Here is a 113,852-nt window from a genome sequence, read left to right on the forward strand (position 1 = left end):
GATGATGGCGATGAACGCGATGCATCGTCGCTACTGGTTTACCGATGTTCATGTGCGCGGGAAATATCCACAACATCTGCTGAGCTACTTCGAACGCCGCGGTTTTGCGCTGGATATCACCGAAGAAGACAAACAGGCGCTCACCCAGGGCTGTGTCGATTACATCGGTTTTAGCTACTACATGTCGTTTGCCACCAAAGCGACCGACGATAACCCGCAGCTTGATTACGATGAAACCACCAGCCTGGTCTCTAACCCATACGTGCAGAAATCCGACTGGGGCTGGCAGATTGACCCGGTAGGGCTGCGTTACTCGCTGAACTGGTTCTGGGATCACTATCAGTTGCCGCTGTTTATCGTCGAAAACGGCTTTGGCGCAATCGACGTGCTGGAAAGCGACGGCACGGTGAACGATCAGTACCGTATTGATTATCTCGCAGCGCACATTAAAGAGATGAAAAAAGCGGTGGTGGAAGATGGGGTTGACCTGATGGGGTATACGCCATGGGGCTGTATCGACCTGGTCTCCGCTGGTACCGGCGAGATGAAAAAACGCTACGGCTTTATCTATGTCGATAAAGATAACGAAGGTAATGGCACGCTGGCGCGCAGCCGTAAAAAATCATTCAACTGGTATAAAGAGGTGATTGCCTCCAACGGCGAGAAGCTGTAATCCACATCACTGGCGGCCAGTATCCTCTGGCCGCGACGTTTTTTTCTTCTGTTTTTGGCGGCGATCAATAACCACAGTTAGTGCGATACCTGCCGCACCCAGTAGCGTTAATACCCAGAAGGTGAGGGGGAAAGCGATATAGCTTTTGTGATGGCTGAACCATGCCGAATGGCACAGTTTAATGATGTCGGGCTCGCGCTTCACATAATCAAGGCAAATCCCGCTTCGGTTTTCCGGACTCCAGGCTACGTTACTGAAGTAGCCCGTTCTTTTGCGCCCATTTGCCCAATATTCAACGTTGAAGGTATAAAGATCGTGACAGTTAGCGCGGCGACCATACAGATGACATAATCCCTGTTTAGACGCTTCGTAGCCCGTGAGCCACGAGATATTATACGCCCGCACAGTCGTTGATACCGTATCGTGGCGCATCTGCACTTCATCAATAATGACCCAGCCCATCCAGAGGCTAAAAATCACGAAGGCGAACTGGTAACCCCTGACGAGCGTTTTTTCGAAGAGGGAAGCCTGCGTCCACGCTTTATCCTTCGCCGTTTTCCTTTTTTTCATGAAATGCGCATCCTGGCGCAAGCGGAGTTAAGAACGGATGATCGCTACTCTATTCCTGGCAACCCCACCTATGCTTGATCAGCATCAAGTAAAAAAATGTTGCCGGCCAAAAGAATGGCGGTATAATCCGTCGATTTTTTTTATGGCTGCCCCATTCAAAGGAGAAAGAGAATGAAGATTGTGGAAGTGAAACACCCACTCGTCAAACACAAGCTAGGCCTGATGCGCGAGAACGATATCAGTACTAAACGCTTCCGTGAACTCGCCTCCGAAGTCGGTAGCCTGCTGACTTATGAAGCCACTGCTGGTCTGGAAACAGAAAAAGTGACTATCGAAGGCTGGAACGGCCCGGTAGAGATTGACCAGATTAAGGGCAAGAAAATTACCGTTGTGCCTATCCTGCGTGCGGGCCTCGGCATGATGGATGGCGTGCTGGAAAACGTTCCGAGCGCGCGTATTAGCGTTGTCGGTATGTATCGCAATGAAGAGACGCTGGAGCCGGTTCCTTATTTCCAGAAACTGGTTTCCAATATCGACGAGCGTATGGCATTGATCGTTGACCCGATGCTGGCGACCGGTGGTTCGGTTATCGCCACCATCGACTTGCTGAAGAAAGCGGGTTGCTCCAGCATCAAAGTGCTGGTACTGGTTGCCGCGCCCGAAGGTATCGCTGCGCTGGAGAGCGCGCATCCGGACGTTGAGCTCTACACCGCGTCAATTGACCAGGGGTTAAATGAGCACGGATACATTATTCCGGGTCTCGGCGACGCTGGTGACAAAATCTTTGGTACGAAATAAGAAAATAAATCATTAAGAGCCGACTTTAGAGTCGGCTTTTTTTTGAATAAAAACCTATACGCAAAATCATTCAAGTTACATTGAGATGGCTTGAACGATGAAGTGTAAATGCTACTAACACACTGAGGAAAAACATTATGACGCGCCGTGCTATCGGAGTGAGTGAACGACCGCCGCTGTTACAGACGATCCCGCTTAGCTTGCAGCACTTGTTCGCCATGTTTGGCGCCACCGTTCTGGTGCCAGTCCTGTTCCATATCAACCCGGCAACCGTTCTGCTGTTCAACGGTGTGGGTACCTTGCTCTATCTCTTTATTTGTAAGGGTAAAATTCCTGCTTACCTCGGATCGAGCTTTGCATTTATTTCACCCGTCATGCTTCTGCTACCGCTTGGTTATGAGTTAGCGCTCGGTGGTTTTATCATGTGCGGCGTGCTGTTTTGCCTGGTGTCGTTTATCGTTAAAAAAGCCGGTAGCGGCTGGCTGGATGTCATGTTCCCACCGGCGGCGATGGGGGCAATTGTTGCCGTCATCGGCCTTGAACTGGCGGGAGTCGCGGCGAACATGGCTGGTCTGCTGCCGACGGAAGGGCAGATGCCAGATAGCAAAACCATTATTATCTCAATGGTGACGCTGGCGGTAACCGTGTTTGGTTCGGTTCTGTTTCGTGGTTTCCTCGCCATTATCCCGATTCTGATCGGTGTACTGGTGGGTTACGCGCTCTCCTTCGTGATGGGGGTTGTCGATACCACACCTATTGCTCAGGCGCACTGGTTCGCGCTGCCTACTTTCTACACTCCGCGCTTCGAATGGTTCGCCATTCTGACGATTCTTCCTGCGGCTCTGGTGGTCATTGCCGAGCACGTCGGCCACCTGGTGGTCACTGCGAATATCGTTAAAAAAGATCTTATCCGTGACCCAGGCCTGCACCGTTCAATGTTTGCTAACGGCCTGTCGACGGTGATTTCAGGCTTCTTTGGTTCGACGCCGAATACCACTTATGGCGAAAACATCGGCGTGATGGCGATTACCCGCGTCTACAGTACCTGGGTTATTGGCGGCGCTGCAGTTATTGCGATTTTGCTCTCCTGCGTCGGAAAACTGGCTGCCGCGATTCAGATCATTCCGCCGCCTGTCATGGGTGGTGTTTCCCTGCTGCTGTACGGCGTCATCGGCGCATCGGGTATCCGTGTTCTGATCGAATCGAAAGTTGACTACAACAAAGCACAGAACCTGATCCTGACCTCCGTGATTTTGATCATCGGGGTGAGTGGGGCTAAAGTGCACATTGGCGCAGCAGAGCTGAAAGGTATGGCGCTGGCAACCGTGGTTGGCGTCTGTCTGAGCTTGATCTTCAAACTGATCAGCGTGCTGCGCCCGGAAGAAGTGGTGCAGGATGCTGACGACAGCGACGTGTCAAGCCGCTGATCCTCTGACCGGGCGGTATGCCGCCCGGTTCTCTCATGGGATAAATCTGTGGTAAACTCGTCGCGATTTTACGTAAGCTCATGAAGAGGTTCCTCTGAACGCACCGGCACAGCTCTCTTTGCCACTCTATCTTCCCGACGATGAAACGTTTGCGAGTTTCTGGCCGGGCGATAACCCCTCTCTTCTTGCAGCCGTGCAAAACGTACTGCGCCAGGAACATAGCGGATATATCTATCTTTGGGCGCGGGAAGGGGCAGGGCGCAGCCATTTGCTGCATGCGGCCTGCGCAGAGCTCTCCGCTCGTGGAGACGCGGTGGGCTATGTTCCGCTGGATAAACGCACCTGGTTTGTACCGGAAGTGCTGGATGGCATGGAGCAACTGGCGCTGGTGTGCATCGATAATATCGAGTGCGTCGCCGGTGACGAACTCTGGGAAATGGCGATTTTCAATCTCTACAATCGAATCCTCGAAAGCGGAAATACCCGGCTACTGATCACCGGCGATCGCCCGCCTCGCCAGCTCAACCTGGGCTTGCCGGATCTCGCGTCTCGCCTCGACTGGGGGCAAATCTACAAGCTACAACCGCTCTCCGATGAAGATAAACTTCAGGCCTTACAGTTGCGCGCGCGCCTGCGCGGGTTTGAAATGCCGGAAGATGTCTGCCGTTTTCTGCTCAAACGGCTGGACAGAGAGATGCGGACGCTATTCTTAACGCTCGATCAGCTTGATCATGCGTCCATCACTGCCCAGCGGAAACTCACGATCCCGTTTGTGAAAGAGATTCTGAAGCTGTAGCGGTTAGTGTATTGCCGCTTCTGCCAGCTCGGTTTCTGCGACGCCGGTGATTTCCGTAATCAGTGTAGGGTCGAGCCCGTTTTTCAACATTGCGAGCGCAATACGCCGCGCTTCTTCGCCGCGCCCTTTCTGTTGCCCCTCTTCAGTTCCTCTGGCCCAGCCTTTCTGCTCAAGATATTCCGCAATGGTCATAAGCGTTCCCTCATGGTGTGACGTGCGCTGAGAAAGCTCGTGTAATAGCTTTTCAGGGTTCTCAGCCGTGCCGGTGTGCAACATGTAGTTCAGAATGGCAATCAGCCGATCTTTGCTAGTGTATCCCATTGTCAAAAGTGCAGCCAGCGGCGCGATTTGCCCGGAAAGATCCCGCAGGCGGATATGTTTTTGCAGCAGTTCGAGCGTTGCGATGCGCCGATGCTGCATTATCTCGCTATCCGGCACCACGGTAATATCGACCAGCGGAAAAGGGCGACAGTAGAGGCGTTTCGCCAGTTCCGGATCGGAGAACCCATCCAGCCAGCGCAGGCTGTACGGATAGGGGGTAACCTCGCCATGATAAAACAGCAACGGGATCACAATGGGGAGCGTCTTGTTATTTGCGTCCAGATGCCGCTGCATCACATCAAGTGAATAGCGCAGCATGCGAAATGCCATGTGTTTTTCCGGACTGCTTTGATGCTCTATCAGCGTATAAATATAACCCGTGCCTCTGCGGGTTTTTACCGAGTAGAGGATGTCTGAAATGCGTGAGCGTAGATTTTTCTCCACCATGCTGGTTGCCTCCAGCTTTAAGGTACTTAGATCGCAGAGGTCTCGCAGCGCGGGGGGCAGGTAGATATCGAGAAAATCACGCGCGGTGTCCACGTGGGCCATGAAATGTTTGAAAATTGCGTCGTGCGGTGTGGATGTTGTTTGCTCTTCCATCAGGTTTCCTCCATGAGATGTGTTTCAGTGGCGGGACTTTGACAGGAAGAAAAGGAGGCAGCAATGTGCAGATTTTCAGGCTGCGAGGCGCTATCCGTGGAACATTTCCGGACATGCAACATTGCATATAAACGACGAGGGCGCTCGCATATTTGTCGCGAAAAAGAAGAGGCCGCAGCCAGTGAAAGCCAACTGCGGCGGCGAGATTAGCTGACTATCTCCAGAACCTGTTCCGGTGGGCGACCAATACGCGCCTGGCCATTGCTGACCACAATCGGACGCTCAATAAGCTTCGGATTTTCTACCAGAGCCTGAATGAGCTGCGCTTCACTGAGTTGCGTGTCCGCCAGATTGAGCGACTTATAAAGTTCCTCTTTCTGACGCATTAGCTCGCGAGCGCTGCCCATGCCTAACATTTCCAGAAGTTGTTTAATGCCTTTAGCATCCGGCGGGGTTTCAAGATAGAGCACGACTTCCGGGTCGATGCCGTTTGCCTTCAACAGGCTTAATGTGTCGCGGCTCTTGGAACAGCGCGGGTTGTGGTAAATCTTTACCGCATCAGTCATAAAATCTCCACTGTGTCTGATGTGCTCTTATTTTCACCTTACATTTTCGTATAAGGACGGAAACGTTCTTGCAATTGCCGTAGCTGGTCGATACGCGCATCGTAGCGCGCCTGTTCGAGGCTTCTCAGCTTCACCTGGGCGCTGGCGCTGCTGAGCAGCGAGATAGCCTGGTCGAGACGCCCTACCAGCGCCATATTTTCAGCCCTGGCGGCAAGCTCCTGATCGCGGTGGCCCAGTTTGGCCTGCGCCTGTGCCAGTAGCTCCCAACCGTTGGTATCGTCTTTATTGTTGAAGGTATAGCGGTTAAGGATAGTTACCGCTTCTGATGCCTGTCCGGCTTCCAGCAGGGCATTTGCCAGGTTGAGTTGCAGAACCGGGTTGCTGCGCAGATCGCGGGCGCTTTTCAAACGGTTAATAGCATCGGCGGCCTTGTTCTGCCCAAGGTCGATATCCGTTGCCAGGTCAAGATACCACGGGTTCTGCGGGTCGGCGCTCAGCAGCGGTTTGAGCAGATTACTGGCCTGGGCGTTGTTTTTGGCTTCCATGGCCTGTAGCGCCCGGCCATATTGCGCCGCGTGTTGTTCGCGAATATTCCCTTTGGACCAGCTATCGAGCAGGTCACTGGTTAACTGGTTCTGCCCGGAGTTATACATACCAAGCGTTCGTGCTTTCGCCAGGTAGAAATCTGCGGAGGATTGCACCACCATCGGTTTCATCTGGTTGGCGCGGTTACGTGCATCTGCCAGACGGCTTTCCGGAAGGGGGTGAGTGAGCAGCATTTCCGGCGGGCGCGATGAATAGCGCGCCTGATCGAGCAATTTATCCATAAACGCCGGCATTGCCTGCGGATCAAACCCCGCGCGTTGCAATACCTGAATACCGATGCGGTCAGCTTCCTCTTCATTTTGACGGGTAAAACTGATCATACTCTGCTGCGTTCCGGCAAGCGTACCGCTCAGTGCCGCCATTCCAGCCTGCGGGCTGGCCATCGCCAACAGAATTGAGCCCAGCGCCCCCACCCAGGTCAATGGCGCGTTACGTTTTTGATCTTCCATCGCACGCGCCAGGTGGCGCTGGGTGACGTGGGAGATTTCGTGCGCCATTACCGAGGCCAGTTGGCTTTCGTTATCAGAGTAGCGGAACAACGCCGAGTGCAGCACCACGTTTCCGCCAAAGAAGGCGAAGGCGTTGATATCGTCGTTGTTGATTAAATAGAAATGGAAAGGCGTTCGCACTGACCAGGCGTGCGACACCAGGCGCATGCCCAGCGTATTAATATATTGCACCAGCAAGGGGTCGTTGATAAGCGGCGCGCTGCCGCGCAACTGGCGTACATAGAAATCCCCCATCTGCATCTCCTGACCGATGGAGAGCGTGCTTCCTGCTGAGGTGCCCATATCCGGCAATGTATCAGCCGCATCCGCAAAAACGGGCGCGGCCTGGCCCAGCGTGAGGGCTGCAATAAGGGATGCCACCAGCGTTTTTTTCAACTGCCTGAACATAACACCTCTGTCCTGTAATGTGGGATGTTTCAGTTTGACCAACAGGGTGGCGTTACGTTCCCTGCGGGGCGATTTGGGCAGTTTATCTGGCCGCAAAGAGGTTGAAAATGATATTCACATAACTTTTATCGATTGTGTCTATAAATAGAAAAAGCGAAGTCTTTTCTGTGACATTTCGATACAATTCGGGGACTGTGTCCGCTGATGTGCGTCAGGGAAGTTTTTATGCTCGAAATGTTGATGCAGTGGTATCGCCGACGGTTTAGCGACCCGGAAGCGATAGCGCTGCTGGTTATTCTGGTGGCAGGTTTTGGCATCCTGTTTTTCTTTAGTGGTCTGTTAGCGCCACTGCTGGTAGCCATTGTGCTCGCGTATCTGCTGGAGTGGCCCACTATTCGCCTGGAAAAACTGGGCTGGTCGCGACGCTGGGCGACCTCGGCCGTGTTGGTCGTCTTTGTCGGTATTTTGCTACTGATGGCCTTTGTGGTCATGCCGGTAGCCTGGCAGCAGGGCATCTATTTGATTCGCGATATGCCCGGTATGCTCAATAAGCTCTCCGATTTTGCCGCCACGTTGCCGCGCCGCTATCCGGCGCTAATGGATGCGGGCATCATTGATGCAATGGCGGAAAACATGCGCGCAAGAATGCAGACCATGGGCGACTCGGTGGTGAAATACTCGGTGGCGTCTCTGGTTGGCCTGCTGACACTGGCGGTTTATCTGGTGCTGGTGCCGCTGATGGTCTTCTTCCTGGTGAAGGACAAAGAGCAGATGTTGAACGCGGTGCGTCGTGTGCTGCCGCGTAATCGTGGCCTGGCGGGCCTGGTGTGGAAGGAGATGAACCAGCAAATCACCAACTATATTCGCGGCAAGGTGCTGGAAATGGTGGTGGTCGGCGTAGCGACCTGGATTGGCTTTATTCTTTTTGGCCTCAACTATTCACTGCTACTCGCCGTGCTGGTGGGCTTTTCGGTGTTAATCCCGTATATCGGTGCATTCGTCGTAACCATTCCTGTGGTGTGTGTGGCGCTGTTCCAGTTTGGTCTTGGTACTGAGTTCTGGAGCCTGTTTGCGGTGTACCTCATTATTCAGGCGCTGGATGGTAACCTGCTGGTGCCGGTGCTCTTCTCTGAAGCGGTGAATCTGCATCCGCTGGTGATTATTCTGTCGGTGGTGATTTTCGGCGGGCTGTGGGGATTTTGGGGCGTTTTCTTCGCCATTCCTCTGGCGACGCTGATTAAAGCGGTGGTGCATGCCTGGCCGGATGGGCTGGTGGCCGAAAACGAATAAAAAAAGCCGACGAAAACGTCGGCTTTTTACATCATGCGCTCTCTTTGAGCCAGTTCAGCACCACATCGTGGTGATTACTGGTTTTGAAATCGTCAAAAACGTGTTCGATTTTGCCATCGGCATCAATCAGGAAGCTGATACGATGAATGCCGTCATAGGTTTTACCCATAAACGACTTCTCACCCCAAATACCAAACTGTTCACAGACCTGATGATCTTCATCGGACAGCAGCGTGAAGTTCAGCAGCTCTTTTTCAGCAAAGCGGGAGAGTTTTTCTGGCTTGTCGGTACTGATGCCCAGCACTTCTACGCCCGCTTTTTTCAACTCATCCATATTGTCACGCAAACCGCAGGCCTGCACGGTGCAGCCCGGCGTCATGGCCTTCGGGTAGAAATAGACCAGTACACGTTGTCCCTGGAAGTCGGTCAAATTTACTTGCTCGCCGTCTTGATCGGGCAAACTAAATTTCGGTGCGATGTCACCGGCTTTCAGTGGGTTCATTAGGCAACTCCATCTTGTTCGTCATGCTGAGAATGATTTATGACGTTTATACTGCCTTGTGCTTTCAATTCTGTACATAGGGCTTTGAACGCTTGCTCAATATTTGATGCATTTTTCGTAGCAGGGCTGTGCGCTGTTATCTGAATGAAGAGCTGCGGCAAGGTATCTTGTTCGCCTGGCTGGGTACGGGAAACCAGTTCAGCAATATTCATCTCCCAGGAATCAATCAGGGCGGTGAAGCGCTCAATGATATGCGGAGAGTCGGGCACCTCAACCTGCACCCATACGGTTGAAGGCATCGCGGGTCGCGGACGCGCAGTTGTGCGCTTCATCACGATAAGCAGATCCAGCTCTGCGCCTTTCAACGGCAGTGTCGATTCAATCAGGGTGATGGCGTTCCATGTGCCTGAAAGCAGCATGATGAACGTGAACTCATCGCCGAGCATAGCCAGTCTGCTGTCCTCAATGTTGCAGCCGCAGCTACTGACGTGACGCGTAATGGTATTGACAATGCCAGGGCGATCGGCCCCCAGGGCTGTAATGACCAGATAGTGTTGTAATGTGGCTGTCAAACCGGTGCTTCCTTCAAAAAGGTGAGGTATTCCCTAGGAAAGCATAAAAAAAACCGGCATACAACATTCTGAGGGGCTTCAGTCTCTTGCTTTTATTACAGTACCAAACGTACCATTGAGACTCATGTCCGCACGTCAGCACAGAGGATGGCCCCATGTTCACGGGAAGTATTGTAGCGCTTGTCACGCCGATGGATGAGAAAGGTAATGTCGACCGTTCAAGCCTGAAAAAACTGATTGATTACCATGTCGCCAACGGAACCTCGGCGATTGTATCTGTAGGGACGACAGGAGAATCGGCGACGCTTGGCCACGATGAGCATGGCGATGTCGTGATGATGACCGTTGAGCTGGCCGATGGCCGTATTCCGGTTATCGCGGGTACCGGGGCGAATGCCACCGCAGAGGCCATTAGCCTGACCCAGCGTTTCAACAATACGGGCGTTGTCGGTTGCCTGACCGTCACCCCTTATTACAACCGTCCTACCCAGGAAGGGTTGTTCCAGCACTTCAAAGCGATCGCAGAACATACTGACTTGCCGCAAATTCTGTATAATGTGCCGTCTCGTACTGGTTGCGATATGCTGCCGGAGACCGTGGGTCGCCTTGCGAAAATAAAAAATATTATCGCAATCAAGGAAGCAACAGGGAACTTAAGTCGTGTTCACCAGATCAAAGAGCTGGTTTCAGACGATTTCATCCTGCTGAGCGGTGATGATGCGACCGGTCTGGACTTCATGCAGCTTGGCGGGCAGGGTGTGATTTCCGTCACTGCGAACGTTGCTGCACGTGATATGGCAGAAATGTGTAAACTGGCTGCCGCTGGCGAGTTTGCGAAAGCGCGCGTCATCAACCAACGTCTGATGCCGCTGCACAATAAATTATTTATCGAACCCAATCCTATCCCGGTTAAATGGGCATGTAAGGAGTTGGGACTTGTAGCAACCGATACGATGCGTCTGCCAATGACACCTATCACCGACCACGGTCGTGATATTGTGGCCAGTGCAATGAAGCACGCCGGTTTGCTGTAAAGTTTAGGGAGATTTGATGGCTTACTCAGTACAGAAGTCGCGCCTGGCAAAGGTTGCGGGTGTTTCACTTGTCCTGCTGCTCGCGGCGTGTAGTTCCGACTCGCGTTACAAGCGCCAGGTGAGCGGCGATGAATCCTATCTGGATGCCGCGCCGTTAAGTGAACTTCACGCACCGGCTGGCATGATCCTGCCGGTTGAACGCGGTGATTATAATATTCCGGTTGCCAACGGTAGCGGCGCAGTAGGTAAAGCCCTGGACATTCGTCCGCCGGCACAGCCTCTGGCGCTGGTTTCTGGTGCGCGCACGCAGTTCACTGGCGATACGGCCACGTTGCTGGTTGAAAGTGGCCGTAGCGGCAACCTGTGGCCGCAGGTAGTGAGCATCCTTCAGGGTAAAAACTACACCATCGACAAGCGTGACGATGCTACCCAGACCTTAACCACCGACTGGGTCGAGTGGAATCGCCTCGATGAAGACCAGCAGTATCGTGGTCGTTATCAAGTCTCCGTGAAACCGCAGGGCTATCAGCAGGCTGTCGTGGTCAAACTGGTGAACCTGGAGCAGGCGGGTAAACCGGTTGCTGATACCGCGTCGCTGCAGCGCTATAGCGCTGAGATGCTGAATGTTATCTCTGCGGGTCTCGATCAAAAAGCCACCGCGGCGCAGAATGCATCGCAAAGCTCCGCCGGCGCAACCTTCGACGTGCAGAGCGCGGCGGATGACACCGGCCTGCCAATGCTGGTGGTGCGTGGCCCATTCAACCAGGTATGGCAACGTCTGCCGGGCGTACTGGAAAAAGTGGGCATGAAAGTGACCGACAGCACCCGTTCTCAGGGCAGCATGAATGTGACTTACAAGCCGCTGTCTGACAGCGACTGGCAGGCGCTGGGCGCAAGCGATCCGGGCCTCGCATCGGGCGATTACAAACTGCAGATAGGCGACCTCGATAACCGCAGTAGTCTGCAATTCATTGACCCGAAAGGTCATACGCTGACCCAGTCGCAGAACGATGCGCTGGTGGCTGTCTTCCAGGCAGCATTCAGCAAGTAATATTCAGGGCTGGAGCAATCCAGCCCTTTTTTCTGATATGATACGCAAACGTGTGCGTCAGCGGAAAAGCGGCAAGTTTACAGTTAAATCTCACCAGGAGTAATTAAGATGCAAAAGCAAGCTGAGTTGTATCGTGGTAAAGCGAAAACCGTCTACAGTACGGAAAACCCGGATCTGTTGGTGCTCGAGTTCCGTAACGATACGTCAGCAGGGGACGGTGCTCGCATTGAGCAGTTTGACCGTAAAGGGATGGTGAACAACAAGTTCAATCACTTCATTATGAGCAAACTGGAAGAAGCCGGTATCCCGACCCAGATGGAACGTCTGCTCTCTGACACCGAATGTCTGGTGAAAAAACTGGATATGGTGCCGGTAGAGTGCGTGGTGCGTAACCGTGCGGCGGGCTCGCTGGTGAAGCGCTTAGGCATTGAAGAAGGTATCGAGCTGAACCCACCGCTGTTCGATCTGTTCCTGAAAAACGATGCGATGCATGACCCGATGGTCAACGAATCCTACTGCGAAACCTTCGGTTGGGTGAGCAAAGAAAACCTCGCGCGGATGCAAGAACTGACCTTCAAAGCAAACGATGTCCTGAAAAAATTGTTTGATGACGCTGGCCTTATCCTCGTCGATTTCAAGCTGGAATTTGGTCTGTTCAAAGGTGAAGTCGTGCTGGGTGATGAATTTTCCCCGGATGGCAGCCGTCTGTGGGATAAACAAACCATGGATAAAATGGATAAAGACCGTTTCCGCCAGAGCCTCGGCGGCCTGATTGAAGCTTACGAAGAAGTGGCGCACCGTCTGGGTGTTAAACTGGACTGATTCCCGTCATGGCTTTGTATCACAGAGGGTGCCAGCACCCTCTGAACTTCCCCGTTATTTCCTGTGGTAATCCTCGCCTGAACCGCCTACGATCATAACTATTATTAATATGATAAGTTCGAGGTAGTTATGCGTTGGCAAGGTCGTCGCGAAAGCGACAATGTTGAAGACAGACGAAATGATTCCGGTTCGCCGATTTCAGGCGGCGGGCGAAACATTCGTATTCCCAGCGGTAAAGGCGGCATCATTCTGCTGATTGTCGTGGTTGTCGCAGGCTATTACGGCGTCGATCTCACCGGCTTTCTGACCGGGGAACCGGTATCGCAGCAATCCTCCCAACAACGGAGCGTTAGCCCTCAGGATAACGAAGCCGCCAAATTCACCTCGGTAATACTTGCGACCACGGAAGACACCTGGACGCAGCAGTTTGAAAAAATGGGTAAAACCTATCAGGCGCCAAAACTGGTGATGTATCGCGGCGCGACGCGCACCGGCTGTGGCACAGGTCAGTCGGTGATGGGGCCGTTCTATTGCCCGGCGGACACCACCGTGTATATCGATCTCTCTTTCTACGATGATATGAAAGAGAAACTGGGGGCGGATGGCGACTTTGCTCAGGGCTATGTGATTGCTCATGAAGTTGGGCACCATGTGCAAAAACTGCTGGGTATTGAGCCAAAAGTTCGCCAGATGCAGCAGAATGCCTCTGAATCACAAGTGAACCAGCTTTCAGTGCGTATGGAACTGCAGGCCGACTGTTTTGCAGGCGTCTGGGGCCATGCGATGCAGCAGCAGGGCGTGCTTGAAGCAGGCGACCTGGAAGAGGCGCTGAACGCCGCGGAAGCCATTGGCGACGATCGCCTTCAGCAGCAGAGTCAGGGACGCGTGGCGCCGGATAGCTTCACTCACGGTACATCACAGCAGCGTTACACCTGGCTGAAACGTGGCCTGGATAGCGGTGACCCGGCACAGTGCAATACCTTCGGCAAAACGCTGTAAGTAATGAATCGCAATCATGGATGAACTTTTAAGCCTTGTGCCGCGCATGGCGCAGGAAGGTGTACGCCGCTTGTTGGTTATCAGCGGCGAGTCACACTGGGCACAGCAGCAGGCGCAAGCCTTTCGTGACGACGCTCAGGCCGATGTATTGTGGGTGGGGCCTGAAGTGCAAGCGGAGCCGTACTGCGCGCCAGCAAAGCTGGTGACGCTGCTGGGGCGTGAGTTTCAGCACGCTATCTTTGATGCCCGCCAGGGTTTCGACGTTTCAGCCTTTGCCGCACTTGCCGGCACGTTGCGCGCCGGAAGCTGGCTGTTGCTGCTGGTGCCTGAATGGGCGCGATGGCCTCATCAGCCGGATACCGATTCCCTGCGCTGGAGCGACTCGCCAGAAGCGATTGCCACGCCGCGCTTTGTGCACCATTTTTGCAAAGTGTTGCGCGAAAGCCCTGAAGCACTGCTGTGGCGGCAGGGGGATGCCTTCCCGGACGTTAATTTACCCTCGCGCCCACGCTGGCTACGCGCCAGCGGTGAGCCGGATGCGGAACAAGCGGCGATCCTCAACGCGCTGGCGGATCATCCTGCGGGCGTTACCGCCATTACCGCCGAGCGTGGGCGTGGCAAATCGGCTCTGGCGGGGATGCACATCCGCAGCCTGAAGGGGCGAGCCATCGTCACCGCGCCAACGCGGGCATCTGCTGACGTCATTGCTGCTTTTGCCGGCGAGCGTTTTCACTTTATGGCGCCGGACGCCCTGCTGGCTTCTACTGAAACCGCAGACTGGCTGGTGGTGGATGAAGCCGCCGCCATTCCCGCGCCATTGCTGGAACAACTAGCCTCACGCTTCCCACATCTTTTGCTGGCCACCACCGTTCAGGGCTATGAAGGCACGGGACGGGGATTCCTGCTGAAATTCTGCGCACATTTCCCCGCGTTACAGCAATTTACGCTCAACACGCCCGTCCGGTGGGCACAGGGCTGCCCGCTGGAAGCGGTGGTGAATGATCTGCTGATTTTCGCTGACGATAGCTTTAGCGTTTCCCCATCCGGCCCGTTAAGTTTCAGGGCGATAGAACAGGCGCAATGGCTGTCGGAGCCTAAGCTCCCCACGGCGATGTACCAGCTACTTTCCGGCGCCCACTACCGCACATCGCCGCTCGATTTACGGCGGATGATGGATGCGCCGGGTCAACACTTTCTTGCCGCTGAAAGCCCCAACGGCCTTGCCGGAGCGCTCTGGCTGGTGGATGAAGGTGGGCTTTGTGCTGAATTAAGTCAGGCTGTGTGGGCGGGTTTTCGCCGACCGCGCGGCAACCTGGTGGCGCAGTCGCTCGCAGCACATGGCGGCAGCCCGCTGGCGGCGACGCTGAAGGGGCGGCGTATCAGCCGCGTTGCGGTGCACCCTTTGCGCCAGCGTGAGGGCATCGGTTCCGCGCTGATTGCCCGCGCCTGTGAGTCCGCGACAGGTTGTGATTACCTCTCCGTCAGCTTCGGTTATACGAAAGAACTCTGGCATTTCTGGCAGCGCTGTGGCTTCACGCTGGTGCGTATTGGCACCCAGCGTGAATCCAGCAGTGGATGTTATGCGGCGATGGCGCTTTTTCCTCTCACCGGGGCGGGAAGAGTACTGACGCAGCATGAACACCTGCGTTTATGCCGTGAGTGGCGCTGGCTGAGTGGCTGGGTTGATGAGAAATTGAGTCTGCCGCAGGCTCCGCTGACTATGCTTAATGATGAAGCGTGGTGGGATCTGGCGGGCTTTGCTTTCGCTCATCGTCCGCTGTTGGCTACGCTGGGTAATCTGCATCTGCTGGTTGCTCAAAGTCCTTTACCGATGGTGGCGCTACGCCGCAGGCTGGCAGGCGAAGGGGAAGCTGAACTCTGCGCCGCACTGGGCCTTCATGGACGTAAAGCGCTGCTTGCCCGGTTACGGGATGAAGTGGCTCTGGCGATGGCTGGGCTGGACTGTCAGCGCACGGAACGGCTGCGTATGCAGTTAAAGCAGGTGCAATTTTTTTAACTATCTCATTCAGTTAAATGGCATGGTCATTCTTTGTGGCCAGCGTAAACTGACCCGCAACAAAGGAGATAGCCATGAAACACGATCATTTTGTCGTTCAAAGCCCCGCTCAACCCGCGCAACAGTTACTGCTGTTGTTTCATGGCGTGGGTGATAACCCGGTGGCAATGGGGCAAATTGGCAGTTGGTTCGCACCGCTGTTTCCTGATGCGCTGATTGTCAGCATTGGTGGCGCAGAGCCTTGTGGCCCGGCTCCGGCGCGTCAGTGGTTCTCCGTGCAGGGCGTGACCGAAGAGAACCGCCAGGCGCGCGTGGATGCCATTATGCCGACCTTTATCGAAACGGTTCGCTACTGGCAAAAGCAGAGCGGCGTTGGCCCGCTGGCAACCGCATTAATTGGTTTCTCGCAAGGCGCGATTATGTCGCTTGAGAGCGTCAAAGCGGAACCCAATCTGGCGTCCCGCGTGATTGCCTTTAATGGCCGCTATGCGACGCTGCCTGAAACCGCATCGACCTCCACGACGGTGCATTTGATTCACGGCGGTGAAGATCGGGTTATTGACCTTGCGCATGCTGTTGCGGGTCAGGAAGCCTTATTGGCAGCAGGCGGAGATGTAACGCTGGATATCGTAGACGATCTGGGGCACGCGATTGACGAACACAGTATGCAGTTTGCGCTCGATCATCTGCGCTACACCATTCCGAAACATTACTTCGATGAAGCGTTAAGCGGCAGTACGCCGAAAAATGATGATTTGATTGAGATGTTATAAAAAAACAGGGCCGGATTTCCGGCCCATTTTTTACGGCTTTTTCGACTGATCGTGTTTCGGCCAATCGTCTTCGTCATCCCATTTCGCATTGTTATCACGGTGCGGAGGGAGTTCCGGCTTATTGGCGAGAAATTTTTTATGATCGACGCGATTGAGATCTTTAATCACGTTGATCATCACGCCAACCAGAAAAATCAGTACCAGAATCCACCAGTATTTTGCCAGCCAGTCCATGCGCGTTACCTCTTAATGTGTTGTCAGGCGACAAGCTGTTCCATAATGCGCTGGTACATTCGCGCCAGCAGTTGCAAATCGGCGGCGTTCACACATTCATTAATTTTATGAATTGTGGCATTCACGGGCCCCAGTTCCACCACCTGTGCACCCATCCTGGCGATAAATCGACCATCCGATGTGCCGCCCGTCGTCAACAGTTGCGGTTTAATTTCATTATAGTGCGCAATGGCGTTGACCACCGCGTCAACCAGTTTACCGCTTTCTGTCAGAAACGGCTGCCCGGAAATCCACCATTCGACGCTGTAGCGAAGCTGATGTTTCTCCAGCAACGCAATAACGTGCGCTTTGATCATCTCATCAGTGAGTTCGGTGCTGAAACGGAAGTTAAACTGCACGAACAGATCGCCCGGGATCACGTTGTTGCTGCCGGTGCCCGCCTGAATGTTAGCGATCTGCATACTGGTAGGCGGGAAAAACTCGTTGCCCTGATCCCACTCGATCGCCACCAGTTCATTAAGCCATGGTGCGGCGCGGTGAACCGGGTTATCTGCCAGATGCGGATAGGCCACATGACCCTGGACGCCGTGAATGGTCAGGTTGCAGGTCATTGAACCGCGACGGCCATTTTTCACCACATCGCCAACCACCTCGGTGCTGGACGGCTCGCCCACCAGGCAGTAATCCAGACGCTCATTGCGCGCCATCAGGGCTTCAACGACTTTCACCGTGCCATTTTTGGCGCTGGCTTCTTCATCGGAGGTGATAAGAAAGGCCAGACGCCCCTGATGATTCGGGTTCTGCGCGACAAAACGTTCGGCGGCAACCACCATGGCAGCCAGTGAACCTTTCATATCTGCCGCACCGCGGCCAAACAGCATGCCGTCGCGGATGGTCGGTTCGAAGGGCGGGTTGATCCAGCGATCGGCATCGCCGGATGGTACGACATCCGTATGGCCCGCAAAGGCAAGCGTTTCTCCCTGACCGCGCCATGCCCAGAAATTCTGGGTATCGCCAAAATCCATATGCTCGATGGTAAAGCCCGCTGCGCGCAGGCGTTCAATCATAAGCGCCTGGCAGCCCGCATCATCTGGGCTAAGGGAAGGGCGGCGAATAAGCTGCTGAGCCAGCTCAATGACCGGGCAAGACATAGACTACACCTCATTAATTAACTGCTGATGTTTGCGTGTTTTCTTAACCGGTGCAGAGTCAGTTTGCGTGCTCCGCACCGTGTGTGCTGTTACTGGCAGGTGGATTATTTACCGGCTGCCGGGGTGATGTTAGCCAGCCACTGGCTATAACGTTCATCACTGAAACCCAGCAGCATAGGCTGTGCGGGCGCGCAGAGCAATGGGCGTTTGATGATTGCCGGCATTTCCAGCATCAATGCCGCCGCGCTGTCGGTGTTGTTGATGCCTGCGCGAATGCTTTCATCCAGCTTGCGCCAGGTGGTGCCGCGTGTATTGAGCAATGCTTCCCAGCCCAGTTCATTTATAAAGGAGGCTAATAATTCTGCCGACAGCCCATCCGTGCGATAGTCATGAAAACGATACTCAACCTGGTGTTCATCCAGCCAGCGGCGGGCTTTTTTTATCGTGTCACAATTTTTAATTCCATACAGGGTGATCATCTATTGTCAGCCTTATTTTTATCGGTTAGCAGGTTTAATGTGAGTGCAAATATACACGGAATAGTCTTAGCGATCCGTATTATCAATTAATTCAGGAAGATTTCAAAATCCAGATGAATAAAACCTCATAACATCTGCATACTATTTCTGATAGGGGCGAGGAAACGACTGATGGGGGAGAACGAAGGGGCCCCAGAGCGGGCACTATGGCCTTTATAACCGTTTCTGGCCTCGCTTTTTCATCATTAAATGCGATACCGCGGAACTATTGCAAAATGTTGCTGTACGTCACATAAAATTAAACTCAGCAGGCTCATAGTTACCGCAAGAAGTGAAAGCAGTCCTGGAGGCAACAATCATAGCAATAGGGTAATCGATCTTCACAGGTCATAAAATTCCACGTAAGATATCCATAATAATAAGAGAGGCTGTTATGATTGAACGTGAACTGGGGAACTGGAAAGATTTTATTGAAGTCATGCTTCGTAAATGATTTCCTCAATGTGATTAAGGGCGCGCTGTTCTTCTTCTCATTATCCATCAAATAAAAAGGCGACTGGATGGTCGCCTTTTTATTTCCGGTTATTCCGGTTTCTCTTTGAGCGGGAATCGACGACGCACCAGCACGAAGAACAGCGGCACGAAGAAAATAGCGAGAACCGTTGCTGAAATCATCCCGCCCATCACGCCGGTGCCCACGGCGTGCTGCCCGCCAGAGCCTGCGCCAGTGCTGGTCGCCATTGGCAGAACACCGAAGATAAACGCCAGTGAGGTCATCAGAATGGGGCGCAGACGCTGACGGCAGGCGTCCAGTGTCGCCTGAAGAAGGTCTTCCCCTTCCTGATTTCGCTCGTTAGCAAATTCGACAATCAGAATGGCGTTCTTCGCCGATAGCCCGATAACCGTCAGCAGCCCTACCTGGAAGTAAACGTCGTTTTCCAGCCCGCGCATCCACGTCGCCAGCAGCGCGCCGATCACGCCAAGCGGTACCACCAGCATTACCGAGAATGGTACCGACCAGCTCTCATACAGCGCGGCGAGGCAAAGGAATACCACCAGGAGCGAGATAGCATAGAGCGCCGGAGCCTGGGCACCAGAGAGGCGCTCCTGATAGGACATTGCCGTCCACTCCAGACCAAAGCCCACCGGAAGCTGGCGCACCAGATTTTCCATAATATCCATCGCCGTCCCGGTACTGACGCCCGGCGCGGCTTCACCGACAATTTCCAGCGCTGAATAACCGTTGTAACGTTCCAGACGCGGCGAGCCTGTCTCCCAGCGCGACGTCGCAAAGGCGGAAAACGGCACCATCTGACCGGACTGGTTACGCACATACCACAGGTTGATATCTTCCGGCAGCATGCGGTATTTCGCCGCCGACTGAACGTAGACTTTCTTCACGCGGCCGCGATCCATAAAGTCGTTGACGTAGCTTGAGCCCCACGCGGTTTGCAGGGTGTCATTGATATCATCAATCGACACGCCGAGCGCCTGCGCTTTACGCTGGTCGATATCGACCTGCAACTGCGGGCTATCATCGAGGCCGTTGTGACGCACACGGGTCAGTTCCGGATTTTTGGCCGCCATTTCCAGCAGTTGGTCACGGGCTGACATCAGCGCATCGTGGCCCGCGCCTGCGTGATCCTGAAGCTCCATATCGAACCCGGCAGAGCTGCCCAGGCCGCTGATAGCAGGCGGGCTGCTGGCAAAGACGCGCGCCTCATTAATTTTATTAAACGCTTTGGTCGCGCGCTCGATAATGGCAAATGAGGTGCCGGTTTTGCTGTCTCGCTCGTCCCAGTCTTTCAGGCGCACGAACATACGCGCCACGTTCTGCCCGTTACCGCCAGGGCCGGAGCCTATAGTGGCGAAAATCGAGGTAACGTTATCCTTCTCATTGGCGAAGAAGTAATCTTCAACTTTCTGCACCACTTTAAGGGTTTGCTGTTGCGTCGCCCCGCTGGGCAACTGCACTGAGGTGGTAAACATGCCGCGATCTTCCTGCGGCAGGAAGGAGGTGGGCAGGCGCAGGAACAGGAACACCATGCCGCCCAGCAACAGGACATAAATCACAATCCAGCGCAGGCTGCGATGGAGAATTTTCGCCACGCCTGATTCATAACGGCGTGAGCTGCTATCAAAGACGCGGTTAAACCAGCCGAAAAAGCCTTTCTTCGTATGCTGGGATTCCCCTTTGTGGATGGGCTTCAGCAGAGTAGCGCACAGGGCAGGGGTCAGGATCATTGCCACCAGTACTGACAGCACCATCGCCGCGACAATGGTTATCGAGAACTGACGGTAGATTGCCCCGGTGGTGCCGCCAAAAAAGGCCATCGGGATAAACACGGCGGAAAGCACCATCGCAATACCGACCAGCGCTCCCTGAATCTGCCCCATCGATTTGCGCGTGGCCTGCCGGGGTGTAAGCCCTTCCTCGCTCATAATACGCTCGACGTTTTCAACCACCACGATGGCGTCATCCACCAACAGGCCGATAGCCAGCACCATCGCAAACATGGTGAGGGTGTTGATACTGTAGCCGAAGGCGTAGAGCGTCGCGAAAGTCCCCATCAGAACCACCGGTACGGCAATCGTTGGGATAAGCGTCGCGCGGAAGTTTTGCAGGAACAGATACATCACCAGGAACACCAGCAGGATAGCTTCCAGCAGGGTTTTCACCACGTCGGTGATAGACGCTTTAACGAAGGAGGTAGTTTCGTAGGCGACCTTATACTCCAGCCCGCGCGGAAAGTACTCTTTCAGTTCATCCAGCCGTGCAATAACCCGTTCCGCGGTCGCCATTTCATTCGCCCCGGAAGCCAGTTTTACCCCAAGCCCCGAAGCGGCATTGCGGTTAAAACGGCTGAGGTAATCATATTTTTCCGCACCCATTTCCACTTCGGCGACATCGCCCAGGGTGACGACGGAGCCGTCCTGATTGACGCGCAGCGTGATATCGCGGAACTGCTCTGGTGTTTGTAACAGCGACTGCGCGTTGATGGTGGCATTCAGCGCCTGCTTATCGACGGAAGGCGTTCCGCCCAATTGGCCGACCGCCACCTGGGCGTTCTGTGAGGAAATGGCGTCCGTGACATCTTTGGTGGTGAGCTGGAAGCTATTCAGTTTAGCCGGGTCAAGCCAGATACGCATCGAATACTGCGAGCCGTAGGCATCGATATCGCCCACGCCGTTTACACGGCTGAGTGGCTCCTGAATATTACTGGCAACATAGTCAGCAATATCCTGTTTATCCATGCTGCCATCGGTGGAAACAAAAGCGATGGTCAGGATGTTGGTGTCGCCGGTTTTACGCACGGTGACGCCCTGGGTTTGCACCGCCTGAGGCAGTTTACGCAGTGCCGACTGAAGTTGGTTTTGCACCTGCTGAACGGCTTCGTCCGGGTCGGTTCCGGCAATAAAACTCAGCGTTACGGTTGCCTGACCCGTCGCGCTGCTTTGTGATGACATGTACATCAGGTTATCGAGGCCGGTCATGTTCTGCTCGATAACCTGGGTGACGGTGTTCTCCAGCGTCTGTGCGGACGCCCCCGGATAGTTCGCGGTGATGCGCACGTTCGGCGGCGCAAGATCGGGATATTGCTCAACTGGCAATGAAAAAATAGCCAGGGTTCCCGTCAGACATAACAGGATTGCCAGTACCCAGGCAAAAATGGGGCGATCGATGAAGAAATTCGCCATCAGGAAGAGACCTCGTTATACGTATTTTTAATGACGCCAATGCTTGAAACACTCTAGCCGCAAGGCTCCCGGCAATCGTGGAGAAATTAAGGAGATAGTGTAAATTATCATGCCGCTTTTCTGCATAGACAGGCATTTCGTCAAGATTATTACGGTCACGTTACAAGAAGTTTTCGGCGGGGATCTTGCCATTAACTGAATGAAACGTAATTTCATTTAAGATGAAATTTTTTGATCTGCCACAGCATAGTGATAAATAGTCGTCATTCCTGGGCAAATGGACATTGCCTGCTGCATAGCTCCTCGGCTAATAAATAGACCTTATAAATATAAAACTTATATAACCCGAACCGAGGGACGCTATGAACCGTTTTATTATGGCTGACAGCCAAAAATGCATTGGCTGTCGGGCATGTGAAGTTGCCTGTGTAATGTCGCATAACCATGAACAGCATGTCTTAACGCCTGCGCGTTTTCAACCGCGCATCACCGTATTCAAAAACCGTGCCCAGCGTAGCGCAGTCACCTGCCGCCACTGCGAAGATGCGCCGTGCGCACGAAGCTGCCCGAATGGCGCAATCAGTCAGCGTGATGACGCTATTCAGGTTGACCAAAGCAAATGTATCGGCTGTAAATCCTGTGCTGTGGCATGTCCGTTTGGCACCATGCAGATTGTCCTTACGCCCGCCGCCGAGGGTCATGTAAAAGCGAATGCGCAGAAATGTGACCTCTGTGAGCAACGTGACGCTGGCCCCGCTTGTGTGGAAAACTGCCCGGCGGATGCGCTGGCGCTGGTAAGCCCGCAGCATCTTGCTGAGATGTCGAAAAACCGCCGGATGCAGGCTGCCTGTCGCGATGCGCAGCCCTGGCACAGCGAAAGCGCCAGCCAGAACCCCATTACCCTCAGCAAAGTGCAGCAGATGGCGCAAACGCCCGCGCGCGCTGAAGCCGATAAACTGGCTATTGAGGCACGTAAAACCGGCTTTGCGGAAATCTACCTGCCGCTTAGTGATAATCAGGCGCAGCAGGCTTCCGCGCGTTGCCTGACCTGTGGCGAACACAGCGTCTGTGAGTGGACTTGCCCGCTGCATAACCACATCCCGCAATGGATTGATCGTGTAAAATCCGGCGATATTGAAGCGGCTGCCGAGCTGTCGCATCAGACGAACCCGCTACCGGAAATTACCGGCCGTGTCTGTCCGCAAGACCGACTCTGCGAAGGGGCCTGCACCGTGCGTGATGAACATGGCGCTGTGACCATCGGCAATCTCGAACGTTATATTACCGATCAGGCGCTGGCGAAGGGCTGGCGTCCTGAAGTGACCCCGATGGTTGCCAGCGGCAAACGTGTGGCGATTATTGGCGCAGGCCCCGCCGGGCTGGCCTGTGCAGATGTCCTCGTGCGTCAGGGCGTCGAGCCGGTGGTGTTCGATCGTCACCCGGAAATTGGTGGCCTGCTGACCTTTGGTATTCCCTCTTTCAAACTGGACAAATCGCTGCTGGCACGCCGGCGGGAAATTTTTACTGCCATGGGGATTCGTTTCGAACTGAACTGCGAAATCGGTAAAGACGTTACCATGAACGCACTGCTGGAGGAGTACGATGCAGTGTTTGTCGGCGTGGGGACTTACCGCTCTATGAAAGCAAATTTACCCAACGAAGGGGCGCCGGGCGTTTATGACGCGCTGCCGTTCCTGATTGCCAACACCAAAAATGTGATGGGGCTGAGTGAACAGGCTGAGGAACCATTTATCAACACCGCCGGATTGAATGTGGTGGTGTTGGGGGGGGGCGATACGGCGATGGATTGCGTTCGCACCGCGCTGCGTCATGGGGCGACGAAAGTTACCTGTGCCTATCGTCGCGATGAAGCCAATATGCCCGGTTCGAAAAAAGAGGTGAAAAACGCGCGGGAAGAGGGCGCGGAATTTGAATTTAACGTTCAGCCGCTGACGCTTGAGCTGGACAGCAAAGGCCGCGTGAATGGCATCTGCTTTATCCGCACCGCGCTGGGTGAGCCGGACAGCCAGGGGCGACGCCGCCCGGTACCGATTGAAGGCAGCGAGTTTGTCATGCCTGCCGATGCGGTGATCATGGCGTTTGGTTTCCATCCGCACAGCATGCCGTGGCTGAGTGCGCAGGGTGTTGAGGTGGATGACTGGGGTCGTATTCGGGCGAATGTGGAGAGCCGCTACCGCTATCAGACGACAAATCCGAAAGTATTTGCCGGCGGTGATGCGGTGCGCGGCGCGGATTTGGTTGTGACCGCGATGGCAGAAGGACGCCATGCCGCACAGGGAATGCTCGACTGGCTGGGCGTTAAAACGCAGCACGCTCATTAACGACAAAACGGGCTTCAAAGCGTAGTATGGTTCGCTTCGAATTACGTTGTGGAGCCCGTATGTCATTTAAGATTGAAGTGATTAAAGATAAAGTTCTCAGCGAAAACTACTTTATCCTGCGCAATATCACCTACGATTTAACGCGAAAAAACGGCGACGTTATCCGGCATAAACGCGAAGTCTACGATCGCGGCAACGGCGCGACCATCCTGCTCTACAATTCCCGCAAAAAAACCGTCGTGCTGGTGCGCCAGTTTCGCGTCGCCACCTGGGTCAATGGCAATGAAACTGGTCGCCTGATTGAAACCTGTGCGGGCCTGCTTGATGACGATGAGCCGGAAGTCTGCGTCCGTAAAGAAGCTATTGAAGAGACCGGCTATCAGGTTGGTAAGGTGCGCAAACTGTTCCAGTTATACATGTCGCCGGGCGGCGTGACGGAACTCATTCACTTCTTTATTGGCGAATATGACGATAGCCAGCGTCGTAATGCCGGTGGTGGGGTCGAAGACGAAGATATCGAAGTGCTGGAGATCCCGTTCACAGAAGCGCAGGCGATGGTGAATCGCGGCGAAATCTGTGACGGTAAGACGGTGATCTTACTACAGTATTTGCAAAATTCAGGTTTAATGGATTGATTTTACTAAAGAAATAATTATGTATTTTATATGAATCAATCCGACAAATCCGATTGAGCGCGGCGCTCATGGCGTTGAAGATACCCCCGGTTAATTGATGTTTTTTTCTTCTGGGGTTGTACCGTTCATGCGCTACCGCGTTCTCCTCTTCTTGCTTTTGGGGCTACTCCCAACGTCGTTGACGTGGGCGTCTCCTGTCCAGCAGGTCTTTTCCGACTGGCTGGTTACCTGCAACAATCAGAACTTTTGCGTCACGCGTAACGTTGGCCTGCATCATGGGCTGGTGATGACCCTTAGCCGTAGCGCAGGTGCGCACATGGATGCCTCGTTACGTATAGAACTGGGCGGCCTGGTGAACCCGGTCGCCGCTGTGCCGCCGATAGCCCCGCGTTTATTGCTGGATGACAAGCCGCTCCAGCCTGGCGCAGAACACTGGAAAATTCAGCCCAAGCTGCTGGCAACAGAAGACAGCGCCGCCATTGATGCGTTCCTGCAGCAAATTCAGGATAGCGACGCCATTACCCTGAAAAAAGGGGTACAGGTGCTGTCGCTGAAGGGGCTAAAAGCAGCACTACTGTTTATCGACTCGCAGCAAAAACGCCTGGGGAGTGAAACCGCGTGGGTGCGTAAAGGAGATGAGCCGCCGCTGAGCGTTCCGCCTGCACCGCCGCTGAAAGCGGTGGCGAAAGTGAATCCGACGCCGACGCCGTTAAGCCGCGATGAATATGATGATCTGCTGGATTATGGCTCCTGGCGAATGAATAACACCCCCTGTTCGCTGGATCCGCTGCGCCGGGAGGTATGGGTAACGGCACTGACGGATGATAAAGCGCTGATGATGATAAGCTGCGAATCCGGCGCCTATAACACGATTTATCGCGCCTGGCTGGTTTCGCGTAAAAAGCCGCACGTTTCCAGCCCGATACGCCTGCGCCTGCCATTTTTGCCTTCCGGGCATGACAGCCGCGACGTTGAACTGATGAATCTCACCTTTAATGAAAACACCCGGGAATTAGTCACGCTGGAAAAAGGGCGTGGCCTGGGCGATTGTGGCGTGCAGACCCGCTGGCGCTATGACGGGCAACGTTTTCGCCTGGTGCGCTACGCCGGGCAGCCGGAGTGTGATAACTGGCAGGGGGCTGACGCCTGGCCTACCCAGTGGATCACCGGGTAGGCATTGCGCGAAAAGTTAACGTTTTTTCAGTACCGCTTTTGCCTTCTCGACAATATTCTCGACCGTAAAGCCAAAGTACGGGAACAGTTTCTCCGCAGGCGCGGATTCGCCGTAGCCGGTCATCCCGACAATGGCGCCTTTCAGGCCGACATATTTGTACCAGTAATCGGCAATCCCTGCTTCTACCGCCACGCGTGCGCTGACGCCTGACGGTAGCACCGATTCACGGTATTCCTCATCCTGCGCATCAAAGGTATCTGTCGAAGGCAGAGAAACCACCCGAACATTCACCCCCTCAGCGCGTAGTTTTTCCGCCGCCAGCACGGTGATTTCCACTTCTGAACCGGTGGCAATCAGAATGAGATCCGGCTTACCGCCCGCATCTTTCAGCACGTAACCGCCGCGCGATATTTCCCGCACCTGATCCGGGGTGCGCTCCATCTGCGCCAGATTTTGACGAGAAAGGATCAGCGCCGTAGGGCCGTGGTGGCGTTCGACGGCAGCCTTCCAGGCGACGGCCGTTTCGACCTGATCGCACGGACGCCAGGTGCTGAAGTTTGGCGTCAAACGCAGGCTGGCAAGCTGTTCCACTGCTTGGTGCGTTGGGCCATCCTCGCCAAGGCCGATGGAGTCGTGGGTATAGACCATAATCTGCCGTGCCTTCATCAGCGCCGCCATACGCGCGGCGTTACGCGCATATTCGACAAACATCAGGAAGGTGGCGGTGTAGGGGACAAAGCCGCCGTGATGGGCAATCCCGTTGGCGATGGCGGTCATGCCAAATTCACGCACGCCGTAGTGAATGTAGTTGCCGGAATGATCTTCTTTTAGCGATTTTGACCCTGACCAGATTGTCAGGTTGCTTGGCGCGAGGTCAGCCGAACCACCCAGCAGTTCCGGCAGAATCGGGCCATAGGCATTGAGGGTATTTTGCGAGGCTTTACGGCTGGCGATTTTTGCCGGTTCTGACTGCATCTTCTCGATGTACGCCTGCACGGTAGCAGACCAGTTCTGTGGCAACTCACCGCTCATCCTGCGCACAAACTCAGCCGCCAGTTCAGGGTGTGCTTTTTGATAGGCGGCGAGTTTCTCTTTCCAGCTCTGCTGCGCCTTTTCCCCGCGTTCGCGGGCGTCCCATTTTTTGTAGATCTCCTTTGGGATCTCAAATGGCGGGTGATTCCAGCCGAGCTGTTTACGCGCCAGCGCCACCTCTTCGACACCCAGCGCCGCGCCGTGTGCTTCCTCTTTACCCGCTTTATTCGGCGAGCCGAAACCAATAACGGTACGGCAGATAATCAGCGACGGTTTATCTTTGACGCTCTGCGCCTCTTCAATCGCCTTTTTCACCGCCTGCGGATCGTGACCGTCAATTTCATGTATCACATGCCAGTGATAAGCTTCAAAGCGCTTCGCCGTGTCATCGGTAAACCAGCCTTTGGTTTCACCATCAATCGAAATACCGTTGTGATCGTAAAAACCGATCAGTTTTCCCAGCCCCAGCGTCCCGGCAAGTGAGCTTACTTCATGCGAAATCCCCTCCATCAGGCAACCATCGCCCATAAATACGTAAGTATAGTGATCGACAATCTCATGCCCTGGCTGGTTAAACTGTGCTGCCAGCGTGCGCTCGGCAATGGCTAAACCCACGGCATTCGCCAGTCCCTGACCGAGCGGCCCGGTGGTGGTTTCAACGCCTGGCGTATAGCCCAGCTCCGGGTGGCCGGGGGTTTTCGAATGGAGCTGGCGGAAATTTTTCAGCTCTTCAATCGGTAAATCATAGCCGCTCAGATGCAGCAGGCTGTAGAGCAACATCGAGGCGTGGCCGTTAGAGAGAATGAAGCGATCCCGGTCATACCATGTGGGGTCTGTGGGGTTATGTTTCATGAAATCATTCCACAGGACTTCGGCAATATCCGCCATGCCCATCGGCGCGCCGGGATGCCCGGAATTGGCTTTTTGTACAGCATCCATACTCAGGGCGCGGATTGCATTAGCGAGATCTCTTCGTGACATTGATAGCTCCTTAGCAAAAGTGGCGATCTTGATAAGTTATGAGACGCATAACAAAAAAGCATAGCAGAGAGGCATAGCATTGTTTTCGATACTTGGTAACATGTTCCTCATATACCAATAACAATGTGAGCGCACAGGCCCAACCGCTGCGCATCACTTTTTAGTTCGATACGTGAAAGGAACCCCAAATGGACGAGCAGTTAAAACAAAGTGCCCTCGATTTCCACGAATTTCCGGTTCCGGGGAAAATTCAGGTCTCCCCGACAAAGCCGCTGGCGACGCAGCGCGATCTGGCGCTGGCCTATTCACCCGGCGTTGCCGCGCCGTGTCTGGAAATCGAGAAGGATCCCCTGGCCGCTTACAAATACACCGCCCGTGGCAATCTGGTGGCGGTGGTCTCTAACGGCACGGCCGTGCTTGGCCTCGGTAACATTGGTGCGCTGGCCGGTAAACCGGTAATGGAAGGCAAAGGCGTGCTGTTCAAAAAATTCGCCGGTATTGATGTCTTCGACATTGAAGTGGACGAACTCGATCCAGACAAATTTATCGACGTAGTTGCCGCGCTGGAACCGACTTTCGGCGGTATTAACCTCGAAGACATCAAAGCTCCCGAATGTTTCTACATCGAGCAGAAGCTGCGTGAGCGTATGAACATCCCTGTGTTCCACGACGATCAGCACGGCACGGCGATTATCAGTACTGCGGCGATTCTGAACGGTTTACGCGTGGTGGAGAAAAATATCTCTGACGTGCGCATGGTGGTTTCCGGCGCAGGTGCGGCAGCGATTGCCTGTATGAACCTGCTGGTGGCGCTGGGGATGCAGAAGCACAACATTGTTGTCTGCGACTCAAAAGGCGTTATCTACAAAAATCGCGAAGCCAATATGGCGGAAACCAAAGCGGCATATGCCGTGGATGACGATGGTAAGCGCACGCTTGATGATGTGATTGCCGATGCGGACATTTTCCTCGGCTGCTCCGGGCCAAAAGTACTGACCCAGGAGATGGTGAAGAAAATGGCGCGGGCACCGATGATCCTTGCGCTGGCAAACCCGGAACCGGAAATTCTGCCGCCGCTGGCAAAAGAAGTACGCCCGGATGCGATCATCTGTACCGGCCGTTCGGATTACCCGAACCAGGTCAACAACGTGCTCTGCTTCCCGTTCATTTTCCGTGGCGCGCTGGACGTTGGTGCGACGGCGATTAATGAAGAGATGAAGCTGGCGGCGGTACATGCGATTGCCGAACTGGCGCATGCTGAACAGAGTGAAGTCGTGGCCTCCGCCTATGGCGATCAGGATCTGAGCTTTGGCGCAGAGTACATCATTCCGAAACCGTTCGATCCGCGGCTGATCGTTAAGATCGCCCCTGCGGTGGCGAAGGCGGCGATGGACTCCGGCGTGGCGACGCGCCCGATTGCTGATTTCGATGCCTACGTCGAAAAACTGAGCGAGTTTGTCTATAAAACCAACCTGTTCATGAAACCGATTTTCTCTCAGGCGCGCAAAGAGCCGAAGCGTGTGGTACTGGCGGAAGGGGAAGATACCCGTGTGCTCCATGCTACGCAGGAGCTGATTACGCTGGGGCTGGCGAAACCGATTCTGATCGGCCGTCCGAGCGTTATCGAAATGCGTATCCAGAAACTGGGCCTGCAAATCAAACCGGGCGTCGATTTCGAAATCGTTAACAATGAATCCGACCCGCGCTTTAAAGAGTACTGGAATGAGTACTATAACCTGATGAAACGCCGCGGCATCAGCCCGGAGCAGGCGCAGCGTGCGGTGATAAGCAACACTACGGTGATTGGCGCTATCATGGTGCATCGTGGGGAAGCGGATGCGATGATTTGCGGCACTATCGGTGACTATCACGAACATTACGGGGTGATTCAGCCGCTGTTTGGTTATCGCGATGGCGTTCACACCGCGGGCGCAATGAACGCGCTGCTGCTGCCGAGTGGCAATACCTTTATTGCCGATACCTATGTCAATAACGATCCCACGCCGGAGCAACTGGCGGAAATCGCCCTGATGGCGGCGGAGAGCGTGCGCCGTTTTGGTATCGAACCGCGCGTGGCGCTGTTGTCCCACTCTAACTTTGGTTCGTCTGACTGCCCGTCAGCCAGCAAAATGCGCGAAGCGCTGGCACTGGTCAGAGAACGTGCGCCAGAATTGATGATTGACGGTGAGATGCACGGCGACGCCGCGCTGGTGGAGAGCATTCGCAGCGATCGTATGCCTGACAGCCCACTTAAAGGCTCAGCCAATATTCTGGTGATGCCAAATATGGAAGCCGCGCGTATCAGCTACAACCTGCTGCGCGTATCCAGTTCTGAAGGCGTGACCGTCGGCCCGGTATTAATGGGCGTGGCGAAACCTGTTCATATTCTGACGCCGATTGCCTCTGTGCGTCGCATTGTGAATATGGTGGCGCTGGCGGTGGTAGAGGCGCAGACTCAGCCGCTGTAAGGGCTAAAAATAAAAAGCGCGGGAATCAACCCGCGCTTTTTAGATAACTGAAACCTTAAATCCACTCACGGATTTTTATAAACTCGCTCAGTGCCGCTTCCGGGCTGCCCGCTTCCGGCTGGTAATCATATTCCCAGCGCACCAGCGGCGGCATCGACATTAAAATAGATTCGGTGCGTCCACCGGTTTGTAGACCAAATAGCGTACCGCGATCCCACACCAGGTTAAATTCCACGTAGCGCCCACGACGATAGAGCTGGAAGTTACGTTCGCGTTCGCCGTAAATCATTGCCTTACGACGTTCAACGATGGGGAGATATGCATCACAATAGCCTGTCCCTACTGCCTGCATAAATGCAAAGCAGTGCGCGAAATCCGGCGTGTTCAGATCGTCAAAGAACAGACCACCGATGCCGCGTTGTTCGTTACGATGTTTCAAAAAGAAGTAGTCATCGCACCATTTTTTATAGCGTGGATAAACATCATCGCCAAATGGCAGACATAAATCACGCGCCGTGCGGTGCCAGTGAATCGCGTCTTCTTCAAAGCCGTAATACGGCGTTAAATCAAACCCGCCGCCAAACCACCATACCGGGTCTGTGCCGGGTTTTTCGGCGATAAAGAAACGCACGTTGGCGTGGCTGGTGGGGATGTAGGGGTTACGCGGATGGACGACTAACGACACACCCATCGCTTCAAAGCTGCGCCCGGCAAGCTCCGGGCGATGGGCGGTGGCTGACGCGGGCATCGCGTTACCGTAGACGTGGGAAAAGTTGACGCCCGCTTGCTCGAAGATAGCGCCGTCGCGCATTACGCGGCTACGACCGCCGCCGCCCGCGTCGCGCTGCCAGCTATCTTCAATAAAAGCGCTGCCATCAAGATGAGAAAGTCGCTGACAGATATCGTCCTGCAACTGAAGTAAAAAGGTTTTGACCTGGCCTGCATCAACGTTCATTAGTGTCTCTTCGCGTGGGCTTTCTGGTTATCGAACCAGTGGAAATAGCTGATAATCCCCGACGCAATGGCGTTGGCAATTTTCTGACGAAACGCGGCGGTGCCCAGCAGACGCTCTTCTTCCGGATTGGTGATAAACGAGGTTTCCACCAGCACCGACGGAATTGATGGCGATTTCAGCACCACAAATGCGGCCTGTTCGGTGCCTTTGCTGTGGAGTCTGTGCACCGGCTTAATCTTTTTCAGGATATGTGAACCGAGCGTCAGGCTGTTTTTGATGGTGTCGGTTTGCACTAAATCGAACAGTACCTGCTGAAGCAGATGATCTTTGTTAGTGGCTTTTTTCCCGGCGACTTCATCCGCCCGGTTTTCACGATCAGAAAGATATTTTGCCATTGCGCTACTTGCGCCACGATTGGAAAGCGCAAATACCGACGCGCCCGCCGCGGATGGATTGGTAAAGCCGTCCGCATGAATCGACATAAAGAGATCCGCGCCGTGTTTGTGGGCAATCTCTACGCGATCGTATAACGGAATAAAGGTGTCTCCGGTACGGGTTAAGCGGGCGTCGATGCCCTGACTGCGCAAAATTGAACGCACATTTTTGGCTATCGCCAGCACCACATGTTTCTCTTTCGACCCGTTGCGGCCAATTGCGCCGGTATCAATACCGCCGTGACCAGGGTCGAGAACCACAATACGCTTACCTGATTTCTTCGCGGCAGGCTTGCTGTGCCCATTGCTGGTTTTTAACGGGGCATCTTTTGCGATGGCACTGGACATACCTGACAACGTCAGTGCAGCCAGCCCGGCTTTCAGCACCTGGCGGCGCGAAGCAAGTGTTTTTATCGGTTTAAAATTGCTCATTCGGCCTGAGTTGTAAAAATTAGTGTTCCATATGTTATATCGTATCGCGTTTTCCGTTACGACTACTCAAGATTGGAATTGTTTTACTTTTCATTTCAATACGTGACGAAGCGGCATTATGCCATTTTTTTGCGCTATTTTCGTCAGATATTGGCTAATTCGGATGATCACGCCATAATCACAGTTTTTAAACCCGAAAAGGGGCAGAGATACCATGGAGATACGCGTTTTTCGCCAGGCCGATTTCGAAGAGGTCATCACCCTGTGGGAGCGATGCGATCTGCTGCGCCCATGGAACGATCCTGAAATGGATATCGAACGCAAAGTGCATCACGACGTCAGCCTGTTCCTGGTGGCGGAAGTGAACGGCGAAGTGGTCGGTACCGTCATGGGCGGTTACGATGGTCATCGCGGCTCGGCTTATTATCTGGGTGTGCATCCCGAGTTTCGTGGGCGCGGCATCGCCAATGCGCTGCTTAATCGCCTTGAGAAAAAACTTATTGCGCGCGGCTGCCCGAAAATTCAGATCATGATCCGTGAAGATAATGACGTCGTGCTGGGTATGTATGAACGCCTGGGCTACGAGCACAGCGACGTGCTGAATTTGGGTAAGCGCCTGATTGAAGATGAAGAGTACTGAGTTTTTCCCTTCCGATTTCGACCATCATGGCCGTTTGCGATTACCGCTTCTCTTCTGGTGCCTGCTGCTGTTGCAGGCCCGGACGTGGGTGCTGTTTGTGATTGCGGGTGCATCGCGCGATCAGGGCGCGACGCTGCTGGGGCTGTTTTATCCCGATCACGATAATTTCTGGATTAGCCTGTTGCCCGGCGTGCCTGCGGTGCTGGCCTTCCTGCTGAGCGGCAGGCGGCAGCATTTTCCCCGTCTGTGGCGTGCGCTGCGTCCGCTGTTGATTATTGCCCAGGGCGTTCTGCTGGTCTGGCAACCCTGGCTGTGGCTACAGGGCGAACCACTTTCCGGCATTGGCCTGAGCCTGGTGATTATCGACTTGTTTGCGCTCTGGTGGCTGCTGACCAACCCTCTTTTACGCGCCTGTTTTCGTGAAATCACAGAATAAAGTGCACTTTTTGCCGTGAGCGCACTCCAACTGGCGTTAAACAAATAAGAAAGGACTTAGAGATGAAATCGCTGCGTTTACTTGTATGTGCTCTGCCGCTGGCTGTAACCGGCTGTTCTACGCTCTCTTCGGTGAACTGGTCTGCGGCGAATCCGTGGAACTGGTTTGGCTCTTCCGTGGAAGTCACGGAGCAGGGCGTCGGCGGCATAACCAGTACCACCGCGCTGGATGAGCAGGCGATTAACGATGCGCTGGGTGGTGACTATCGTCTGCGCAGCGGGATGAAAACCGATAACGGTACTATCGTGCGTTACTTTGAAGCGTTGAGTGGCGATAAGCTGGCGCTGGTGGTAAACGGAGAAAACGGTACCGTCAGTCGCATTGATGTGCTGGATAGCGCCATCAAAACGGACAGCGGCGTCGAGATTGGCGCGACGTTCAGCGACATTTATAACAAAGCCTACGGTCACTGCCAGAAAGCGACCGGTGATGACAGTGCGGGCGTTGAATGTAAAGCCGAAGGTAGCCAGCACATTAGCTATCTTTTCACCGGTGAATGGAGCGGCCCGCAGGACTTAATGCCATCAGACGACGCGCTGAAAAACTGGACGCTGAAGAAGATCGTCTGGCATCGTTAATTTTGCGCAAGGTTAATCCTTCACGCTGAAAAAACGCGTACAATAGCGCCATAAATTGAATGCCACGATGTCGTGGCATTTTTGTGAAGGAGGAGCGATGTCTCAGGTTCAGAGCGGCATTTTGCCGGAACATTGCCGCGCGGCGATTTGGATTGAAGCCAATGTAAAAGGGGATGTAAACGCCCTTCGTCAGAGCAGCAAAATTTTTGCCGATAAACTGGCTGGTTTTCAGGCCAAATTCCCGGATGCGCATTTAGGCGCGGTAGTCGCTTTCGGCCCGAAAGTGTGGCGCGAACTGAGCGGCGGCGTGGGTGCGGAAGAGCTGAAAGATTTTCCGGGCTACGGCAAAGGCCTTGCCCCCGCGACCCAGTTCGATGTGCTGATCCACATCCTTTCTTTACGTCAGGATGTCAATTTCACCGTGGCGCAGGCGGCGGTGGAAGCCTTCGGCGACAGCATCGATGTGCAGGAAGAGATCCACGGTTTCCGTTGGGTGGAAGAGCGTGATCTGAGCGGCTTTGTCGACGGTACCGAAAACCCGGCAGGCGAGGAAACACGTCGCGAAGTGGCGGTGATTAAAGACGGTGTTGATGCGGGCGGCAGCTATGTGTTTGTTCAGCGTTGGGAGCATAACCTCAAACAACTGAACCGCATGAGCATTCCGGATCAGGAAATGATGATTGGCCGCACCAAAGAAGCCAACGAAGAGATTGACGGCGACGATCGCCCGGTGACTTCACACCTGAGCCGCGTCGACCTGAAAGAAGATGGCAACGGGCTAAAAATTGTTCGTCAGAGCCTGCCATATGGCACGGCCAGCGGTACGCACGGCCTCTACTTTTGCGCTTACTGCGCGCGTCTGCACAACATCGAACAGCAACTGCTGAGCATGTTTGGCGATACCGATGGTAAGCGTGACGCGATGCTGCGCTTCACCAAACCGGTTACCGGCGGCTACTACTTCGCGCCGTCGCTGGATCGTTTGCTGGCACTGTAACAGTTGCCTGATGGCGCTACGCTTATCAGGCCTACCTGCTCATCCCCGTATCTGCGGGGATTTTTTTTACCTGAGATTTACCCTAATTAGTGAGCTATTACGCAGTATTCATTTGTTTTTAATGTATTTTCATTGTTAATGGAGTGTAAGGCTCTATCTGCAAAAGGGAGAACATTGAAATGGGTAAACTCACGGGCAAAACAGCATTGATTACGGGTGCATACCAGGGAATCGGCGAGGGGATCGCCAGAACCTTTGCCCGCCACGGCGCCAACCTGATCCTGCTGGATATTTCCGATGAGCTTGAAAAACTGGCCTATGATTTGGCCGGACGCGGCTATCGCTGTACGGCCGTGAAAGCCGACGTGCGTGATTTTGCGGCTGTTCAGGCGGCCATTGCGCAGGCCAAAGAGCGGGAAAATAAAATCGATATTCTGGTCAATAACGCAGGTATCTGCCGCTTAGGCAACTTCCTTGAGATGAGTGAAGAAGATCGTGATTTCCATATTGATGTGAATATCAAAGGCGCCTGGAACGTCACGCGAGCCGTATTGCCTGATATGGTGGCGCGCGGCGATGGGCGTATCGTGATGATGTCTTCGGTGACAGGCGATATGGTGGCTGACCCTGGCGAAACGGCGTATGCCATGTCGAAAGCGGCGATCATCGGGTTAACGAAATCGCTGGCGGTGGAGTATGCGCAGTCAGGCATCCGCGTTAACGCTATTTGCCCGGGCTATGTGCGCACCCCAATGGCGGAAAGCATCGCCCGTCAGTCAAACCCCGAAGATCCTGAATCGGTGCTGACGGAGATGGCGAAAGCGATTCCGCTGCGCCGTCTGGCGAACCCGCTGGAGGTGGGGGAACTGGCGGCATTCCTCGCCTCTGATGAGTCGAGCTACCTGACCGGTACGCAAAACGTCATCGACGGCGGCAGCACGCTGCCGGAAAGCGTCAGCGTCGGTATCTGAGTCTGACTACTCGCCTCTTCACATTCTGTGGAGAGGCTAAAAGCCTTATTCCCTTTTAAACTTCCAAATCACCAAACGGTATATAAAACCGTTACTCCTTTCACACCCGTTATAAATACACTGATGCTTAGAGAATCATCACACAACAAGGGTGCGCAATGGCCGTTAACTTACTGAAAAAAGGATACCTGACGCTGGCAGCTTCTGTGCTGCTGGTCGCGCAGGCGCAGGCAACTGAGTTGCTGAACAGTTCTTATGACGTCTCCCGCGAGCTGTTCGCCGCCCTGAACCCGCCGTTTGAGCAACAATGGGCAAAAGATAACGGCGGCGACAAACTGACGATAAAACAATCTCATGCCGGGTCATCAAAACAGGCGCTGGCGATTTTGCAGGGCTTAAAAGCAGACGTTGTAACTTATAACCAGGTGACTGATGTGCAGATCCTGCACGATAAGGGCAAGCTGATCCCGGCGGACTGGCAGTCGCGCCTGCCGAATAACAGCTCGCCGTTCTACTCGACGATGGGCTTCCTGGTGCGCAAGGGCAACCCGAAGAATATCCACGACTGGAACGACCTGGTGCGTTCTGATGTGAAGCTGATTTTCCCGAACCCGAAAACCTCCGGTAACGCGCGTTACACCTACTTAGCAGCATGGGGCGCAGCGGATAAAGCGGACGGTGGCGATAAAGCCAAAACTGAACAGTTTATGACCCAGTTTCTGAAAAACGTCGAAGTGTTCGATACCGGCGGCCGTGGCGCGACCACCACCTTTGCCGAGCGCGGTCTGGGCGACGTGCTGATTAGCTTTGAATCGGAAGTGAACAACATCCGCAAACAGTACGAAGCGCAGGGCTTTGAAGTGGTGATTCCGAAAACCAATATTCTGGCGGAGTTCCCGGTCGCCTGGGTCGATAAAAATGTGCAGGCCAATGGTACGGAAAAAGCAGCCAAAGCCTACCTGAACTGGCTCTACAGCCCGCAGGCGCAGACCATCATCACTGATTACTACTACCGTGTGAATAACCCGGAAGTGATGGACAAACTGAAAGATAAATTCCCGCAGACCGAGCTGTTCCGCGTAGAAGATAAGTTTGGCGCCTGGCCGGACGTAATGAAAACCCATTTCAACAGCGGCGGCGAGCTCGACAAGTTGTTAGCGGCGGGGCGTAAGTAATGTTTGCAGTTTCTTCAAGACGCGTGCTGCCGGGCTTTACCTTAAGCCTCGGCACCAGTCTGCTGTTTGTCTGCCTGATCCTGCTGTTGCCGCTTTCGGCGCTGGTGATGCAACTGGCTCAGATGAGCTGGGCGCAGTACTGGGAGGTGATCACCAACCCGCAGGTGGTGGCGGCTTACAAAGTGACGCTGCTGTCAGCGTTTGTGGCATCCGTTTTTAACGGCGTTTTCGGCCTGCTGATGGCGTGGATTTTAACCCGCTACCGTTTTCCAGGCCGCACGCTGCTGGATGCGCTGATGGATTTACCCTTTGCGTTGCCGACAGCGGTGGCGGGTTTAACCCTGGCCTCGCTGTTCTCGGTAAACGGGCTGTACGGCGAGTGGCTGGCGAAGTTTGATATCAAAGTCACGTATACCTGGCTCGGTATTGCCGTAGCGATGGCCTTTACCAGCATCCCGTTTGTGGTGCGTACCGTGCAGCCGGTGCTGGAAGAGTTAGGCCCGGAATATGAAGAAGCAGCGGAAACGCTCGGCGCCACGCGCTGGCAGAGCTTCCGTAAAGTGGTGCTGCCGGAGCTTTCTCCGGCGCTGGTGGCGGGTGTGGCGCTGTCGTTTACCCGTAGCCTCGGCGAGTTTGGCGCGGTGATTTTTATCGCCGGTAACATCGCCTGGAAAACGGAAGTGACGTCGCTGATGATTTTCATTCGTTTGCAGGAGTTTGACTACCCGGCGGCGAGTGCGGTTGCCTCGGTGATCCTCGCGGCTTCTCTGCTGCTGCTGTTCTCAATTAACACTCTGCAAAGTCGCTTTGGTCGGCGTGTGGTAGGTCATTAATGGCGGAAGTGACTCAATTGAAGCGTTATGACGCGCGCCCGATTAACTGGGGCAAATGGTTTCTGATTGGCACCGGGATGCTGGTATCGGCGCTGATTCTGCTGGTGCCGATGATTTACATCTTCGTGCAGGCCTTCAGCAAAGGGCTGATGCCGGTTCTGCAGAACCTGGCCGACCCGGACATGCTGCACGCTATCTGGCTGACGGTGATGATTGCGTTGATTGCCGTGCCGGTAAACCTGGTGTTCGGCATTCTGATGGCCTGGCTGGTGACGCGCTTTAATTTCCCCGGCCGCCAGTTGTTACTGACGCTGCTGGATATTCCGTTTGCCGTGTCGCCGGTGGTGGCGGGGCTGGTCTATCTGTTGTTCTACGGCTCGAACGGCCCGCTCGGCGGCTGGCTGGACGAACATAACCTGCAAATCATGTTCTCCTGGCCGGGGATGGTGCTGGTCACTATCTTCGTTACCTGCCCGTTTGTGGTACGCGAGCTGGTGCCGGTGATGTTAAGCCAGGGCAGCCAGGAAGATGAAGCGGCGATTTTACTTGGTGCTTCCGGCTGGCAGATGTTCCGCCGCGTCACGCTGCCTAATATTCGCTGGGCGCTGCTTTACGGCGTGGTGCTGACCAATGCCCGCGCGATTGGCGAGTTCGGCGCGGTGTCGGTAGTTTCCGGCTCGATTCGCGGCGAAACCCTGTCGCTGCCGTTACAGATTGAATTGCTGGAGCAGGACTACAATACCGTCGGCTCCTTTACCGCTGCCGCGTTGTTGACGCTGATGGCGATTATTACCCTGTTTTTGAAGAGCATGTTGCAATGGCGCCTGGAGAATCAGGAAAAACGCGCGCAGCAGGAGGAAAATCATGAGCATTGAGATTGCCAATATTAAGAAGTCTTTTGGTCGCACCCAGGTGCTGAACGATATCTCACTGGATATTCCTTCCGGCCAGATGGTGGCGCTGCTGGGGCCGTCAGGTTCCGGTAAAACCACGCTGCTGCGCATTATCGCCGGGCTGGAGCATCAAACCAGCGGGCATATTCGCTTCCACGGCACCGATGTCAGCCGCCTGCACGCGCGCGACCGTAAAGTGGGTTTTGTGTTCCAGCATTATGCGCTGTTCCGTCATATGACGGTGTTCGACAATATCGCCTTTGGCCTGACCGTGCTGCCGCGTCGCGAGCGCCCGAATGCGGCGACCATTAAAGCGAAAGTGACAAAATTGCTGGAAATGGTGCAGTTGGCCCATCTGGCGGATCGTTACCCGGCGCAACTTTCCGGCGGCCAGAAACAGCGTGTGGCGCTGGCGCGCGCGCTGGCTGTGGAACCGCAAATTCTGCTGCTCGATGAACCGTTTGGCGCGCTGGATGCCCAGGTGCGTAAAGAGCTGCGTCGTTGGCTGCGCCAACTGCATGAAGAACTGAAATTCACCAGCGTGTTCGTGACTCATGACCAGGAAGAGGCAATGGAAGTCGCTAACCGCGTGGTGGTGATGAGCCAGGGCAACATTGAACAGGCCGATGAGCCGGATCAGGTCTGGCGCGAACCGGCAACCCGTTTTGTGCTGGAGTTTATGGGCGAAGTGAACCGTCTGCGCGGTACGATTCGCGGCGGGCAGTTCCACGTTGGCGCGCACCGCTGGCCGCTGGGCTATACCCCGGCGTATCAGGGCGCGGTCGATCTTTTCCTGCGTCCGTGGGAAGTGGATGTTAGCCGCCGTACCAGCCTGGATTCGCCGCTGCCGGTGCAGGTGCTGGAAGCCAGCCCGAAAGGACACTACACCCAATTGGTGGTGCAGCCGCTGGGGTGGTATGACGAGCCGCTGACGGTGGTGATGCGCGGCGATGATGCGCCAGTGCGCGGCGATCGCTTGTTCGTCGGCCTGCAACATGCGCGGCTGTATAACGGCGATGAGCGCATCGAGGCGCATGAGACGCTTGCTCTGGCGGAAACGGCCTGATAGCTTAATTGCACGTGGTTTCGCCGGGTGGCGCTGCGCTAACCCGGCCTACAAATAGATATCTGTCTGCCCGGTAAGCTAACGCAACCGGGCTTTTTACTGGATTGCTGTCGTGAACACATTAGAACAAACCATCGGCAATACACCGCTGGTCAAATTACAACGTCTGGGGCCGGATAACGGCAGTGAAGTGTGGGTGAAGCTGGAAGGCAATAACCCGGCAGGTTCGGTGAAAGATCGTGCGGCGCTATCGATGATTGTCGAGGCGGAGAAGCGCGGGGAAATTAAACCGGGTGATGTGCTGATTGAAGCCACCAGTGGTAACACTGGCATTGCGCTGGCGATGATCGCCGCGCTGAAAGGTTATCGCATGAAATTGCTGATGCCGGACAACATGAGCCAGGAGCGCCGCGCCGCAATGCGCGCCTACGGCGCAGAGCTGATTCTGGTGACAAAAGAGCAGGGCATGGAAGGGGCGCGTGATTTAGCGCTGGAGATGGCGAATCGCGGCGAAGGCAAGTTGCTCGACCAGTTCAACAACCCGGATAACCCTTATGCCCATTACACCACCACCGGGCCGGAAATCTGGCGGCAGACCGACGGGCGCATTACGCATTTTGTCTCCAGCATGGGCACGACCGGCACCATTACCGGCGTGTCGCGCTTTATGCGCGAGCAATCCAAACCGGTGACGATTGTCGGTTTACAACCGGAAGAGGGCAGTAGCATTCCGGGGATTCGCCGCTGGCCGGCGGAGTATATGCCGGGTATTTTTAATGCTTCGCTGGTGGATGAGGTGGTGGATATTCACCAACGTGACGCCGAAAACACCATGCGTGAACTGGCGGTGCGCGAAGGGATTTTCTGCGGCGTGAGCTCCGGCGGCGCGGTCGCTGGCGCGATACGTGTGGCAAAAGCTAACCCCGGCGCAGTGGTGGTCGCGATCATCTGCGATCGCGGCGATCGCTACCTTTCCACCGGGGTGTTTGGCGAAGAGCATTTCAGCCAGGGATCAGGGATTTGATGGCACTGTTTTATCTGTCTGCGCAATCAGCGCATGCAGATAAGGCTGCGCATTTTCATCGCTCTTACCGGGGATCTTCACAATGTAGGGTTTTCCGGTAATCGATGACGACGAGGCCACCTTATCGATAAACTGCTCGGCAGTATCGATGCGATTACGTGTATTACTCAGCTTTAACCGCAGGTGCGATACCGCTTCATCACAGGTGTGTTCATCACCGTTGCGGACAAATACCAACGTTTTTTGCTGCGACAGCGCTTCGAGCATGGCATTAATGCGGGCTTCTTCATGGGCATTGAGTTTTGCCCACGCGGGAAGGGTGAGCAGCAAAGCGACCAGCGCGCAGAGAAGTTTTTTCATCAAGATAACGTTCCATGTGAGTGACAAATCTGGCGCTAGTGTGCTCGCGAAAGCGCGGCAAAATTTAGCTTTGCGAGCGATTGGCGGGGCAATAAATTCCGAAAATGAGGTCTCAGGCGGTTTTACTGCTCAGTAAATCGGTACCGTAGGAATTATCAATCGTACAAAGCCAGCGATCGTCTCTCCAGGCAAACACATAGGTTGCCCGCCGCGTTACTTGCGAACTTCCGCCATCTTCGGTAGGAATATCCAGTCGGGTTTCCATAATCACCAGTGCATTGTTGCCACCTTCAATAATTTCCATTTTGCCCTGCGTCACCACCAGCCGGTGCTGGAAGAAATCAGAGATGGCGATAAAAGCTTTGTGAATATTTACTCTGCCCTTCACGATCATTCCGGGTTTGACTACCAGAGTGGCATCCTCAGCGTAGTAGTTCATCAACGTGTCGTAATCTTCCTGCGAAATGGCCTGGTCACAGGCTTCGATAACGGCCTTGATTTGGGTCTGTACCTGGGTCATCGCGATGGGCCTCGTGGGTTAGGAGTGGTTCACCGTATTAATCGTAGCGATATTCAGTATAAATGGGTTACTGAAAAACGTGGGGTGATTGGACGGTTTCTCATTGAATTTGTGATGGTTTCTTCATTTTTGAGTTTTAGTCTTTTTGCGCGAAAGCCCCTTCGGGTAATCGACCTTTGCTGCGGGCTGGCATAACATAGGGCCAATAATGGATAGTGCATGACCCGCCGTCCAGCGGGAGGAGAAAGAATGGGCCAGCAAGACGACATTCAATCGGTGCTGTTTAGCGACACGCGCCAGGCGCTGCAGGCGGATATCGTTGCTGTGCAGTCTCAGGTTATTTACGGCAGCGTAGGCAACAGTATTGCGGTTCCGGCCATTAAGCAGCACGGCTGGCAGGTGATGGCGGTGCCGACGGTTTTGTTCAGCAATACGCCGCATTACGACACGTTCTATGGCGGGGTGATCCCGGCTGAGTGGTTCCGGGGGTATTTGCTGGCGCTGGAAGAGCGTAATGCGCTGCAAACGCTAAAAGCGGTAACCACCGGCTATATGGGGAGCGCGGAACAGATTGCCCTGCTGGCCGATTGGCTGGCGACGATTCGCCAAACACACCCTGATATTTTTGTGTTGGTCGACCCGGTTATCGGCGACATCGACAGCGGGATGTATGTGAAGGCGGAGATTCCACTCGCGTATCGCCAGCATTTATTGCCCCAGGCGCAGGGCATTACGCCGAATCTGTTCGAGTTGCAGATGTTGAGCGATATGCCGTGTCATACCCTGGAGGAGGCGATTCTGGCGGCGCGCAGTCTGCTTTCAGATACCTTAAAATGGGTGATTATCACCAGTGCGCCGTCGAAAAATCCTGAGGCTATCTCGGTGGTGGCGGTGACGGCAGATGATATTCGCGTTATCGAACATCCGAGAATCGTTACTGACCTTAAAGGCACTGGCGACCTGTTCTGTGCTGAGTTGGTGAGTCGCCTGCTGGAAGGCGCAACGCTTGGCGATGCGGCGGAACGTGCGGCTAATCGCGTATTGCAGGTCATGACCTGGACCCACGAGCACGAGTGTCATGAGCTGATGCTCCCCCCACTGTAAATCGTATCCCACGTCGTCAGGCGTGGGAAATCTCTTCAGGTTGCGGTATGCGATACGTTTTTTTCACCACGGTAGCCAGTTCGCTGACGGGCAGGGGTTTTGAGAAGTAGTAGCCCTGAAAGTAGTCGACCTGTTTATGCGTCAGATATGCCACCTGATACTCTGTTTCCACGCCTTCAACGATAATTTTCATCCCCAGCGATTTTGCCATGTCGATAACACAGTCAATCAGTTTGGTGGAGTCCGTGGTGCTGGCAATCCCGTTCACAAACAGCTTATCGATTTTAATCAGCCCGACCGGCAACCCGGTGAGTAAATTCAGATTGGAATAACCGGTGCCGAAATCATCCAGCGCGATGGTCACGCTGCGGCTTTCGAGAAACCTCAGCGTTTCTTTTAGCTCACTCACCTTTTCAAACGGCTCACGCTCGGTGATTTCTGCGGTGAGGCGAATACTGTTTTCCGGGAAGCGTTCCAGAAATGCACGACACTCGTCGATAAAGGTTGGCGTCTGAATATGTGATGCGGTGAAATTGAAACTCACGTGAAAAGGCTGGGGCCGCGCCTCAAGCAGGGAAGGCAGTTCATCACCGGCCAGCGCCATTAATTTGCGTGTCAATGGCACAATAAGCCCGCTCTCTTCAGCAAGCGGAATAAAGCTGTCGGGCGAGATGATTTCGCCAGAAGGCGTCACCCAGCGCGCAAGCACTTCCACGCCGTAGAATTTCCCGGAGCCACTGTGGATGACCGGCTGGTACCACGGGACGATTTCCCCTTCAGAGATGGCGCGTTCAAGGTTTTCATACAGGGTAGGACGATGAAGAATATGTCGCCACAGCACAACCCCGACGATCAGCGCCAGGCACAGCGTCAGCAGCAATGACAGCCAGCCCTGTTGCAGATACAACGAAACGGGAACCGTCTTCCAGGCCGGATAGTCGACGGAATAGGGGAATTTATCTGACTGCACAATGACATGCCCGGCATTATCGTGCGGAACCATTTTTGCGTTTTGCTGCATCACCGTATCGCCAATATGCAAAGTCAGTGGTCGCTGATTGCTCAACAGTTCCAGTACCCCGGTCAGCCACTGGCTGCTGAAGCTCGAGGTAATCATCCCTTCCGGATATGCCGTTTGTAGCACAATCACCTTATCGCCAGGTGAGATGCTCTTATCATCAATGAGGGTCAGTTCCTGCGCGATATGCGCCGCATAGTTCATATTGATAGCGCTGGCATCATCATAGGAAGAGCAGAACAGGGTCTTATCTTTATAAAGATTGATGATGCGGATATGCGGAACAGAAACCACCAACCGTTCAAGCTCGGTACGCGTTTGGGTGGTGCAGGGTTGCGAAAGCAGAGGATGGGCTTTTGCGGCGGCCTGTCGGGAGGTATTCAGCAGCGTATCGATTTTTTGCACGGTCTTTCTCGCCACCAAAGAGGTCTGCTCAAGCTCCGCGCCAATCACCTGAAACCAGGTTAACGTCGCGCCACCCACAAGGATTGTCAGTACGCAGAAAAGGGTGGTGAATGTTCTGAGTTTTGTACCGACCGCTTTCATCTGCCATCCATTTTTGTCTGATGAACTGGAAGTATACGTCAGCGAGCCAGTAAAGGGATAACCGTGACAAAAAAGGCGCCTTTCGGCGCCTTTTTTCATTCAGCAAGAATTACTTCTTGATGCGGATAACCGGGGTTTCACCCACAGTTACGCTACCGGACAGTTTGATCAGCTCTTTGATCTCGTCCATGTTGGAGATAACAACCGGAGTCAGGGTAGACTTGGCTTTCTCTTCCAGCAGCGGCAGATCAAATTCGATTACCGGGTCGCCGACTTTAACGCGCTGGCCTTCTTCAGCAATACGTTTGAAACCTTCGCCTTTCAGTTCAACGGTGTCGATACCGAAGTGAACAAACAGCTCAATGCCGCTATCGGATTCGATAGAGAAAGCATGGTTGGTTTCAAAAATCTTACCGATGGTGCCATCAACCGGTGCAACCATTTTGTTGCCAGTTGGTTTGATAGCAATACCGTCGCCAACGATTTTTTCAGCAAAAACTACATCCGGCACATCTTCAATGTTAACGATCTCGCCAGAGAGCGGTGCAATAATCTCAATAGTACCGGTGTCTTTTTTGTCGTCAGAAACCAGAGATTTCAATTTGTCGAACAAACCCATGATCTTCTCCTAAGCAGTAATTGGGCCGAACTCGTGGATTAGCAGATTGTTTTTTCTTCAATGAACTTGTTAACCAGCGCCATTAACTCGTCCGTTGTCGGTTGAGCAAGAGCTTGCTCTGCTAATACCTTCGCATCTTCGAAGTTCGTGTTACGAATGATCTTCTTAATGCGTGGGATAGAAATGGCGCTCATTGAAAATTCGTCCAGACCCATACCCAGCAACAGAAGTGTAGCACGTTCGTCGCCTGCAAGCTCACCACACATGCCAGTCCATTTACCTTCCGCATGAGAAGCATCAATAACCTGCTTGATAAGCGTCAGGACGGATGGTGACATTGGTTGGTAAAGATGTGAAATCATATCATTACCACGGTCAACTGCCAGAGTGTACTGCGTTAAATCATTGGTTCCGATACTAAAGAAATCAACTTCTTTGGCTAAATGACGAGCAATCGTTGCCGCAGCCGGTGTTTCCACCATTACGCCAATCTCGATGGACTCATCAAACGCTTTACCTTCGTCGCGCAGTTCCTGTTTGTAGATTTCGATCTCTTTGCGCAGGGCGCGTACTTCTTCAACAGAGATGATCATCGGGAACATGATGCGCAGTTTACCGAAAGCAGAGGCGCGCAGGATGGCGCGAACCTGATCGCGGAGGATCTCTTTACGATCCATTGCGATACGCACGGCACGCCAGCCCAGGAACGGGTTCTCTTCTTTCGGGAAGTTCATGTACGGCAGCTCTTTGTCGCCGCCGATGTCCATGGTACGGACGATAACCGCCTGAGAGCCACAGGCTTCAGCAACGGCTTTGTACGCGGCGAACTGTTCTTCTTCAGTCGGCAGCGCGTCACGATCCATGAACAGAAATTCAGTACGATAGAGACCAACACCTTCCGCGCCATTGCGCTCAGCGCCTTCTACGTCACGCACGGTGCCGATGTTGGCGCACACTTCAACCTGGTGACCATCAAGGGTGATAGCCGGCAGATCTTTCAGTTTCGCCAGTTCAGCTTTTTCAGAAGCAACCTGCTCCTGAACAGCGCGCAGTTTTTCGATCTCTTCGTTGGTCGGGTTGACGTAAACCTGGTTGTTTACGGCATCCAGAATCAGATAGTCGTCGTTTTTCACCTGAGTGGTGACGTTGCCAGTACCCACAATGGCTGGCAGTTCCAGAGAACGCGCCATGATAGAGGTGTGAGAAGTACGGCCGCCGACGTCAGTGATAAAGCCCAGTACCTTGTTCAGGTTTAACTGTGCGGTTTCAGACGGTGTCAGGTCTGCGGCAACCAGGATAACTTCGTCCTGAATTGCGCTCAGGTCGATGATGGCCAGACCCAGGATGTTGCGCAGCAGGCGCTTACCGATGTCACGCACGTCAGCCGCACGTTCTTTCAGGTACTCATCATCCAGTTCTTCCAGGGCAGTCGCCTGACCCTCGATAACTTCATGAGCCGCTGCATCAGCCGTCATGTGTTTATCTTTAACCAGGGCTATGATTTCCTGCTCCAGCTCCTCATCTTCGAGCAGCATGATATGCCCTTCGAAGATAGCTTCTTTTTCTTCACCGAAAGTTTCGCCAGCTTTAGTCTTGATAGCTTCTAACTGTGCAGACGCTTTGGCACGGCCTGCCAGAAAACGCTCAACTTCCTGATCAACCTTATCGGCAGAAATTTTCTTCCGGTCGATGACAATCTCATCTTCTTTCAGCAGCAATGCTTTACCGAAAGCGATACCCGGGGATGCTAAAATGCCTGAAATCATAACCCTACCTTACTTGTGACTGATATTGAAAAGAACTCTGGAACTTACTCGAGTTCAGCCATCAGCTTAACGAGATGCTCAACTGCTTTTTGTTCGTCTTCACCTTCCGCGGAAAGCGTGACAACGGTGCCTTGAGTCAGGCCCAGAGTCTGCAGTTTGAACAGGCTTTTTGCGCTGGCGCTTTTGCCGTTGGAGGTCACAGTGATCTCAGAAGTGAAGCCTTTCGCTTCTTTAACAAACTGAGCAGCAGGGCGGGTGTGCAGACCGTTCGGAGCGGTAATGGTAACTTCTTGCTGGAACATTATATTTCCCCAACTTATAGGTTTAGTGTTGTGGAACTAAAGTCTAGCCTGGCGACTACACTTTAGCCTGTAGTAATCAGCGATGTTCACGATTCGGAGCGCCGGAATCGGTACATCAGATTCCGATAAGTACGCTTCTGGCCTTCGGCGCTTCGCTTATCATTAAACATTATGCCGCGAAAGCAGGATTTGAACCAAATCATAAAATCGATTCAGCTTGAGCAAATCATGTAATGAATAATTTCGCGCATCAAAATAAATCTGTTGGTTAAATACCAGACCTGATGCACTGAAGCAATGGCAGGGGGGGTAAAAGTTTGAGGTATGCCACAAAAAAGCACCTGAAAAGGTGCTTTTTTACGCGCTTTTAACAAGCTGGCATTACTGTTGCAGTTCTTTCTCAGTGAAGAGATCGGCAAACAGTGCTGTGCTCAGATAGCGTTCACCCGACGACGGTAGGATAACCACAATATTCTTATTGGTAAAGGTTTCATCTTCCTGCAATTTCAGCGCTGCAGCGACGGCCGCGCCGGAGGAGATACCTGCCAGAATGCCTTCTTCTTCCATCAGGCGACGTGCGGTAGAGATGGCTTCTTCGTTGGTGATAGCGACAACTTTATCAACCAGCTTCAGGTCGAGGTTGCCAGGAATGAAACCTGCGCCGATACCCTGAATTTTGTGCGGGCCTGGTTTGATCTCTTCGCCAGCCAGCGCCTGGGCAATAACCGGCGAGTCAGTCGGCTCTACCGCGACGGAAATCAGGTCAGTTTTACCTTTTGTGCCTTTAATATAACGAGACACACCGGTCAGCGTACCGCCGGTACCGACACCGGCGATAAACACGTCTACCTGACCATCGGTATCTTCCCAGATTTCCGGGCCAGTGGTTTTTTCGTGAATTTCCGGGTTCGCCGGGTTGCTGAATTGCTGCAGCAGCAGGAATTTTTCCGGATCGCTGGCGACAATTTCTTCTGCTTTTTGAATCGCGCCTTTCATACCTTTCGCGCCTTCTGTCAGCACCAGATTCGCGCCCAGTGCCTTAAGCAGTTTACGGCGTTCAATACTCATGGTTTCCGGCATGGTCAGCGTCAGTTTGTAGCCACGAGCAGCGGCGACATAGGCCAGCGCGATACCGGTATTACCGCTGGTAGGCTCAACCAGCTCAACGCCTGGTTTTAACACGCCACGTTTTTCTGCATCCCAAATCATGTTGGCACCAATACGGCACTTAACGCTGAAGCTTGGGTTGCGTGATTCTACCTTCGCCAGAATGCGTCCGTTACCGATGCGGTTCAGTCGAACCAGCGGCGTGTGACCGATAGTCAGCGAGTTATCTTCAAAAATCTTACTCATGGCCTGTCCTTAACTGTATGAAATTTGGGGTACTGCCCCAGCATACCTGCTTAAAGATTCTGCGGAAGTAAGTAATTAGCATATCTATATGCAGAAGGGAAATAATGGCTACCAGGATGGAATAAGGAAATTATAACGGCGCTCACGAGCGTGAGCGCCTGAAGGCGTTACTTCCACATCGCGTGTTTGTCGCGGTAGCAGTCAACCCACATCGCCGTTGCGCCGCAGATGGCGACCGGGATGATGACCAGGTTTAACACCGGGATCATGGTGAACAGACTGGCCAGGGCGCCGAACTGCATATTCAGCACTTTGCGCTCGCGCAGGGCGGTGCGCATCGTTTTGAACGGCACTTTATGGTTGTCGAACGGATAGTCACAATATTGAATCGCCAGCATCCAGGCGCTGAACAGGAACCATAAAACCGGTGCGACCGTCTGCCCAATGCCAGGAATAAAATACAACACCAGCAGCACCAGCGCGCGCGGCAGATACCACGCCAGTTTTTGCCATTCGCGCTTCATGATGCGCGGCACGTCTTTTACTACGCCCAAAACGCCTGTATCCGGGGGCGTGGCGCCGGTCAGACGCGCTTCCAGTTGTTCCGCCAGTAACCCGTTGAAGGGCGCGGCAATCCAGTTGGCAATCGTTGAGAAGAAGTAGCCGAAGACCAGTAAAATAGAAATTACCGCGACTGGCCAAAGCAGATAGCTCAGCCACTGCAACCAGTCAGGAATGCGGCTTAACAGTGAGGGGATCCACTCACCCAGCCTGCTGAATAGCCACCAGAACGCGCCCCCCATCAGCACAATGTTGACCAGCAAAGGTAAAATAACGAACCGGCGGATGCCGGGTAATCCGATCAGTTTCCAGCCCTGCGAGAAATAATAGAGGCCGCTGCGCGGGGAAGGGGAGGATGATGAAACCATAGTCAGAGAAAGCTCCTGTGCCTGACAACGACGAAATAACGCGCCTATATTATCGGGTTATCAGCGAATGACCAGTTCGGAAATGTTCGAAAAAACAGCAAAAAGCACGATTTCGCTTATCTTTCTGTGGTGAAAGTCGTTAGCGCACTTGCACTTGACGTGTTGGGCAAATACTCTTAGGGAGTAAATGTTTGCCGTGGTGGCAAGGTGTTAGAACAACAGAGAATATAATGATGCAGGATTTGCGTCTGATATTAATCATTGTTGGCGCGATCGCCATACTCGCTCTCCTGGTTCATGGTTTTTGGACCAGCCGAAAAGAGCGTTCGTCAATGTTCCGCGATCGCCCACTGAAACGCATGAAGTCTCATCGTGACGATGAGTCTGATGATGACTTTGATGAAAGTGATGAAGGCGTGGGCGAAGTTCGGGTTCACAAGGTCAATCACGCTCCGGGCGTAGCAGGGGAGCATGAAGCACCTCGTCAGGCGCCTTCGCACCAGTACCAGCCCCCTTATGAGCGCCAGGTTCAGCAACCTGTACGCCAGGAGGAGCCAGCCCGGCCGTCCGCACCGCAGCCTCAACAGCCGCCGGTGCAGCAACCGCCTGCCCAGCCGCCGCATATGCAGCAGCCGGTTCATCAACCTCATTCTCAGCCGCAGCAGCCTGTCGTCGCACCTCAACCCGTGCAGCCTGTTGCGCCGCAGCCTCAACCGGTTGCTCCGCCACAGCCTGCCGCGCCGGAACCTCAGGTAGCGCAACCCGCGCCTGTCGCTGCGCCAGAGCCAGAGCCGGTAGTCGAAGAAGCGCCTGCGAAACCTGAGCGTAAAGAGACGGTGATCGTCATGAACGTCTCCGCGCATCAGGGGACGCAAATTAATGGCGAACTGCTGCTGAACAGCATTCAGCAGGCCGGGTTCAAATTTGGCGATATGAATATTTTCCATCGTCATTTAAGCCCGGACGGCAGCGGCCCATCGCTCTTCAGCCTGGCGAACATGCTGAAACCTGGCACCTTCGATCCTGAAAATATGGCTGACATGGCTACGCCTGGCGTGACTATCTTCATGCAGGTGCCGTCTTACGGTGATGCACTGCAAAACTTCAAACTGATGTTGCAATCTGCACAGTACATCGCTGATGAAGTTGGCGGTGTTGTGCTCGACGATCAGCGTCGGATGATGACGCCGCAGAAACTGCGCGAATATCAGGATCGCATCCGCGAAGTGCTGGACGCGAACGCCTGATAACGGCTGGCGTTGTATCAACTCTCCCTGAACCCCCGCCTGTCGGGGGTTTTTTATCATTGATGGTGTGATATGGAACCGATCGAACAACAACTGACTGAACTGCGAACCACGCTTCGCCATCATGAATACCTCTATCACGTTATGGATGCTCCGGAAGTTCCGGACGCGGAATATGACCGTCTGATGCGCGAACTGCGTGAGCTGGAAGCCCAACATCCGGATCTGATCACTCCCGACTCGCCAACCCAGCGCGTTGGTGCGGCACCTCTGGCCTCATTTAGCCAGGTGCGCCATGAAGTACCGATGCTGTCACTGGATAACGTGTTTGATGAAGAGAGCTTTGTGGCATTTAACAAACGCGTGCAGGATCGTCTGAAAAACAGCGATGCGCTGGTTTACTGCTGTGAGCTGAAGCTCGATGGCCTGGCGGTGAGCATCCTTTATGAGAATGGCGTGCTGGTGCGGGCGGCTACACGTGGTGATGGTACAACCGGAGAAGACATTACCGCTAACGTGCGTACCATTCGCGCGATTCCGCTGAAGCTGCGTGGCGACAATATTCCGGCGCGACTGGAAGTGCGTGGAGAAGTGTTCCTGCCACAAGCCGGGTTTGAAAAAATTAATGATGATGCGCGCCGCACCGGGGGCAAATTATTTGCTAACCCGCGTAACGCGGCTGCGGGTTCCCTGCGTCAGCTTGACCCGCGCATTACAGCAAAGCGACCACTTACTTTCTTCTGCTACGGCGTCGGTATTCTGGAGGGCGGCGAACTGCCCGCCAGCCATATGGGTCGTCTGCAACAGTTTAAAACGTGGGGACTGCCAGTGAGCGACCGGGTGAAACTCTGCAACTCCCCGGAGGAAGTACTCGCTTACTATCACAAGGTTGAGGAAGACCGCCCAACGCTCGGTTTTGATATCGATGGTGTGGTGATCAAAGTCGATTCGCTGGAATTGCAGGAGCAGTTGGGTTTCGTTGCCCGTGCCCCGCGCTGGGCCGTGGCCTTTAAATTCCCGGCGCAGGAGCAAATGACCTTTGTGCGTGACGTAGAATTTCAGGTGGGCCGTACCGGGGCAATCACCCCGGTTGCACGCCTTGAACCGGTGCAGGTCGCGGGTGTGCTGGTGAGTAACGCAACATTGCACAACGCCGATGAAATCGAGCGTCTTGGGTTACGTATTGGCGATAAAGTGGTGATACGCCGAGCCGGGGATGTTATCCCGCAGGTGGTAAATGTGGTGCTCTCTGAGCGCCCGGAAGGGACGCAGGAAATTGTGTTCCCGACCCATTGCCCGGTTTGTCAGTCTGACGTCGAGCGTGTGGAAGGCGAAGCGGTGGCGCGCTGTACCGGCGGCCTGATTTGTGGGGCGCAGCGTAAAGAGTCGCTGAAGCACTTTGTCTCGCGCCGCGCGCTGGATGTTGACGGCATGGGCGATAAAATCATCGACCAGTTGGTGGAAAAAGAGTACGTCCATACGCCTGCCGATCTGTTCACGTTAACCGCAGGCAAGCTGACCGGGCTCGATCGCATGGGGCCGAAATCGGCGCAAAATGTGGTCAACGCGCTCGAAAAAGCGAAAGACACCACCTTTGCACGCTTCCTCTACGCACTCGGTATCCGTGAAGTGGGTGAAGCCACGGCGGCTGGCCTGGCGGGCTATTTTGGCACGCTGGAGGCACTGGAAGCCGCGTCGATTGAAGAGTTGCAAAAAGTGCCGGATGTCGGCATTGTGGTTGCCACGCACGTTTTTAACTTCTTTGCCGAAGAGAGTAACCGTGAGGTGATCCAGCAACTGCTGAAAGAGGGCATCTACTGGCCCGCGGCGGTGATGATTAATGCTGAAGAGATAGACAGCCCATTTGCCGGAAAAACGGTTGTTCTGACCGGAAGTCTGAGCCAGATGTCACGCGATGACGCTAAAGCGCGCCTGGTAGCGCTGGGCGCGAAAGTAGCGGGTAGCGTCTCGAAGAAAACCGATCTGGTGATCGCCGGAGAAGCCGCGGGCTCTAAGCTTGCCAAAGCGCAGGAACTGGGCATTGAGGTGATCGACGAAGCCGAAATGCTGCGGTTACTGGGAGTCTGAAATGGATAAGGAACAGCTCATTGAAATCGCCAATACGGAAATGCCATTTGGCAAATACAAGGGACGTCGGCTGATTGACGTCCCGGAAGAGTATTTGCTCTGGTTTGCCCGTAAGGATCAATTCCCTGCCGGGCATCTTGGTGAGCTGATGGCCTTAACGTTGTTGATTAAGACCGAAGGGCTGACGCAGCTTGTGCAGCCCCTGAAACGTTAAGCGTCGGCCGCATTCGCCGTGCGAGCCTGCTCTTCGGCCTGTCGTTTGTAACGACGAGCCATTACGGCGCACACCATTAGCTGAATCTGATGGAAAATCATCAGCGGCAGCACCATCATGCCGATAACCGATGTCGGAAACAGAATGTTCGCCATCGGTATTCCATTCGCCAGGCTCTTTTTCGAGCCACAGAAGACAATCGTAATTTCATCCGCTTTATTGAACCCGGCTTTACGCGCTACCACGATATTTATCGCAATGACAATCGCCAGCAGAATAATACTCACCACCACAATAAACAGCAGTGACCCGAGCCCGACTTTATGCCAGATGCCGTTGACTACCGCTTCGCTGAACGCAGAGTAAACCACCAGCAGAATTGAAGTCTGGTCTGTTTTACCAATCCACTTTTTGTGTTTTGCCACAAATGCGCCCGTCCAGGGACGAGAGAGATGGCCAAGTACAAAGGGCAGCAACAACTGGAGCATAATCTTGCCGACCTGATCCAGATTACCTTCCGCGCCGTGCATATTCATCAACAGCCCGACCAGCAGCGGTGACAGGAAAATACCCAGCAGGCTGGAAGCCGAAGCGGAACAGACCGCAGCCGCGACGTTGCCGCCCGCGAGCGAGGTAAACGCAATAGCCGACTGCACTGTCGCAGGCAAAATGCACAGATAGAGAAACCCGGTATATAGCGCAGGATCAACCGCCACTGGCGACCACCATACCAGCAGTACGCCGAGCGTCGGGAAGAGAATAAAGGTGCTGCACATCACCCACAGATGCAATCGCCAGTGACTTCCCCCGGCAATAATCGCCTCGCGAGACAGCTTCGCGCCGTGCATAAAGAACAACAGCGCAATCGCGGCAGTGGTGAGATGTTCAAAGAAAGGAATGAAATCCCCGCGCGCCGGGAAGAAAGACGCCAGCAGCACCACGGTGATCAGCGTTAGCGTGAACGGGTCAAGAATACGAAAAAGTTTCATAAAGACTCCTGAAAATCGATGGCGCTATTGTGCTTCTTTCAGTTTGAGAAATAAAATTGATTTATTGCATCTATTTATGAAGAAAATCGATGAATTACTCCTTACGGCAATTAAAAGTTTTCGTCACTGTTGCGCAGGAAAAAAGTTTTAGCCGGGCAGGGGAGCGTATCGGCCTGAGCCAGTCGGCAGTGAGCCACAGCGTGAAAGAGCTGGAGCACCACACCGGGGTGCGCCTTCTTGACCGGACTACGCGCGAAGTGGTGTTAACAGAGGCCGGCCAGCAGCTTGCCGTCCGGCTTGAACGTTTGCTGGATGAACTGAACAGTACGCTGCGTGATGCCGGGCGCATGGGGCAGCAACTGAGCGGGAAAGTTCGGGTTGCCGCCAGCCAGACGATTTCAGCGCATCTTATTCCCCAGTGCATCGCGGAAAGTCAGCGCCGCTATCCTGATATTCAGTTTGTTCTGCACGATCGCCCGCAGCAGTGGGTGATGGAGAGCATCCGTCAGGGGGATGTGGATTTTGGTATCGTTATCGATCCCGGAGCGGTGGGCGATCTTCAGTGCGAGGCGATCCTCTCTGAACCCTTTTTCATGCTTTGCCATCGTGACCACCCGTTCGCGGCGCAGGATCATGTGTCCTGGCAGGCGCTGCAGGGAGCAAAACTGGTGTTGCAGGATTACGCCTCCGGTAGTCGACCGCTGATTGATGCGGCGCTGGCACGTCATGGTATCCAGGCGGATATTGTGCAGGAGATTGGTCATCCCGCGACGCTATTTCCGATGGTTGCGGCTGGCATTGGCATCAGCATTCTTCCCGCGCTGGCGCTGCCATTGCCGCAGGGGAGCCCTCTGGTCGTGAAACGTATTACGCCCGTGGTGGAGAGGCAGTTGATGCTCGCACGTAGAAAAAATCGTTCGCTTTCTACCGCCGCGGAGGCGCTGTGGGAAGTGGTACGCGATGAAGGCTGTGCGCTGATGACCGAGCGGCAAGGAGATTCGTTATATCGGCTATAGGGAGGATGGCCAATCAGGTTTTAAATTGCGAATTTTGGAATCGTTTAAAGACATTTGGTGGCGCGACAGAATTGAACTGACCACCAAATATTCAGGATGCGGTGAGAAAACAAGACACGCATTAGGAAAGATTTTCACGCTAACTTATTGAAACCTAAATTAATATAGGTTTAGAAGTACGCCTGAAAACAGAAATTTGGCTCCTCTGACTGGACTCGAACCAGTGACATACGGATTAACAGTCCGCCGTTCTACCGACTGAACTACAGAGGAATCGTGTGAACGGGGCGCATATTAACGGGGTGCCTGCGGCTTGTCAAAGGTTGTATGGCCCCTGTGCGTTCGTTTGCTGACAATTTCAGCAACATACGCCTGAGTGGCGATTTTTTTGCCGATCTGCACCGATGTGGTGCGGATTTACCCCTAATGGGGCAGATCAATATCTTCTGACTGAGTGTGAAAAAGAGTCCAGCGATTGGAAAGCCCTGTTACACGCCTGTTGAATCGCGATCGCAAAAGCTGGCAAGCATCTTGCAACTCCTCCGATATCTAAACGCCATTGTTGGCAGTACAGGAGGCAAAATGAACTTAAGACGACTGAAGTACTTTGTGAAAATCGTCGATATCGGTAGCCTGACTCAGGCCGCTGAAGTGTTACATATCGCACAGCCCGCACTGAGCCAGCAGGTCGCCACGCTGGAAGGCGAACTCGATCAACAATTGTTGATCCGTACCAAGCGCGGCGTAACGCCAACCGAAGCGGGTAAAGTGCTCTATACCCATGCCCGCACCATCCTCCGCCAGTGTGAGCAGGCGCAGCTAGCGGTTAATAATGTCGGGCAAACGCTCAGCGGCCCGGTTTCAATAGGCCTGGCGCCAGGAACTGCCGCATCATCCATCACCATGCCGTTACTGCAGGCAGTGCGTAATGAATTACCCGATGTTCTGATTTATCTCCATGAAAACAGCGGGTCTGCGCTGAATGATAAGCTGCTAAGTGGACAACTGGACATGGCGGTATTGTACGATCGTTCGCCTGTCGCTGGCGTTAATAGCCAGCCGCTGCTGAAAGAAGATCTCTATCTGGTCGGTACACGGGATTGCCCGGGACAGAGTATCGATTTAACCGCCGTCGCGGAGATGAATTTATTCCTGCCGCGTGATTACAGCGCCGTCCGTGCTCGCGTGGATGAAGCTTTTTCTCTGCGTCGCCTGACCGCCAAAATTATCGGCGAGATTGAATCCCTTTCCACCCTGACAGCGGCAATCGCAAGTGGAATGGGGGTGACGGTGCTGCCAGAATCCGCGGCGCGTTCGTTATCGCAGGCGGCAAATGGCTGGATGGCGCGTATTACCACGCCATCAATGAGCCTGCCTCTGTCGCTGAATATGTCGGCGCGGGGCTCGCTCTCTCCACAGGCTCAGGCGGTGAAAGAAATTTTGATTTCTCTGGTAAGTCGCCCGGCGCTGGATAACCGTGAATTGCAGTTGGTTAGCTAACGTATATTCTTTTAAGTAATAAGTTGCTGGTTTTTATTATTTGTTAGCGGACGCGTCAGACTTTAACAATAGTGCAATGTCTGATCGACCCGGAGGGGAAGGTGAACTTCCAGCAACTGAAAATTATTCGTGAAGCAGCAAGGCAGGATTACAACCTGACCGAAGTTGCCAATATGCTTTATACATCGCAGTCGGGTGTGAGCCGTCATATCCGCGAGCTGGAAGAAGAACTGGGGATTGAGATCTTCATCCGCCGCGGTAAGCGGCTGCTGGGGATGACTGAACCGGGTAAAGCGCTCTTAGTGATTGCCGAGCGCATTCTAAATGAGGCAAGCAATGTCCGTCGCCTTGCCGATCTCTTCACGAACGATGGTTCAGGTGTATTAACCATCGCCACGACACACACTCAGGCGCGATACAGTCTGCCTCCGGTAATAAAGGCATTTCGGGAAATCTTCCCGGATGTTCGTCTGGAGCTGGTGCAGGGCACACCGCAGGAAATAGAAGCGCTGCTGCACAACGGCGGCGCGGATATCGGCATTGCCAGTGAACGCCTGAGCAATGACAGCACGCTGGTGGCTTTCCCCTGGTTCCGCTGGCACCATCATGTGCTGGTGCCGCAGGATCACCCTCTGACGCAAATCACGCCGCTAACGCTGGAAGCTATCGCCCGCTGGCCGCTCATTACTTATCGCCAGGGGATCACCGGTCGCTCGCGCATCGATGAGGCATTTAATCGTAAAGGGCTACTGCCTGATATTGTGCTGAGTGCGCAGGATTCTGATGTTATCAAAACCTACGTCGAGCTGGGGCTGGGTATTGGCCTGGTGGCGGAACAGTCCGGAGATGTGCAGGAATCCGGAAAGCTGGTTCGCCTGGATACGCATCATCTGTTTGATGCTAATACCGTGTGGCTCGGGCTTAAGCGTGGGCAATTGCAGCGCAACTATGTCTGGCGCTTTATCGAGCTCTGCAATGCCGGGTTGTCGCTGGAGGAGATTAAGCGGCAGGCGATGGAACCTGATGAGCTGGCCCTGGATTACCAGATTTAACCTTTACGAGCCGGCGCGTCAGTGCGACACGCCGGCTTTTTCTGATGAGATTAAATACCACTGAACCAGTTGTAGCCTTGATCCTCCCAGTAACCGCCAGGGTTGGTATCGCTGACAAATATGGCCGCGATATGTTTGGCGTTTTTGAACCCCAGCTTGGTGGGAACCCTGAGTCGCAGGGGGAAACCATACTCTTCCGGTAATGCCTTACCTGCGAAATCCAGTGCCAGAATGGTTTGCGGATGTAGCGCGGTGGCCATATCAATACTGGAGTAGTAACGATCCGCACATTTAAAACCCACGTAACGGGCGGTGAGATCGGCACCGATATGCTGCAGGAAGAGTTTCAGCGGAATGCCTCCCCACTGGCCAATCGCGCTCCAGCCTTCAATGCAGATCAACCGCGTAATCTGGCTTTGCCGGGGCAGGCGTTGTAATTGCTCCAGCGTCCACGGCGCTTTTTTTTCCACCATGCCAGAGACTTCCAGCCGATAGTCGGCCAGATCCACGATCGGCGCATTGTACGCCGGATAAAAGGCGTTAAACGGAAAGGGATCGGTTATCTGATCCGGACGATAAGTTTGCACCAGACGCTGGCCGCTGAATAACCAGGACTGAACGCGATCGTTCCAGCGAGACATCGCCCAGAGGACTTTATCGACCTGATCGCCACTCTGCATATCGCAGCCGGTCAGCATCGCCACGCCACCCAGGGTCAATCCTGAACGGAGCAGGAGTCGACGCTGTAAATTCACTAACTGCTTTTTCTGATCCGGCTCCAGAACCGGCGCACTCCGGCGGGAAATTTTATTCTTCACGTTTACCCCCAGTGAGCATGCTCCATAAGGTGGATGGCACAATAATCACCATCAGAACGTGGATGATGACAAACAGCCCTACGCCCGCCATAGCGAAAAAGTGGACGTAGCGCGCGATAGCAAAACCGCCGAATAGCGCTACCAGCCAGTACAGTTGTACGGGTTTCCAGATAGCCAGCCCGGAAAGAACCAGCAGCAGGCTCGGTACCAGAACGCCCAAATACATCAATTTTTGAATCGCGTTGTAATGGCCGTGGCGATGGCGTAAGCGCAGGGTGAATGTCAGACCAATATCACGCCATAGCGCGGCAAAGCTCAGCGGCAGCAGGTCGCGGCGAAAGTGCTCGCTGAACAGGCTCCACAGCAGATAACAACAGGCGTTGAACACTAACAGCCACATCACCGCCAGATGCCAGCCAATCGCGCCGCCAAGCCAGCCGCCTAATGTTGCAACGGGGGGGAAGGTGAAGGCGAACAGCGGTGCGGCGTTATAAATTTCCCAGCCACTCATGAACATGCAGACCATCGCAAACACGTTTACCCAGTGGGTGAGCCTGACGGGCCAGCGATGCACCGGCCGTGATGTATTGGTTTTCATGCTGGCCTCCTGGCTTACATTGGCGGTACTGTTCCATTTTTTCCGGCAGAAATACGGGTGGCGACGCGTTCGCCCTTATCGTCAGCGGCGGAGAAGAGAACAATATGGGTGCCGGGTTTCAGCAGGCTGCGATCGCCGGGATCAATCGTCACGATTGGCGTGTCGTCCGGTACGATGACATTTTTTTGCTGATTCCCGTAATTGACGGTCAGGGTACGTCCATTGGTATTGACCAGTTTCCCGATGGTGCCGTTAGTCATGGTATTGGTTTTGCCATCAGCGGATTCCCAGGGAGAATGTCCTTCACCTGTTCCACGCAGGCTTGGGGCGAACACATGCACTTCCAGCGCCTTCAGACTACCGTCAGCCTGGGGAACCGCAGCGGTACCGATAAAACTGTCCGCTTTAATATCTTCCGGGGAGCCCTTAGATACGCTAAATACCTGGGTTTTATCATTTAGTTTGACCTCGACTTTTTCACCTTTCCTGTCGGTGAGTTCGAGACGGCTATCTGTCACCTGATCTATCGTCCCTCGCAGAGGGGCGATGGCTTTGCTTGCTGTTTGTGCACTGGCAATGCCGCTACACATCATCAGGGTGGACAGCAGTAAACCGGCAATACGTTGGTGTGTGTGCATAACATTCTCCTGTGTTTGTTTGTCAATTAAGCATGACAGTTGATCAGGGCAGCACCATGTCCGATTGATGACATTAATGTCATCAATCGATGCTGCACAAACTGGTAATCTGTTTGCAGATGTCATCAAGGTGGTGAAAATGCGCATATTAGTGGTGGAAGATGATACCGGAACCGGTAATTACCTGAAGAAGGGGCTTACGGAGGCGGGATACGGCGTCGATTTGGCGCGTGATGGTACTGATGGTTTGTTTCGGGCGCTGGAGCATCAATATGATGCCATTGTGCTGGATGTCATGCTGCCGGGGCTCGATGGCTGGCAGATCATTGATGTTTTACGCAAGAAAAGCGATGTACCAATCCTGTTTCTGACCGCCCGTGATGAGGTTCAGGATCGTATTCATGGCCTTGAACTGGGTGCCGATGATTACCTGGTCAAACCTTTCTCATTCACGGAACTGGTGCTACGGCTGCGAACGCTGTTACGTCGCGGTACTGTGCGTGAATCCGATCGTTATACCATTGCCGATATGCATATCGATGTGCTGCGACGTAAAGTTACGCGCCAGGATACAGTTATCACTTTGACAAATAAAGAGTTTATGCTGTTGCATCTTCTGGCGCGACGCGAGGGGGAAGTCCTGTCGCGTACTATGATCGCCTCGCAGGTATGGGATATGAATTTTGATAGCGACACCAATGTCGTGGATGTGGCGATTAAGCGCCTACGGGCGAAAGTGGATCGGCCGTTTGAGCCTAAGCTCATCCATACTGTGCGCGGCATCGGCTATGTCTGTGAGGTTCGCCCATGAGCCTGCTCTCCCGGCGATGGCAGCGGATATCGCTGACACTGCGTAGTGCCATATTATTTGCTCTGATCGCCGCATTGGTGGTAAGCGCGGCAGGGGGCTACCTCTACAACGCGATGCGTCAGGAGATGATCTACCGTAGCGACCTGCAGGTGATCGGACGAATCGAATATTACCGAAATGTACTGAGTAAGCGTTTTCCACTCGACAGGCTGGTGGCCAATACCGGGATGTTTGAAAATATGCTGGGTAACGAGCAGGATATTTTAATCTTTCAGATCCAGGGGCAGGCGCCTTTAATTAATGTTAATCCCGCGAACTATACACTGCCGCCCATGACGCCAACATCAGGTGATCATCCTCAGCGCCTTAGCGAGGTGCAGGCCGGTATGACCGAACAGGGCGTACCGCTGCGCGGGGCTTCGGGACTGGTGACGCTGGAAGATGGGCGTGTTCTGCAAATTTCAGTCGCACACGTCATGGTAAACGAACAAAAAATGCTGGCGCGTTATTTGTGGCGCGTTATTGCAGCCGTGGTGGCAGCTTTTCTGGTTATCGCGCTTCTCGGGTACTGGGTGATGCGTCGCGAGCTGCGGCCGTTAAGGCGTATGGCGACTGAAGCGGCGGCGATTGCCCCCAACACGCTGGCAACCCGTTTAAGCGAGCAGGACGCGCCGCAGGAACTACAGCAACTGATCGTTTCGTTCAATGCCATGCTTGATAGACTCAATGAAGGTTATCAGCGCCTGACACAGTTTTCCGCAGACCTGGCCCATGAGATCCGCACGCCGGTGGGGGCACTAATGGGCCAGTGCCAGGTAGCTTTGTATCAGTCGCGTAGCGTTGAAGAGTATGAAACATTGCTCACCAGCAACATGGAGGAGCTGGAGCGCATCTCGCGCATGGTGGAAAATATTCTGTTTCTGGCGCGCGCCAGCAATGCACAATCGGTGCTGATCTATCGCAACCTGGATATTGCGGTGGAGCTGCAGCGTGTCGCTGATTACTTCGAAGGGGTGGCTGAAGAGCGGGGAATTTGCCTGAGTTGCGAAGGGGGCGGGCAGCTACGTGCCGATGCTATGCTTTTTCAGCGAGCCTTAAGCAATCTGGTTGCTAACGCAGTACGTTATGCCGATGAGGAGAGTCATATCATCCTGCGCGTCAGCACTGAGAAAGGTCGTCAGGTTATTCAGGTGATAAACCAGGGCGCCATGATTGCTGAAACACATCTGGATAAATTGTTTGAACGTTTTTATCGGGTTGATGCAGCACGCAGTAGCCATGCCAGTGGCCTGGGGTTATCGATTGTGCGCGCGATTATGACCCTGCATGGTGGTGAGGTTCGGGCACAATGCTTCTCACAGCCGCCTTCGGCGCTGATTGTATTTAGCCTGATCTTTCCGCCTGGAGAGGATCAAAACCCGTTGCCGCAGAAAGCAAAAAGGCGCCTTTAGGGCGCCTTTTTACATTGGTGGGTCGTGCAGGATGACTCGCTTCGCTCGCCCTTCGGGTCGTCGCCGCAGGGCGGCTCCGTTGTTTCGCTACGCTCAACACCGAACCTGCAGCAGGTTCGAATCGTTGATTTCTGCGCATAGCAAAAAGGCGCCTTTAGGGCGCCTTTTTACATTGGTGGGTCGTGCAGGATGACTCGCTTCGCTCGCCCTTCGGGCCGTCGCCGCAGGGCGGCTCCGTTGTTTCGCTACGCTCAACACCGAACCTGCAGCAGGTTCGAATCGTTGATTTCTGCGCATAGCAAAAAGGCGCCTTTAGGGCGCCTTTTTACATTGGTGGGTCGTGCAGGATTCGAACCTGCGACCAATTGATTAAAAGTCAACTGCTCTACCAACTGAGCTAACGACCCGAAGTGGTGGGTGATGACGGGATCGAACCGCCGACCCCCTCCTTGTAAGGGAGGTGCTCTCCCAGCTGAGCTAATCACCCACTTCGGTACTTCACATTTTAACAAGAAACTTAGCTGGCGAGAAAGTGGTGGGTGATGACGGGATCGAACCGCCGACCCCCTCCTTGTAAGGGAGGTGCTCTCCCAGCTGAGCTAATCACCCACTTCTCAATTTCTTGCTACACGGCGGAGACTACATAAAGTAGTTGGTGGGTGATGACGGGATCGAACCGCCGACCCCCTCCTTGTAAGGGAGGTGCTCTCCCAGCTGAGCTAATCACCCCCGCTGTGTGGAGTCGCATTATAGGGAGAGTTGAAAATGAGTCAACGCCTTTTCAAAAGAATTTGTTCGTTCGTCGTAAAATTAAGCAATGCGGGGAAGGTTTATGCGTTTACGCATGATTTCTAAACAAAAACGGCTAACTTCGTCTGTGATAAGGGATCAACATTGAGGATTCGTCCGGGAGTGGTAGAATATTGCCCTTCTTAGTTTCAGGTTTTGCCGGTTGTCGGCATCTTTAATAAACGTAAGGCCATTTAATGAAAATCAAAACTCGCTTCGCGCCCAGCCCGACAGGCTATCTGCACGTCGGCGGTGCTCGTACTGCTCTTTACTCCTGGCTTTTTGCACGTAACCACGATGGTGAGTTTGTGCTGCGTATTGAAGACACCGATCTCGAGCGCTCCACGCCGGAAGCTATCGAAGCCATCATGGATGGTATGAACTGGTTGAATCTGGAATGGGATGAAGGCCCTTACTATCAGACTAAACGTTTCGATCGCTATAACAATGTGATTGATGAAATGCTGGAAACAGGCACGGCGTATAAATGCTACTGCTCCAAAGAGCGCCTGGAAGCGCTGCGTGAAGAGCAGATGGCCAAAGGCGAAAAACCGCGCTACGACGGCCGCTGCCGCCACAGCTATGAGCATCATGCAGATGACGAACCGTGTGTCGTGCGTTTTGCTAACCCACAGGAAGGTTCCGTTATCTTCGATGACCAGATCCGTGGCCCTATCGAGTTCAGCAACCAGGAGCTCGACGATCTGATCATCCGCCGTACCGATGGCTCCCCAACCTATAACTTCTGTGTTGTGGTTGATGACTGGGATATGGAAATTACCCACGTTATTCGTGGCGAAGACCATATCAACAACACGCCGCGTCAAATCAACATCCTGAAAGCGCTCAATGCGCCGGTGCCGGTTTACGCACACGTGTCGATGATTAACGGCGACGATGGTAAAAAACTCTCCAAACGCCACGGTGCGGTAAGCGTTATGCAGTATCGCGACGACGGCTATCTGCCGGAAGCGTTACTGAACTATCTGGTGCGTTTAGGTTGGTCTCATGGCGATCAGGAAATCTTCACCCGTGAAGAGATGATTAAATTCTTCACCCTGAACGCGGTCAGCAAATCGGCCAGCGCCTTTAATACTGAAAAACTGCAGTGGCTGAACCACCACTACATTAACAATCTCCCGGCGGAATATGTTGCAACACATCTGCAATGGCATATTGAGCAGGAAAATATTGATACCCGCGTGGGGCCTCAGCTTGCTGAACTGGTGAAACTGCTGGGCGAGCGTTGCAAGACGTTGAAAGAGATGGCGCAGAGCTGCCGCTATTTCTATGAAGATTTCGCCGAGTTTGACGCGGATGCCGCGAAGAAACATCTGCGTCCGGTAGCGCGTCAGCCGCTGGAAGTTGTGCGTGATAAACTGGCCGCTATCAGCGACTGGAGCGCGGAAAACGTTCACCACGCTATTCAGGCAACCGCTGATGAACTGGAAGTCGGTATGGGTAAAGTCGGTATGCCGCTACGCGTTGCGGTGACCGGCGCAGGGCAGTCACCGGCGCTGGACGTTACCGTTCACGCGATTGGTAAAGCCCGCAGTATTGAGCGTATTAACAAAGCGCTGGGCTTTATTGCTGAGCGTGAAAGCCAGCAGTAATTGCCGCAAAACAAAAAAACGGGCGAAAGCCCGTTTTTTTGTATGAGTATCAACACCGTTGTTATGCGGTCTTTCCGGATGCGATCCCTAGTCGCGACAAGAACCCGCAAATACCTTCCCGACGTAGCAGAACATTCAGCCTTTCCATCTCCGCCGGCGTCATTACCTGCAAGGTATCGCTAATTTGCTGCCAGAGTACATCCGACTCTTTAGCTGAATAGGTTTTGGCCGGTTCTGCAATCTGTGTATTAAAATCATCATCTTCGAGCAGGGCAGGCGTGTTCGCCAGATACGCGCGAACCTGTGGCGTGATATGCACCAGTCTCGCCCGGCCACCTTTTACGCCCGGCATCGGTTCGGTTTGCCAGCTTTGTTCGCGGATCCAACGATTAATCGTCTGACGAGTCATTCCCAGACAACGCGCCAGTTCGTCGGTAGACATTTTATCTTTAAGTTTTTTCATCACGATCATTAGCCACGAATACCCAAACGTTGCAGCAGGCCGCTGATCCCTTCACGCAGCAGAAGCGAGGTGAGTTGTTTCTGTTCTTCAGGCGTCATCTCTTGCGCCAGATTCAGTAACAGCCCGTGAAACACGTTATCGTGCACACTCTGCGCGGTGGAGGTTGCGGTTGTGTCGGAAGCGCGTTGTGCGCTGTAGATAAATTCCCGAACCTGATCGTTGATGTGAATCAGGCGCGCTTTTCCACCCTGAACGCCAGGGCGCGGCGATGTTTGCCAGCCTTCCTTGCGCACCCACTTATTAATGGTTTGCCGGCTATAACCGGTCACATTGGCGATTTCTTCCGGTGTCATTCGTTCCTTGAGCATGCTATTTCCTGAATCGCAGTGTGGAAATTACGAGTTCATGTTATAGCATCATTTTAAAAGAAAGCGTGACAGGTTTAACTTCTCTCTGCGAGCGTGCTCGAAATGTTGTTCATCTGTTTGCTTTTTCAGCGATTAGCTGCGAGCCCGGCATTTTGCCGTTGACACTTTGCGGCGGAATTCATATTATGCCGCCCGTCAACACGACACGCTTTACGTTGGGGCTATAGCTCAGCTGGGAGAGCGCTTGCATGGCATGCAAGAGGTCAGCGGTTCGATCCCGCTTAGCTCCACCAAATCCTGCTCCCATCAGGTTTGGAACGTAAAAGCACCGTCGGGGCTATAGCTCAGCTGGGAGAGCGCTTGCATGGCATGCAAGAGGTCAGCGGTTCGATCCCGCTTAGCTCCACCAAATTTAAACCCTCGCCTGTGGCGGGGGTTTTTTGTTTATACCCTTCCTAAACCATCTACTAATATTGTCGTATTCCGCCCAAATAAGACGGGATTTCCTGCTCCTCAACCTTGATTCGCTCGAATAATGCCCATAGTATCACTCAGGGTTATAGTTCGGATGACAAGGATGCAGTTCTGACAACTAATGAGATTTAAAATCGATATTTTATCGCGCAAGTTTTTCGTTGCATTAGCGCTCTCTTTAATCGCAATTCCGTTTGCTCGCTATGTCTCGCCTAAAACTGTGGTTGATGGAGCGGCTGTCTATCTGGCCTGGCTGCCGCTGAGCGCCAGTTTCGCTATAACGTTGCTTTTTGGTCGTCATGCCATACTGCCGTTGATTATCAGTTTTATGGTGGTCAACAGCGTAGTGGTAGAACTCACATCATTCCAGGCAAGCGTGCTGCTGTTCTGTCAGATGCTGGGTGTCACCGTTTCCTGCTCAATGTTACGCTGGATTATCGGCAAACGCTGGCGCTATGGACTGCCAAAATTTCATATGGGGATGGTGGTTTTCTGGATTGGCTTTATCGCCCCGGCGCTTATCAAAGGCGCGATGTATCTAATGGGCTGCTATCTGCACTTTCCGCTTAACGTCGCCAACTATTTTTCGACCAGCTCGCTGGTTTATGGCGTTGTGGATGTTCAAAGTTTAATTTGCGCATCGCTGATATTTACGCCGCTGTTCTACTATCCGCTACGGATGCTCCTGAACTATCGTTATGCCATTGGCTTCTGGCATCGCCACGTTACGACTATTTTGACATCAGGCAACCGCACCTTTGTACTCTACTGGCTATTGGGGCTGGTTACGATACTCAGTGTTCTGTGCTCTCCTTATGAAAATAAGTACATTGCCGGTTATCTGGTTCCCATTATATTTATTCTGTTTTTCGCAGGGATTAGCCGCCTGAGCAGTGTGTTGATCGTCCTGATCTGGTCTGTTTCCGCGTTCCTGCTGGTATTGAATAATAAACACTTCCTGTTTGGCGTTTTGAGTGCTTACTCGGTCGCTTTTGTGCTGTCGGTGCTGATTTCCTTCACCATTTGCATTCTCTACATGGTGCAGATTTACGCCCGTGGCGAGGCGCTGAAGCGTAAATGGCATGATCAGGCCTTAATTGATCCCCTAACCGGGCTGCCCAACCTGCGAGAATTTGAACTCTATTTGAAAGAGCATCAGCAGGCCACCGTATGCTGCCTGCGTATTGATAATCTCGAATTTTTGAGCCGCCATTACGGCATGATGATGCGGATTTACTGCAAGCGCGCAATTACGCGGAATCTGCAACCCCTACTGACCAGCGACGAGAAGCTCTTCCAGATCCCGGGTAATGAGCTGTTGTTGGTTCTTACTGGCCCGGAAACGGAAGCGCGCCTGACCCATATCGTTGAGTTCCTCAATAATCATAAGATTAACTGGAACAATCATGTGATGGATCTTGAGTTTGGCGCCTCATGGGGGGTGATTGACGGTAAAGAAGAGAACCAGTTGCACCATACGTTGGGGCAATTGAGCTGGCTCTCTGAACAGGCCTGCAGTTCGCATCAGGTGCTGGCGCTGGATAGCCGCGAGGAGGCTATCTCTGGATTTACTACGGAACGGGTCATGATGCTCAACCGAGTTAAGCGTGCGCTGGCGCACGGCGGTATCCTGCTCTACGCCCAGCCTATCGTGGATAAAGAAGGGAAGGGGTATCACGAAATTCTGAGTCGCCTGCAGTGCGACGGCGAACTGATTATGCCGGATAAATTTATTCCGATTATTACTCAGTTTAACCTCAGCTATCGCTTTGATATGCGGGTCGTAGAAACGCTGTTTAGCAAGATGAAACACTACCCTGGACAGCGTTTCTCTCTCAATCTGATGCCATTTACGCTGATGCAGAAGGGGGCGGCTGATGAAATCATCGCGCTGTTGAAACGCTATCATGTCGCTGCGCAGAAAATCACCATCGAAGTGACGGAAGAGCAAGCCTTCTCCGATTCGGAAAATAGTCTGCACAATATCCGGCAGCTTAGCGACTACGGTTTCCTCATTGCCATTGATGACTTCGGTACCGGTTACGCCAACTACGAGCGTCTGAAACGGCTGGAGGCGGATATTGTGAAGATTGACGGCTGCTTCGTGCGAGATATTGTGGCTGAGAAAATGGATCAACTCATCGTCAAGTCGATTTGCGATATGGCGAAGGTGAAGAACCTGACGCTGGTTGCGGAGTATGTCGAAACAGAAGAACAGAAATCGATGCTTTTCGCTCTCGGCGTCGACTATTTGCAGGGCTATTTGATTGGCAAACCTGCGCCGCTCAGTGAACTGAAGAAATAAAAAAGCCGGGGCAATTGCCCCGGTTGATAAAGCGGAAATACCCTGTTGTCGTTACAGCACCAGCGCTGCAATCGACGCCGACAGGACACTCACCAGCGTAGAACCATAAACCAGTTTCAGGCCAAAACGGGAAACCACATTGCCTTGCTCTTCGTTCAGACCTTTAATCGCACCCGCGATGATGCCGATAGAGGAGAAGTTAGCGAAGGAGACCAGGAATACGGAGATGATACCGACGGCACGCGGAGAGAGCGTTGAGGCCACTTTCTGCAGATCCATCATCGCCACAAATTCGTTGGAAACCAGTTTGGTCGCCATGATACTGCCCACCTGCAACGCTTCGCTGGCCGGAACACCCATCACCCAGGCAATCGGATAGAAGATGTAGCCCAGGATGCCCTGGAAGGAGATGCCCAGCACCGCAGCAAACAGCGCATTCAATGCGGCAATCAGGGCGATGAAGCCAATCAGCATGGCGGCAACGATAATCGCCACTTTAAAACCAGCCAGAATGTATTCACCCAGCATTTCGAAGAAGCTCTGGCCTTCGTGCAGGTTAGACATTTGAATGTTTTCTTCGCTCGCATCAACGCGGTAGGGGTTGATGATAGACAGGACGATAAAGGTGCTGAACATGTTCAGAACCAGCGCCGCCACCACATATTTCGGATCCAGCATGGTCATGTATGCGCCGACGATGGACATCGACACGGTAGACATTGCGGTCGCCGCCATGGTGTACATACGGTTGCGGGACATTTTGCCGAGGATATCTTTATAGGCGATAAAGTTCTCAGACTGACCCAGGATCAGCGAACTAACGGCGTTAAAAGATTCCAGTTTACCCATGCCATTGACTTTGGAGAGCAGGAAGCCAATCGCGCGGATGACAATCGGCAGTACGCGAATGTGTTGCAGAATACCAATCAGCGCGGAGATGAATACGATTGGGCACAGCACTTTCAGGAAGAAGAAGGCGAGGCCTTGATCGTTCATGCTGCCGAAGACGAAGTTAGTCCCTTCGTTGGCAAACCCGAGCAGTTTTTCAAACATTTCGGAGAAGCCTTTCACAAAGCCCAGGCCCACGTTGGAGTTCAGGAAGAACCAGGCCAGTAAAACTTCGATGACAAGTAACTGAATTACATAACGAATACGAATTTGTTTGCGGTCATGGCTGACCAGCAACGCTAAAATCGCCACAACGCCAAGCGCCAGGACAAAATGAAGAACGCGGTCCATATTTGCTCCAAATATGAGGCAGGTTTAATTTTCTTGCACATTCTATGTAACGTAAGTAAATAAAACGAGATCAACGTCGCACTATATTCAGAACCTGTGAGCAAACTCAAAATTAGTGATCGAACATACATTTTTGTTATGTTAAGTAAATGTGTTAAAAGTTTGTTGGATGTACTAACCTTTACTAAGCGTATACCAAACCCCCCCATCCTCCAGTCCGGCTATTGGTTCGAGCTATCAGAGCAATTATTATCACCGTCACAAATGAACTTGATAATCATTCGCATTTTGATAGCATGAAACATAGCAAAGGCTATGTTTTTGAGGCAGAGAATGACGAACAGTCGCGTGGCAAGTAACAACAGCAGTCGTACAGCGCGCCGGATGAGGCTTGCGCTGATGGGGCCCGCATTTATTGCCGCCATTGGGTATATCGATCCGGGTAACTTTGCGACCAATATTCAGGCTGGGGCCAGCTTCGGCTATCAACTGCTGTGGGTTGTGGTCTGGGCTAACCTGATGGCGATGCTGATTCAGGTGCTCTCTGCAAAACTCGGTATCGCCACGGGGAAAAACCTCGCGGAACAAATTCGCGATCACTACCCAAGGCCGGTGGTGTGGTTTTACTGGGTACAGGCGGAAATTATCGCCATGGCAACCGACCTTGCGGAGTTTATTGGTGCGGCGATTGGTTTTAAGCTGATCCTCGGTATCTCCCTGCTTCAGGGGGCCATATTAACCGGGATTGCGACCTTCCTGATTCTGATGCTGCAACGTCGCGGGCAAAAACCGCTGGAGAAAGTTATCGGCGGGCTGCTGCTGTTTGTTGCCGCGGCGTATATTGTCGAACTGATTTTTTCCCAGCCTGCGCTGGCGCCGCTCGCTAAAGGGATGATCATCCCTTCGCTGCCCACCTCAGAAGCCGTTTTCCTTGCGGCGGGCGTACTGGGTGCGACCATCATGCCGCACGTTATTTATCTGCACTCCTCGCTGACGCAAAATTTGCATGGCGGAAGCGCGCGTGAACGCTATAACGCCACGCGCTGGGATGTGGCTATCGCCATGACCATCGCCGGATTCGTCAACCTGGCGATGATGGCCACTGCCGCAGCGGCGTTTCATTTCAATGGACACACGGGAATTGCCGATCTTGATCAGGCTTACCTGACGCTGGAGCCGTTGCTGAGCCATGCTGCCGCCACCATCTTTGGCCTGAGTCTGATTGCCGCCGGGCTCTCTTCCACCGTGGTAGGGACGCTGGCAGGGCAGGTGGTCATGCAGGGCTTTATTCGCTTCCATATTCCGCTGTGGGTACGCCGTACTGTGACGATGCTGCCATCGTTCATTGTGATCCTGATGGGCATGGATCCAACCCGCATTCTGGTGATGAGCCAGGTGCTGCTGAGCTTCGGGATTGCGCTGGCGCTGGTGCCGTTGCTGGTCTTTACCAGCAATGCCCAACTGATGGGGGATCTGGTCAACTCGACGCTGGTCAAACGTACCGGGTGGGTGATTGTGGGCCTGGTGGTTGCGCTGAATGGTTGGCTGCTGGCAGGAACGCTGCTGGGGCTCTAGAAAAAAGGGTTTCTGCATAGCAGAAACCCTTTTTTTTAATTCGAGGTTTAATGACGATGACCGCGTCCGCCGTGCCCATGGCCCCGGCCACGCCCATCGTGGCGACCATCGTGATAACCGCGCTCGTAAGCTTTACGATTATCCCAGCCGCGATGTCGGCCATTATCATGGCGATGCCAGCCGCGGTCACGCCATTGATAGTGACGATGCCAGTAGCCACGGTCGCGCCAGTGGCCGCCATCCCAGTAGTTACCGTAATTGTCACGATCGCCAATTTGTAATTTTATTGATGGCAGCAGGGTGATTTCGCCAGCGTTGGCAATCAGCGGGGCTGCTGAAAACATCAACACTGCCGCCAGAATCAGTGACCTGAACATACTTTATCTCCTTCACGATCGGGGCCGTATGCGGCCTGTTAACCCTATATTACGAACAAGTAAATATCCGTATCATCGGGGTAACTCCTAAATCAGAAGGCACAGCACTTTTTGCTAAAAGTGCTGTTAATTTGCGCTAACCTAAAATAGCGTCTATGGCGGCACGTTCCTCGGGGCTGAACTGCCGGTTATTCAGCATGCCTTCGGCATCGTCCAGTTGCGCGGTTTTGCTGGCGCCAATCAGCACCGACGTCACTTTCTCGTCACGCAAAACCCAGGCCAGCGCCATTTGCGACAGTTTCTGCCCGCGCTGTTCGGCTATCTCATTTAACTGGCGCACTTTTGCGAGCTTCTCTGCCGTTAGCTGTTCCGGGTTAAGGAAGCGGCTACCGCTGGCGGCGCGGGAATCGGCCGGAATACCGTTCAGATAGCGGTCGGTGAGTTGCCCGCCTGCCAGCGGTGAGAAGGCGATACTGCCAACACCTTCCCGTTGCAGCAAATCGAGCAGATCTTCCTCAACCCAGCGCTCAAACATCGAATACTTTGGCTGGTGAATCAGGCAGGGGGTGCCCAGATCGTTGAGGATCGCAAGCGCCTCTTTCGCACGCTCCGCCGGATAATTGGAAAGCCCGATGTACAGTGCTTTGCCCTGACGCACAATGTGATCCAGCGCGCGCATCGTTTCGGCCAGCGGCGTGTCGGGATCCGGGCGATGATGGTAAAAGATATCGACATATTCCAGCCCCATGCGTTTAAGGCTCTGGTCGAGACTGGCAATCAGATATTTTCGCGAGCCCCAGTCGCCGTAAGGGCCATCCCACATGGTGTAGCCCGCTTTGCTGGAGATAATCAACTCATCGCGATAAGGCAAAAAATCTTCCCGTAAAAGGCGGCCAAAGTTGCTTTCTGCGGAGCCCGGCGGCGGCCCGTAATTATTGGCTAAATCAAAATGGGTAATACCCAGATCGAAGGCGTGGCGCAGCAGTTGCCTGCTGGTCTCAATCAACGTGGCATCGCCAAAGTTGTGCCATAAACCTAAAGAGATAGCCGGAAGTTTGAGCCCGCTCGCGCCGCAGCGACGGTATTCCATCTTTTGATAGCGCGCGGGATTTGCCTGGTAAACCATAATTCCTCCGCATTAGTCAGGGGTGTATACGTTTACACTACGCAAAGTTCACGCTGCCGTATATGCCTGCCGCCTGTAAAATTAACTTTCCAATAGCATTTTCGTATTCATCTGGACAGCCGAAGCGCTTCTTCAATACTCAGATGAGGGTTAGTGACGAAAGGGTGCTTATCATGCAAACGTCTTACACTGTTGCGGACTATCTACTGGATCGCCTCGCGGATTGCGGCGTGAGCCATCTGTTTGGTGTGCCGGGGGATTACAACTTACAGTTCCTCGACCATGTGATTGCGCATCCTGCATTACGCTGGGTTGGTTGCGCGAATGAACTCAACGCGGCCTATGCCGCCGATGGCTATGCCCGCGTACAGGGCTGTGGGGCGCTGCTGACCACCTATGGCGTGGGGGAGTTAAGTGCGCTAAATGGTGTGGCAGGAAGCTTTGCAGAGTATGTCCCCGTGCTGCACATCGTCGGCGCGCCCTGTACCGGGGCGCAGCGAAATCAGGAGCTATTGCACCACACGCTGGGCGATGGCAAATTTGATCACTTCCGCCAGATGAGCGCCCCCATCTCCGTGGCGCAGGGGGGATTGACGGTGCGTAATGCCACCGACGAGATCGACCGCGTATTAACGGAAATGATCAGGCATCGTCGCCCCGGATATCTGATGCTGCCAGCGGATGTGGCAAAAGCGCCGACCAGCCGTCCTGTAAACGCTCTCACTTTCAACGAAACGGCAATCAATGACGGCCAGATTAACCGCTTTACTCAGGCCGTTCGGGAACTGCTACAGCCCTGCCATCGGGTCGCTCTGTTGGCGGATTTTCTCGCACTGCGCTTTGGCCTGCAAAAAACCTTGCGTGACTGGATGGCGCAAACGCCGATCCCTCATGCTTCGTTGTTGATGGGAAAAGGCCTGTTCGATGAACAGCAGCCGGGCTTTATGGGGATCTACAGCGGTGCGGCGAGTTTGTCGCAAACGCGGGAATCGATTGAAGAGGCTGAGGCGATTATCTGTATCGGCACACGCTTTACGGATACCACCACCGCCGGGTTTACCCACAAAATCCCTGATAAAAAATCCATCTCCCTTCAACCGTTTGCCGCTCGTGTGGGGGAGCGCTGGTTCAGCGGCATCCCCATCGCCCAGGCGACGCAGGCGTTGATTGCCGTGAGTCATGAACTCTCGGCGAAGTGGCAAACCGAAACGCGCACGGTGGCGCCGCTTGCCGCCGGAAAGGGGGGCGACCTCACCCAGGCGCGTTTCTGGCAAACCTTACAAAAACATCTTCAGCCCGGTGACATTCTGTTGGGCGATCAGGGAACGGCAGCGTTTGGCGTGGCGGCGCTAAAACTTCCCAGCGATGCGTCACTCATTGTACAACCCCTGTGGGGCTCTATCGGCTTTACGCTACCCGCGGCTTTTGGCGCACAGACTGCGCGTCCGGAGCGCCGCGTGGTGCTGATTATCGGCGATGGCGCGGCCCAGCTTACGATTCAGGAACTGGGGTCAATGCTGCGTGACGGACAGCGGCCGCTGATCCTGCTACTCAATAATGATGGCTACACGGTGGAGAGGGCGATCCACGGCCCGGAAGAACGGTATAACGATATTAGTTTGTGGAACTGGACTCAACTGCCGCAGGCGTTGAACCTTGATAGTCAGGCGCAGTGCTGGCGGGTGACGCAGAGCGTACAACTGGATGATGTGTTAGCTCAGGCCACCCGCTGTGAGCGTTTAACGCTGGTGGAAGTTGTATTGCCGAAGCAGGACATTCCTGACCTGCTTCGCGCGGTGACACAGGCGCTGGAGACGCGCAACAGCAAGGGTTAAGACTTGCTGTTGCGCTGAACCATCATCACCGGCTTGCCCGCCAGCAGGAGCCAGGCGGGCAGCATCACAATACAGAGCAGCGGCAGAAGCGTGGTATCCGGTACCACCACGGCGGCCATAAACAGACTCAGCCAGCCATCGCGCGTCACCACCAGCACCAGCCCCAGAATCGCACAGGAGACGGTGATCGCCGCCGGAACGGCGTCAACATGGGCATGAAGCATCAACCCCAGTGCCACGGCGACAAATACGGCCGGGAAGATGCGCCCACCGCGAAAGCCGCTGGCGGAGGCAATCACCAGCGCCGCCAGTTTCACCGCCGCAATCAGCATAAAATCGCTACTGGTCAGCGTCTGGCTGAAGGCAAGTTGCTGCATCTCATCGAGCCCTTTAAACAGCGTCACCGGGCCGCCTGCTATCCCGAGCAGCCCGAGCAAAAATCCCCCCGCGCCGAGGATAAGCACCGGATGTTTTAAGCGATGCATCAGCGCATGCAGACGTGGCAAACACCACACCGCCACCATCCCGACGGCGATGGCGATGGCGGCGACGACCGCGCCGCTGAAGATATCGAGGAGCCGCATCTGCTGATAATGAGGAATGGGCAAAGAGAAGTGCGGCTGGAAAAAGAGACTGGTGGTCAGCGCACCGGCCGCGGCGGCAAGCAGCGGGGCAAACAGGCGATCCCACAGCGGGGCATCGTTATTGCCATTCAGGGTTTGCGAGAAAATCAGCGCCGCGGCGACGGGCGTCCCGAACAGCGCGCCGATAGTTGCGGCGGCAGCGAGGATCGTCCACTCAAGGGATTTAACGCGCGGGAAAAAGCGCGCCCCCAGCACCACTGCCAGCGCGATATTGACTGACATAATGGGATGTTCCGGCCCGAGGCTTACCCCGCCCGCCAGGCCGAGCACCAGGGCGATAATCAGCCCTGGCAAACAATGAGAGGGAACGGGTGCGCCGATGAGCGGCTCAGTGGCAGGATCTGGCCCCGCGTGCCCTGGACTGAAGCGGATCACCAGCCCCACGGCGACGCCCGTCAGAGTAAGGATGGAAACTATCCACCACGGTGAATCCCAGGAGACGCCGAGTGCGCCCGGCAGACTGCTCCACAGCAGATGCTGTAACACAGAGGCGATTTTCATCACCGCAATCAAAATCAGACTGGCGACGATACCAATAATCACCGCCGGAAAGGCGAGTAACAGCATCGTTCGGGCTCGCGGGTGGAGCATAATGATTTCCTTTTGGCTAAAAGCGAGTATCACTTTGCCGGGTTCTGCGTACATCTTCAGCGCAATTGGTGCTGAAACGATACGGCGAATGACGGCGCAGGGGGCAAATTATGTGACGGAGATCGATAATCCTGGGGCGCTCACACAATCGTCATTGTTGTTAAAGCGCCATGAATTTACTCTGTAATAAAGAATTATTCTGACTTTAGCGGAGCCGTAACGGAATGACAAAGTTTGCATTAACAGGAGACGTTGGAGGCACCAATGCCCGCCTGGCATTGTGTGATATCACCAGCGGCGAAATCTCCCGGGCGAAAACCTACTCGGGCCTTGATTATCCCAGCCTCGAAGCGGTGGTTCGCGTTTATCTCGACGAGCAGCAGGTTGAGGTGAAAGACGGGTGTATCGCTATTGCTTGTCCAATTACCGGCGACTGGGTGGCGATGACCAACCACACCTGGGCTTTCTCCATTGCCGAAATGAAAAAAAATCTCGGCTTCACCCATCTGGAGATTATCAACGACTTCACCGCCGTTTCGATGGCGATCCCGATGCTGAAAAAAGAGCATCTGATCCAGTTCGGCGGGGTGCAACCCATTGAGGGCAAACCGATTGCCGTTTACGGCGCGGGGACGGGGCTCGGTGTGGCGCATCTGGTTCACGTCGACAAGCGCTGGGTGAGCCTGCCGGGTGAGGGCGGCCACGTCGATTTCGCGCCAAACAGCGAAGAAGAGGGGATTATCCTTGAAGAGCTGCGTGGTGAAATCGGCCACATCTCCGCTGAGCGCGTACTTTCCGGGCCGGGGCTGGTTAATCTCTACCGGGCGATAGTGAAATCGGATGGCCGACTGCCGGAAAACTTACAGCCGAAGGACATCACGCAACGCGCGCTCGATGATAGCTGCATCGACTGTCGCCGCGCGCTGTCGCTCTTCTGCGTCATTATGGGTCGCTTTGGCGGCAACCTGGCGCTGACGCTGGGCACGTTTGGCGGCGTCTACATTGCGGGCGGCATTGTGCCGCGCTTCCTTGAATTTTTTAAAGCCTCTGGTTTCCGCGGCGGTTTTGAAGATAAAGGGCGCTTTAAAGCCTACGTGCAGGACATTCCGGTTTACCTGATCGTCCACGACAACCCTGGTCTGCTGGGCTCTGGGGCACACCTGCGCCAGACGCTGGGGCACATTCTGTAATTCTCCGTTCTGCCGCCGGGTGGGTTTCGCCGCCCGGTTAGGCCATTCTGTGGTGCCTTACAAATGCATCAACTGGCGAAATTCCTTTACCTTGCTGCGACTAACGGGCACCTCAAAATCGAGGTCGCGCAGGCGCAGAATATAGGTGTTATTAAACCATGGCTCGATTTCGCGGATTTTATCCAGATTTACGCAATAGGAACGGTGGCAGCGGAAAAAGTGAGTTGCCGGAAGCTTGCTGCAAAACTCAGTGATGTTCATGGGCATCACGTAAGACTCGCGTTTGGTGTACACGAAGGTCATTTTTTCGTGCGCTTCGGCGTAGTAAATATCGCTGATGCTGGTAACGATAATGCGCTCATCTTTAATCAGATTGATGGTGTCATTTTCGCGGGCGGCGTTACCCGGCGCGCTGGCGCCTCCTCCTGCCTGCTGCTGCCAGGCGTTCTCCAGCTTTTGCAGCATGCTGATAATGCGCGACTCCTGGTAGGGTTTCAGGATGTAGTCAAATGCTTCCAGCTCGAAGGCTTCCACCGCATGCTCCTTCCACGCGGTGATAAACACGATAAAAGGTTTATGGGCGAACTGGCTGATGCTTTGCGCCAGCAGCACGCCATCCAGCGAGGGAATATTAATGTCGAGGAAAATCGCGTCCACTTTGTTGTGCTGTAAAAAACGCAGCACATCGAGGCCGTCGTCAAACGTCCCGACAATCTCCATCTGGCTGTGTTCTTTAATCAGCCAGGTCAGCTCCTGTTGCGCCAGGATCTCATCTTCGACAATGATGACTTTCATATTTTCTCCTGTTACGGCAGCAGGGTTGCGGGGGCGGTCACTGGCGTGCGCGCATTAGGAACGTAAAACGCGATTTCGGTGCCCGGCTCCAGGCGGCGGATGTGCAACCCTTCGCCATACAATAATGTTACCCGGTGATGGACATTCAACAGGCCAATTTTATTTCCCGGCATCTCGTTGGCTTCGACACGGGCAATCACCTTCGGGTCGATCCCATGGCCGGTATCGCGCACGCTAATACGCACCCGGTTTCCACTTTCGGTGATACTGATGGTCACCACGCCTTTGCCTTTGCAGGGCTGGATACCGTGGACGATGGCGTTCTCCACCAGCGGCTGAATCAGCAGGCTTGGGATCACGCAGTTGACTTCGTCGTCGATGTCATAGATGACCGTCAGCTTGTCGCCAAAACGCGCCTGCTCAATAGCGATGTAATCTTTGATTTGATACAACTCTTTACGGATGTCGATATGCTCATCATCTTTCAATTCAATGTTATAGCGCAGATAGCGCGACAAATTAAAAATCAACTGTCGGGCGGTGTCCGGGTTCATGCGAATTGAAGAAGAGATAGCATTCAGGGCGTTGAACAGGAAATGGGGATTGATCTTACTTTGCAGGGCTCGTAGCTCTGCCTTATTTGCCATTTCACGCAGTTGCTCCGCGCGTGAAACCTCGAGCTGCGTGGAGATAATCTGCGACAGCCCGACGGCCATCTCCTGCAATGACGAGGTGATCTGGTGCGCATGGCAATAGTAGATTTTCAGCGTTCCGGTCACGACGCCTTTCTCCCACAAGGGGATCACCAGCATAGAGTGGATTTCCGGGGTTCGATAAGCTTCATCATTGTTTTTGATGATGATCTTTTCACTGCGGATCGCTTCATAGGTCGTGGGGCTGATGATATCGCTACTGTCTTTGTAGTTGTGCTCCCCAACGCCAACATAGGCCAGTACGTGATCGGTATTGGTTATGGCGACCGCATCGGCGTGAATATCCTGACGAATAATGTCGCACACCTGGCGCAGCGATTCGCTGTCTACATGGCGAAAAAGCGGCAGGGTTTTGTTGGCGATATCGAGCGCCAGCTTGGCCTGGCGCGCGGCGCTGGCCTCTTTTTCCCCTTCGACGCTCTGCACCAGCAGAACGATAAACCCAATACACACGCTGCCTAAAATCATCGGCAGACCGATTTTCGATACAATATCGATGCCCAGCGCGGTACTCGGCGCCCAGACGATCACCAGAATCATGGTCAGGGTTTCGCACAGCATTCCGGCGAGAATACCGACTTTCCAGCGCTGCGCCTTCGGTGTTTTCACACTGATCCAGCCGGAAAGCAGCCCGGCGATAATACTGGTAATAAAGCAGGGAATGGCGGTAACGCCGCCAATATCAATCAGATAACGATGTACCCCGGCGATAAGTCCCACGATAGCGCCGACCCACGGGCCGAACAGAATACCGCCGGACATCACCGCAATAATACGCACGTTGACCAGCGAGCCCTCCACCGGCACACCAGACCAGGTACTGAAGAGGGCAAACATTGAGAAGATCGCGGTAACGGCCAGCAACTCTTTCGGCGTATGAGCCGTCTTATGCAGTAGTTCGCGGAAAAGACGGATGCGGATCAGGAAAAAAAGGCAGATCAGCATCAGCGCTGCGCGGTCGAAAACCGCCATCAGCATATTGAATATTTCGTGCATGGGGACGCCGGGTTTGTCAGGAAAGTCTTATGATAAGAAACCCGGGGACAGATGACCAGTTGAAAGCCCGGAAACGGGAAATAGGAAAAACCCTGCTTTTAAAAGGGGATAATCGATTAGCATGCTAAATAATGGGCAAAGGCTGACAGTTAATGCGCTCTTATGAAAACAGCAAGATACATAAAAGTTAAATTATTGTTTTTAAGATATCGGGATGGGTACCTGGTGTTTTAATGATTTTTTTAACCTTCCTCATTTAGCCGCGAAAACTATTTTTTCTCCAGCCTCTCGACAGACTGTTTTTTTTCAGGTTATTTTCTAAACACGCCACTGTCGTGGCAGCGTCGCTCGGACGGTCCGGGCGCTAACGTGAATCTGAGGAACCTATGGCTGAATCCAGTCCTGAACGCCGTTTTACGCGTATCGATCGTTTACCCCCTTATGTTTTCAACATCACCGCTGAACTAAAAATGGCTGCGCGTCGGCGCGGCGAAGATATTATCGATTTCAGCATGGGGAACCCGGACGGTGCGACCCCGCCGCACATCGTTGAAAAGCTCTGTACCGTCGCCCAGCGGCCGGATACGCATGGCTATTCCACCTCGCGCGGGATACCGCGCCTGCGTCGTGCTATTTCGCGCTGGTATCAGGATCGCTATAACGTCGGGATCGACCCGGAAAGCGAAGCGATCGTCACCATTGGTTCAAAAGAGGGGCTGGCGCACCTGATGCTGGCAACGCTCGATCATGGCGACACCGTACTGGTGCCGAACCCTAGCTACCCCATTCATATCTATGGCGCGGTGATTGCCGGTGCACAGGTGCGTTCCGTGCCGCTGGTTGAAGGTGTCGATTTCTTTAACGAACTGGAACGCGCCATTCGCGAAAGCTACCCGAAACCGAAGATGATGATCCTCGGCTTCCCGTCAAACCCGACAGCGCAGTGTGTCGAACTGGAATTTTTCGAGAAAGTGGTCGCGCTGGCGAAACGCTATGATGTGCTGGTGGTGCATGATCTGGCCTATGCCGATATCGTTTATGACGGCTGGAAAGCGCCATCGATTATGCAGGTGCCGGGCGCACGCGATGTGGCGGTAGAGTTCTTTACCCTGTCGAAAAGTTACAACATGGCGGGCTGGCGCATCGGCTTTATGGTCGGCAACAAAACGCTGGTGAACGCACTGGCGCGTATCAAAAGCTATCACGACTACGGTACATTTACGCCGTTGCAGGTAGCGGCTATCGCCGCGTTAGAGGGCGATCAACAGTGTGTCCACGATATTGCCGCTCAGTATAAGCGCCGTCGCGATGTGCTGGTGAAAGGGCTGCATGAAGCCGGTTGGATGGTTGAATGCCCGAAAGCGTCCATGTACGTGTGGGCGAAAATCCCGGAACCGTATGCCGCGATGGGCTCGCTGGAGTTTGCGAAAAAGCTGCTGCAGGAGGCTAAAGTCTGCGTTTCGCCGGGGATCGGCTTCGGCGACTACGGCGACACTCACGTGCGCTTTGCGCTGATTGAAAACCGCGATCGTATTCGTCAGGCGGTGCGGGGGATTAAAGCCATGTTCCGCGCTGACGGCCTGCTGCCTTCAGGCGCAAAGCACGGTGCTGAAAGCGCGGAATCATAAAGCGCGAACAGACATAAAAAAACAGGAGCCTTTTGGCTCCTGTTTTTTTACTAAATCATCAGGGCAAATGTACCGGCCCAAACGATGACCATAAACGACACACCCATAAATAGATATTTCACGACTCATCTCTCCGCGTATTTCACGTTTATACGCTTTAACGAAAATATGACCTGCTTTGACTTGTGAGCTGACGCACACTGGCATCACCCCTGAATTCGGTGCATTTCTGCTCCAGATGGCGCTAATGTACGCTTAATTTTTAAGGGTGGCAAGTTGCACTTTTCTTATTAATTTTTAGTTACTTATAACTGTCGTGAATCGACGACACATTAATTTCTCAGGGTAATATATTCGTTTTCGGCGACGGGCTTTTTTTCAGATGTAATCTAAGTAAACCCTATTGATTTAATGGTTAATTCCTGAAGGAAAAGAGGGGGCGATAGGGCGTCTCCCGCCTGCTGACAGTTGCCCTTTATGCGACAAATTCCGCAACCGGCGACGGCTGACGTGAACTGCCGCCACTTTGTATCACACTGTATCTGGCGCAGGGCAGGATACAGCGGCAGGCAAAAAAGGGGATACGGTGGAATAACTGCGACACATGCGGCTGTTTTTATAGTCAGGCGATAAGGCGAAATAAAAATAGTTCCAGTGTTTCCCGGTTGGTTGAAATTTAGTCACTATAATTCCTTCGCTCACTATCGTTTTTGCTTTTTTTTCCCACTCCCATCCATGCCCGTGTGCAGGAGAAAAAAATGAATACGTCGGCCACCCCAGTTCGGTTGTTAAAAAACAAAACGGTAAAATCAGCTCTTCTGTTTGCGGCGTTGCTCGCTCCTGCGCTTCCGGCGCTGGCAGCGGAGGATTACGCCAGCGAATTTAATAAAATACAGCAGGTTAACGCAGGCGACCTCAATATTGGCTATGTCGACATCGGCCCGCGTGACGGGCAGGTGGTGATTTTGCTTCACGGCTGGCCCTACGATATTCATAGCTATGCGGAAGTCGCGCCTGCGCTTGCCAGTAAGGGGTTTCGGGTGATCGTTCCGCATCTGCGCGGCTATGGCACCACACGCTTTATATCCGCAACCACGCCGCGTAACGGCCAGCCGTCAGCCATGGCGGCGGATATTGTGGCATTGATGGACGCGCTGAAAATTAAACAAGCGGATTTTGCCGGGTTTGACTGGGGGGCACGGACGGCGGATATCGTGGCTGCGTTGTGGCCGGAGCGGGTGAAATCGCTGGTTTCGGTGAGCGGTTATCTGATAAGTAGCCAGAAACTCGGCCAGCAGCCGCTGCCGCCGCAGGCAGAGCTGCTGTGGTGGTATCAGTTCTATTTCGCCACGCCGCGCGGGGAAGCGGGTTATGCGAAAAACACTCACGATTTCGCCAAACTCATCTGGCAACAGGCCTCGCCGGGCTGGAAGTTTAGCGATAAAACCTTCAATACCAGCGCGGCATCGCTGGATAACCCGGATCACGTCGCCATCACCATCAGTAATTATCGCTGGCGTCTGGGGCTGGAGAAGGGCGAAGCAAAATATGACCAGTATGAACAGAAGCTGGCGACGCTGCCTGCCATCACCGTGCCGACCATTACCATCGAGGGCGGGAAAAACGGCGCGCCGCACCCGGATCCGAAAACTTACGCCGCCCGATTTACCGGTAAATATGAGCACCGCACTTTCAGTGCCAATGTTGGTCATAACCCGCCGCAGGAAGACCCGGCGGCGTTCACCCAGGCGGTTATCGACGCCGACAAACTGTAACGGAGCGCGAATGGATCATATCGACTCGGTGCTGGTGGTGGACGACGACCGCGATATCCGCGAGCTGGTCGTCGACTATCTCAATAGTGCGGGCTACCGCGCAACAGGGGCGGCGAATGGCAAAGAGATGCGCGCGTACCTTACCCACCACCAGGTGGATCTGGTGGTGCTGGATATCATGATGCCGGGCGATGACGGGCTCACGTTGTGTCGTGAATTGCGCAGCGACCGTCATAAAAACCTGCCGGTGCTCATGTTGACGGCGCGCAGCGATGATGCGGATCGTATTCTTGGGCTGGAAATGGGGGCTGATGACTATCTGGTGAAGCCCTTCGTCGCCCGGGAACTGCTGGCGCGCATTAAAGCCATTTTACGGCGCTACCGTGCGCTGCCGCCGAATCTGCAAGTCACTGATGCCGGGCGGCTCATCGCCTTTGGACGCTGGCAACTGGATACAGCGGCCCGTCATCTTCTTGATGATGAGGGGCTGATTGTGGCGCTGAGCGGAGCGGAGTATCGCCTGCTGCGGGTTTTTCTCGATCACCCGCAGCGGGTGCTCAACCGTGACCAGTTACTGAGCCTGACTCAGGGACGCGATGCGGAGCTGTTTGAACGTTCGATAGACCTGCTGGTAAGCCGCCTGCGCCAGCGGCTGAACGATGATGCGCGTGAACCCGCCTATATCAAAACCGTGCGCAGTGAAGGCTATGTGCTGGCGATGCCGGTGGAAATTCGCCAGTGAAATTATGGCCAAAAACATTACTCTACCGTTTGGTGCTGCTGGTGCTGGCCGGGCTACTGCTGGCTAACGGCCTCACGCTTGCGCTCCTGCTTTATGAACGGATGAGCAGCGCGCGCAGCGTGATGCTCTCTAACCTTGGCTACGATGTAGCGACCAGCGTGGCGATCCTCGATCGTCTTCCGGCAAATGAACGCGCCGCCTGGCTGCCGCGTCTGGCGCGGGGGAATTACCATTATCAGACCGATGCTGGAGAGCCCGGCCCTGTCCCCGATAGCTGGCGCTCCAGGAGCATTGTGGCCTCGTTACAGGAAGCGCTGGGCGAGCGGTATCACATAACGATGAGCGAAATTGCTGGCCCACGCGAGCATATCCAGGCGCATTTACGCTTAAGCGACGGCTCGCCGCTGACCATCGATATGCGCCCGCAGTTGCCTGCGCTGGCGCGCTGGCTGCCGGTGGTGCTGATTGTCCAGCCACTGTTACTGCTGCTGTGCGCCTGGCTTGCGGTGCGTCAGGTGGTGCGTCCGCTTTCGCGCTTTACCCGCGCAGTAGAAACGCTGGAGCCTGCGGCGGCAGAGCCTCAGGCGATGAGCGAGCAGGGCCCACAAGAGGTACAGCAGGCTGCGCGTGCTTTTAATGCGATGCAAGCGCGTATCCAGCACTATCTTCGGGAGCGCACGCAGATCCTTGCCGCCATCTCTCACGACCTGCAAACGCCCATCACCCGGATGAAGCTGCGCGTGGAGACGGCGCAGGAGCCCGCTTTGCGTGAGAAGCTGTTTCTGGATCTGGATAATATGACGCGGCTGGTGCGCGAGGGCATTGCGTATGCCCGCAGCGCTGAGCCGCTGCTGGAGCCGCAGCATCGCCTCGATCTCAACGCTTTCCTCGATAGCCTCGTCTGTGACTATACGGACACGGGCAGGGCTGTCGCCTTTTTCCCCGCACAGGCCTCGCCGTTGCTGGAGACTCGCCCCCAGGCGCTGCGGCGCATTCTGACTAATCTGCTGGATAACGCGCTGAAGTATGGCGGTGAAGCCGAGCTACATCTGTTGCCTGATGACGGGCAGTGGCTGGCAATTCGCGTGCTGGATAATGGCCCCGGTATCCCCGAGGATGAGCAGGAGGCGGTGCTGCAACCCTTTTATCGCATCGAAAACTCGCGCAATCGCCATACGGGCGGAACCGGGCTGGGGCTGGCGATTGCCGCGCAACTGGCGGCGCAGCTTCACGGACGGCTGAACCTGGCTAACCGTCCCTGTGGCGGGCTGGCGGTGACGCTGTCCTTACCGCTGTCTCTGTATCCTTCTGTATCTCCTGTGGGCGCTGATAAATAGGCTGACAAAACGGCGCGTGGGCGACATACCCGGTATACATCTCTGCGCTTAAATCACTTCACTGCCTGATATTCAGGCCATCAAAAGGTGAGGTGTAAAATGGCGATTCTCATTGCGTTTGTCGGCGGCATGCTGACGCTTCTAAGCCCCTGTACGTTGCCCGTTATCCCATTCTTATTTGCCAGCGTAAAAGGGCAGAAACGTCATCTGGCGGCGATGCTAACCGGCATGGTGCTGATGTTTACTCTGGTCTCTTCTCTGGTCGCCGTTACCAGCGTTTGGGTCGCGCAGGTGGCAACAGCGGGGCGCTGGCTGGCGCTGATCTTTATGACGGTTGTGGCGCTGTCGCTGATTTCACCGAGAGTGGCCCAGTGGCTGGCCGATCCGCTGGTTCGCCTGGGCAATCAGGTGAATGATAAAAGCAACCAGAACCGTGGCCTGACTGCTGCGTTGCTGGCCGGCTTTGCCACCGGGCTGCTGTGGGCACCCTGCGCCGGGCCGGTGTTGGGGGCCATTCTCAGCGTGAGTCTGTTGCAGGGGAGCGCGGTCTCCGGCAGCGTGCTGCTGGCGGCTTATGGCAGCGGTTGTGCGGCGATGCTGGCGTTGCTGTGGCTAAGTGGCAAACGCATTATGCACTGGCTGCGAGCGAAAACGGCCGTCGTTGAACGTCTGCGTCAGGGGGCGGGAGTAGCGATGCTGGCTTCGGTGGCGCTGATAGCCACCTGCACGACCAGCGTGATCCAGGGCGCAACGGCCTTCTCGCAACAACTGGAACAACGGCTGGTGGGGTATCTGCCAGAAACGCCTGTTCGCTTACAACCCGCGGTTGACCGTGCGCCGAGCAGCCAGTTGCCGCCGCTTGTGGGCGGCACTGCATGGATCAACAGCACACCGTTGTCGCCAGATGCGCTGCAGGGGAAAGTGGTGCTGGTTGATTTCTGGACTTTCGACTGCATCAACTGCCAGCACACTCTGCCGCACGTGCGCGAGTGGGCGCGGAAATATCCGGGGCTGACGGTCATAGGCGTTCACACGCCAGAGTATCCCCATGAAAAACAACCGGATGCGGTGAAAGCGGCGGTAAAAAAATGGGGAATCGATTATCCGGTGGTGATGGATAACAACTACCGCATCTGGAGCGCTTTTGGTAATCGCTACTGGCCTGCGCACTACCTGTTCGATGCCCATGGTCAGCTCCGCTATACCTTTTTTGGCGAGGGGAATTACGACCAACAGGAAGCGGCAATCGCAACGCTACTCAAAGAGAGCAAAGCCTAAAAGAGTAGAGCGCTTTTGGCCGGATAAGGCATTTATGCCGCCATCCGGCATCGGCGATAGTGTAGAAACGAGTGGCGAAACGGCGGAAATTTCCGCTGCCGTTTCGTCGCTTTTCTCTTAATTAAAAGCGACCTTTATGGGATGCTCAGATAATTTTTTACAGGCCTTTAATTTGTGGCTTTTCGCAAAATAAAACGTGAATTTATCCGTCTCCGGGTGATGCATTAAGGTATCGCCATTGCTGAATTTAAAATACTCCATTCCGTTATGCATCTCGTGCCCCGACCCCACGTAATAGTGCCCCTTCCACAGTTCCGAGATATGACCAAAGGCATGCAGTGTGATTTCTATCAGACCGCGCGAAGGGCATTTCAGTTTCAGTACGGTGGAGTTGAAGTTAAGCGCCACGGCGGGTGACGAAAGTGCAAGCAGTACGGTAATAAAAAACAGTTTTTTCATGGTCTTGAGTAAGGTTTTTCTTATGTTGGGGGCGTTTTTTACCGTAACGGAAAGTTTACAAAATTGATGTCAGTCAACTAAAACAGGGTTTTGATTTTGGGAGGGCGGTTTTTTTGTTGTTTTGGGATCTGTGTCGTGGGCAGAAAAGAGAAGCGCTCCGCAGAGCGCTGGCATCAAGCGCGAATATCGGCGTATTCCGGGGTGGTATCAAACTCGTGTTTGGCGAAGGGGCACAGGGGGATAATTTTGCGGTTTTGCTGGCGCATTTTTTCTACCACTTTTGCCACCAGTTTCTTGCCAACGCCCTGACCCTTAAGAGCGGGGTCGACATCGGTGTGCTCAATAATGGCCAAATGTTCGCCTGTCGGCACAAAAACGACCTCCGCCAGTAGATTCCCGTCGGCATCGTTAACGTAAAAACGGTTGTTACCTTCCAGAATGTCCATGATTTTCTCGCTTTGGGTTATTTGATTCGGTATTTCAGTGCGCCGCTGGGGCAGGTGTCAATGACCTGTTGAACGATAGTCGTGTCAACATTATCCGGCATAATCCACGGTTTGCGCTTCAGATTGAAGAGTTTACTGTTGCCACGCACGCAGTTGCCCGAGTGCTGACACAGGTTGGTGTTGAAATAGACGTCGATTTTTTCACCGGTATAGATCCGGTATCCCGCGTCCAGAAGTTCTTTGTCCATGACATTGCCTCAATTCAAATAATAGTACTGGCTGTGCTAATCATAGCGTGTCGTGGCAGAGAGAGGGAAAGGAATTACTGATTGATCTGCAGAATATAACAAAAATCGTCAATATGTGATGATGGTTATTTGGGAATGGTTATCATCTGATGCCGCCCCTCTTGCTGGCACCCCATGCTTCAGGGGAAAAACAGATACAGGAGAGGATTTTAATCGTATGGCTTCGGTTGTTATTAATATAGTAAGTAGCATTAAGCGTCGGCGATATAATATCACCTTTCTGAATTAACCATGCTGATTCTATGGTGGTAATGGTTTTTATTTTACCGCTTTGCGTAATAACCGAAAATACATCAGGTTGTGGCGTTTTGACAATATCAATAACCTGCCATTCCATAGCTTGCCCTCTGGAGAATGTGTATTTAAAGAATAACAAATCTCACTGCGCGGAAGTATAAACATACTGTAAATGAAAAGGAGAATCTATGTTTCCTATCCGGAGAAAAGGTGACAAAAATCACTTTTTATATTTCTCACTGGAAACTAAGCCTGCAAATTGTTTCGAGTGAAAGTAATCATATTTATTTTAAAGTGTTTAAGTGAGGTTAACTTAACTGCAAACTATTTCTGCGAAGATTTTGCCTTCTTAATGTTGCGCTAATACAAGCGCTCTATCCTGAGCCTCACTTATCCGGCTCAGCAGAGCGATGTCAGCGAGTGTTCAGAATGGATGAATTTTTACCGTTTTCTCGCCCCTCAATGGGGGAGGAAGAGTTTCAGGCGATAAAGGCCGTGTTGCAGTCAGGCTGGATCACCACCGGGCCGCAAAACCAGGCGCTTGAAGAGGCATTCTGTACGTTAACGGGGAACCGCTTTGCGATAGCGGTCAGCTCAGCCACTGCAGGCATGCACGTCACCCTGATGGCGCTTGGCATCGGGCCTGGCGATGAAGTGATCACTCCATCGCTGACCTGGGTTTCTACCCTCAATATGATTGTGCTGCTGGGCGCAACGCCGGTGATGATCGACGTTGACCGCGATACCCTGATGGTGACGCCGCAGGCGATTGAAGCCGCGATCACGCCGCGCACCAAAGCGATTATCCCCGTGCATTATGCCGGCGCGCCCGTTGATATCGACGCCATCCATTCGGTGGCGCGCCGCCACGGCATTACGGTGATTGAAGATGCGGCTCATGCCGCTGGCACGGTCTACAAAGGCCAGCCGGTGGGCTGTGCGGGGACGGCAATTTTCTCGTTCCACGCCATCAAAAATATGACCTGCGCAGAGGGCGGGCTGGTTGTCACCGACGATGAAACACTGGCGCGGAAGATCCGCAGCCTGAAATTCCACGGCCTCGCTGTTGATGCGTTCGACAGGCAAACCCATGGCCGCGCGCCACAGGCAGAGGTAATAACTCCGGGCTTCAAATATAACCTCGCGGATATCAACGCGGCGCTGGCGCGAGTGCAATTGACGAAATTACCGCAGGCGAATCAAAAGCGCCGGGAAATTGCTCAGCGTTATTTATATGAACTGGCCGATACGCCTTTCCAGCCGCTTGCTCTTCCGGCATGGCCGCACCAGCATGCCTGGCATTTATTTATTATTCGGGTCGATGAAACCTTATGCGGAATTAATCGCGATGAATTAATGGAGCAACTAAAAGCCATGGGCATTGGCACCGGGCTCCATTTTCGCGCTGCGCATACACAGAAATATTACCGCGAACGTTATCCCGGCCTTGTATTGCCGAACAGCGAATGGAATAGCGAGCGAATGTGTTCCCTCCCTCTTTTCCCGGATATGACTCATGACGACACGACCCGCGTTCTGGCGGCACTCCATCAACTGGCGAGACGTTGAGATGTTTGAAACAGCGAAAATAAAAAAGGTGTCGGTGGTTATCCCGGTTTATAACGAACAGGAGAGCCTGCCCGAGCTTATTCGCCGTACCGACGCGGCCTGCGCTTTACTTCATCGCGAATATGAAATTTTGCTGGTGGACGACGGCAGCAGCGATGATTCCGCGCGCATGCTAAGTGAGGCGGCGGAACAGCCCGACAGCCATGTGGTCGCGGTGCTACTCAACCGCAACTATGGCCAGCACTCGGCGATTATGGCGGGCTTCAGCCATGTAACCGGCGATCTCATCATCACCCTGGATGCTGACCTCCAAAACCCGCCGGAGGAGATCCCTCGTCTGGTCGAAAAAGCGGATGAGGGCTATGACGTCGTCGGCACGGTGCGGCAAAACCGCCAGGACAGCGTTTTTCGCAAAACCGCCTCAAAAATGATCAACCGCCTGATTCAGCGTACCACCGGGAAAGCGATGGGCGACTACGGCTGCATGCTGCGCGCCTATCGCCGCCACATCGTGGATGCGATGCTCAACTGTCATGAGCGCAGCACGTTTATTCCCATTCTGGCGAATACCTTTGCCCGTCGGGCCGTTGAAATCCCCGTTCATCACGCCGAGCGCGAGTTTGGCGATTCGAAGTACAGCTTTATGCGGCTGATTAACCTGATGTACGACCTGGTGACCTGCCTGACCACCACACCGCTACGTTTGCTGAGCGTGGTGGGCAGCGTGATTGCGCTCCTGGGCTTTGCCTTTTCCGTTCTGCTGGTTGCGTTACGTTTGATCTTCGGCCCGCAGTGGGCGGCGGAAGGGGTGTTTATGCTTTTCGCCGTCCTGTTCATGTTTATTGGCGCGCAGTTTGTCGGTATGGGGCTGCTGGGTGAATACATCGGTCGCATCTATAACGATGTCCGTGCCCGCCCTCGCTACTTTATTCAACGTGTTATACGCCAGCCGCAGACGGCGACAGAAGAGGAAAATCAGCAATGAAAGCAGTGGTCTTTGCCTATCATGATATGGGCTGTACGGGTGTGCAGGCGTTGCTGGACGCGGGTTACGACATCGCGGCGATTTTTACGCATCCGGACAGCGCGCAGGAAAATCACTTTTTTGGTTCAGTGGCGCGACTGGCGGCTGAGCAGGGTATCGCGGTGTATGCGCCCGACGATGTCAATCATCCGCTGTGGGTCGACCGTATCCGCACGATTGCCCCGGAGGTGATTTTCTCTTTCTACTATCGCCACCTGTTAAGTGACGCGATCCTCAATCTTGCGCCGCAGGGGGCGTTTAACCTGCACGGTTCGCTGTTGCCAAAATACCGTGGTCGGGCGCCGCTGAACTGGGTACTGGTGAATGGCGAAACAGAAACGGGCGTGACGCTGCATCGCATGGTGAAACGTGCGGACGCGGGCGATATTGTGGCGCAACAGCGAGTGACCATCGCCGAAAACGACAGCGCGTTGAGCCTGCACCGTAAGCTCTGTGCGGCCTCGCAAACATTACTGGGCGATGCGCTTGCGCAAATCCGCAACCGGCAGACCCGTGAATATCCGCAGGATGAGCGCCAGGCCACCTATGTTGGCCGCCGCACCCCGGAAGATGGGCGTCTTGAATGGGAAAAACCGGCATCCACGCTGCATAACCTGATTCGTGCGGTCTCAGACCCCTGGCCCGGTGCCTTCAGTTTTGTCGGGCAGAACAAATTTATTGTCTGGAAATCGCGAGTCCACAGGGAAAGCGCTGAGGCGAAACCGGGCACGGTTTTATCCGTTTCACCGCTGCGGGTGGCCTGTGGGGAAGGTGTGCTGGAGATCCTGACCGGGCAAACGGAAAAGGGTGTCTATATGCAGGGCGCGCAACTGGCGCAGTCTTTGGGGCTGGTGACAGGCGCGTTGCTGAACAGCAAACCGGCGGCGGCACTGAAGCGCCGCACCCGCGTATTGATCCTCGGCGTGAACGGGTTTATCGGTAATCACCTCACCGAACGCCTGCTGAAGGACGATCGCTACGAAATTTACGGCCTGGATATTAGTGCCGACGCCGTCAGCCGTTTTCTCGATTGCCCGCGTTTTCACTTTGTGGAAGGCGATATCAGCATACACTCTGAATGGCTTGAGTATCACATCAAAAAATGTGACGTCGTGCTGCCGCTGGTGGCGATTGCCACGCCGATTGAGTACACCCGTAACCCGCTGCGCGTGTTTGAACTCGACTTTGAAGAGAATCTGAAGATTGTGCGCGACTGTGTGAAATACAACAAACGCATCGTCTTCCCGTCCACCTCCGAGGTGTACGGCATGTGTACAGATAACGATTTTGACGAGGACAGCTCGAATCTGGTGGTGGGGCCGATTAACCGCCCGCGCTGGATCTACTCGGTGTCGAAACAGTTGCTCGATCGCGTTATCTGGGCCTACGGCGAAAAATCCGGGCTGAAATTTACCCTGTTTCGTCCGTTTAACTGGATGGGGCCACGGCTTGATAACCTCAATGCCGCCCGCATCGGCAGTTCGCGCGCCATCACGCAACTGATCCTCAATCTGGTGGAAGGGTCGCCAATTAAACTGATTGAAGGCGGCAGCCAGAAACGCTGCTTTACGGATATCAGCGATGGGATTGAGGCGCTGTTCCGCATCATCGAAAACGAAGATAACCGCTGTGATGGGCAGATTATTAATATCGGCAACCCCGATAATGAAGCCAGCATCAGGGAGCTGGCGGAGATGCTGCTCGATAGCTTTGAACGTCATCCCCTGCGCCAGCACTTCCCGCCGTTTGCCGGATTCCGTGAAGTGGAAAGTAGCGATTACTATGGCAAGGGGTATCAGGACGTAGAGCATCGCAAACCCAGTATTCGTAACGCCCGACGCTGCCTCAACTGGCAACCTGGCATCACGATGCAACAAACGGTGGAAGAGACGCTGGACTTTTTCCTGCGCACCGTGGAGTTGACGGGTGATGAACCATCATGAAAAACGTCGGCTTACGCATCGATGTCGATACCTTCAGAGGAACCCGTGACGGGGTTCCTCAACTGCTTTCCACTCTCGCCCGGCACGGTATCCGGGCAAGTTTCTTCTTCAGCGTCGGGCCGGACAATATGGGCCGTCATCTCTGGCGGCTAATCAAGCCCCGGTTTTTGTGGAAAATGGTGCGCTCGCGAGCGGCCTCGCTGTACGGCTGGGATATTTTACTGGCGGGAACCGCCTGGCCGGGGCGCGAGATTGGCGCGGGCAACGAAGCCATTATTCGCCAGACGGCGCGCCATCATGAAGTGGGGCTGCACGCCTGGGATCACCATGCCTGGCAGGCGCGCAGCGGCAGGTGGGGTAATAAGCAACTGATGCAGGAGATTGGGCGCGGGCTGGTTGAACTGGAACGCATTCTTGGCACGTCGGTTTCGTGCTCGGCGGTGGCGGGCTGGCGGGCAGACACGCGCGTTGTTCAGGCGAAAGAGCCCTTTAATTTTCGCTATAACAGCGACTGTCGCGGCCATCGCCCGTTCCGAACGCGGCTGGAGAACGGCGCGTTGGGAACGGTGCAGATACCGGTGACGTTACCCACCTGGGATGAAGTCGTCGGACGTGAAGTGAGCGCGGACGCATTCAACGACTACCTGATTGCGCGTATGCATCAGGATAAAGGCGTACCGGTCTACACCATTCATGCGGAAGTGGAAGGCATCGCCTGTGCGGCGCAATTCGATGCCTTGTTGACGCTTGCTCGCGCCAGCGGCATTCATTTTTGCCCCCTCAGCGAGCTTCTGCCGGAGGACTTCAACAGCCTGCCGGTGGGGCGAATTGTGCGCGGCGAGTTGGCTGGCCGGGAAGGCTGGTTGGGTATTGAACAGATTATGGAATCGCCTCTATGAAGTCCCGTTTTTATGCTGCGGCGCTGGCATGCCTCTATGCGCTTTACTACCTCATACCGCTCAATGGACGCCTGCTGTGGCAGCCGGATGAGACGCGTTATGCGGAAATCAGCCGCGAGATGCTGGCCTCCGGCGACTGGATCGTGCCGCATTTTCTCGGGCTGCGCTATTTTGAAAAACCGGTTGTCGGATACTGGGTCAACAACCTGGGTCAGTGGCTATTTGGGCACAACAATTTTGCAGTGCGTTTTGGTAGCGTACTCTCCATCACCCTGACCGGGCTGCTGGTAGGCTGGATGGCGTGGATGCTGTGGCGGGAGAAACGTGTCGCCGTTCTCTCGGCGGTTATCTTCCTGACGATGTTCCTGGTTTATGGTATTGGCACCTATGCGGTGCTGGATCCCATGATCACGCTCTGGCTGGTTCTTGCCATGTGCGCTTTCTGGTATGGGGCGAATGCGAGGATCCGCGCCGAAAAAATCGGCGGCTATATGCTGCTGGGGTTTGCCTGCGGGATGGGCGTGATGACCAAAGGTTTTCTGGCGCTGGCGGTGCCGGTGCTGGGGATCCTGCCGTGGGTGATTGCCGAAAAACGCTGGCGGGAAGTGCTGACCTGGGGCGGGTTGTCCGTCGTTGTTTGTGTGCTTACCGTGCTGCCCTGGGGGCTGGCGATAGCCTCGCGGGAGCCCGATTTCTGGCGCTATTTCTTCTGGGTGGAACATATTCAACGCTTCGCCCGCAGCGATGCGCAGCATAAAGCGCCCTTCTGGTATTACCTGCCGTTTGTCATTGCCGGAGCCTTACCCTGGCTGGCTTTTCTGCCGGGGGCGCTGAAACAGGGGTGGACGCGCCGCAAAAGCGAAAAAGGGATGTTCTACCTGCTGGGCTGGGTGGTTATGCCATTTCTGTTTTTCAGTATCGCCAAAGGAAAACTCCCCACCTACATTCTGCTCTGTTTTGCGCCTCTGGCGCTGCTGATGGCGCGCTATGTGCGTGACGCCATCCGGCAAAACAGCGGCGTACTGCGGATTAACGGGGGAATTAACCTGGCGGTGGGGCTGGCTGGCGCGGTGGCGGCCATGGCGGTTTCGCCGTGGGGATGGATGCGCCACCCCATCTGGCCGTGGATTGAACTCTATAAAAGCATACTGGCGCTGGTAGCTTTTGGCTTCTGGGCGCTGGTAGGGTGGTTCTCGCTGAAAAACGGGCCGAAGAGCGGGCTGTTGGCCGCCTTTTGTCCGCTGGCGCTGGCGTTGCTTTGCGGTTATGCGATCCCCGATCGTATTGTCGCCAGCAAGCAGCCGCAGTTTATGATTGATATCCTGAGTGAAGATCTCCAGCCCAGCCGCTATATCATCACCAATAACGTGGGGCTGGCTGCGGGGTTAGCCTGGGAACTGAAGCGCCCCGATGTGCTGCTTTATGGCGGCAGAGGTGAGTTACGCTATGGGCTAACCTACCCGGACGCGAAAGGGCGTTTTATTACACAGGAAGCCTTTAATGACTGGCTGGCGGCGCATCGCCAGCAGGGCGTTATCTCCCTGGTATTACAGGTGGGTGAGGATCAAGGCCTGAGCGCATTTGACCTGCCTAAGCCCGATAACGTCTACGTGATGCCGCGCATCATTTACGTGGAGTACCTTCCGAAGTGACCAACGTTATCCTGTTGTTGCTGGCGAGTCTGCTGAGTAGCGGCGGGCAGCTTTGCCAGAAACAGGCGGCGCTCCTTTCAGACAAGCGCAAGCTCTGGCTCTGGCTGGCGCTCGCCGTGGGGATGCTGGCTGCGGGAATGGCGGTATGGCTGGCGGTACTGCAACGTATTCCGGTAAGTCTGGCCTATCCGATGCTGAGTCTGAACTTCGTCTGGGTAACACTTGCGGCGCGCTTTATCTGGCGGGAGAGGGTGACTGCCCGCCACTGGCTGGGCGTCGCGTTGATTATTCTCGGTATTGTGTTACTGGGAGGGAACCTGTAATGGGCGTATTTTGGGCGTTGCTGAGCGTGATTATTGTGACGGCTTCACAACTGGCGCTACGCCACGCAATGGTATTGCTGCCGCCAGTCTCCTCTCTTCAACTACTGGCGCATTATCTGCTGACGGGGCAGGCTGGCACGCTGGCGCTGTTCTGCGGTTTGTTCGGTTATCTGCTCTCGATGGTGTGCTGGTTTTTTGCGCTTCGGCGTCTGCCGCTTGCCAGAGCCTATGCGCTGATGAGTCTGAGCTATATTTTGGTCTGGGCTGCCGCCATCGCCTTACCTGGCTGGCATGAGGCTTTCTCCTGGCGATCGCTCGCGGGCGTCGTCGCGATTGTGGCGGGTGTGTGGGTGATCTTCCGACGGAAAGCAAAAACCTGATGCCGGGCCAGCGCCTCCCGGCATCAGATGTTTTTTACTGCGCCAGCCGTTTCTTCATTGGAATAAAGGCAATCACCACCGCGCCGAGCACCAGGAAGGCGGCGACCATATAGATACCGGCGTTGAAGCTACCGGTGATGTCTTTCATCCAGCCCATCAGTAGCGGCCCCAGCGCCGCACCGGTCATCCCGGTGGCGTTGATAACGGCGATACCCAGCGCTCGCGCCTGAACTGAAATCGACTGGTCAGGTGTTGTCCAGAAGATAACCATAGCGGCGAATGCCCCGGCAGAAGCCATCACAATACCGCTGAATTGCAGCAGCGGGTTGTGGCTTGACGCGGTTAATATCCAGCCCGCGGCGGCAAAAAGATAGGGCAGCAGGGTGTGAATTTTGCGCTCATTCAAACGGTCTGAGCGTTTACTCCACCAGATCATCCCGACAATAGTACAAACCTGTGGGATCGCACTTAACAGCCCGATAGTAATATTGTTACTCTCCTGATTAAAACTGCGCAAAATAAGCGGCGTCCAGACACTTAATGCGCTCAGGGTATTGGTCAGGCAGAAATAGGCCAGCGTGTAGAGCATAATGACCGGGGTAAATAATTCCCGTAGCATGCTGCGATGCGATGTCATGCCCACGCTGACTCCCTGCCGGGAATGGGCAACAGCACGTTTATCGGCTTCCAGCATTTCATTCAGACAGGCTTTGTCATCATCGGTGAGCCATTTAGCTTTCGCCGGAGAATCATCCAGCCAGAACCACACTACCAGCCCTAATAATACGGAGGGAAAACCTTCCAGCAAAAATAACCACTGCCAGCCCTTCAGGTTTAATAACCCGTCCATATTCAGAATATACCCTGACGCCAGCGACCCCAGCGCCATAGTGACGGGCATCGCAATCATAAATAACGCGTTAGCGCGGGCACGGTAATGCGAGGGAAACCAGTAGGTTAAATAGAGAAGAAGCCCCGGAAGAAAGCCCGCTTCGGCAATGCCGACCAGCATGCGCAGAACGTACAGGCTATTTGGCCCGCTGGCAAACATTGTTGCTGTTGAGGCAATTCCCCACACCACCATTAATATCGCAATCCAGCGGCGGGCGCCGACAATACCCAACATAATATTACTGGGTATTCCGCAAATAACATACATCACATAAAACAGCGTGGTTGCCAGGCCAAACATCGTGCTGGTAAGGCCTAAATCTTTGCCCATGGTTAAACCAGCGAAACCAATATTAATTCTGTCGAGGTAGGAGAAAACAAATAAGATAAATAAAAAAACGATTAAGCGGCGAAATAACTTTTTTATGACCGCTTGTTGCCGAGGGTCTAGCGTATCTTGCGCCCCGGAAGACGGCGATAATACGCTCGATGAGTCATTCATGTTGGGCTCCACATTGCAATTATGGCTATTATTTTGTTAGCAGGCGAATGTTTATCATGCTCAGGATATTTTATTTAATCGGGCTATCCGGACATGTGCGCTAACGTATAGGTAACAGCCCGATAAAGTGTCAATGGAATCCTGAAAAAATGAGACGGAAATGTTACCTGTGTGGCGTTTTGTGAATCACAATCGGCTTTTAGAACATTCATGCAAGAGGGTTTTCGTGATGATGCTATAGCGCGCCCTTATAACCCGGTATACTCACTCTATCGACGTCTTTTGACTTAGGAAGCCCATGAGTTCAATCAAAAAAACAGAGGATGTTCAGAGCGCGGATGCGGCTTTTCACCGTGAAGAGTTCCCGTTCTACTGGATTGTTAACGTCTACGCGCGCTACACCCAGGTAATGGAAGTGACGTTGAAAAAGGTTCAGCTTGATGTCTCGCGCTTTCGGGTGATGATGATTACTCACCAGTACGGCAAAGCCAGCATTTCGCAAATTTCTGAATATGCGATGGCTAAAATGCCCACCGTGACCAAAATAGTCGGTCGTTTGCGTGATGACGGGCTGGTGACGACAGCCAGTAGCGAACAGGATGCGCGCGTCACCGAAGTGATGCTGACCCCGGCCGGAAGGGAAAAAATTGAAGAGGCGCATCGTCTGGCGCAAAAGGTTTTTGAGAAGGGCTTCAAGGGAATGACAGCCGCACAGCTTGAAAAAATGAATCTCTCGCTGTCGAAAGTGTTGAGCAACCTTAACGAATTGTGATCGCAAAATGGCGATCGTCGAGATTTGTGATCGCGCTACACTTTTCTTATAACTCGCTGTAAATTCAATAGTTAATTCTTATCTGTCGCCCTGGCTTCTCATGGCGACTTTTTGCTTTCCCTCATTTTTTTCTGCGTCAATTCATCAACATAGTTCAATAGCCTTAATCAATAAAAGGTTATGTTTGCGTTGCGTTATTGTGAAATTAACGTGAAATATTACTTGAATATTCACATAAATCTTTCATGATTGATTTATCGCCACTCAGGATAAAAAAGCAGCGATGACTGCTCGCCTGAATGTGATTCATTTTTTCTGGTCAAGGTGTCAATCATGAAGCCAGTTTTCGAGAGCAATGGTTACGTTGAGCAGTTCACGCTCGGCAGCGGCGAGCTACGGTTCGCCGTCAAAGATACGCTGGATATCGCCGGTCATCCGACCCGCGCCGGATGCCCGGCGTTGGCCGATGCGCCGAAGGCGAAACAGCATGCACGTATCGTGAAGGTATTGCTGAACAGCGGTTGTACGCTGATGGGCAAAACGACGCTGCATGAACTCGCTTTTGGCGTCACCGGGATCAACCCCTGGAGCGGCACGCCGCTGAATCCGCATTACCCTTCGCTTATCCCCGGCGGCTCATCGAGCGGTTCTGCCACCGTGGTCGCTGCCGGAGAGGTTGATTTCGCCCTCGGTACCGACACGGGCGGCTCTGTGCGTATGCCTGCCGCCTGCTGTGGCGTGCTGGGGCTAAAGCCCGGTTATGGCGCGCTCAGCCGCCAGGGCGTATTGCCTGCCTACAGTTCGCTGGATTGCGTCGGGATTTTTGCCCGCGAACCGCAGGTTTTGCGCACCGTCCTTGAGCACGTCGCCATTCCGGTTGATGAGCCGCTGCACGCTTTGCCTTCGATAAGCTTTATCTTCGCCGCACAGCCGGAGATTGACGCACGGCTGGTTGATGCGCTGGAAGCGCGGGGCGTTGCGGCGAACAGCGTCACGCTGCCGCTGCTTGAACAAGCTCATCTTGCCGGACTCACCATCATCAGCCGCGAAAACTGGCTGGCATTCAATACGCTGCTGGCAAGCCATGCCGTCTCACCGGACGTCGCCAGCCGCATTCAGGCCGGAGAATCCATCACCAGCGAGCAGCTTGCCAGTGCGGAAAACGTGCGCGCGCAGTTTACACAACAGGTAAACGCCCTGCTGGAAGCGACGCCTCTGCTGGCGCTGGCGACGCTGCCCGAACTGCCGCCGACGCTGGAAGAGGCGGAAGATCCGCTAAGCGTTGTGAACCTGACCCGTCTGGTACGCCCTTTCAACCTCAGTGGCCACCCGGCATTGTCGCTGCCGATGGGGGAGCTTAACGGCCGACCCATCGCGCTGCAACTGGTGGCCGGGATGGGCGAAGAGGGGCTGTTAGTCCAGGCTGCTGAGTGGCTGATGCGTCGGCGCATCTGACGCCTGTTATCACCTGAAAGAGAGATCCACTACACAATGCCTTTCAGGCGTTGCGGCATCGTGCACCTTTTTGCCGCGCGCTAACGTTATTCGGGAGTCAGCTATGTCCGTCGTACACGTCCGTGAAGAGCTTGTTCCATTGTTAACTGAAGTTGCCGCGCGCAGCGCCGAATTTGAAGGTCAGCGCCATGTTTCCGACGACATCATCAGCCGTTTTAAGCAGGTGGGGGTTTACCGGGCGCTGGTGCCAAAAATCTACGGCGGCGATGAGTGTTCTCCGGCGCAGTTTTGCGAACTGATTGAGCAAATTGCCACCGCTGATGGCTCCGCAGGCTGGGTCGCCAGCTTCGGCATGAGCCCGTTTTATCTCGGCGCGCTGCCGCCGGACACTCTGAAAGAACTCTACCGCGATGGCCCCGATGTGGTGTTTGCAGGGGGCATCTACCCGACCCACAAAGCGCAACTCGCCGACGGCGGCTATCGCGTAAGCGGACGCTGGTGCTTTGCCAGCGGCAGTATGGGTGCATCGGTGTTTGGCGTCGGCATTCAGCCGGAAGGGGAGAACACACTTCCGCGTATGGCGGTGCTGCCGCGTGAAAGCATTCATATCGACCCGGTATGGGATACGGTCGGGCTGGCGGGAACCGGCAGCCACGATTTACTGGTTGATGACGCGTATGTGCCGCAGGAGTGGACATTTATTCGCGGCGGGGCGCTGAACCTGGAAGGGGCGCTGTATCGCTATCCGGTGCTGTCGCTCGCCACCCAGGTGCTTTCCGTAGTGGCGCTGGGGGTGGCTCGCGCGGCACTGAATGAAATCTATCAGATTGCCCATCGTCAGCAGTCCGTCACCGGTGCGCCGCGCCTGGCCGACCGACCGCAGGCGCAGATGCAAATCGCCCGTTGTGAAGCAGAACTCCGCTCGGCGCGCGCCTGGTTTTACGAGGCCATTGATGACGTCTGGCAGCGCCTGCTGGTGGGTGACGACGCGGGCCAGCAGCAGGTCAACGCCCTGCGCCTTTCCTCCACGCACGTTACCCGCGTGGCGGCAGATGTTGCCCGCCAGGCGCTGGCGCTCAACGGGATGGGCGGCGTCACCATGACCAGCCCGCTGCAGCGTTATGTGCGCGACACGATGGTGATCACCCAACATGCCTTTATGGGCGACCTCTCGTACCTGAACGCCGGTACGCTCTTTTTCGGCGGCAAACCGCTGCCGGGTTATCTCTGAATTTCTGTAAGGAGCAACAAATGAGCCAGAACAAATTACGCGTGCTGTTTTGTATTGGTGTGAACCAGAACTTTTTCGACGCCACCCCGGCGGAAGCCAAACAGGTATGGGGCGCGTTCGGCGTGATGATGAAAGGCATGGAAGAGACGCCGGGCATCCGCGTCATCGGCAACATGGATGATGACCAGTTGATGGTCGGCCCGTCCACCACCGCACCGTGGACGACTTATGTACTGGCGGATGCCGACACCCTGGAAAACGTGGCGGCGGTCTGCAACCTGTTCCGCACCACGCCGGTGGGCGAAAGCAAACTGTGGAAGTACTGCAAAATTGAAGCGCGCGTCGGGCGTGAACTGATTATCCAGAGCTAAAGGAGCGGGCGATGAACTCACAGGATGCGCAGCGTTTGCAACAGCTTGAAGACCAGCAGGCCGCACGGGTCTGCATCAGCAACTATATGCGCCTGTGCGACCAGCTTGAAACCCCGGAAACCGTGCGGGCGATTGGCGCGCTGTTTACCACTAATGCCTGTTGGGAGGGCGTGGGCGAACCCTATGCCACACGCCTTGGCAGGCATGTCGGACGCAACGCCATTGAAAGCATGATGACCGGATACGTCAAAACGCCCGCGCATTTTGCGATGAACGCCCACTTTCTCTGTTCAGAAGCGCTTATCCAGCAGCCGGATGGCCTGCTTTTCGGGCGCTGGCTGATGCTGCAAACCTCCAGTTTTACCGCCGGAGGATCGCATCTGAACGCGGCGGAACTGAACGTGGAGTTTCGCCGCGAAGCCGGTGTGATGCGGATGCACCATTTCACGACGCGCAATCTGTTCAGCAGGCCAGTTGACCACTGGCACGCCGCAGATGTTCTGCCTGTACCTGACAATAAATAGAGAGTCGAGCGATGCAGTGTGACAACCAGATCCCCGTAAAAAATATCGAAGCCCATGTTCCCGACCACGCGGAGATCGCCGCGCTGGTGCAGCCTGATCGGGTGCATACCTCACTTTATAATTCCGAGACCCTGTTCAACCTTGAGCTGGACAGGATCTTCAGCAAAACCTGGGTATGGGTGGCGCATACCAGCGAAATTCCGGAAACCGGCAGTTTCAAAACCACCGAGATCGGCACCCAGCCAGTGATCGTCGTGCGCGACCGCAAAGGCAACGTACACACGTTGCTCAACCGCTGTCGCCACCGCGCCGCCACCGTGTGCGAGCACCGCAGCGGTAAAACCAACAGTTTTGTCTGCCCATACCACGGCTGGGGCTATGCCCTGGATGGCAGCCTGCGCGGCGTGCCGCACCCGGAAAGCTATGCCGATCAACTGGAAAAAGGCGAACTGGGGCTGGTGTCTCTGCGCACCGAACAGTATGCCGGGATGATCTTCGCCACCTTCAATGAGCACATCGAACCGCTGGAAGATTTCCTCGGCGCGGCGAAGAAGTGGATGGATCTGTTTATGAAGCAGGGCGCGGGGTATCCGATTAAAACCGGCTCGGCGCACCGTTTCCGCTTCCCCGGCAACTGGAAGATCCAACTGGAAAATACCACCGATGGCTACCACTTCCCGGTCGTTCACCGCTCGTTTTTAAACTCGGTCGATAAGCAGACCGAAGAGATGCTCAACTTCGTTGACGGCAGCGGCTATGTGGAAGATCTCGGCAACGGCCACAGTGTGATGGTGATGATCCCGGAACTGGTGGATCTGGAAGCCAATCTTGATGCGCCAATTCCGGAGCGCTTTATTGCACTGGCCGACGAATTGCGTAAAGACCACGATGAAGATCAGGTACGTCGCATTGTGCGTGCCGTCGGCGGTTCCGGCTTTAACCTCAACATTTTCCCCAATATTGCCTGTTCAATGGCCTTCTTCCGCGTGCTGCAACCCGTCTCGGTGAACGAAACCGAAATTCACCATGCGGTGATCACCATGGACGGCGGTCCGGCAATTGCCAACCAGGCACGGCTGCGTCTGCATGAACATTTCCAGGGGCCGATGGGCTTCGGCACGCCGGATGACTCCGAAGCATGGGAGCGCGTGCAGCGCGGGGCAACGGCGGGCAACGACCTGTGGATCATGCTCAACCGCGGGCTGGCGGGGGAATACCGCAGCGATGACGGCCTGCGCAGCGACGTGAGCGCCGAAACGGGGATGCGCGCGGCGTATCAACAGTGGAAAAAACTGATGACGGAGGCGGAATAATGACGCCCGATACGATTCTGATTTCCGCAATGGAAATTATCAATCTCGAAGGCGACTTGCTCGATCAGGGCGAGTTCAATGCCTGGCTGGAACTGTGGCAGCGCGATGGCCTGTACATCGTGCCAATCGACTCACAGGAGACCGATTTCAAAAATACCCTCAACTACGCCTGCGACGATCACGAAATGCGCGAGCGTCGGGTGAAGCGCCTTTACAGCGGTGAGTCCATCTCCACCACCCCGCGCGCCCGCACGCTGCGCACGCTCTCGCGCTTCCGTTTGCTGGAAGGCGAGGGTGACGAAATTGTGGTGCGCGGCGCGCAGTCGCTGTGGGAACACCGCAAAGGCTACAGCCGACACTACGCGGCGGATATCACCTGGCACCTGCAGCCGCAGGGCGACAAGTTGTTGATTAAGCAAAAGGTGATTCGTCTTATCAACAGCGACGATGTGCTGCACAGCATCGGCTACATCCTGTAAGGAGCGCGTTATGACGCAAACAGTATTAGTCACCGGCGCGGCCGCCGGGCTGGGCAACGTCATCGCCACGCATTTGCTCGCGCAGGGGTATCAGGTGGTGCTCTCGGATGTGAACCTTGAGCGGGCGCAGCAGGCGGCGGACAAACTCGATAACGGCGCAGGCCGCGTGCTGGCGCTGGAACTGGATATCCGCCAGCCGCAGGCGTTTGAGCAGGCGCTAAAGGCGATTGAAACCCGCTTCGGCAGCCTGGAGGTGCTGGTGAACAATGCCGCGCTGACCCTGGCAACGCCGGTGATGGAGATCGATGTTGAAGAGTTTGACCGGGTTATCTCCACCAATCTGCGCGGCACGTTCGTTGGCTGCCAGACGCTTGGACGCTACTTCGCCAAAAAAGGCTACGGGCGAATTATCAACCTGGCGTCGCTCGCCGGGCAGAACGGCGGCACGGCATCGGGGGCGCATTACGCGGCATCGAAAGGCGGCATCCTGACGCTGACCAAAATCTTCGCCCGCGAACTGGGGAAATCTGGCGTAACGGTCAATGCCATCGCGCCGGGGCCGATGGATCTCCCGTCCGTTCACGCGCTGGTGCCGGAAGAGAAAATGGCCGGGCTGTTACAGATGATCCCGGTGGGTAAGTTGGGCGATGCCGAATTTGTCGCACAGGCCGTGGCGCTGCTGGCCTCGCCGCAGGCGGCGTTTGTCACCGGGGCGACCTGGGACATCAACGGCGGTCTGTTCATGCGTTAAGGAGTTGCCATGCTGACACTACAGATTTTGAAACGCGAGCTTCAGGGAGATGTTGTTCTGCTGACGCTTGCCGACGCAACCGGCGCTGAACTGCCTGCGTTCACCGCCGGGGCGCACATCGACCTGCATCTGACTGACGATCTGGTGCGTCCGTATTCGCTCTGCGGCGATCCGGCAGATCGCCACTGCTATCAACTGGGCATTCTCAAAGATAGCCAGTCGAAAGGCGGATCGCTGGCGGCACATGCGCTTCAGGAGGGCGAATCAGTGACGGTGAGCCTGCCGCGCAATCTGTTTGCCCTGCAGGATGATGCGCCGCACAGCCTGCTGATTGGCGGCGGGATTGGTATCACGCCGATGCTGGCGATGGCAGCGGAGCTGCACGCCGCCGGGCGCGCGTTTTCGCTGCACTACTGCGCCCGTTCGCGCTCGCAGGCGGCGTTTGTTGCTGAACTGGAAAAAGCGCCGTGGGCGGATCGCGTATGGCTGCATTTCAGCGATGAACAACGCATTGATTTGCCAGCGGTACTGAGTGATGTACCGGCGAACACCCATGTTTATGTTTGCGGCCCCACGCGTCTGATGGAGGCGGTGAACGAACAGGCAAACGCCGTCGGTTATGCGGCGGAAAACGTCCATCAGGAGTGCTTCAGCGCGGAAGTTGAAGTGAGCGGAAAGGCGTTTGAAGTGGTCGCCGCCACCAGCGGCATTACCGTGCAGGTGCTGGAAAACCAGACCATTGTCGAGGCGCTGGCGCAGGCGGGATTGAAGGTGTGCGTTTCCTGCAAGCAGGGGATTTGCGGCAGTTGCCTGACAGATGTGATTGAGGGCGAGCCGGATCACCGCGACAGCTATCTGACAGACGAGGAGAAAGCCGATGGCGACCAGATCCTGCTCTGTTGTTCCCGGGCGAAAAGCGCCCGTCTGATTATCGATCTCTGAGGATTTCAGCATGAATTTGCAGACCGAGTTTCGTAATGCGATGGCGCAACTGGGTAGTGCGGTGTCGGTGATCACCACCGATGGCCCGGCAGGGAAATTTGGCTTTACCGCCTCTGCCGTGTGTAGCGTGACTGACCAGCCGCCGACCCTGCTGGTGTGTATGAATCGCAACTCGTTTGCCAACGCGCACTTTAAGCAAAACGGCGCCCTGTGCGTGAACGTGCTTTCCGGCGCACATCAGGAGCTATCGGGTATTTTCGCCAATGCCACCCTGCGTTCCGAAGAGCGTTTCGCTTACGACCGCTGGCAGGTGATGGCGAGCGGCGCGCCGGTGCTCAGTTCCGCCGTCGCCAGCTTCGACTGCCTGATTGACGACTGCCACGAAGTGGGCAGTCATACGGTATTTTATTGCCAGGTACAGGCGATTCGCATCAGCGAACAGCCGCGTGGGCTGGTCTATTTCAACCGTCGTTACCATACGGTAGGCGGCGATATTGAGGTGAAAGCCTAACCCATTGAGGAGCCCGGCTTATGAGCAATACCGCAGCAGCACCGCACGACCCGAAGCAAATGCGCAAACTGGTGATCGCCTCCGTTCTGGGCAATGCGCTGGAATGGTACGACTTCTTTCTTTATGGCACGGCGGCGGCGTTGGTGTTTGGCCCGCTCTTCTTCCCGGTGGGCGGCGATCCGCTACAGGGCACATTACTGGCGTTTTCCGGCTTTGCGGTCGGCTTTCTGGCGCGTCCGCTTGGCGGCATCGTCTTTGGTCATTTAGGCGATCGCTACAGTCGTAAGATGACGTTAATCATGACGTTAACGCTGATGGGGGCGACGACGTTTGTCATCGGCCTGCTGCCGGTTTACAGCCAGATTGGCATCTGGGCGCCGATTTGCCTGATTACGCTACGCTTTTTGCAGGGCGTGGCCTCGGGCGGCGAGTGGGGCGGCGGCGTGTTGATGCTGAGTGAAAATGCGCCGACATCACGGCGCGGCTTCTTTACCGCCTGGAGTCAGATGGGCGTGGCTGGCGGGTTTGTCCTCTCTGCCTTTGCCTTTTATCTGGTGCAGAAATTACCCGAGTCCGACTTTATGCAATGGGGCTGGCGGGTACCGTTCCTGCTCAGCCTGCTGATTTTCCTGGTGGGCGTCTATATCCGTAAAAATATTCGTGAAAGCGAGGCGTTTCGTCAGGCGAAACCAGAAGATAAACATGAAAAAATTCCATTAATGGTGCTGCTGCGTGAGCATCCAAAAGCGCTGATGCAGGCGATTGCGTTGCGCCTGCCGGAGAATGGCGCGTCCTATATTTTCTTCACCTTTTCAGTGGTCTATGCCAAACATATTGGTATCTCAACCGACATCATTATCAGCGCGGTAACGCTTGCGATGGTGGTGGAGTTCTTCTCGATTCTGTTCTGGGGAGCGCTTTCCGATCGCATCGGCCTGAAACGCGTCTACTACATCGGCGTTATCGGCCTGCTGGTGATGGCTTTTCCGTTCTTCTGGCTACTTTCCAGCGGAGAATTTAGCTGGATCATGGTGGCGATGTTCCTCGGCCTGCCGGTGTGCCATGGGGCGATGACGGGCACGCAGCCCTGCATAATGAGCGACCTGTTCCCGGTGCGTGTGCGCTACTCCGGCCTGGCGCTGGGGCATGAAGTGGGATCTATTTTTTCCGGCGGGCTGGGGCCGATGCTCGCCGTCGCCATGTTGATTGAATTTGACGCTTTCTGGCCGGTTTCGCTGCTGCTGATGGCTTATGCGTTGCTGGCGTGGATTGCGTTGTGGAGCCTGCCTTCGCAGGAAACATCAGCCCTGAGTAAACCTACAAAAACCTTACCCTACAATGAGGTCTAAGCAATGTCAGTGAATCCGGTTACGACATCTGAAGTGGAAAAATTGCTCGCCGTCAGCAGCGGTTTTCTCTCGCAACAGGGGAACGAGCGCTTTAAAGAGATCATGCATCATCTGCTGGGCGATATTTTTCAGACGATTAAAAAGTTTGATATCAGCGATGAAGAGTTCTGGCTGGCAGTGAACTATCTCAACGAGCTGGGCGAGCGCAAAGAAGCGGCGCTGCTGGCGGCGGGGCTGGGGCTTGAGCACTACCTGGATATCCGCGCCGATGAAAAAGAGGCGGCCGCAGGCCATGAAACAGGCACGCCACGCACCATTGAGGGGCCGCTGTATGTGGCGAATGCGCCGCTGGCTGAAGGCTATGCTCGCATGGATGATGGTGAAGAGCAGGGCGAGATCATGTGGCTACAGGGCGTGGTGAAAGATAAGCAGGGCAAACCCGTGGCGAACGCCATTGTCGATATCTGGCACGCCAACACGATGGGCGGGTACTCGTTCTTTGATCAATCCCAGAGCGAATACAACCTGCGCCGCCGCGTACTGACCGACGCCAGCGGGCGCTATGCGGTACGCAGCATTGTGCCATGCGGTTACGGCTGCCCGCCGGATGGCCCGACGCAAAAGCTGCTGAACGGTTTAGGCCGTCACGGCAACCGCCCGGCGCATATTCACTTCTTTGTCTCCGCGCCGGGTTATAAGCATCTCACCACGCAAATCAACCTCAATGGCGATGCGTATCTGTGGGATGATTTTGCCTTCGCCACGCGCGATGGGCTGATTGCTGACCCGATAAAAGTGGATGATGAAGCGGTAGCTTATGAGCGGGGTATTCATCAGCCGCATACGGAAGTGAATTTTGACTTTACGCTGGTGGCGGCGACGCAGAATGGTGAGGAAGAACGCGGGAAGCGCTTACGCGTGAAGGAGTAGAATAGAACAGGGCCGCATTGCGGCCCTGTTGCTTAACGATAATCTGGATTGGACATCACGCTATAGCGCCCACCGCCCAGCAGAAATAACACAATACCCAGCAGGAAATAGAACGCCGCGCTTTCAATAATCCACGCCCCTGTCGGTGCCAGCGTAAATATTTGCGTGCCATTGGCCAGCGCCACCGCCATTAACATGGTGAACGACACAATAATGGCTGCCCAGCGGGTGAATATTCCGAGAATAATCAGAATCGGGCAGAGAATTTCACCAATAAACACGCCCCAGGCAATAAAACCCGGCAGCCCGGCTTTTATCAGTAAATCCTGAATAAATCCCAGATCGCCGCCGGGAAGGGCTTTATGAATACCGTGAAACAGGAGTAATCCACTGAACGTCAGGCGCAGCAAGAGCTTAGCGCCGTCCGGATGGTCAAACCGTTGAGTTAACGCCTTGAGCATAAAACAGTCCTTATTAAGTTAACCCTGATGGCAGGGGGCAGCAGAAATTTGGGCAAAGAAAGCCGGATGACATAGTGGCAAAGGATTGTGGCGGAAAAAAGGCAGAAAAATTAAATGAGTTGTTAGAAATTTTTAGTGTGTTGAATATGAAAAAGCCCGCTGATATTAAGCATCAGCGGGCTTCGTCAGGCGACTCATACGCGTACAGTTGGCTAACCTATCAATAACAGCGCAGAGAGGTCGTCACCCCCATTGATTTTATTGATAATGTGATTGAGCCTCGCATCAATGGCAGTATTGTGCATAGTTCGTTGTGAAAAACTGGCAATGGTTTTCATGACCATGGTCTGATCGACCTCCTGGTGCATCGATTTGACGCTAAGGAAAACCTTGATGTAGTAAAAATCGAGGACGATACGATAAAACTGGCGCAAAATAGTTGCCGTGTCTTTGCCCGGGAAATAGCCGTTATAAATTTTATATAACAGATAATTACGTAATACGTGCGGTTCGGCAAGGCATGAGGTCGCACACACTTTTTCCCATTGAAGGTTAATGGCCGCAAACTTTTCGCCCTGCAGATTCAGGTCATTCTGGTTGGTGATATCAAACCAGTCAGAAATGAGCCGATGGCCTTCCAGCGTAAAATTGTCACGTTGGGAATCTGATGCAACATGGGTACCCATGACCGCCAGTGCCTGTAATTTTAATTTCGTGGCGCTAGCGGAGTGACGCTTATCGATTAACGTGCGGCCGCTGTGTAATTCATTTAACAGCGCATGATAAAAATCTTCAACCTGAGTAAAGTGATTATGCAGATCAAAATTGTACTTTTGCAGACAGAGAATAAACTGCGCCAGCGCCATCAGATTTTCTTCTACATTCAGGCTGTCGGACTGTAATAAGTGCCAGCTAAACAGGTGAATCACCTGTTGAACCTGTCCCGCCGACTGGCGCTTACCGATAAGATTGGTTTTGTGATGCGCCAGCAGCTCTTCCTGCTCGTGTAGCATCATCCCTTCCGGGTCGAACAGCGCCAGACGCACCACCTCCGGACATGAAAGCGTCATACAGTGGCGCGTTTCATCCTCATATTTTTGCTCTAAACGGGGATAGATCGAACAGGTTCTTGATAGCGCGCTTTCGCCCATTTCACGATGCACTGTACAGAGTTTATTCTCCGCCATAAAAGGGCAATCGCCATGTTGATCCAGCTTAATTCTGGAGTACTGGTTTTTACCTTTACGCAGAAGAATCAGATTCTCTTTCGCGATAGTGGCGATCTCTTTGTTATCGGCCGTAAGATATTTATGGTGGGTTTTCTTATCAATAAAGATACTCCAGCCCCGACAGCAGGACATTAAGCAGTCAGGCCCCACGCACTGGAATTTACTCACGAATACCGGCTTTACTGTTTTATGGATTTTCATAAAGTTTATTTGTCACTGAAAACGGCAAAGCTAACATGAGCGAACGGTGAATTTATAGCCATATAAGCGCGCACTATCTTCAGTAATTCAACGTGTTTTATTTTACGGGATTTCTTCGTTTTGAAACGCTCAAAAGCGCATAGATGTATGAGGTTATCTGGCATTAGAAATAATGAACTTTTTAGTACTATTTGCGGGCTTTATTTGACCCTTCGACTTGCTGACACACTTATCTCTCTGGGAATTATGAAAAAAAAATTAATAACACAATGTCTGCTGATGGCAGGCCTGATTGCGGCTATTCCACATGCTGCCGCATCGTATAATGGCTTTGATGCACGCAGCGCCGCGATGGGTAGCGTGGGCGTTGCCTCGGCACATTTTAGCGCCGCGCCGTTAGTCAACCCTGCGCTGCTTGCCACGTCCCGCAGCACGGATAAAGTGAGCCTGGTTGCGCCATCGCTTGGCGCGTATGCCAGCGACCCGGCAAATCTCATCGATGGTTTTGATAATGTCACCAGCGCCTGGGATAACCTGGAGAGCGCCATTGGCACCGGCAATGAAGCTGACGCCGCCGCAAAACTGGGGAATGTGGTTGCCGGTATTGCCGGTGAAAATGCCTCGGCAAATATTGGGCTCGCCATGATGTTAGCTATTCCAGATGAAACTCTGCCCATCGCGTTAACGATAAACAGTTGGGCGAAAGGTAATGCGCGTGCGTTAGTCAGCCAAAGCGACCTGGAATATCTGGAAGGCGTCGCCAACGGGACAATTATTCCGGTAGAAGAGGATCTGGATAAATTAACCTCCCGGGCGGAGGGGATGGCCGCGCTGGTGACGGAATATGGCGTCTCGCTGGCGCATCCGTTCACCATCGGCACTATGTCAGCGGGTGTGGGGATTACGCCAAAATTACAGCGTATCGAAACCTGGAATTATAATGTTGCTATCAATAATTATGACTCTTCTGATCTGCGCGACGGCAACTGGCAGCGCCAGACCATGAGTGCAAACATCGATGCCGGTTTTTTTGCCTCGCCAACGCCGGGCTGGATGATTGCGCTTTCGGCACAAAACCTCATCGAAAATCAGGTTAAAACCCGCGAAGTTAACGGTTATCAACCCGCTTTCGTCATTCGACCTCAGGTTACGGCAGGTACCGCCTGGCAGAGCGGGCGCATGACGCTGTCTGCCGATATCGACCTGACGCCGGTCAGTAATTTCCAGTATATCGATAAAAATCAGTATGCAGCGGTGGGCGGCGAGTTGCGCGCAACGGACTGGATGCAGCTACGTGCGGGCTATCGCCTCGATATGCGCGGTAACGATCGCCGCGTTGTGACCGGCGGCGTGGGGCTTTCCGCCGGGGAAGCGATGCAGTTTGACTTAACGGCAATCGCCGGGCGGGATCGCACTATCGGCGGCGTCGCGCAATTCACTTTCTATTTCTGATCTAAATTTCAGCAAATTGCCTTTTCACCGATAAGAAATAGTGGGGGATCTCTCCCCCCACTTTTCTCTTTTCGTAAGGCAAATAATGAAAAAACAATTTCAATACTCTCTGCTGCAACGCGCAATTCTTATTGCCACACTGGGCACTGTTCACGGCGCTTATGCCGATACGATTATCGAAAAAGATACCGTTATTGACGGCAGCTCTCCTGAAAATGAAAACTATCAGGTCTACGGCGGTGCGACGTTAACCGCTTCAGGGGCAAATGTCGGGTTCATTGATATTTCCTCCGGCCATTTAGCCATGAAGGGCGGGCTGATTAATGACTACCTGCAGGTGGGGTTCAACGGCACGGCGGATATCCAGGATGCGGCAATCAAAGTAGCTGTCCTGATGGGGGATACCCAGCTCAGCAAAACGGCCATTGAAACGCAGCTTATCCTGTCCGACGCCCATCTTTCCGCGACAGAAGTCAGTGCGCAACAGTTCGTCGCCTATAATGCGCAAAGCACTATTGCAAAAGGCCATTTCGATAACACCACCGATCCCTATAACACCCTCGGGGCCATTGTTACCTATAGCAGCGACACCTCATTGACGGAAAGCGTTATCCGCGGCAAGGAATCTGCATTCTATCTTGAAGGATTAGGCGACACGCGATATCAAACCCATCTGTCCCGCTCCAGCGTCTGGGCGCTTGAGGGGCCGGCGTTGCTGGTTGCCCGCGGTAAACATGATATCCGTCTGGAAAATGGCAGCAGCGCCGGTTCACAAACGGGTGAACTGCTGACGGCCAAAAACGGCAGCGATGTTGCCCTGACGCTCGACGCCAGCCAGGCGGCGGGTGATATCGTCGCGCAAGACTCCTCATTGGTTGACGTCGTGCTCACCCGTGGCAGTACCCTTTCCGGCGGCATGAGCAACGTAAATTCCCTCGCCATCGACGGCACCTCGCACTATGAAATGACGCGTGACTCCGATATCAACGCACTTTCTCTGACAGGCGGAACGGTGAAGTTTGCGACGGTAGAGCCTGGAACATTGACGGTCGGAACGCTCTCCGGCAACGGTCATTTCCTGATGAATATGGATACGGCAGGCTGGCAGGGCGATCTGCTGGATATTACCGGCAGCGCGAGCGGAGAACACACTCTGCATCTGGCGGCAAGCGGGCGCGAAGCCGGGAGCAGCGATGCGCTGACGCTGGTACGCACCGGCGGCGGTGATGCTGAATTTGTCCTCAATGGCGGACGCCTTGACCTTGGCGCCTGGCAGCATGAACTGGTGCGCAATGGTAATCAGTGGGAACTGGTTCAGGCTGCGGGTTCAACATCGGCCTCCACCGACGCGATGCTCTCCATGGCTTCTGCGCCGCAGTTTATGCATGAAGGCGAGCTAAACGTACTGCGTGCGCGTCTTGATAACAGCCGCGCCGGGCAGCAGTCGGGTATGTGGGGAAGCGTGCTGTATAACCGCAGTGACGTTGATGGCGCCTGGGGCTCCGCCTACCGACTGGAGCAGAACGGTATGATGCTGGGCGGCGACAAGGTTACGGAGCTGAACGCGGGCGCGTTGACGACCGGCGCCTATTTGAGCCAGTCGACCGGCCAGCTTAAACATGCTCGCGGTGGAAAGAGTCGCGTAACCAGCTACGGCGGCGGCCTGTACGCTACGCTGAATGCGGATAACGGCTGGTATGCCAGCGGTTCAGCGCAGATTAACCATTTTGACAACAAAATGAGCGCGCGTATGAGCGACGGCGGCACGGCGCGGGCAGACTGGAACAGTTGGGGTTACGGTCTGGGGCTGGAAGCGGGTCGCCAAATCGCGCTGAACGATGCCACGCAACTGACGCCATTTGCCGGCCTCAACGGCTGGCTGACCCCGTCTGAGCACGTCAAACTGAATAACGGCATGACGGCGGAAACCGGTGACGGGCGTTCCGTTCAGGCGCAAGCGGGTATTCGGGTGAATACCAACCTCAGCGTGGCGGATATGCGGGTTACGCCATACGTAACGGCTTCTCTCAGCCAGGCGCTGGTGAAAAATGGCAGCACGCGAATCAACGATACCTATGACTTTACCAATGACTTTACCGGCACTGGCGGCAAGGTGTCGGGCGGTATCAGCGTGAATATCACGCCGTCAACGAGCGTATGGGTCGATGCGAGCTATGCGAAAAGTGAGCACACGGAGTCGCCCATTATCGGCAATGTTGGCCTGCGGATAGATTTCTAAGGGGAACAGGTGCTTTACCGGTTTGCCGGTAAAGCACGCTTTCAACGAAGGTGACGGTAACTGATTGTGAGCTGATTTCTCAGGATGGTCATCGGGGAGTCGAGTCGACCGCCCCCCATCGAGTGGTACTCAAAACGAAAAGGCCCGGCCGCCGGAAAGCCCGCAGGCAGCGGCATTTCACCATTGAACCCCGGTAACGGCAGGCAGCGCGTGGCGCTGCACAGTCGAATGCGAAACCCGTCAGGGGTATAACCTGTGGTGGCGATTGCCCAATACACCCGCGATGCCACCGCCCCGGAAGGCAGAGGGGAGGGGCTTTGCACGGGTTTGCTTTTCAGAACCTGCTTCCCGTGCGTCAATGTGCCGCCGAAGCTGTGATTGCTCCAGGAGCCATCAGCCGCAAGCGACAGAGGCGAGACCAGCAGCAGCCCCGCCAGCCATTTTCTCATCATGCTTTTCCTCCAATCAGATAGGTCATACGCACGTTCCGTGGGGTATTCAGCTCCTGGCTGGACAACACCGCCAGTTGCGGGAAGATGCGGCGCAAATAGCGCGACAGCATCAGACGCAGAGCCGGGTTGACCAGCAGCACCGGCGGCGCGCCTAAACCTTCCTGGTGCTGTAGCGCCAGTTCAGTCTGTTTCATCAGGTTTTCCGCAATGCCCGGTTCAATCGCGCTGCCGCTCTGGGTTGCCTGCACCAGCAGTTGCTCCAGGGAGAGATCCAGGCCAATCAACTGAATATCGTCGTCACCCGGGAACCACTGCTGAGTGATGGCACGGGAAAGACGTGCGCGCACGCGAGTCGTCAGTTCATCGGCGTCGCTCTGGGCGGTGGCGAACTCTGCCAGGGTGTCAATAATGGTGCGCATATCGCGGATCGGTACGCGCTCGGACAGCAGATTTTGCAGAACCTTGTGCAGCGTCGTGAGGCTAATCACCGCCGGGATTAAATCTTCAACCAGTTTCGGCGACTGTTTGGTCAGTTGATCCAGCAACTGTTGCGCTTCCTGGCGACCGAACAGTTCGTCGGTGTGGGTGCTGATGAGATGATTCAGATGCGTCGCTACCACAGAACTGGGGTCAACAACCGTGTAGCCCAGCGTTTGCGCCAGTTCACGATGCACTTCGTCAATCCACAGCGCAGGCAAACCAAAGGTAGGTTCCGTACAAGGCGTGCCGGGAACCTCGCCCTCCGCGCAGCCGGGGTTAATCG

The 113,852-nt window shown here is 54.3% G+C and carries 110 protein-coding genes and 7 tRNA genes (2 of these 117 cut by a window edge); 69 read left to right on the forward strand and 48 right to left on the reverse strand.

Annotated features, from left to right (window positions below; genetic code table 11):
- Positions 1–673: the 3' portion of a 6-phospho-beta-glucosidase gene (locus tag VSR74_RS18280; RefSeq protein ID WP_347796039.1), read on the forward strand. Its footprint begins 758 nt before the window's first position; the window shows 673 of its 1,431 coding nt (coding positions 759–1,431); the start codon falls outside the window, past its left edge; its stop codon occupies positions 671–673.
- A gap of 6 nt (positions 674–679) precedes the next feature.
- Here VSR74_RS18280 and VSR74_RS18285 read toward each other — a convergent pair whose 3' ends face one another.
- On the reverse strand, positions 680–1,243 hold the full coding sequence (locus VSR74_RS18285) for a hypothetical protein (RefSeq protein ID WP_347796040.1): 564 nt from the start codon (positions 1,241–1,243) through the stop codon (positions 680–682).
- A 171-nt stretch (positions 1,244–1,414) separates the two neighbouring features.
- On the opposite strand from VSR74_RS18285, the gene upp reads away from it, so the two are divergent.
- From upp to VSR74_RS18300, 3 genes are all read left to right on the forward strand, one after another.
- Positions 1,415–2,041: a uracil phosphoribosyltransferase gene (upp, locus tag VSR74_RS18290; protein WP_347796041.1), complete on the forward strand. Its 627-nt coding sequence runs from the start codon at positions 1,415–1,417 to the stop codon at positions 2,039–2,041.
- 137 nt (positions 2,042–2,178) lie between these two features.
- Positions 2,179–3,468 carry a uracil permease gene (gene uraA / locus VSR74_RS18295; protein WP_347796042.1) on the forward strand — a complete coding sequence of 430 codons (1,290 nt, stop codon included), beginning with the start codon at positions 2,179–2,181 and terminating at the stop codon, positions 3,466–3,468.
- A 94-nt stretch (positions 3,469–3,562) separates the two neighbouring features.
- Positions 3,563–4,264 carry a DnaA inactivator Hda gene (locus VSR74_RS18300; protein ID WP_347796164.1) on the forward strand — a complete coding sequence of 234 codons (702 nt, stop codon included), beginning with the start codon at positions 3,563–3,565 and terminating at the stop codon, positions 4,262–4,264.
- Positions 4,265–4,267: 3 nt separating this feature from the next.
- Here the strand turns inward: VSR74_RS18300 and VSR74_RS18305 are convergent, their stop codons facing one another.
- From VSR74_RS18305 to bepA, 3 genes are all read right to left on the reverse strand, one after another.
- Positions 4,268–5,185, reverse strand: coding sequence for an Rpn family recombination-promoting nuclease/putative transposase (locus VSR74_RS18305; protein ID WP_347796043.1), 918 nt, complete (start codon positions 5,183–5,185; stop codon positions 4,268–4,270).
- Positions 5,186–5,391: 206 nt separating this feature from the next.
- The gene (gene arsC / locus VSR74_RS18310; protein ID WP_347796044.1) at positions 5,392–5,751 is read right to left on the reverse strand and encodes an arsenate reductase (glutaredoxin); all 360 of its coding nucleotides are present in this window, start codon (positions 5,749–5,751) and stop codon (positions 5,392–5,394) included.
- Between the two features lie 38 nt (positions 5,752–5,789).
- A complete protein-coding gene (gene bepA / locus VSR74_RS18315; protein ID WP_347796045.1) occupies positions 5,790–7,253 on the reverse strand; it encodes a beta-barrel assembly-enhancing protease in 1,464 nt (487 codons plus the stop codon).
- 225 nt (positions 7,254–7,478) lie between these two features.
- Here bepA and VSR74_RS18320 point away from each other — a divergent pair, with 225 nt between their 5' ends.
- A complete protein-coding gene (locus tag VSR74_RS18320; protein ID WP_347796046.1) occupies positions 7,479–8,543 on the forward strand; it encodes an AI-2E family transporter in 1,065 nt (354 codons plus the stop codon).
- A gap of 31 nt (positions 8,544–8,574) precedes the next feature.
- On the opposite strand, the gene bcp is transcribed toward VSR74_RS18320, so the two are convergent.
- Both bcp and VSR74_RS18330 read right to left on the reverse strand, forming a co-directional pair.
- Positions 8,575–9,045 (reverse strand): thioredoxin-dependent thiol peroxidase, encoded by a 471-nt coding sequence (gene bcp, locus VSR74_RS18325; RefSeq protein ID WP_347796047.1) that lies wholly within the window; start codon positions 9,043–9,045, stop codon positions 8,575–8,577.
- The gene (locus VSR74_RS18330; RefSeq protein WP_347796048.1) at positions 9,045–9,617 is read right to left on the reverse strand and encodes a glycine cleavage system transcriptional repressor; all 573 of its coding nucleotides are present in this window, start codon (positions 9,615–9,617) and stop codon (positions 9,045–9,047) included. Before VSR74_RS18330 ends, bcp begins: the two co-directional genes overlap by 1 nt.
- Before the next feature lie 155 nt (positions 9,618–9,772).
- Between VSR74_RS18330 and dapA the strand changes: the two genes are divergently transcribed.
- The 6 genes from dapA (at position 9,773) to ypfH (ending at position 16,313) form a co-directional block, all read left to right on the forward strand.
- Positions 9,773–10,651 carry a 4-hydroxy-tetrahydrodipicolinate synthase gene (gene dapA / locus VSR74_RS18335; RefSeq protein WP_347796049.1) on the forward strand — a complete coding sequence of 293 codons (879 nt, stop codon included), beginning with the start codon at positions 9,773–9,775 and terminating at the stop codon, positions 10,649–10,651.
- A 16-nt stretch (positions 10,652–10,667) separates the two neighbouring features.
- Complete coding sequence (bamC, locus tag VSR74_RS18340; RefSeq protein ID WP_347796050.1) at positions 10,668–11,702, forward strand: outer membrane protein assembly factor BamC; 1,035 nt, start codon at positions 10,668–10,670, stop codon at positions 11,700–11,702.
- A gap of 108 nt (positions 11,703–11,810) precedes the next feature.
- A complete protein-coding gene (purC, locus tag VSR74_RS18345) occupies positions 11,811–12,524 on the forward strand; it encodes a phosphoribosylaminoimidazolesuccinocarboxamide synthase (protein WP_347796051.1) in 714 nt (237 codons plus the stop codon).
- A 129-nt stretch (positions 12,525–12,653) separates the two neighbouring features.
- Positions 12,654–13,523, forward strand: coding sequence for a KPN_02809 family neutral zinc metallopeptidase (gene ypfJ / locus VSR74_RS18350; protein WP_347796052.1), 870 nt, complete (start codon positions 12,654–12,656; stop codon positions 13,521–13,523).
- A gap of 16 nt (positions 13,524–13,539) precedes the next feature.
- Positions 13,540–15,540, forward strand: a complete 2,001-nt coding sequence (locus tag VSR74_RS18355) for a tRNA(Met) cytidine acetyltransferase TmcA (protein WP_347796053.1) — start codon at positions 13,540–13,542, stop codon at positions 15,538–15,540.
- Positions 15,541–15,614: 74 nt separating this feature from the next.
- On the forward strand, positions 15,615–16,313 hold the full coding sequence (gene ypfH, locus VSR74_RS18360) for an esterase (RefSeq protein ID WP_347796054.1): 699 nt from the start codon (positions 15,615–15,617) through the stop codon (positions 16,311–16,313).
- 30 nt (positions 16,314–16,343) lie between these two features.
- On the opposite strand, the gene VSR74_RS18365 is transcribed toward ypfH, so the two are convergent.
- The 3 genes from VSR74_RS18365 to VSR74_RS18375 form a co-directional block, all read right to left on the reverse strand.
- A complete protein-coding gene (locus tag VSR74_RS18365; RefSeq protein ID WP_347796055.1) occupies positions 16,344–16,547 on the reverse strand; it encodes a YpfN family protein in 204 nt (67 codons plus the stop codon).
- A 23-nt stretch (positions 16,548–16,570) separates the two neighbouring features.
- Positions 16,571–17,698 (reverse strand): succinyl-diaminopimelate desuccinylase, encoded by a 1,128-nt coding sequence (dapE, locus tag VSR74_RS18370; protein ID WP_347796056.1) that lies wholly within the window; start codon positions 17,696–17,698, stop codon positions 16,571–16,573.
- A gap of 104 nt (positions 17,699–17,802) precedes the next feature.
- Positions 17,803–18,177, reverse strand: a complete 375-nt coding sequence (locus VSR74_RS18375) for an ArsC family reductase (protein ID WP_347796057.1) — start codon at positions 18,175–18,177, stop codon at positions 17,803–17,805.
- Between the two features lie 433 nt (positions 18,178–18,610).
- Between VSR74_RS18375 and ypfM the strand changes: the two genes are divergently transcribed.
- A complete protein-coding gene (ypfM, locus tag VSR74_RS18380; RefSeq protein WP_001386977.1) occupies positions 18,611–18,670 on the forward strand; it encodes a protein YpfM in 60 nt (19 codons plus the stop codon).
- A gap of 89 nt (positions 18,671–18,759) precedes the next feature.
- On the opposite strand, the gene acrD is transcribed toward ypfM, so the two are convergent.
- Positions 18,760–21,876: a multidrug efflux RND transporter permease AcrD gene (acrD, locus tag VSR74_RS18385; protein ID WP_347796058.1), complete on the reverse strand. Its 3,117-nt coding sequence runs from the start codon at positions 21,874–21,876 to the stop codon at positions 18,760–18,762.
- A 362-nt stretch (positions 21,877–22,238) separates the two neighbouring features.
- On the opposite strand from acrD, the gene aegA reads away from it, so the two are divergent.
- The 3 genes from aegA (at position 22,239) to VSR74_RS18400 (ending at position 26,027) form a co-directional block, all read left to right on the forward strand.
- Entirely contained in the window at positions 22,239–24,218 is a 1,980-nt protein-coding gene (gene aegA / locus VSR74_RS18390; protein WP_347796059.1) for a formate-dependent uric acid utilization protein AegA, read from the forward strand.
- Between the two features lie 59 nt (positions 24,219–24,277).
- Positions 24,278–24,853 (forward strand): GDP-mannose pyrophosphatase NudK, encoded by a 576-nt coding sequence (gene nudK, locus VSR74_RS18395; protein WP_347796060.1) that lies wholly within the window; start codon positions 24,278–24,280, stop codon positions 24,851–24,853.
- A 127-nt stretch (positions 24,854–24,980) separates the two neighbouring features.
- On the forward strand, positions 24,981–26,027 hold the full coding sequence (locus VSR74_RS18400; protein ID WP_347796165.1) for a DUF1176 domain-containing protein: 1,047 nt from the start codon (positions 24,981–24,983) through the stop codon (positions 26,025–26,027).
- A gap of 15 nt (positions 26,028–26,042) precedes the next feature.
- On the opposite strand, the gene tkt is transcribed toward VSR74_RS18400, so the two are convergent.
- Positions 26,043–28,040 carry a transketolase gene (tkt, locus tag VSR74_RS18405; protein ID WP_347796061.1) on the reverse strand — a complete coding sequence of 666 codons (1,998 nt, stop codon included), beginning with the start codon at positions 28,038–28,040 and terminating at the stop codon, positions 26,043–26,045.
- 188 nt (positions 28,041–28,228) lie between these two features.
- Between tkt and maeB the strand changes: the two genes are divergently transcribed.
- Positions 28,229–30,508 carry an NADP-dependent oxaloacetate-decarboxylating malate dehydrogenase gene (gene maeB / locus VSR74_RS18410; RefSeq protein WP_347796062.1) on the forward strand — a complete coding sequence of 760 codons (2,280 nt, stop codon included), beginning with the start codon at positions 28,229–28,231 and terminating at the stop codon, positions 30,506–30,508.
- Positions 30,509–30,563: 55 nt separating this feature from the next.
- Here the strand turns inward: maeB and hemF are convergent, their stop codons facing one another.
- Together hemF and amiA are read right to left on the reverse strand one after the other, a co-directional pair.
- Positions 30,564–31,463 carry an oxygen-dependent coproporphyrinogen oxidase gene (gene hemF, locus VSR74_RS18415; protein ID WP_347796063.1) on the reverse strand — a complete coding sequence of 300 codons (900 nt, stop codon included), beginning with the start codon at positions 31,461–31,463 and terminating at the stop codon, positions 30,564–30,566.
- Complete coding sequence (amiA, locus tag VSR74_RS18420; RefSeq protein WP_347796064.1) at positions 31,463–32,329, reverse strand: N-acetylmuramoyl-L-alanine amidase AmiA; 867 nt, start codon at positions 32,327–32,329, stop codon at positions 31,463–31,465. Before amiA ends, hemF begins: the two co-directional genes overlap by 1 nt.
- A gap of 214 nt (positions 32,330–32,543) precedes the next feature.
- On the opposite strand from amiA, the gene VSR74_RS18425 reads away from it, so the two are divergent.
- The 10 genes from VSR74_RS18425 (at position 32,544) to cysM (ending at position 41,002) form a co-directional block, all read left to right on the forward strand.
- Complete coding sequence (locus VSR74_RS18425; RefSeq protein ID WP_015963500.1) at positions 32,544–32,969, forward strand: GNAT family acetyltransferase; 426 nt, start codon at positions 32,544–32,546, stop codon at positions 32,967–32,969.
- On the forward strand, positions 32,956–33,405 hold the full coding sequence (locus VSR74_RS18430; protein ID WP_347796065.1) for a DUF2919 domain-containing protein: 450 nt from the start codon (positions 32,956–32,958) through the stop codon (positions 33,403–33,405). Before VSR74_RS18425 ends, VSR74_RS18430 begins: the two co-directional genes overlap by 14 nt.
- Before the next feature lie 62 nt (positions 33,406–33,467).
- A complete protein-coding gene (locus VSR74_RS18435; RefSeq protein ID WP_347796066.1) occupies positions 33,468–34,043 on the forward strand; it encodes an RpoE-regulated lipoprotein in 576 nt (191 codons plus the stop codon).
- A 97-nt stretch (positions 34,044–34,140) separates the two neighbouring features.
- Positions 34,141–35,040: a Dyp-type peroxidase gene (locus tag VSR74_RS18440; RefSeq protein ID WP_347796067.1), complete on the forward strand. Its 900-nt coding sequence runs from the start codon at positions 34,141–34,143 to the stop codon at positions 35,038–35,040.
- Positions 35,041–35,219: 179 nt separating this feature from the next.
- A complete protein-coding gene (gene ucpA / locus VSR74_RS18445; RefSeq protein WP_347796068.1) occupies positions 35,220–36,011 on the forward strand; it encodes an SDR family oxidoreductase UcpA in 792 nt (263 codons plus the stop codon).
- A 158-nt stretch (positions 36,012–36,169) separates the two neighbouring features.
- Positions 36,170–37,186, forward strand: a complete 1,017-nt coding sequence (gene cysP, locus VSR74_RS18450; protein WP_347796069.1) for a thiosulfate/sulfate ABC transporter substrate-binding protein CysP — start codon at positions 36,170–36,172, stop codon at positions 37,184–37,186.
- Entirely contained in the window at positions 37,186–38,019 is an 834-nt protein-coding gene (gene cysT / locus VSR74_RS18455) for a sulfate/thiosulfate ABC transporter permease CysT (RefSeq protein ID WP_347796070.1), read from the forward strand. Before cysP ends, cysT begins: the two co-directional genes overlap by 1 nt.
- On the forward strand, positions 38,019–38,894 hold the full coding sequence (gene cysW, locus VSR74_RS18460; RefSeq protein WP_347796071.1) for a sulfate/thiosulfate ABC transporter permease CysW: 876 nt from the start codon (positions 38,019–38,021) through the stop codon (positions 38,892–38,894). Before cysT ends, cysW begins: the two co-directional genes overlap by 1 nt.
- Positions 38,884–39,978, forward strand: coding sequence for a sulfate/thiosulfate ABC transporter ATP-binding protein CysA (cysA, locus tag VSR74_RS18465; RefSeq protein ID WP_347796072.1), 1,095 nt, complete (start codon positions 38,884–38,886; stop codon positions 39,976–39,978). The genes cysW and cysA overlap by 11 nt, the downstream gene beginning before the upstream one ends.
- Positions 39,979–40,090: 112 nt before the next feature.
- A complete protein-coding gene (gene cysM, locus VSR74_RS18470) occupies positions 40,091–41,002 on the forward strand; it encodes a cysteine synthase CysM (RefSeq protein WP_347796073.1) in 912 nt (303 codons plus the stop codon).
- Here cysM and VSR74_RS18475 read toward each other — a convergent pair.
- Both VSR74_RS18475 and VSR74_RS18480 read right to left on the reverse strand, forming a co-directional pair.
- Positions 40,991–41,362: a YfeK family protein gene (locus VSR74_RS18475; RefSeq protein WP_347796074.1), complete on the reverse strand. Its 372-nt coding sequence runs from the start codon at positions 41,360–41,362 to the stop codon at positions 40,991–40,993. The genes cysM and VSR74_RS18475 overlap by 12 nt on opposite strands.
- A gap of 112 nt (positions 41,363–41,474) precedes the next feature.
- Positions 41,475–41,882 carry a YybH family protein gene (locus VSR74_RS18480; protein ID WP_347796075.1) on the reverse strand — a complete coding sequence of 136 codons (408 nt, stop codon included), beginning with the start codon at positions 41,880–41,882 and terminating at the stop codon, positions 41,475–41,477.
- A 249-nt stretch (positions 41,883–42,131) separates the two neighbouring features.
- Between VSR74_RS18480 and pdxK the strand changes: the two genes are divergently transcribed.
- A complete protein-coding gene (pdxK, locus tag VSR74_RS18485; protein ID WP_347796166.1) occupies positions 42,132–42,986 on the forward strand; it encodes a pyridoxine/pyridoxal/pyridoxamine kinase in 855 nt (284 codons plus the stop codon).
- Positions 42,987–43,002: 16 nt separating this feature from the next.
- Here pdxK and VSR74_RS18490 read toward each other — a convergent pair whose 3' ends face one another.
- The 6 genes from VSR74_RS18490 to cysZ all read right to left on the reverse strand — a co-directional run bounded on the left by VSR74_RS18490 (position 43,003) and on the right by cysZ (position 49,519).
- Positions 43,003–44,550: an EAL domain-containing protein gene (locus VSR74_RS18490; protein WP_347796076.1), complete on the reverse strand. Its 1,548-nt coding sequence runs from the start codon at positions 44,548–44,550 to the stop codon at positions 43,003–43,005.
- A gap of 109 nt (positions 44,551–44,659) precedes the next feature.
- Positions 44,660–45,169, reverse strand: a complete 510-nt coding sequence (gene crr, locus VSR74_RS18495) for a PTS glucose transporter subunit IIA (RefSeq protein ID WP_008803873.1) — start codon at positions 45,167–45,169, stop codon at positions 44,660–44,662.
- Positions 45,170–45,207: 38 nt separating this feature from the next.
- Positions 45,208–46,935, reverse strand: coding sequence for a phosphoenolpyruvate-protein phosphotransferase PtsI (gene ptsI / locus VSR74_RS18500; RefSeq protein ID WP_347796077.1), 1,728 nt, complete (start codon positions 46,933–46,935; stop codon positions 45,208–45,210).
- Positions 46,936–46,979: 44 nt separating this feature from the next.
- Positions 46,980–47,237 carry a phosphocarrier protein Hpr gene (gene ptsH, locus VSR74_RS18505; protein WP_002913505.1) on the reverse strand — a complete coding sequence of 86 codons (258 nt, stop codon included), beginning with the start codon at positions 47,235–47,237 and terminating at the stop codon, positions 46,980–46,982.
- 381 nt (positions 47,238–47,618) lie between these two features.
- The gene (gene cysK, locus VSR74_RS18510) at positions 47,619–48,590 is read right to left on the reverse strand and encodes a cysteine synthase A (protein ID WP_015963515.1); all 972 of its coding nucleotides are present in this window, start codon (positions 48,588–48,590) and stop codon (positions 47,619–47,621) included.
- A gap of 167 nt (positions 48,591–48,757) precedes the next feature.
- Positions 48,758–49,519, reverse strand: a complete 762-nt coding sequence (gene cysZ / locus VSR74_RS18515) for a sulfate transporter CysZ (protein WP_347796078.1) — start codon at positions 49,517–49,519, stop codon at positions 48,758–48,760.
- 230 nt (positions 49,520–49,749) lie between these two features.
- On the opposite strand from cysZ, the gene zipA reads away from it, so the two are divergent.
- The 3 genes from zipA to VSR74_RS18530 all read left to right on the forward strand — a co-directional run bounded on the left by zipA (position 49,750) and on the right by VSR74_RS18530 (position 53,068).
- Positions 49,750–50,766, forward strand: coding sequence for a cell division protein ZipA (gene zipA / locus VSR74_RS18520; protein ID WP_347796079.1), 1,017 nt, complete (start codon positions 49,750–49,752; stop codon positions 50,764–50,766).
- Between the two features lie 72 nt (positions 50,767–50,838).
- Positions 50,839–52,854, forward strand: a complete 2,016-nt coding sequence (gene ligA, locus VSR74_RS18525; protein ID WP_347796080.1) for an NAD-dependent DNA ligase LigA — start codon at positions 50,839–50,841, stop codon at positions 52,852–52,854.
- A gap of 1 nt (position 52,855) precedes the next feature.
- Entirely contained in the window at positions 52,856–53,068 is a 213-nt protein-coding gene (locus tag VSR74_RS18530) for a DUF3820 family protein (RefSeq protein ID WP_347796081.1), read from the forward strand.
- Here the strand turns inward: VSR74_RS18530 and VSR74_RS18535 are convergent.
- The gene (locus tag VSR74_RS18535) at positions 53,065–54,057 is read right to left on the reverse strand and encodes a bile acid:sodium symporter family protein (RefSeq protein WP_347796082.1); all 993 of its coding nucleotides are present in this window, start codon (positions 54,055–54,057) and stop codon (positions 53,065–53,067) included. The genes VSR74_RS18530 and VSR74_RS18535 overlap by 4 nt on opposite strands.
- Positions 54,058–54,146: 89 nt before the next feature.
- Here VSR74_RS18535 and VSR74_RS18540 point away from each other — a divergent pair, with 89 nt between their 5' ends.
- The gene (locus VSR74_RS18540; RefSeq protein ID WP_347796083.1) at positions 54,147–55,073 is read left to right on the forward strand and encodes a LysR family transcriptional regulator; all 927 of its coding nucleotides are present in this window, start codon (positions 54,147–54,149) and stop codon (positions 55,071–55,073) included.
- Between the two features lie 197 nt (positions 55,074–55,270).
- On the opposite strand, the gene VSR74_RS18545 is transcribed toward VSR74_RS18540, so the two are convergent.
- A tRNA-Asn gene (locus VSR74_RS18545) sits at positions 55,271–55,346 on the reverse strand.
- A 309-nt stretch (positions 55,347–55,655) separates the two neighbouring features.
- Between VSR74_RS18545 and nac the strand changes: the two genes are divergently transcribed.
- Together nac and cbl are read left to right on the forward strand one after the other, a co-directional pair.
- Positions 55,656–56,573, forward strand: coding sequence for a nitrogen assimilation transcriptional regulator NAC (gene nac, locus VSR74_RS18550; protein ID WP_347796084.1), 918 nt, complete (start codon positions 55,656–55,658; stop codon positions 56,571–56,573).
- Positions 56,574–56,674: 101 nt separating this feature from the next.
- Positions 56,675–57,625, forward strand: a complete 951-nt coding sequence (gene cbl / locus VSR74_RS18555) for an HTH-type transcriptional regulator Cbl (RefSeq protein ID WP_347796085.1) — start codon at positions 56,675–56,677, stop codon at positions 57,623–57,625.
- A gap of 50 nt (positions 57,626–57,675) precedes the next feature.
- Here cbl and VSR74_RS18560 read toward each other — a convergent pair whose 3' ends face one another.
- The 3 genes from VSR74_RS18560 to VSR74_RS18570 are packed head-to-tail and all read right to left on the reverse strand — an operon-like array spanning position 57,676 to position 59,679.
- Complete coding sequence (locus VSR74_RS18560) at positions 57,676–58,443, reverse strand: molybdopterin-dependent oxidoreductase (RefSeq protein ID WP_347796086.1); 768 nt, start codon at positions 58,441–58,443, stop codon at positions 57,676–57,678.
- Positions 58,433–59,041 (reverse strand): cytochrome b/b6 domain-containing protein, encoded by a 609-nt coding sequence (locus VSR74_RS18565; RefSeq protein ID WP_347796087.1) that lies wholly within the window; start codon positions 59,039–59,041, stop codon positions 58,433–58,435. Before VSR74_RS18565 ends, VSR74_RS18560 begins: the two co-directional genes overlap by 11 nt.
- Before the next feature lie 14 nt (positions 59,042–59,055).
- Entirely contained in the window at positions 59,056–59,679 is a 624-nt protein-coding gene (locus tag VSR74_RS18570; protein ID WP_347796088.1) for a hypothetical protein, read from the reverse strand.
- Between the two features lie 139 nt (positions 59,680–59,818).
- On the opposite strand from VSR74_RS18570, the gene VSR74_RS18575 reads away from it, so the two are divergent.
- Both VSR74_RS18575 and VSR74_RS18580 read left to right on the forward strand, forming a co-directional pair.
- Complete coding sequence (locus VSR74_RS18575; RefSeq protein WP_347796167.1) at positions 59,819–60,490, forward strand: heavy metal response regulator transcription factor; 672 nt, start codon at positions 59,819–59,821, stop codon at positions 60,488–60,490.
- On the forward strand, positions 60,487–61,941 hold the full coding sequence (locus VSR74_RS18580) for a heavy metal sensor histidine kinase (protein ID WP_347796089.1): 1,455 nt from the start codon (positions 60,487–60,489) through the stop codon (positions 61,939–61,941). Before VSR74_RS18575 ends, VSR74_RS18580 begins: the two co-directional genes overlap by 4 nt.
- A gap of 331 nt (positions 61,942–62,272) precedes the next feature.
- Here the strand turns inward: VSR74_RS18580 and VSR74_RS18595 are convergent.
- From VSR74_RS18595 to VSR74_RS18610, 4 genes are all read right to left on the reverse strand, one after another.
- Positions 62,273–62,348, reverse strand: a tRNA-Lys gene (locus VSR74_RS18595).
- Positions 62,349–62,352: 4 nt separating this feature from the next.
- Positions 62,353–62,428, reverse strand: a tRNA-Val gene (locus tag VSR74_RS18600).
- 46 nt (positions 62,429–62,474) lie between these two features.
- Positions 62,475–62,550, reverse strand: a tRNA-Val gene (locus tag VSR74_RS18605).
- A 44-nt stretch (positions 62,551–62,594) separates the two neighbouring features.
- Positions 62,595–62,670, reverse strand: a tRNA-Val gene (locus tag VSR74_RS18610).
- A gap of 257 nt (positions 62,671–62,927) precedes the next feature.
- Between VSR74_RS18610 and gltX the strand changes: the two genes are divergently transcribed.
- Positions 62,928–64,343: a glutamate--tRNA ligase gene (gene gltX, locus VSR74_RS18615; protein ID WP_347796090.1), complete on the forward strand. Its 1,416-nt coding sequence runs from the start codon at positions 62,928–62,930 to the stop codon at positions 64,341–64,343.
- Positions 64,344–64,404: 61 nt separating this feature from the next.
- Here the strand turns inward: gltX and VSR74_RS18620 are convergent, their stop codons facing one another.
- Together VSR74_RS18620 and VSR74_RS18625 are read right to left on the reverse strand one after the other, a co-directional pair.
- Positions 64,405–64,806 (reverse strand): YfeC-like transcriptional regulator, encoded by a 402-nt coding sequence (locus VSR74_RS18620; RefSeq protein WP_347796091.1) that lies wholly within the window; start codon positions 64,804–64,806, stop codon positions 64,405–64,407.
- Between the two features lie 8 nt (positions 64,807–64,814).
- Positions 64,815–65,174, reverse strand: coding sequence for a YfeC-like transcriptional regulator (locus VSR74_RS18625; protein ID WP_347796092.1), 360 nt, complete (start codon positions 65,172–65,174; stop codon positions 64,815–64,817).
- Between the two features lie 217 nt (positions 65,175–65,391).
- Here VSR74_RS18625 and VSR74_RS18630 point away from each other — a divergent pair.
- The 3 genes from VSR74_RS18630 (at position 65,392) to VSR74_RS18640 (ending at position 67,953) form a co-directional block, all read left to right on the forward strand.
- A tRNA-Ala gene (locus VSR74_RS18630) sits at positions 65,392–65,467 on the forward strand.
- Between the two features lie 40 nt (positions 65,468–65,507).
- Positions 65,508–65,583, forward strand: a tRNA-Ala gene (locus VSR74_RS18635).
- A gap of 186 nt (positions 65,584–65,769) precedes the next feature.
- Positions 65,770–67,953: a sensor domain-containing phosphodiesterase gene (locus VSR74_RS18640; protein WP_347796093.1), complete on the forward strand. Its 2,184-nt coding sequence runs from the start codon at positions 65,770–65,772 to the stop codon at positions 67,951–67,953.
- 51 nt (positions 67,954–68,004) lie between these two features.
- Here the strand turns inward: VSR74_RS18640 and nupC are convergent, their stop codons facing one another.
- Positions 68,005–69,192, reverse strand: a complete 1,188-nt coding sequence (gene nupC / locus VSR74_RS18645) for a nucleoside permease NupC (RefSeq protein WP_347796094.1) — start codon at positions 69,190–69,192, stop codon at positions 68,005–68,007.
- A 296-nt stretch (positions 69,193–69,488) separates the two neighbouring features.
- On the opposite strand from nupC, the gene VSR74_RS23340 reads away from it, so the two are divergent.
- On the forward strand, positions 69,489–69,551 hold the full coding sequence (locus VSR74_RS23340) for a hypothetical protein (RefSeq protein ID WP_459349929.1): 63 nt from the start codon (positions 69,489–69,491) through the stop codon (positions 69,549–69,551).
- Entirely contained in the window at positions 69,526–70,767 is a 1,242-nt protein-coding gene (locus VSR74_RS18650; RefSeq protein WP_347796095.1) for an Nramp family divalent metal transporter, read from the forward strand. The genes VSR74_RS23340 and VSR74_RS18650 overlap by 26 nt, the downstream gene beginning before the upstream one ends.
- Before the next feature lie 47 nt (positions 70,768–70,814).
- On the opposite strand, the gene VSR74_RS18655 is transcribed toward VSR74_RS18650, so the two are convergent.
- Both VSR74_RS18655 and mgrA read right to left on the reverse strand, forming a co-directional pair.
- Positions 70,815–71,144, reverse strand: coding sequence for a DUF2502 domain-containing protein (locus tag VSR74_RS18655; protein WP_347796096.1), 330 nt, complete (start codon positions 71,142–71,144; stop codon positions 70,815–70,817).
- Positions 71,145–71,280: 136 nt separating this feature from the next.
- A complete protein-coding gene (mgrA, locus tag VSR74_RS18660; protein ID WP_347796097.1) occupies positions 71,281–72,270 on the reverse strand; it encodes an L-glyceraldehyde 3-phosphate reductase in 990 nt (329 codons plus the stop codon).
- Positions 72,271–72,443: 173 nt separating this feature from the next.
- Between mgrA and VSR74_RS18665 the strand changes: the two genes are divergently transcribed.
- Positions 72,444–74,105, forward strand: a complete 1,662-nt coding sequence (locus VSR74_RS18665) for an alpha-keto acid decarboxylase family protein (protein ID WP_347796098.1) — start codon at positions 72,444–72,446, stop codon at positions 74,103–74,105.
- Here the strand turns inward: VSR74_RS18665 and VSR74_RS18670 are convergent.
- Positions 74,102–75,340, reverse strand: a complete 1,239-nt coding sequence (locus VSR74_RS18670) for an ion channel protein (protein ID WP_347796099.1) — start codon at positions 75,338–75,340, stop codon at positions 74,102–74,104. The two genes, VSR74_RS18665 and VSR74_RS18670, sit on opposite strands and share 4 nt — an antisense overlap.
- Before the next feature lie 224 nt (positions 75,341–75,564).
- Between VSR74_RS18670 and glk the strand changes: the two genes are divergently transcribed.
- A complete protein-coding gene (gene glk, locus VSR74_RS18675; protein ID WP_347796100.1) occupies positions 75,565–76,530 on the forward strand; it encodes a glucokinase in 966 nt (321 codons plus the stop codon).
- A gap of 57 nt (positions 76,531–76,587) precedes the next feature.
- Here the strand turns inward: glk and VSR74_RS18680 are convergent, their stop codons facing one another.
- Both VSR74_RS18680 and VSR74_RS18685 read right to left on the reverse strand, forming a co-directional pair.
- A complete protein-coding gene (locus VSR74_RS18680; RefSeq protein WP_347796101.1) occupies positions 76,588–77,325 on the reverse strand; it encodes a LytR/AlgR family response regulator transcription factor in 738 nt (245 codons plus the stop codon).
- A gap of 11 nt (positions 77,326–77,336) precedes the next feature.
- Entirely contained in the window at positions 77,337–79,034 is a 1,698-nt protein-coding gene (locus VSR74_RS18685) for a sensor histidine kinase (RefSeq protein WP_347796102.1), read from the reverse strand.
- Positions 79,035–79,420: 386 nt separating this feature from the next.
- On the opposite strand from VSR74_RS18685, the gene alaC reads away from it, so the two are divergent.
- A complete protein-coding gene (alaC, locus tag VSR74_RS18690) occupies positions 79,421–80,662 on the forward strand; it encodes an alanine transaminase (protein WP_347796103.1) in 1,242 nt (413 codons plus the stop codon).
- 50 nt (positions 80,663–80,712) lie between these two features.
- On the opposite strand, the gene ypdK is transcribed toward alaC, so the two are convergent.
- A complete protein-coding gene (gene ypdK / locus VSR74_RS18695; RefSeq protein WP_108473772.1) occupies positions 80,713–80,784 on the reverse strand; it encodes a membrane protein YpdK in 72 nt (23 codons plus the stop codon).
- Positions 80,785–81,420: 636 nt separating this feature from the next.
- Between ypdK and VSR74_RS18700 the strand changes: the two genes are divergently transcribed.
- From VSR74_RS18700 to VSR74_RS18715, 4 genes are all read left to right on the forward strand, one after another.
- On the forward strand, positions 81,421–82,437 hold the full coding sequence (locus tag VSR74_RS18700; protein WP_347796104.1) for an alpha/beta fold hydrolase: 1,017 nt from the start codon (positions 81,421–81,423) through the stop codon (positions 82,435–82,437).
- A gap of 10 nt (positions 82,438–82,447) precedes the next feature.
- A complete protein-coding gene (locus VSR74_RS18705; protein WP_347796105.1) occupies positions 82,448–83,179 on the forward strand; it encodes a response regulator in 732 nt (243 codons plus the stop codon).
- Entirely contained in the window at positions 83,176–84,516 is a 1,341-nt protein-coding gene (locus tag VSR74_RS18710) for an ATP-binding protein (RefSeq protein ID WP_347796106.1), read from the forward strand. The genes VSR74_RS18705 and VSR74_RS18710 overlap by 4 nt, the downstream gene beginning before the upstream one ends.
- Positions 84,517–84,615: 99 nt before the next feature.
- The gene (locus VSR74_RS18715) at positions 84,616–85,794 is read left to right on the forward strand and encodes a cytochrome c biogenesis protein DipZ (protein WP_347796107.1); all 1,179 of its coding nucleotides are present in this window, start codon (positions 84,616–84,618) and stop codon (positions 85,792–85,794) included.
- Positions 85,795–85,911: 117 nt separating this feature from the next.
- On the opposite strand, the gene VSR74_RS18720 is transcribed toward VSR74_RS18715, so the two are convergent.
- The 4 genes from VSR74_RS18720 to VSR74_RS18735 all read right to left on the reverse strand — a co-directional run bounded on the left by VSR74_RS18720 (position 85,912) and on the right by VSR74_RS18735 (position 87,344).
- Positions 85,912–86,253, reverse strand: a complete 342-nt coding sequence (locus VSR74_RS18720) for a hypothetical protein (protein WP_347796108.1) — start codon at positions 86,251–86,253, stop codon at positions 85,912–85,914.
- Between the two features lie 173 nt (positions 86,254–86,426).
- Complete coding sequence (locus VSR74_RS18725; RefSeq protein WP_347796109.1) at positions 86,427–86,699, reverse strand: GNAT family N-acetyltransferase; 273 nt, start codon at positions 86,697–86,699, stop codon at positions 86,427–86,429.
- A gap of 17 nt (positions 86,700–86,716) precedes the next feature.
- Positions 86,717–86,947, reverse strand: coding sequence for a 4Fe-4S mono-cluster protein YjdI (yjdI, locus tag VSR74_RS18730; RefSeq protein WP_347796110.1), 231 nt, complete (start codon positions 86,945–86,947; stop codon positions 86,717–86,719).
- A 142-nt stretch (positions 86,948–87,089) separates the two neighbouring features.
- A complete protein-coding gene (locus VSR74_RS18735) occupies positions 87,090–87,344 on the reverse strand; it encodes a histidine kinase (RefSeq protein WP_347796111.1) in 255 nt (84 codons plus the stop codon).
- A 329-nt stretch (positions 87,345–87,673) separates the two neighbouring features.
- On the opposite strand from VSR74_RS18735, the gene arnB reads away from it, so the two are divergent.
- From arnB to arnF, 7 genes are read left to right on the forward strand one after another with little or no spacing between them, the layout of a single operon-like run.
- A complete protein-coding gene (arnB, locus tag VSR74_RS18740; RefSeq protein WP_347796112.1) occupies positions 87,674–88,813 on the forward strand; it encodes a UDP-4-amino-4-deoxy-L-arabinose aminotransferase in 1,140 nt (379 codons plus the stop codon).
- 1 nt (position 88,814) lies between these two features.
- On the forward strand, positions 88,815–89,798 hold the full coding sequence (arnC, locus tag VSR74_RS18745) for an undecaprenyl-phosphate 4-deoxy-4-formamido-L-arabinose transferase (RefSeq protein WP_347796168.1): 984 nt from the start codon (positions 88,815–88,817) through the stop codon (positions 89,796–89,798).
- On the forward strand, positions 89,795–91,780 hold the full coding sequence (gene arnA, locus VSR74_RS18750) for a bifunctional UDP-4-amino-4-deoxy-L-arabinose formyltransferase/UDP-glucuronic acid oxidase ArnA (RefSeq protein WP_347796113.1): 1,986 nt from the start codon (positions 89,795–89,797) through the stop codon (positions 91,778–91,780). The genes arnC and arnA overlap by 4 nt, the downstream gene beginning before the upstream one ends.
- Positions 91,777–92,679 carry a 4-deoxy-4-formamido-L-arabinose-phosphoundecaprenol deformylase gene (arnD, locus tag VSR74_RS18755; protein WP_347796114.1) on the forward strand — a complete coding sequence of 301 codons (903 nt, stop codon included), beginning with the start codon at positions 91,777–91,779 and terminating at the stop codon, positions 92,677–92,679. The genes arnA and arnD overlap by 4 nt, the downstream gene beginning before the upstream one ends.
- A complete protein-coding gene (gene arnT, locus VSR74_RS18760) occupies positions 92,676–94,331 on the forward strand; it encodes a lipid IV(A) 4-amino-4-deoxy-L-arabinosyltransferase (RefSeq protein WP_347796115.1) in 1,656 nt (551 codons plus the stop codon). The genes arnD and arnT overlap by 4 nt, the downstream gene beginning before the upstream one ends.
- The gene (gene arnE, locus VSR74_RS18765) at positions 94,328–94,654 is read left to right on the forward strand and encodes a 4-amino-4-deoxy-L-arabinose-phosphoundecaprenol flippase subunit ArnE (protein WP_347796116.1); all 327 of its coding nucleotides are present in this window, start codon (positions 94,328–94,330) and stop codon (positions 94,652–94,654) included. The genes arnT and arnE overlap by 4 nt, the downstream gene beginning before the upstream one ends.
- A complete protein-coding gene (gene arnF, locus VSR74_RS18770; protein WP_347796117.1) occupies positions 94,654–95,034 on the forward strand; it encodes a 4-amino-4-deoxy-L-arabinose-phosphoundecaprenol flippase subunit ArnF in 381 nt (126 codons plus the stop codon). The genes arnE and arnF overlap by 1 nt, the downstream gene beginning before the upstream one ends.
- 34 nt (positions 95,035–95,068) lie before the next feature.
- On the opposite strand, the gene hpaX is transcribed toward arnF, so the two are convergent.
- Positions 95,069–96,427, reverse strand: a complete 1,359-nt coding sequence (hpaX, locus tag VSR74_RS18775; protein ID WP_347796118.1) for a 4-hydroxyphenylacetate permease — start codon at positions 96,425–96,427, stop codon at positions 95,069–95,071.
- Between the two features lie 298 nt (positions 96,428–96,725).
- On the opposite strand from hpaX, the gene VSR74_RS18780 reads away from it, so the two are divergent.
- The 12 genes from VSR74_RS18780 (at position 96,726) to catA (ending at position 107,055) form a co-directional block, all read left to right on the forward strand.
- Positions 96,726–97,199, forward strand: a complete 474-nt coding sequence (locus VSR74_RS18780; RefSeq protein WP_347796119.1) for a MarR family winged helix-turn-helix transcriptional regulator — start codon at positions 96,726–96,728, stop codon at positions 97,197–97,199.
- A gap of 333 nt (positions 97,200–97,532) precedes the next feature.
- Positions 97,533–98,654, forward strand: coding sequence for an amidase (locus VSR74_RS18785; protein ID WP_347796120.1), 1,122 nt, complete (start codon positions 97,533–97,535; stop codon positions 98,652–98,654).
- 103 nt (positions 98,655–98,757) lie between these two features.
- Positions 98,758–99,885 carry an acyl-CoA dehydrogenase family protein gene (locus VSR74_RS18790; RefSeq protein ID WP_347796121.1) on the forward strand — a complete coding sequence of 376 codons (1,128 nt, stop codon included), beginning with the start codon at positions 98,758–98,760 and terminating at the stop codon, positions 99,883–99,885.
- Positions 99,886–99,905: 20 nt separating this feature from the next.
- Entirely contained in the window at positions 99,906–100,256 is a 351-nt protein-coding gene (locus VSR74_RS18795) for an IacB protein (protein ID WP_347796122.1), read from the forward strand.
- An 11-nt stretch (positions 100,257–100,267) separates the two neighbouring features.
- On the forward strand, positions 100,268–100,780 hold the full coding sequence (locus VSR74_RS18800; protein ID WP_347796123.1) for a nuclear transport factor 2 family protein: 513 nt from the start codon (positions 100,268–100,270) through the stop codon (positions 100,778–100,780).
- Positions 100,781–100,791: 11 nt separating this feature from the next.
- Complete coding sequence (locus VSR74_RS18805; protein ID WP_347796124.1) at positions 100,792–102,093, forward strand: aromatic ring-hydroxylating oxygenase subunit alpha; 1,302 nt, start codon at positions 100,792–100,794, stop codon at positions 102,091–102,093.
- Positions 102,093–102,572, forward strand: coding sequence for an aromatic-ring-hydroxylating dioxygenase subunit beta (locus VSR74_RS18810; RefSeq protein ID WP_347796125.1), 480 nt, complete (start codon positions 102,093–102,095; stop codon positions 102,570–102,572). Before VSR74_RS18805 ends, VSR74_RS18810 begins: the two co-directional genes overlap by 1 nt.
- 10 nt (positions 102,573–102,582) lie before the next feature.
- Positions 102,583–103,323, forward strand: coding sequence for an SDR family NAD(P)-dependent oxidoreductase (locus VSR74_RS18815; RefSeq protein ID WP_347796126.1), 741 nt, complete (start codon positions 102,583–102,585; stop codon positions 103,321–103,323).
- A 9-nt stretch (positions 103,324–103,332) separates the two neighbouring features.
- Positions 103,333–104,265, forward strand: a complete 933-nt coding sequence (locus VSR74_RS18820; protein WP_347796127.1) for a PDR/VanB family oxidoreductase — start codon at positions 103,333–103,335, stop codon at positions 104,263–104,265.
- Positions 104,266–104,275: 10 nt separating this feature from the next.
- Positions 104,276–104,776, forward strand: coding sequence for a flavin reductase (locus VSR74_RS18825; RefSeq protein WP_347796128.1), 501 nt, complete (start codon positions 104,276–104,278; stop codon positions 104,774–104,776).
- Between the two features lie 20 nt (positions 104,777–104,796).
- Positions 104,797–106,125, forward strand: coding sequence for an MFS transporter (locus VSR74_RS18830; RefSeq protein WP_347796129.1), 1,329 nt, complete (start codon positions 104,797–104,799; stop codon positions 106,123–106,125).
- A gap of 3 nt (positions 106,126–106,128) precedes the next feature.
- Positions 106,129–107,055: a catechol 1,2-dioxygenase gene (gene catA / locus VSR74_RS18835; protein WP_347796130.1), complete on the forward strand. Its 927-nt coding sequence runs from the start codon at positions 106,129–106,131 to the stop codon at positions 107,053–107,055.
- 32 nt (positions 107,056–107,087) lie between these two features.
- Here the strand turns inward: catA and VSR74_RS18840 are convergent, their stop codons facing one another.
- Positions 107,088–107,516, reverse strand: coding sequence for a DoxX family protein (locus VSR74_RS18840; protein WP_347796131.1), 429 nt, complete (start codon positions 107,514–107,516; stop codon positions 107,088–107,090).
- A 212-nt stretch (positions 107,517–107,728) separates the two neighbouring features.
- Complete coding sequence (gene fliB, locus VSR74_RS18845; protein ID WP_347796132.1) at positions 107,729–108,946, reverse strand: flagellin lysine-N-methylase; 1,218 nt, start codon at positions 108,944–108,946, stop codon at positions 107,729–107,731.
- A 246-nt stretch (positions 108,947–109,192) separates the two neighbouring features.
- On the opposite strand from fliB, the gene VSR74_RS18850 reads away from it, so the two are divergent.
- Positions 109,193–110,398 carry a conjugal transfer protein TraF gene (locus VSR74_RS18850; RefSeq protein WP_347796133.1) on the forward strand — a complete coding sequence of 402 codons (1,206 nt, stop codon included), beginning with the start codon at positions 109,193–109,195 and terminating at the stop codon, positions 110,396–110,398.
- Between the two features lie 85 nt (positions 110,399–110,483).
- Positions 110,484–112,637: an autotransporter outer membrane beta-barrel domain-containing protein gene (locus VSR74_RS18855; RefSeq protein WP_347796134.1), complete on the forward strand. Its 2,154-nt coding sequence runs from the start codon at positions 110,484–110,486 to the stop codon at positions 112,635–112,637.
- Between the two features lie 41 nt (positions 112,638–112,678).
- On the opposite strand, the gene VSR74_RS18860 is transcribed toward VSR74_RS18855, so the two are convergent.
- Entirely contained in the window at positions 112,679–113,089 is a 411-nt protein-coding gene (locus VSR74_RS18860; RefSeq protein WP_347796135.1) for a flagellar protein FlhE, read from the reverse strand.
- A protein-coding gene (flhA, locus tag VSR74_RS18865) for a flagellar biosynthesis protein FlhA (protein WP_347796136.1) crosses the window boundary here: on the reverse strand, positions 113,086–113,852 show its 3' portion. The gene runs 1,327 nt beyond the window's last position; 767 of the gene's 2,094 nt are visible here — the last part of the coding sequence; its start codon lies beyond the right edge, outside the window; the stop codon is at positions 113,086–113,088. The genes VSR74_RS18860 and flhA overlap by 4 nt, the downstream gene beginning before the upstream one ends.

This window comes from Pseudocitrobacter cyperus (assembly GCF_039889165.1).
In the GTDB taxonomy this organism is placed as follows: Bacteria; Pseudomonadota; Gammaproteobacteria; order Enterobacterales; family Enterobacteriaceae; genus Pseudocitrobacter; species Pseudocitrobacter cyperus.

Bases quoted from the DNA above. Each gene is read 5' to 3' on its own strand.
- VSR74_RS18285 (WP_347796040.1), bottom strand. From the start codon at position 1,243: ATGAAAAAAAGGAAAACGGCGAAGGATAAAGCGTGGACGCAGGCTTCC.
- upp (WP_347796041.1), top strand. From the start codon at position 1,415: ATGAAGATTGTGGAAGTGAAACACCCACTCGTCAAACACAAGCTAGGC.
- uraA (WP_347796042.1), top strand. From the start codon at position 2,179: ATGACGCGCCGTGCTATCGGAGTGAGTGAACGACCGCCGCTGTTACAG.
- VSR74_RS18305 (WP_347796043.1), bottom strand. From the start codon at position 5,185: ATGGAAGAGCAAACAACATCCACACCGCACGACGCAATTTTCAAACAT.
- arsC (WP_347796044.1), bottom strand. From the start codon at position 5,751: ATGACTGATGCGGTAAAGATTTACCACAACCCGCGCTGTTCCAAGAGC.
- bepA (WP_347796045.1), bottom strand. From the start codon at position 7,253: ATGTTCAGGCAGTTGAAAAAAACGCTGGTGGCATCCCTTATTGCAGCC.
- VSR74_RS18320 (WP_347796046.1), top strand. From the start codon at position 7,479: ATGCTCGAAATGTTGATGCAGTGGTATCGCCGACGGTTTAGCGACCCG.
- bcp (WP_347796047.1), bottom strand. From the start codon at position 9,045: ATGAACCCACTGAAAGCCGGTGACATCGCACCGAAATTTAGTTTGCCC.
- dapA (WP_347796049.1), top strand. From the start codon at position 9,773: ATGTTCACGGGAAGTATTGTAGCGCTTGTCACGCCGATGGATGAGAAA.
- bamC (WP_347796050.1), top strand. From the start codon at position 10,668: ATGGCTTACTCAGTACAGAAGTCGCGCCTGGCAAAGGTTGCGGGTGTT.
- purC (WP_347796051.1), top strand. From the start codon at position 11,811: ATGCAAAAGCAAGCTGAGTTGTATCGTGGTAAAGCGAAAACCGTCTAC.
- ypfJ (WP_347796052.1), top strand. From the start codon at position 12,654: ATGCGTTGGCAAGGTCGTCGCGAAAGCGACAATGTTGAAGACAGACGA.
- VSR74_RS18355 (WP_347796053.1), top strand. From the start codon at position 13,540: ATGGATGAACTTTTAAGCCTTGTGCCGCGCATGGCGCAGGAAGGTGTA.
- ypfH (WP_347796054.1), top strand. From the start codon at position 15,615: ATGAAACACGATCATTTTGTCGTTCAAAGCCCCGCTCAACCCGCGCAA.
- VSR74_RS18365 (WP_347796055.1), bottom strand. From the start codon at position 16,547: ATGGACTGGCTGGCAAAATACTGGTGGATTCTGGTACTGATTTTTCTG.
- dapE (WP_347796056.1), bottom strand. From the start codon at position 17,698: ATGTCTTGCCCGGTCATTGAGCTGGCTCAGCAGCTTATTCGCCGCCCT.
- VSR74_RS18375 (WP_347796057.1), bottom strand. From the start codon at position 18,177: ATGATCACCCTGTATGGAATTAAAAATTGTGACACGATAAAAAAAGCC.
- acrD (WP_347796058.1), bottom strand. From the start codon at position 21,876: ATGGCGAATTTCTTCATCGATCGCCCCATTTTTGCCTGGGTACTGGCA.
- aegA (WP_347796059.1), top strand. From the start codon at position 22,239: ATGAACCGTTTTATTATGGCTGACAGCCAAAAATGCATTGGCTGTCGG.
- nudK (WP_347796060.1), top strand. From the start codon at position 24,278: ATGTCATTTAAGATTGAAGTGATTAAAGATAAAGTTCTCAGCGAAAAC.
- VSR74_RS18400 (WP_347796165.1), top strand. From the start codon at position 24,981: ATGCGCTACCGCGTTCTCCTCTTCTTGCTTTTGGGGCTACTCCCAACG.
- tkt (WP_347796061.1), bottom strand. From the start codon at position 28,040: ATGTCACGAAGAGATCTCGCTAATGCAATCCGCGCCCTGAGTATGGAT.
- maeB (WP_347796062.1), top strand. From the start codon at position 28,229: ATGGACGAGCAGTTAAAACAAAGTGCCCTCGATTTCCACGAATTTCCG.
- hemF (WP_347796063.1), bottom strand. From the start codon at position 31,463: ATGAACGTTGATGCAGGCCAGGTCAAAACCTTTTTACTTCAGTTGCAG.
- amiA (WP_347796064.1), bottom strand. From the start codon at position 32,329: ATGAGCAATTTTAAACCGATAAAAACACTTGCTTCGCGCCGCCAGGTG.
- VSR74_RS18425 (WP_015963500.1), top strand. From the start codon at position 32,544: ATGGAGATACGCGTTTTTCGCCAGGCCGATTTCGAAGAGGTCATCACC.
- VSR74_RS18430 (WP_347796065.1), top strand. From the start codon at position 32,956: ATGAAGAGTACTGAGTTTTTCCCTTCCGATTTCGACCATCATGGCCGT.
- VSR74_RS18435 (WP_347796066.1), top strand. From the start codon at position 33,468: ATGAAATCGCTGCGTTTACTTGTATGTGCTCTGCCGCTGGCTGTAACC.
- VSR74_RS18440 (WP_347796067.1), top strand. From the start codon at position 34,141: ATGTCTCAGGTTCAGAGCGGCATTTTGCCGGAACATTGCCGCGCGGCG.
- ucpA (WP_347796068.1), top strand. From the start codon at position 35,220: ATGGGTAAACTCACGGGCAAAACAGCATTGATTACGGGTGCATACCAG.
- cysP (WP_347796069.1), top strand. From the start codon at position 36,170: ATGGCCGTTAACTTACTGAAAAAAGGATACCTGACGCTGGCAGCTTCT.
- cysT (WP_347796070.1), top strand. From the start codon at position 37,186: ATGTTTGCAGTTTCTTCAAGACGCGTGCTGCCGGGCTTTACCTTAAGC.
- cysW (WP_347796071.1), top strand. From the start codon at position 38,019: ATGGCGGAAGTGACTCAATTGAAGCGTTATGACGCGCGCCCGATTAAC.
- cysA (WP_347796072.1), top strand. From the start codon at position 38,884: ATGAGCATTGAGATTGCCAATATTAAGAAGTCTTTTGGTCGCACCCAG.
- VSR74_RS18475 (WP_347796074.1), bottom strand. From the start codon at position 41,362: ATGAAAAAACTTCTCTGCGCGCTGGTCGCTTTGCTGCTCACCCTTCCC.
- VSR74_RS18480 (WP_347796075.1), bottom strand. From the start codon at position 41,882: ATGACCCAGGTACAGACCCAAATCAAGGCCGTTATCGAAGCCTGTGAC.
- pdxK (WP_347796166.1), top strand. From the start codon at position 42,132: ATGGGCCAGCAAGACGACATTCAATCGGTGCTGTTTAGCGACACGCGC.
- VSR74_RS18490 (WP_347796076.1), bottom strand. From the start codon at position 44,550: ATGAAAGCGGTCGGTACAAAACTCAGAACATTCACCACCCTTTTCTGC.
- crr (WP_008803873.1), bottom strand. From the start codon at position 45,169: ATGGGTTTGTTCGACAAATTGAAATCTCTGGTTTCTGACGACAAAAAA.
- ptsI (WP_347796077.1), bottom strand. From the start codon at position 46,935: ATGATTTCAGGCATTTTAGCATCCCCGGGTATCGCTTTCGGTAAAGCA.
- ptsH (WP_002913505.1), bottom strand. From the start codon at position 47,237: ATGTTCCAGCAAGAAGTTACCATTACCGCTCCGAACGGTCTGCACACC.
- cysK (WP_015963515.1), bottom strand. From the start codon at position 48,590: ATGAGTAAGATTTTTGAAGATAACTCGCTGACTATCGGTCACACGCCG.
- cysZ (WP_347796078.1), bottom strand. From the start codon at position 49,519: ATGGTTTCATCATCCTCCCCTTCCCCGCGCAGCGGCCTCTATTATTTC.
- zipA (WP_347796079.1), top strand. From the start codon at position 49,750: ATGATGCAGGATTTGCGTCTGATATTAATCATTGTTGGCGCGATCGCC.
- ligA (WP_347796080.1), top strand. From the start codon at position 50,839: ATGGAACCGATCGAACAACAACTGACTGAACTGCGAACCACGCTTCGC.
- VSR74_RS18530 (WP_347796081.1), top strand. From the start codon at position 52,856: ATGGATAAGGAACAGCTCATTGAAATCGCCAATACGGAAATGCCATTT.
- VSR74_RS18535 (WP_347796082.1), bottom strand. From the start codon at position 54,057: ATGAAACTTTTTCGTATTCTTGACCCGTTCACGCTAACGCTGATCACC.
- VSR74_RS18540 (WP_347796083.1), top strand. From the start codon at position 54,147: ATGAATTACTCCTTACGGCAATTAAAAGTTTTCGTCACTGTTGCGCAG.
- nac (WP_347796084.1), top strand. From the start codon at position 55,656: ATGAACTTAAGACGACTGAAGTACTTTGTGAAAATCGTCGATATCGGT.
- VSR74_RS18565 (WP_347796087.1), bottom strand. From the start codon at position 59,041: ATGAAAACCAATACATCACGGCCGGTGCATCGCTGGCCCGTCAGGCTC.
- VSR74_RS18570 (WP_347796088.1), bottom strand. From the start codon at position 59,679: ATGCACACACACCAACGTATTGCCGGTTTACTGCTGTCCACCCTGATG.
- VSR74_RS18575 (WP_347796167.1), top strand. From the start codon at position 59,819: ATGCGCATATTAGTGGTGGAAGATGATACCGGAACCGGTAATTACCTG.
- VSR74_RS18580 (WP_347796089.1), top strand. From the start codon at position 60,487: ATGAGCCTGCTCTCCCGGCGATGGCAGCGGATATCGCTGACACTGCGT.
- gltX (WP_347796090.1), top strand. From the start codon at position 62,928: ATGAAAATCAAAACTCGCTTCGCGCCCAGCCCGACAGGCTATCTGCAC.
- VSR74_RS18620 (WP_347796091.1), bottom strand. From the start codon at position 64,806: ATGAAAAAACTTAAAGATAAAATGTCTACCGACGAACTGGCGCGTTGT.
- VSR74_RS18625 (WP_347796092.1), bottom strand. From the start codon at position 65,174: ATGCTCAAGGAACGAATGACACCGGAAGAAATCGCCAATGTGACCGGT.
- VSR74_RS18640 (WP_347796093.1), top strand. From the start codon at position 65,770: ATGAGATTTAAAATCGATATTTTATCGCGCAAGTTTTTCGTTGCATTA.
- nupC (WP_347796094.1), bottom strand. From the start codon at position 69,192: ATGGACCGCGTTCTTCATTTTGTCCTGGCGCTTGGCGTTGTGGCGATT.
- VSR74_RS18650 (WP_347796095.1), top strand. From the start codon at position 69,526: ATGACGAACAGTCGCGTGGCAAGTAACAACAGCAGTCGTACAGCGCGC.
- VSR74_RS18655 (WP_347796096.1), bottom strand. From the start codon at position 71,144: ATGTTCAGGTCACTGATTCTGGCGGCAGTGTTGATGTTTTCAGCAGCC.
- mgrA (WP_347796097.1), bottom strand. From the start codon at position 72,270: ATGGTTTACCAGGCAAATCCCGCGCGCTATCAAAAGATGGAATACCGT.
- VSR74_RS18665 (WP_347796098.1), top strand. From the start codon at position 72,444: ATGCAAACGTCTTACACTGTTGCGGACTATCTACTGGATCGCCTCGCG.
- VSR74_RS18670 (WP_347796099.1), bottom strand. From the start codon at position 75,340: ATGCTCCACCCGCGAGCCCGAACGATGCTGTTACTCGCCTTTCCGGCG.
- glk (WP_347796100.1), top strand. From the start codon at position 75,565: ATGACAAAGTTTGCATTAACAGGAGACGTTGGAGGCACCAATGCCCGC.
- VSR74_RS18680 (WP_347796101.1), bottom strand. From the start codon at position 77,325: ATGAAAGTCATCATTGTCGAAGATGAGATCCTGGCGCAACAGGAGCTG.
- VSR74_RS18685 (WP_347796102.1), bottom strand. From the start codon at position 79,034: ATGCACGAAATATTCAATATGCTGATGGCGGTTTTCGACCGCGCAGCG.
- alaC (WP_347796103.1), top strand. From the start codon at position 79,421: ATGGCTGAATCCAGTCCTGAACGCCGTTTTACGCGTATCGATCGTTTA.
- VSR74_RS18700 (WP_347796104.1), top strand. From the start codon at position 81,421: ATGAATACGTCGGCCACCCCAGTTCGGTTGTTAAAAAACAAAACGGTA.
- VSR74_RS18705 (WP_347796105.1), top strand. From the start codon at position 82,448: ATGGATCATATCGACTCGGTGCTGGTGGTGGACGACGACCGCGATATC.
- VSR74_RS18715 (WP_347796107.1), top strand. From the start codon at position 84,616: ATGGCGATTCTCATTGCGTTTGTCGGCGGCATGCTGACGCTTCTAAGC.
- VSR74_RS18720 (WP_347796108.1), bottom strand. From the start codon at position 86,253: ATGAAAAAACTGTTTTTTATTACCGTACTGCTTGCACTTTCGTCACCC.
- VSR74_RS18725 (WP_347796109.1), bottom strand. From the start codon at position 86,699: ATGGACATTCTGGAAGGTAACAACCGTTTTTACGTTAACGATGCCGAC.
- yjdI (WP_347796110.1), bottom strand. From the start codon at position 86,947: ATGGACAAAGAACTTCTGGACGCGGGATACCGGATCTATACCGGTGAA.
- VSR74_RS18735 (WP_347796111.1), bottom strand. From the start codon at position 87,344: ATGGAATGGCAGGTTATTGATATTGTCAAAACGCCACAACCTGATGTA.
- arnB (WP_347796112.1), top strand. From the start codon at position 87,674: ATGGATGAATTTTTACCGTTTTCTCGCCCCTCAATGGGGGAGGAAGAG.
- arnC (WP_347796168.1), top strand. From the start codon at position 88,815: ATGTTTGAAACAGCGAAAATAAAAAAGGTGTCGGTGGTTATCCCGGTT.
- arnA (WP_347796113.1), top strand. From the start codon at position 89,795: ATGAAAGCAGTGGTCTTTGCCTATCATGATATGGGCTGTACGGGTGTG.
- arnD (WP_347796114.1), top strand. From the start codon at position 91,777: ATGAAAAACGTCGGCTTACGCATCGATGTCGATACCTTCAGAGGAACC.
- arnT (WP_347796115.1), top strand. From the start codon at position 92,676: ATGAAGTCCCGTTTTTATGCTGCGGCGCTGGCATGCCTCTATGCGCTT.
- arnF (WP_347796117.1), top strand. From the start codon at position 94,654: ATGGGCGTATTTTGGGCGTTGCTGAGCGTGATTATTGTGACGGCTTCA.
- hpaX (WP_347796118.1), bottom strand. From the start codon at position 96,427: ATGAATGACTCATCGAGCGTATTATCGCCGTCTTCCGGGGCGCAAGAT.
- VSR74_RS18780 (WP_347796119.1), top strand. From the start codon at position 96,726: ATGAGTTCAATCAAAAAAACAGAGGATGTTCAGAGCGCGGATGCGGCT.
- VSR74_RS18785 (WP_347796120.1), top strand. From the start codon at position 97,533: ATGAAGCCAGTTTTCGAGAGCAATGGTTACGTTGAGCAGTTCACGCTC.
- VSR74_RS18790 (WP_347796121.1), top strand. From the start codon at position 98,758: ATGTCCGTCGTACACGTCCGTGAAGAGCTTGTTCCATTGTTAACTGAA.
- VSR74_RS18795 (WP_347796122.1), top strand. From the start codon at position 99,906: ATGAGCCAGAACAAATTACGCGTGCTGTTTTGTATTGGTGTGAACCAG.
- VSR74_RS18800 (WP_347796123.1), top strand. From the start codon at position 100,268: ATGAACTCACAGGATGCGCAGCGTTTGCAACAGCTTGAAGACCAGCAG.
- VSR74_RS18805 (WP_347796124.1), top strand. From the start codon at position 100,792: ATGCAGTGTGACAACCAGATCCCCGTAAAAAATATCGAAGCCCATGTT.
- VSR74_RS18810 (WP_347796125.1), top strand. From the start codon at position 102,093: ATGACGCCCGATACGATTCTGATTTCCGCAATGGAAATTATCAATCTC.
- VSR74_RS18815 (WP_347796126.1), top strand. From the start codon at position 102,583: ATGACGCAAACAGTATTAGTCACCGGCGCGGCCGCCGGGCTGGGCAAC.
- VSR74_RS18820 (WP_347796127.1), top strand. From the start codon at position 103,333: ATGCTGACACTACAGATTTTGAAACGCGAGCTTCAGGGAGATGTTGTT.
- VSR74_RS18825 (WP_347796128.1), top strand. From the start codon at position 104,276: ATGAATTTGCAGACCGAGTTTCGTAATGCGATGGCGCAACTGGGTAGT.
- VSR74_RS18830 (WP_347796129.1), top strand. From the start codon at position 104,797: ATGAGCAATACCGCAGCAGCACCGCACGACCCGAAGCAAATGCGCAAA.
- catA (WP_347796130.1), top strand. From the start codon at position 106,129: ATGTCAGTGAATCCGGTTACGACATCTGAAGTGGAAAAATTGCTCGCC.
- VSR74_RS18840 (WP_347796131.1), bottom strand. From the start codon at position 107,516: ATGCTCAAGGCGTTAACTCAACGGTTTGACCATCCGGACGGCGCTAAG.
- fliB (WP_347796132.1), bottom strand. From the start codon at position 108,946: ATGAAAATCCATAAAACAGTAAAGCCGGTATTCGTGAGTAAATTCCAG.
- VSR74_RS18850 (WP_347796133.1), top strand. From the start codon at position 109,193: ATGAAAAAAAAATTAATAACACAATGTCTGCTGATGGCAGGCCTGATT.
- VSR74_RS18855 (WP_347796134.1), top strand. From the start codon at position 110,484: ATGAAAAAACAATTTCAATACTCTCTGCTGCAACGCGCAATTCTTATT.
- VSR74_RS18860 (WP_347796135.1), bottom strand. From the start codon at position 113,089: ATGATGAGAAAATGGCTGGCGGGGCTGCTGCTGGTCTCGCCTCTGTCG.